The sequence below is a fragment of the Stenotrophomonas sp. As-7 genome, assembly GCF_030291015.1.
Classification (GTDB): Bacteria; Pseudomonadota; Gammaproteobacteria; order Xanthomonadales; family Xanthomonadaceae; genus Stenotrophomonas; species Stenotrophomonas lactitubi.
Genome location: NZ_CP127405.1, coordinates 171560 through 284070 on the forward strand (window position 1 = coordinate 171560; position 112511 = coordinate 284070).

The 112511-nt window shown below is 66.9% G+C and carries 108 protein-coding genes and 1 riboswitch (1 of these 109 cut by a window edge); of the genes, 69 read left to right on the top strand and 39 right to left on the bottom strand.

The window, feature by feature from the left end:
- Positions 1 to 71: 71 nt before the first annotated feature.
- Positions 72 to 1556: an AAA family ATPase gene (locus tag QP457_RS00725; RefSeq protein ID WP_025875996.1), complete on the bottom strand. Its 1485-nt coding sequence runs from the start codon at positions 1554 to 1556 to the stop codon at positions 72 to 74.
- A 123-nt stretch (positions 1557 to 1679) separates the two neighbouring features.
- Here QP457_RS00725 and QP457_RS00730 point away from each other — a divergent pair, with 123 nt between their 5' ends.
- From QP457_RS00730 to QP457_RS00770, 9 genes are all read left to right on the top strand, one after another.
- On the top strand, positions 1680 to 2309 hold the full coding sequence (locus tag QP457_RS00730) for a ParA family protein (protein WP_099819504.1): 630 nt from the start codon (positions 1680 to 1682) through the stop codon (positions 2307 to 2309).
- Positions 2310 to 2346: 37 nt separating this feature from the next.
- Entirely contained in the window at positions 2347 to 2823 is a 477-nt protein-coding gene (locus tag QP457_RS00735) for a histidine phosphatase family protein (protein WP_032977995.1), read from the top strand.
- A gap of 4 nt (positions 2824 to 2827) precedes the next feature.
- Positions 2828 to 3445 (top strand): YceI family protein, encoded by a 618-nt coding sequence (locus QP457_RS00740; protein ID WP_180164635.1) that lies wholly within the window; start codon positions 2828 to 2830, stop codon positions 3443 to 3445.
- Positions 3442 to 5493, top strand: a complete 2052-nt coding sequence (locus QP457_RS00745) for a phospholipase D family protein (RefSeq protein ID WP_180164633.1) — start codon at positions 3442 to 3444, stop codon at positions 5491 to 5493. Before QP457_RS00740 ends, QP457_RS00745 begins: the two co-directional genes overlap by 4 nt.
- A gap of 10 nt (positions 5494 to 5503) precedes the next feature.
- On the top strand, positions 5504 to 5938 hold the full coding sequence (locus tag QP457_RS00750) for a hotdog fold thioesterase (RefSeq protein WP_089241726.1): 435 nt from the start codon (positions 5504 to 5506) through the stop codon (positions 5936 to 5938).
- Positions 5939 to 6057: 119 nt separating this feature from the next.
- Positions 6058 to 6849, top strand: coding sequence for a lysophospholipid acyltransferase family protein (locus tag QP457_RS00755; protein WP_089241724.1), 792 nt, complete (start codon positions 6058 to 6060; stop codon positions 6847 to 6849).
- Positions 6850 to 6856: 7 nt separating this feature from the next.
- A complete protein-coding gene (locus QP457_RS00760; RefSeq protein ID WP_100554514.1) occupies positions 6857 to 7891 on the top strand; it encodes an alpha/beta fold hydrolase in 1035 nt (344 codons plus the stop codon).
- Between the two features lie 56 nt (positions 7892 to 7947).
- A complete protein-coding gene (locus QP457_RS00765) occupies positions 7948 to 10026 on the top strand; it encodes a tetratricopeptide repeat protein (RefSeq protein ID WP_205406107.1) in 2079 nt (692 codons plus the stop codon).
- 10 nt (positions 10027 to 10036) lie between these two features.
- Positions 10037 to 10648, top strand: coding sequence for a YbhB/YbcL family Raf kinase inhibitor-like protein (locus QP457_RS00770; RefSeq protein ID WP_100554349.1), 612 nt, complete (start codon positions 10037 to 10039; stop codon positions 10646 to 10648).
- A gap of 110 nt (positions 10649 to 10758) precedes the next feature.
- Here the strand turns inward: QP457_RS00770 and QP457_RS00775 are convergent, their stop codons facing one another.
- From QP457_RS00775 to QP457_RS00785, 3 genes are all read right to left on the bottom strand, one after another.
- Positions 10759 to 11220 carry an META domain-containing protein gene (locus QP457_RS00775; protein ID WP_100554350.1) on the bottom strand — a complete coding sequence of 154 codons (462 nt, stop codon included), beginning with the start codon at positions 11218 to 11220 and terminating at the stop codon, positions 10759 to 10761.
- Positions 11221 to 11360: 140 nt separating this feature from the next.
- The gene (locus QP457_RS00780; RefSeq protein WP_205406108.1) at positions 11361 to 12188 is read right to left on the bottom strand and encodes an META and DUF4377 domain-containing protein; all 828 of its coding nucleotides are present in this window, start codon (positions 12186 to 12188) and stop codon (positions 11361 to 11363) included.
- A 73-nt stretch (positions 12189 to 12261) separates the two neighbouring features.
- Positions 12262 to 13056: an undecaprenyl-diphosphate phosphatase gene (locus QP457_RS00785; protein WP_180164621.1), complete on the bottom strand. Its 795-nt coding sequence runs from the start codon at positions 13054 to 13056 to the stop codon at positions 12262 to 12264.
- A gap of 219 nt (positions 13057 to 13275) precedes the next feature.
- On the opposite strand from QP457_RS00785, the gene glnA reads away from it, so the two are divergent.
- The 5 genes from glnA to QP457_RS00810 all read left to right on the top strand — a co-directional run bounded on the left by glnA (position 13276) and on the right by QP457_RS00810 (position 18252).
- A complete protein-coding gene (gene glnA / locus QP457_RS00790) occupies positions 13276 to 14685 on the top strand; it encodes a type I glutamate--ammonia ligase (protein WP_205406109.1) in 1410 nt (469 codons plus the stop codon).
- A gap of 323 nt (positions 14686 to 15008) precedes the next feature.
- Complete coding sequence (locus tag QP457_RS00795) at positions 15009 to 15347, top strand: P-II family nitrogen regulator (protein WP_004134334.1); 339 nt, start codon at positions 15009 to 15011, stop codon at positions 15345 to 15347.
- A gap of 22 nt (positions 15348 to 15369) precedes the next feature.
- Positions 15370 to 16800, top strand: coding sequence for an ammonium transporter (amt, locus tag QP457_RS00800; protein WP_205406110.1), 1431 nt, complete (start codon positions 15370 to 15372; stop codon positions 16798 to 16800).
- Between the two features lie 93 nt (positions 16801 to 16893).
- A complete protein-coding gene (locus tag QP457_RS00805; protein WP_205406111.1) occupies positions 16894 to 17640 on the top strand; it encodes an N-acetylmuramoyl-L-alanine amidase in 747 nt (248 codons plus the stop codon).
- An 81-nt stretch (positions 17641 to 17721) separates the two neighbouring features.
- Complete coding sequence (locus QP457_RS00810; RefSeq protein WP_286041053.1) at positions 17722 to 18252, top strand: cytochrome b/b6 domain-containing protein; 531 nt, start codon at positions 17722 to 17724, stop codon at positions 18250 to 18252.
- A gap of 72 nt (positions 18253 to 18324) precedes the next feature.
- Here QP457_RS00810 and QP457_RS00815 read toward each other — a convergent pair whose 3' ends face one another.
- Complete coding sequence (locus QP457_RS00815) at positions 18325 to 19026, bottom strand: LytTR family DNA-binding domain-containing protein (protein WP_205406112.1); 702 nt, start codon at positions 19024 to 19026, stop codon at positions 18325 to 18327.
- Entirely contained in the window at positions 19014 to 20612 is a 1599-nt protein-coding gene (locus QP457_RS00820) for a sensor histidine kinase (RefSeq protein WP_240196681.1), read from the bottom strand. The genes QP457_RS00815 and QP457_RS00820 overlap by 13 nt, the downstream gene beginning before the upstream one ends.
- Positions 20613 to 20850: 238 nt before the next feature.
- On the opposite strand from QP457_RS00820, the gene QP457_RS00825 reads away from it, so the two are divergent.
- The 4 genes from QP457_RS00825 to QP457_RS00840 all read left to right on the top strand — a co-directional run bounded on the left by QP457_RS00825 (position 20851) and on the right by QP457_RS00840 (position 26124).
- Positions 20851 to 22359 carry an alpha/beta hydrolase gene (locus tag QP457_RS00825; protein ID WP_205406114.1) on the top strand — a complete coding sequence of 503 codons (1509 nt, stop codon included), beginning with the start codon at positions 20851 to 20853 and terminating at the stop codon, positions 22357 to 22359.
- A gap of 67 nt (positions 22360 to 22426) precedes the next feature.
- The gene (locus QP457_RS00830; RefSeq protein WP_205406115.1) at positions 22427 to 23584 is read left to right on the top strand and encodes an MltA domain-containing protein; all 1158 of its coding nucleotides are present in this window, start codon (positions 22427 to 22429) and stop codon (positions 23582 to 23584) included.
- Between the two features lie 108 nt (positions 23585 to 23692).
- Entirely contained in the window at positions 23693 to 23995 is a 303-nt protein-coding gene (locus QP457_RS00835; protein ID WP_089241703.1) for a hypothetical protein, read from the top strand.
- A gap of 83 nt (positions 23996 to 24078) precedes the next feature.
- Positions 24079 to 26124, top strand: a complete 2046-nt coding sequence (locus QP457_RS00840) for a TonB-dependent receptor (RefSeq protein WP_205406116.1) — start codon at positions 24079 to 24081, stop codon at positions 26122 to 26124.
- 43 nt (positions 26125 to 26167) lie between these two features.
- Here QP457_RS00840 and QP457_RS00845 read toward each other — a convergent pair whose 3' ends face one another.
- A complete protein-coding gene (locus tag QP457_RS00845; RefSeq protein WP_205406117.1) occupies positions 26168 to 26464 on the bottom strand; it encodes a HigA family addiction module antitoxin in 297 nt (98 codons plus the stop codon).
- Between the two features lie 176 nt (positions 26465 to 26640).
- Here QP457_RS00845 and QP457_RS00850 point away from each other — a divergent pair, with 176 nt between their 5' ends.
- From QP457_RS00850 to QP457_RS00865, 4 genes are all read left to right on the top strand, one after another.
- The gene (locus tag QP457_RS00850) at positions 26641 to 27702 is read left to right on the top strand and encodes an ATP-binding protein (RefSeq protein ID WP_180164601.1); all 1062 of its coding nucleotides are present in this window, start codon (positions 26641 to 26643) and stop codon (positions 27700 to 27702) included.
- Positions 27695 to 29143, top strand: a complete 1449-nt coding sequence (gene ntrC, locus QP457_RS00855; RefSeq protein ID WP_205406118.1) for a nitrogen regulation protein NR(I) — start codon at positions 27695 to 27697, stop codon at positions 29141 to 29143. The genes QP457_RS00850 and ntrC overlap by 8 nt, the downstream gene beginning before the upstream one ends.
- A gap of 93 nt (positions 29144 to 29236) precedes the next feature.
- On the top strand, positions 29237 to 29806 hold the full coding sequence (locus QP457_RS00860; protein WP_099819526.1) for a superoxide dismutase family protein: 570 nt from the start codon (positions 29237 to 29239) through the stop codon (positions 29804 to 29806).
- Positions 29807 to 29839: 33 nt separating this feature from the next.
- Positions 29840 to 30472 carry a superoxide dismutase family protein gene (locus tag QP457_RS00865; RefSeq protein WP_205406119.1) on the top strand — a complete coding sequence of 211 codons (633 nt, stop codon included), beginning with the start codon at positions 29840 to 29842 and terminating at the stop codon, positions 30470 to 30472.
- A gap of 139 nt (positions 30473 to 30611) precedes the next feature.
- On the opposite strand, the gene QP457_RS00870 is transcribed toward QP457_RS00865, so the two are convergent.
- Complete coding sequence (locus QP457_RS00870) at positions 30612 to 31499, bottom strand: hypothetical protein (RefSeq protein WP_089241689.1); 888 nt, start codon at positions 31497 to 31499, stop codon at positions 30612 to 30614.
- Between the two features lie 93 nt (positions 31500 to 31592).
- Here QP457_RS00870 and QP457_RS00875 point away from each other — a divergent pair, with 93 nt between their 5' ends.
- Positions 31593 to 32888, top strand: a complete 1296-nt coding sequence (locus QP457_RS00875; protein WP_088100805.1) for an acetyl-CoA C-acetyltransferase — start codon at positions 31593 to 31595, stop codon at positions 32886 to 32888.
- A 157-nt stretch (positions 32889 to 33045) separates the two neighbouring features.
- Here the strand turns inward: QP457_RS00875 and QP457_RS00880 are convergent, their stop codons facing one another.
- The 3 genes from QP457_RS00880 to QP457_RS00890 all read right to left on the bottom strand — a co-directional run bounded on the left by QP457_RS00880 (position 33046) and on the right by QP457_RS00890 (position 36233).
- Entirely contained in the window at positions 33046 to 34353 is a 1308-nt protein-coding gene (locus QP457_RS00880; protein ID WP_205406120.1) for a heme biosynthesis HemY N-terminal domain-containing protein, read from the bottom strand.
- A 6-nt stretch (positions 34354 to 34359) separates the two neighbouring features.
- Positions 34360 to 35340, bottom strand: a complete 981-nt coding sequence (locus tag QP457_RS00885) for a uroporphyrinogen-III C-methyltransferase (protein WP_180164594.1) — start codon at positions 35338 to 35340, stop codon at positions 34360 to 34362.
- 104 nt (positions 35341 to 35444) lie between these two features.
- Positions 35445 to 36233: a uroporphyrinogen-III synthase gene (locus QP457_RS00890; protein ID WP_205406121.1), complete on the bottom strand. Its 789-nt coding sequence runs from the start codon at positions 36231 to 36233 to the stop codon at positions 35445 to 35447.
- Between the two features lie 33 nt (positions 36234 to 36266).
- On the opposite strand from QP457_RS00890, the gene QP457_RS00895 reads away from it, so the two are divergent.
- The 5 genes from QP457_RS00895 (at position 36267) to QP457_RS00915 (ending at position 39363) form a co-directional block, all read left to right on the top strand.
- Positions 36267 to 36740: a YiiD C-terminal domain-containing protein gene (locus tag QP457_RS00895; protein WP_205406122.1), complete on the top strand. Its 474-nt coding sequence runs from the start codon at positions 36267 to 36269 to the stop codon at positions 36738 to 36740.
- Positions 36741 to 36772: 32 nt separating this feature from the next.
- Positions 36773 to 37204 (top strand): hypothetical protein, encoded by a 432-nt coding sequence (locus QP457_RS00900; protein ID WP_100554367.1) that lies wholly within the window; start codon positions 36773 to 36775, stop codon positions 37202 to 37204.
- Between the two features lie 57 nt (positions 37205 to 37261).
- Complete coding sequence (locus QP457_RS00905) at positions 37262 to 37699, top strand: rhodanese-like domain-containing protein (protein ID WP_025875933.1); 438 nt, start codon at positions 37262 to 37264, stop codon at positions 37697 to 37699.
- A 99-nt stretch (positions 37700 to 37798) separates the two neighbouring features.
- Positions 37799 to 38317, top strand: a complete 519-nt coding sequence (secB, locus tag QP457_RS00910) for a protein-export chaperone SecB (protein ID WP_025875931.1) — start codon at positions 37799 to 37801, stop codon at positions 38315 to 38317.
- Between the two features lie 20 nt (positions 38318 to 38337).
- Positions 38338 to 39363 (top strand): NAD(P)H-dependent glycerol-3-phosphate dehydrogenase, encoded by a 1026-nt coding sequence (locus QP457_RS00915; protein WP_025875929.1) that lies wholly within the window; start codon positions 38338 to 38340, stop codon positions 39361 to 39363.
- Between the two features lie 96 nt (positions 39364 to 39459).
- Here the strand turns inward: QP457_RS00915 and QP457_RS00920 are convergent, their stop codons facing one another.
- Positions 39460 to 39936 (bottom strand): nuclear transport factor 2 family protein, encoded by a 477-nt coding sequence (locus tag QP457_RS00920; protein WP_205406123.1) that lies wholly within the window; start codon positions 39934 to 39936, stop codon positions 39460 to 39462.
- Between the two features lie 108 nt (positions 39937 to 40044).
- Here QP457_RS00920 and QP457_RS00925 point away from each other — a divergent pair, with 108 nt between their 5' ends.
- A complete protein-coding gene (locus QP457_RS00925) occupies positions 40045 to 40731 on the top strand; it encodes a hypothetical protein (RefSeq protein WP_205406124.1) in 687 nt (228 codons plus the stop codon).
- A gap of 30 nt (positions 40732 to 40761) precedes the next feature.
- Here the strand turns inward: QP457_RS00925 and QP457_RS00930 are convergent, their stop codons facing one another.
- Positions 40762 to 41130, bottom strand: coding sequence for a hypothetical protein (locus tag QP457_RS00930; RefSeq protein WP_205406125.1), 369 nt, complete (start codon positions 41128 to 41130; stop codon positions 40762 to 40764).
- Positions 41131 to 41605: 475 nt separating this feature from the next.
- On the opposite strand from QP457_RS00930, the gene QP457_RS00935 reads away from it, so the two are divergent.
- The 3 genes from QP457_RS00935 (at position 41606) to QP457_RS00945 (ending at position 44238) form a co-directional block, all read left to right on the top strand.
- Positions 41606 to 41977 (top strand): hypothetical protein, encoded by a 372-nt coding sequence (locus tag QP457_RS00935; protein ID WP_240196682.1) that lies wholly within the window; start codon positions 41606 to 41608, stop codon positions 41975 to 41977.
- Positions 41978 to 42079: 102 nt separating this feature from the next.
- Complete coding sequence (locus QP457_RS00940) at positions 42080 to 42829, top strand: EAL domain-containing protein (RefSeq protein WP_205406132.1); 750 nt, start codon at positions 42080 to 42082, stop codon at positions 42827 to 42829.
- A 212-nt stretch (positions 42830 to 43041) separates the two neighbouring features.
- Entirely contained in the window at positions 43042 to 44238 is a 1197-nt protein-coding gene (locus tag QP457_RS00945; RefSeq protein ID WP_205406126.1) for an ATP-binding protein, read from the top strand.
- 58 nt (positions 44239 to 44296) lie between these two features.
- Here QP457_RS00945 and QP457_RS00950 read toward each other — a convergent pair whose 3' ends face one another.
- Both QP457_RS00950 and QP457_RS00955 read right to left on the bottom strand, forming a co-directional pair.
- Positions 44297 to 44998, bottom strand: coding sequence for a hypothetical protein (locus QP457_RS00950; protein WP_205406133.1), 702 nt, complete (start codon positions 44996 to 44998; stop codon positions 44297 to 44299).
- 156 nt (positions 44999 to 45154) lie between these two features.
- Positions 45155 to 45424 (bottom strand): hypothetical protein, encoded by a 270-nt coding sequence (locus QP457_RS00955; RefSeq protein WP_089241667.1) that lies wholly within the window; start codon positions 45422 to 45424, stop codon positions 45155 to 45157.
- Between the two features lie 523 nt (positions 45425 to 45947).
- Here QP457_RS00955 and QP457_RS00960 point away from each other — a divergent pair.
- The 4 genes from QP457_RS00960 to QP457_RS00975 all read left to right on the top strand — a co-directional run bounded on the left by QP457_RS00960 (position 45948) and on the right by QP457_RS00975 (position 48329).
- The gene (locus QP457_RS00960; RefSeq protein WP_176022450.1) at positions 45948 to 46520 is read left to right on the top strand and encodes an Ax21 family protein; all 573 of its coding nucleotides are present in this window, start codon (positions 45948 to 45950) and stop codon (positions 46518 to 46520) included.
- Between the two features lie 171 nt (positions 46521 to 46691).
- Positions 46692 to 47021, top strand: coding sequence for a YecR family lipoprotein (yecR, locus tag QP457_RS00965; protein WP_205406127.1), 330 nt, complete (start codon positions 46692 to 46694; stop codon positions 47019 to 47021).
- Positions 47022 to 47114: 93 nt separating this feature from the next.
- Complete coding sequence (locus QP457_RS00970) at positions 47115 to 47891, top strand: DUF6597 domain-containing transcriptional factor (RefSeq protein ID WP_205406128.1); 777 nt, start codon at positions 47115 to 47117, stop codon at positions 47889 to 47891.
- Between the two features lie 69 nt (positions 47892 to 47960).
- Positions 47961 to 48329: a VOC family protein gene (locus QP457_RS00975; RefSeq protein WP_180164552.1), complete on the top strand. Its 369-nt coding sequence runs from the start codon at positions 47961 to 47963 to the stop codon at positions 48327 to 48329.
- Positions 48330 to 48347: 18 nt separating this feature from the next.
- Here the strand turns inward: QP457_RS00975 and QP457_RS00980 are convergent, their stop codons facing one another.
- Positions 48348 to 49277, bottom strand: coding sequence for a DUF6624 domain-containing protein (locus QP457_RS00980; RefSeq protein WP_205406129.1), 930 nt, complete (start codon positions 49275 to 49277; stop codon positions 48348 to 48350).
- A 141-nt stretch (positions 49278 to 49418) separates the two neighbouring features.
- Between QP457_RS00980 and QP457_RS00985 the strand changes: the two genes are divergently transcribed.
- The 4 genes from QP457_RS00985 (at position 49419) to QP457_RS01000 (ending at position 51673) form a co-directional block, all read left to right on the top strand.
- Positions 49419 to 49745: a hypothetical protein gene (locus QP457_RS00985; RefSeq protein WP_099819542.1), complete on the top strand. Its 327-nt coding sequence runs from the start codon at positions 49419 to 49421 to the stop codon at positions 49743 to 49745.
- A 9-nt stretch (positions 49746 to 49754) separates the two neighbouring features.
- Positions 49755 to 50027, top strand: coding sequence for a hypothetical protein (locus QP457_RS00990; RefSeq protein WP_205406130.1), 273 nt, complete (start codon positions 49755 to 49757; stop codon positions 50025 to 50027).
- Between the two features lie 91 nt (positions 50028 to 50118).
- Positions 50119 to 51093, top strand: a complete 975-nt coding sequence (locus QP457_RS00995; RefSeq protein ID WP_205406131.1) for a Dyp-type peroxidase — start codon at positions 50119 to 50121, stop codon at positions 51091 to 51093.
- Between the two features lie 163 nt (positions 51094 to 51256).
- The gene (locus QP457_RS01000) at positions 51257 to 51673 is read left to right on the top strand and encodes a TonB C-terminal domain-containing protein (protein ID WP_205406134.1); all 417 of its coding nucleotides are present in this window, start codon (positions 51257 to 51259) and stop codon (positions 51671 to 51673) included.
- Positions 51674 to 51986: 313 nt separating this feature from the next.
- Here the strand turns inward: QP457_RS01000 and pnuC are convergent, their stop codons facing one another.
- From pnuC to QP457_RS01035, 7 genes are all read right to left on the bottom strand, one after another.
- Positions 51987 to 52508 carry a nicotinamide riboside transporter PnuC gene (gene pnuC / locus QP457_RS01005; RefSeq protein WP_240196725.1) on the bottom strand — a complete coding sequence of 174 codons (522 nt, stop codon included), beginning with the start codon at positions 52506 to 52508 and terminating at the stop codon, positions 51987 to 51989.
- A 56-nt stretch (positions 52509 to 52564) separates the two neighbouring features.
- Positions 52565 to 54745, bottom strand: a complete 2181-nt coding sequence (locus tag QP457_RS01010; protein WP_205406428.1) for a TonB-dependent siderophore receptor — start codon at positions 54743 to 54745, stop codon at positions 52565 to 52567.
- Between the two features lie 70 nt (positions 54746 to 54815).
- A riboswitch (TPP riboswitch) is annotated at positions 54816 to 54911 on the bottom strand.
- Between the two features lie 155 nt (positions 54912 to 55066).
- Entirely contained in the window at positions 55067 to 56194 is a 1128-nt protein-coding gene (locus QP457_RS01015; RefSeq protein ID WP_205406429.1) for a phosphotransferase, read from the bottom strand.
- A gap of 131 nt (positions 56195 to 56325) precedes the next feature.
- Positions 56326 to 56736, bottom strand: a complete 411-nt coding sequence (locus QP457_RS01020) for a glycine zipper 2TM domain-containing protein (protein ID WP_205406430.1) — start codon at positions 56734 to 56736, stop codon at positions 56326 to 56328.
- 242 nt (positions 56737 to 56978) lie between these two features.
- The gene (locus QP457_RS01025) at positions 56979 to 59006 is read right to left on the bottom strand and encodes a peptidoglycan-binding protein (RefSeq protein ID WP_205406431.1); all 2028 of its coding nucleotides are present in this window, start codon (positions 59004 to 59006) and stop codon (positions 56979 to 56981) included.
- Positions 59007 to 59113: 107 nt separating this feature from the next.
- Entirely contained in the window at positions 59114 to 60049 is a 936-nt protein-coding gene (locus QP457_RS01030; protein WP_240196726.1) for a hypothetical protein, read from the bottom strand.
- Positions 60050 to 60252: 203 nt separating this feature from the next.
- Positions 60253 to 60891: a response regulator transcription factor gene (locus tag QP457_RS01035; RefSeq protein WP_100554383.1), complete on the bottom strand. Its 639-nt coding sequence runs from the start codon at positions 60889 to 60891 to the stop codon at positions 60253 to 60255.
- 75 nt (positions 60892 to 60966) lie between these two features.
- Here QP457_RS01035 and QP457_RS01040 point away from each other — a divergent pair, with 75 nt between their 5' ends.
- Positions 60967 to 64581: a transporter substrate-binding domain-containing protein gene (locus QP457_RS01040; protein ID WP_205406432.1), complete on the top strand. Its 3615-nt coding sequence runs from the start codon at positions 60967 to 60969 to the stop codon at positions 64579 to 64581.
- On the opposite strand, the gene QP457_RS01045 is transcribed toward QP457_RS01040, so the two are convergent.
- Complete coding sequence (locus QP457_RS01045; RefSeq protein ID WP_205406433.1) at positions 64575 to 64976, bottom strand: c-type cytochrome; 402 nt, start codon at positions 64974 to 64976, stop codon at positions 64575 to 64577. The two genes, QP457_RS01040 and QP457_RS01045, sit on opposite strands and share 7 nt — an antisense overlap.
- A gap of 65 nt (positions 64977 to 65041) precedes the next feature.
- Positions 65042 to 66718: an electron transfer flavoprotein-ubiquinone oxidoreductase gene (locus QP457_RS01050; protein WP_205406434.1), complete on the bottom strand. Its 1677-nt coding sequence runs from the start codon at positions 66716 to 66718 to the stop codon at positions 65042 to 65044.
- A 303-nt stretch (positions 66719 to 67021) separates the two neighbouring features.
- Between QP457_RS01050 and QP457_RS01055 the strand changes: the two genes are divergently transcribed.
- Positions 67022 to 68185 (top strand): acyl-CoA dehydrogenase family protein, encoded by a 1164-nt coding sequence (locus QP457_RS01055; protein ID WP_100461852.1) that lies wholly within the window; start codon positions 67022 to 67024, stop codon positions 68183 to 68185.
- Between the two features lie 118 nt (positions 68186 to 68303).
- On the opposite strand, the gene QP457_RS01060 is transcribed toward QP457_RS01055, so the two are convergent.
- Positions 68304 to 68783, bottom strand: coding sequence for a tRNA (cytidine(34)-2'-O)-methyltransferase (locus QP457_RS01060; protein ID WP_205406435.1), 480 nt, complete (start codon positions 68781 to 68783; stop codon positions 68304 to 68306).
- A gap of 70 nt (positions 68784 to 68853) precedes the next feature.
- Complete coding sequence (locus QP457_RS01065; RefSeq protein WP_205406436.1) at positions 68854 to 69330, bottom strand: hypothetical protein; 477 nt, start codon at positions 69328 to 69330, stop codon at positions 68854 to 68856.
- A gap of 404 nt (positions 69331 to 69734) precedes the next feature.
- Here QP457_RS01065 and QP457_RS01070 point away from each other — a divergent pair, with 404 nt between their 5' ends.
- The 4 genes from QP457_RS01070 (at position 69735) to QP457_RS01085 (ending at position 75250) form a co-directional block, all read left to right on the top strand.
- Positions 69735 to 72584: a pitrilysin family protein gene (locus tag QP457_RS01070; protein ID WP_205406437.1), complete on the top strand. Its 2850-nt coding sequence runs from the start codon at positions 69735 to 69737 to the stop codon at positions 72582 to 72584.
- Positions 72585 to 72781: 197 nt separating this feature from the next.
- Positions 72782 to 73099, top strand: coding sequence for a DUF4156 domain-containing protein (locus QP457_RS01075; RefSeq protein ID WP_025875855.1), 318 nt, complete (start codon positions 72782 to 72784; stop codon positions 73097 to 73099).
- 102 nt (positions 73100 to 73201) lie between these two features.
- A complete protein-coding gene (locus QP457_RS01080; protein WP_025875853.1) occupies positions 73202 to 74218 on the top strand; it encodes a 3-oxoacyl-ACP synthase III in 1017 nt (338 codons plus the stop codon).
- 141 nt (positions 74219 to 74359) lie between these two features.
- Positions 74360 to 75250, top strand: a complete 891-nt coding sequence (locus tag QP457_RS01085; protein WP_205406261.1) for an alpha/beta fold hydrolase — start codon at positions 74360 to 74362, stop codon at positions 75248 to 75250.
- A gap of 76 nt (positions 75251 to 75326) precedes the next feature.
- Here the strand turns inward: QP457_RS01085 and QP457_RS01090 are convergent, their stop codons facing one another.
- Positions 75327 to 75752: a YkgJ family cysteine cluster protein gene (locus QP457_RS01090; RefSeq protein WP_004135417.1), complete on the bottom strand. Its 426-nt coding sequence runs from the start codon at positions 75750 to 75752 to the stop codon at positions 75327 to 75329.
- A 102-nt stretch (positions 75753 to 75854) separates the two neighbouring features.
- Here QP457_RS01090 and oleC point away from each other — a divergent pair, with 102 nt between their 5' ends.
- From oleC to QP457_RS01105, 3 genes are all read left to right on the top strand, one after another.
- Entirely contained in the window at positions 75855 to 77513 is a 1659-nt protein-coding gene (gene oleC / locus QP457_RS01095) for an olefin beta-lactone synthetase (RefSeq protein ID WP_205406260.1), read from the top strand.
- Positions 77510 to 78496, top strand: coding sequence for a 2-alkyl-3-oxoalkanoate reductase (gene oleD, locus QP457_RS01100; RefSeq protein WP_205406259.1), 987 nt, complete (start codon positions 77510 to 77512; stop codon positions 78494 to 78496). The genes oleC and oleD overlap by 4 nt, the downstream gene beginning before the upstream one ends.
- 121 nt (positions 78497 to 78617) lie before the next feature.
- Positions 78618 to 78773 carry a DUF1328 domain-containing protein gene (locus QP457_RS01105; RefSeq protein ID WP_025875842.1) on the top strand — a complete coding sequence of 52 codons (156 nt, stop codon included), beginning with the start codon at positions 78618 to 78620 and terminating at the stop codon, positions 78771 to 78773.
- Positions 78774 to 78858: 85 nt separating this feature from the next.
- On the opposite strand, the gene ddlA is transcribed toward QP457_RS01105, so the two are convergent.
- Positions 78859 to 79956 (bottom strand): D-alanine--D-alanine ligase, encoded by a 1098-nt coding sequence (gene ddlA, locus QP457_RS01110; protein WP_205406258.1) that lies wholly within the window; start codon positions 79954 to 79956, stop codon positions 78859 to 78861.
- 389 nt (positions 79957 to 80345) lie between these two features.
- On the opposite strand from ddlA, the gene QP457_RS01115 reads away from it, so the two are divergent.
- The 4 genes from QP457_RS01115 (at position 80346) to QP457_RS01130 (ending at position 84065) form a co-directional block, all read left to right on the top strand.
- Complete coding sequence (locus QP457_RS01115; protein WP_205406257.1) at positions 80346 to 80981, top strand: SCP2 sterol-binding domain-containing protein; 636 nt, start codon at positions 80346 to 80348, stop codon at positions 80979 to 80981.
- Entirely contained in the window at positions 80978 to 82633 is a 1656-nt protein-coding gene (gene ubiB, locus QP457_RS01120; protein WP_205406256.1) for a ubiquinone biosynthesis regulatory protein kinase UbiB, read from the top strand. The genes QP457_RS01115 and ubiB overlap by 4 nt, the downstream gene beginning before the upstream one ends.
- Positions 82630 to 83217: an O-methyltransferase gene (locus tag QP457_RS01125; protein WP_180164516.1), complete on the top strand. Its 588-nt coding sequence runs from the start codon at positions 82630 to 82632 to the stop codon at positions 83215 to 83217. The genes ubiB and QP457_RS01125 overlap by 4 nt, the downstream gene beginning before the upstream one ends.
- Positions 83218 to 83324: 107 nt before the next feature.
- On the top strand, positions 83325 to 84065 hold the full coding sequence (locus QP457_RS01130; RefSeq protein ID WP_286041075.1) for a pseudouridine synthase: 741 nt from the start codon (positions 83325 to 83327) through the stop codon (positions 84063 to 84065).
- Between the two features lie 106 nt (positions 84066 to 84171).
- Here the strand turns inward: QP457_RS01130 and QP457_RS01135 are convergent, their stop codons facing one another.
- Entirely contained in the window at positions 84172 to 84690 is a 519-nt protein-coding gene (locus tag QP457_RS01135; protein WP_089241562.1) for a DUF2059 domain-containing protein, read from the bottom strand.
- Positions 84691 to 84824: 134 nt separating this feature from the next.
- Here QP457_RS01135 and arfB point away from each other — a divergent pair, with 134 nt between their 5' ends.
- The 3 genes from arfB to dcp all read left to right on the top strand — a co-directional run bounded on the left by arfB (position 84825) and on the right by dcp (position 88131).
- Positions 84825 to 85256 carry an alternative ribosome rescue aminoacyl-tRNA hydrolase ArfB gene (arfB, locus tag QP457_RS01140; protein WP_089241560.1) on the top strand — a complete coding sequence of 144 codons (432 nt, stop codon included), beginning with the start codon at positions 84825 to 84827 and terminating at the stop codon, positions 85254 to 85256.
- Positions 85257 to 85260: 4 nt separating this feature from the next.
- Positions 85261 to 85863 (top strand): lysophospholipid acyltransferase family protein, encoded by a 603-nt coding sequence (locus QP457_RS01145; RefSeq protein ID WP_205405698.1) that lies wholly within the window; start codon positions 85261 to 85263, stop codon positions 85861 to 85863.
- Between the two features lie 111 nt (positions 85864 to 85974).
- On the top strand, positions 85975 to 88131 hold the full coding sequence (gene dcp, locus QP457_RS01150) for a peptidyl-dipeptidase Dcp (protein WP_176019336.1): 2157 nt from the start codon (positions 85975 to 85977) through the stop codon (positions 88129 to 88131).
- A 375-nt stretch (positions 88132 to 88506) separates the two neighbouring features.
- Here dcp and QP457_RS01155 read toward each other — a convergent pair whose 3' ends face one another.
- Together QP457_RS01155 and QP457_RS01160 are read right to left on the bottom strand one after the other, a co-directional pair.
- Entirely contained in the window at positions 88507 to 88953 is a 447-nt protein-coding gene (locus QP457_RS01155; RefSeq protein WP_025875822.1) for a hypothetical protein, read from the bottom strand.
- A gap of 3 nt (positions 88954 to 88956) precedes the next feature.
- Positions 88957 to 89358, bottom strand: coding sequence for a hypothetical protein (locus QP457_RS01160; RefSeq protein ID WP_205405699.1), 402 nt, complete (start codon positions 89356 to 89358; stop codon positions 88957 to 88959).
- A gap of 254 nt (positions 89359 to 89612) precedes the next feature.
- On the opposite strand from QP457_RS01160, the gene lepB reads away from it, so the two are divergent.
- Together lepB and QP457_RS01170 are read left to right on the top strand one after the other, a co-directional pair.
- On the top strand, positions 89613 to 90239 hold the full coding sequence (lepB, locus tag QP457_RS01165) for a signal peptidase I (RefSeq protein ID WP_099819572.1): 627 nt from the start codon (positions 89613 to 89615) through the stop codon (positions 90237 to 90239).
- 122 nt (positions 90240 to 90361) lie between these two features.
- The gene (locus QP457_RS01170; protein ID WP_205405701.1) at positions 90362 to 91618 is read left to right on the top strand and encodes an MFS transporter; all 1257 of its coding nucleotides are present in this window, start codon (positions 90362 to 90364) and stop codon (positions 91616 to 91618) included.
- 82 nt (positions 91619 to 91700) lie between these two features.
- Here QP457_RS01170 and QP457_RS01175 read toward each other — a convergent pair whose 3' ends face one another.
- Together QP457_RS01175 and QP457_RS01180 are read right to left on the bottom strand one after the other, a co-directional pair.
- Complete coding sequence (locus QP457_RS01175) at positions 91701 to 92609, bottom strand: LysR family transcriptional regulator (protein ID WP_205405703.1); 909 nt, start codon at positions 92607 to 92609, stop codon at positions 91701 to 91703.
- Positions 92610 to 92939: 330 nt separating this feature from the next.
- Entirely contained in the window at positions 92940 to 93908 is a 969-nt protein-coding gene (locus QP457_RS01180; protein ID WP_205405704.1) for a LysR family transcriptional regulator, read from the bottom strand.
- A 109-nt stretch (positions 93909 to 94017) separates the two neighbouring features.
- Between QP457_RS01180 and aceB the strand changes: the two genes are divergently transcribed.
- The 4 genes from aceB (at position 94018) to QP457_RS01200 (ending at position 100952) form a co-directional block, all read left to right on the top strand.
- The gene (aceB, locus tag QP457_RS01185) at positions 94018 to 95655 is read left to right on the top strand and encodes a malate synthase A (protein WP_205405705.1); all 1638 of its coding nucleotides are present in this window, start codon (positions 94018 to 94020) and stop codon (positions 95653 to 95655) included.
- Between the two features lie 69 nt (positions 95656 to 95724).
- Positions 95725 to 97026: an isocitrate lyase gene (gene aceA / locus QP457_RS01190; RefSeq protein ID WP_100554403.1), complete on the top strand. Its 1302-nt coding sequence runs from the start codon at positions 95725 to 95727 to the stop codon at positions 97024 to 97026.
- Between the two features lie 368 nt (positions 97027 to 97394).
- On the top strand, positions 97395 to 98435 hold the full coding sequence (locus tag QP457_RS01195; RefSeq protein WP_180164502.1) for a GGDEF domain-containing protein: 1041 nt from the start codon (positions 97395 to 97397) through the stop codon (positions 98433 to 98435).
- Positions 98436 to 98450: 15 nt separating this feature from the next.
- On the top strand, positions 98451 to 100952 hold the full coding sequence (locus QP457_RS01200) for a putative peptide modification system cyclase (RefSeq protein WP_205405706.1): 2502 nt from the start codon (positions 98451 to 98453) through the stop codon (positions 100950 to 100952).
- Between the two features lie 7 nt (positions 100953 to 100959).
- On the opposite strand, the gene QP457_RS01205 is transcribed toward QP457_RS01200, so the two are convergent.
- The gene (locus QP457_RS01205; protein WP_180164498.1) at positions 100960 to 101244 is read right to left on the bottom strand and encodes an NHLP-related RiPP peptide; all 285 of its coding nucleotides are present in this window, start codon (positions 101242 to 101244) and stop codon (positions 100960 to 100962) included.
- Here QP457_RS01205 and QP457_RS01210 point away from each other — a divergent pair.
- Together QP457_RS01210 and QP457_RS01215 are read left to right on the top strand one after the other, a co-directional pair.
- Positions 101243 to 101368: a hypothetical protein gene (locus tag QP457_RS01210; protein WP_257216062.1), complete on the top strand. Its 126-nt coding sequence runs from the start codon at positions 101243 to 101245 to the stop codon at positions 101366 to 101368. The two genes, QP457_RS01205 and QP457_RS01210, sit on opposite strands and share 2 nt — an antisense overlap.
- Positions 101365 to 102528: a putative peptide maturation dehydrogenase gene (locus QP457_RS01215; protein ID WP_205405707.1), complete on the top strand. Its 1164-nt coding sequence runs from the start codon at positions 101365 to 101367 to the stop codon at positions 102526 to 102528. The genes QP457_RS01210 and QP457_RS01215 overlap by 4 nt, the downstream gene beginning before the upstream one ends.
- Before the next feature lie 24 nt (positions 102529 to 102552).
- Here the strand turns inward: QP457_RS01215 and QP457_RS01220 are convergent, their stop codons facing one another.
- The 3 genes from QP457_RS01220 to QP457_RS01230 are packed head-to-tail and all read right to left on the bottom strand — an operon-like array spanning position 102553 to position 107344.
- Entirely contained in the window at positions 102553 to 104535 is a 1983-nt protein-coding gene (locus QP457_RS01220) for an acetyl/propionyl/methylcrotonyl-CoA carboxylase subunit alpha (RefSeq protein ID WP_205405708.1), read from the bottom strand.
- A 26-nt stretch (positions 104536 to 104561) separates the two neighbouring features.
- On the bottom strand, positions 104562 to 106172 hold the full coding sequence (locus QP457_RS01225) for a carboxyl transferase domain-containing protein (protein ID WP_180164492.1): 1611 nt from the start codon (positions 106170 to 106172) through the stop codon (positions 104562 to 104564).
- 8 nt (positions 106173 to 106180) lie between these two features.
- Positions 106181 to 107344: an isovaleryl-CoA dehydrogenase gene (locus QP457_RS01230; protein ID WP_089241527.1), complete on the bottom strand. Its 1164-nt coding sequence runs from the start codon at positions 107342 to 107344 to the stop codon at positions 106181 to 106183.
- A 160-nt stretch (positions 107345 to 107504) separates the two neighbouring features.
- Between QP457_RS01230 and QP457_RS01235 the strand changes: the two genes are divergently transcribed.
- From QP457_RS01235 to QP457_RS01245, 3 genes are all read left to right on the top strand, one after another.
- Entirely contained in the window at positions 107505 to 108113 is a 609-nt protein-coding gene (locus tag QP457_RS01235) for a TetR/AcrR family transcriptional regulator (RefSeq protein WP_089241525.1), read from the top strand.
- Positions 108114 to 108318: 205 nt separating this feature from the next.
- Positions 108319 to 108837, top strand: a complete 519-nt coding sequence (locus QP457_RS01240; protein WP_088100772.1) for a c-type cytochrome — start codon at positions 108319 to 108321, stop codon at positions 108835 to 108837.
- Positions 108838 to 109046: 209 nt separating this feature from the next.
- Positions 109047 to 110486 carry an ExeM/NucH family extracellular endonuclease gene (locus QP457_RS01245; protein ID WP_205405714.1) on the top strand — a complete coding sequence of 480 codons (1440 nt, stop codon included), beginning with the start codon at positions 109047 to 109049 and terminating at the stop codon, positions 110484 to 110486.
- Positions 110487 to 110802: 316 nt separating this feature from the next.
- On the opposite strand, the gene QP457_RS01250 is transcribed toward QP457_RS01245, so the two are convergent.
- Positions 110803 to 111660 carry an EamA/RhaT family transporter gene (locus QP457_RS01250; protein ID WP_205405716.1) on the bottom strand — a complete coding sequence of 286 codons (858 nt, stop codon included), beginning with the start codon at positions 111658 to 111660 and terminating at the stop codon, positions 110803 to 110805.
- Between the two features lie 43 nt (positions 111661 to 111703).
- Between QP457_RS01250 and QP457_RS01255 the strand changes: the two genes are divergently transcribed.
- Positions 111704 to 112375, top strand: a complete 672-nt coding sequence (locus tag QP457_RS01255; RefSeq protein ID WP_180164484.1) for a CocE/NonD family hydrolase — start codon at positions 111704 to 111706, stop codon at positions 112373 to 112375.
- Positions 112372 to 112511, top strand: partial view of a cell division protein ZapE gene (gene zapE / locus QP457_RS01260; RefSeq protein ID WP_205405718.1) — the 5' portion only. It continues 961 nt past the right edge of the window; only the first 140 of its 1101 coding nucleotides appear in the window; the start codon lies at positions 112372 to 112374; its stop codon lies beyond the right edge, outside the window. The genes QP457_RS01255 and zapE overlap by 4 nt, the downstream gene beginning before the upstream one ends.

Consider the following 112511-nt stretch of genomic DNA (forward strand, 5'->3'; position numbering starts at 1 on the left):
CCGCCCGGCCAACCCACAGCTGGCGCCTTCAGCGACCATCCACGAGGGGCTTCGCCGTTCGCAGGAAACCCTCAGTCGTCCGCGGACACCGTGCGCCCCGACGCCCACTCCCGCAACGCCGCCACCTGCTCGGCCATCAACACCGACAGCGGCCGCGTTGTGCGAATCTCGCCCATCAGCAGTTCGGTATCCAGTGGCCGGCCTTCGGCATGCGCCGAATACAGTCCCGCCACGATCGCCTGCTCGATTTCCGCGCCGGAAAACCCGTTGGCCGCCGCTGCCAGTGCCGGCAGCGCGAAGTCGTCGGCATTGAGCTGGCGCCGCCCCAGGTGCAGCCGCAGCAGTTCCACGCGCACATCGGCCGAGGGCAGGTCGACGAAGAAGATTTCGTCGAAGCGGCCCTTGCGCAGCAGCTCGGCCGGCAGCTCGTGTACCTGGTTGGCGGTAGCCACGATGAACACCGGCGCCTTGCGCTCGGCCATCCAGGTCAGCAGGTAGCCGAGCACGCGGCGCGACACGCCGCCATCCTCGGTGCCGGTGGCCAGGCCCTTTTCGATCTCATCCATCCACAGCACGCACGGCGCCAGCTGCTCGGCCGAGGCCAGCGCCTGGCGCAGGTTGGCTTCGGTCTCGCCGTGGTACTTGTTGTACAGCGCGCCCACGTCCAGGCGCAGCAGCGGCACGCCAAAGCCGGCGGCGGTGGCCTTGGCCAGCATCGATTTGCCGCAGCCCTGCACGCCCAGCAGCAGCATGCCGCGCGGCGGGTCCAACCCGGCCGGTGCCGAGCCGGCGATGAAGGCGACGCGACGCTGGTTGATCCAACGCTTCAGCCGGTTGGCCCCGGCCACATCGCCGAAGCGGGCGCTGTCGTGCTCGAAGAACAGGTGGCCGCTGCGGTTGAGCAGCTCGAACTTCAGCCGCGCCAGCTGTGGCAGGTCGTCGTCGCGCAGTGCGCCATCGGCATAGATCAGCTGCCGCGCGATGCGCCGCGCATCGACCAGGCTCAGCCCCTGCAGGTTCTTCAGGATCTTCTTGACCGCCTCGCTGTCCACTTCCACCCGGCGTCCGCCGTGTTCGCGTGCATAGGCATCGGCTTCTTCGCGCAGCATCTTCAACAACGCATTGGCGTCGGGCAGGCGCGGGTTGAAGCGCACCGCCAGGGCTTCCAGTTCGGCCGGCAGTTCCACCTTGGCGCCGATCAGCACCAGCACGTGCGGTTCGCTGTGGCGGCGCTGGATCAGGTCGCGCAGCGCACGCTGGTGGCTGGCATAGCCCAGGTAAGGGTGGAAATCGAGCAGCAGGTACACCCCGCGCTGGTCGGCCTGGCGGATCATCTGCAGTGCGGCGCTGGCATCGGGCGGGCCCACAGGCTCGTCCTCGCGTTCCAGATCGATGCGGCGCAGGCCCTCGGTGATCGACCAGCGGTGCAGGGCCCGCCAGACATGCATCAGCGTCTGCCGGAACAGCTCGACGATGCGACCCTCATCCTGGGTCTCGACCACGATCAACGGCGTGTTGGCGCGGATCAGTGCGCTCAGGTCCTGCAGTTCGCTCATGGCGGTTCGGTCCTTCGGGGGCGCCACGATAGCAAAGGCCGGGGGCGCTGGTTCAGCACGGCTCTACCTTCCGTCACCATCGGCGGTGTACGCTCGGGGCACGTACCCGGAAGCGAGGCTGGCATGAAGACGATCCTGGTGGCCGGTTCCAAAGGCGGGGTGGGCAAGTCCACCATCGCCACCCACCTGGCCGCGTACGCGGCATTGCAAGGCAAGGCCACGGTGATCGCCGATGCCGACCCGCAGGGGTCCAGCACCCGCTGGGCACAGCGCCGGGCCGGGCTGGAAAGCGCGGTGCTGCCGATCGACGTGTACCGCAAGAAGCAGTGGGCGCAGAAGCTGCCCGACGGTACCGATACCGTGGTGATCGATGCACCGGCTGGCGCACTGGCCGACGATATCCCGCATTTCCTCGACGCTGCCGATGCAGTGGTGGTGCCGGTACTGCCCTCGGCACTGGACATCGAAGCCATCGTCGGCTTCCTCAACAGCCTGGCCCAGGTACCCCGCGTGCACAGCCGCAAGCTGCCGGTCGGGCTGGTGCTGAACCGCACCAAGCCCTGGACCCAGACCTCGCAGCAGGCCCTGCAGATGCTGGCTGACTGGCCCTATCCGGTGGTCGCCCAACTGCGCGACAGCCAGAGCTATGTGGTCATGACCGGCCTGGGTCGCAGTCTTTTCGATTACCGCTCCGCCCAGGTGCGCGAGCACCAGGCCGACTGGGAACCCCTGTTGTCCTGGCTGAAACTGTAAGAGCCGTAGGTCTCCATCCCTTTATTGGAATCCCGCAATGCGCGAACTGATCCTGCTCCGCCACGCCCACGCCGAACCGGCCACTACCGGCCAGGCCGACCTCGACCGGCCGTTGTCGCCGGTGGGGCTCGCCGAAGCCGAAGCCGCCGGCAAGTGGCTGAAGGAGAACAACCTGCTGCCTGATTGCGTGCTGTGTTCCCCCTCGCGGCGGACCCGCGAAACCCTGGAAGCGGTGATGGCAGCCATCGGCTATGTCGAAAAGCGCCTGGAAGACCGCATCTACGAGGCCACCCCCGGCACCCTGGCCGCGCTGGTGGACGAGCGCCGTGACCTGGACCGGGTGCTGATCGTCGGCCACAACCCCGGGCTGGAGCAGCTGGTGGCGCTGATGACCGATGGCACCAGCAGTGATTACCGCGGCATGCCGCCGGGCGGCGTGGCCGTGCTCGGTTTCGCCCGCGAGGCAACGATCGAGCCGGGCGTGGCCAGCCTGAACGCCTTCTGGTGGCCGTGAGCCGATGAGGTTTGCGTTGCCGGGCCGCTGCCTGCTGCCAGTCGTTCTGGCGATCGGCCCGGCCTGGGCCGCCGCACCGCCACCGACCGCGCTGCCGGCGGTCGTGGCCGAGTCGCCGCGTACGCTGCAGCTGGATGTGGTGCGCTCGCAGATCGGTTTCGAAGTCCGCACCCGCTTCGGCCAGCGCATCGAGGGGGTGTTCCCGCGTTTCGAGGGGCGCATCGAGGTGCTGTCCGATGGCCGTCACCAGGTCCACCTGAAGATGTTCACCCGCACCGTGGAGATCCCCGGCAAGGACCGCTATACCGGCTGGATGCGCGGCCCGGAGTTCTTCGACGCCGGCCGTTACCCCTTCGTCGAGTTCGACTCGCTGCCGTACTGGCCGGAGACGGTCGCCGACGGTGGCGGCATCGATGGGCGGCTGACCCTGCGCGGCGTCAGCCATCCGGAGACGCTCAAGGTCGAGAAAGCGGAATGTGCCCGACCCGGCTATGATTGCGACGTCGTCAGCCGCGGTACCGTGCAACGAGGCCGGTACGGCATGGACAGCTGGCAGCTTGCCTTGAGTGACCGAGTGACTTTCGTACTGCGTGCACGTCTCAGCGAGGCGTCCAAACCGTGAATCCATTGCTGCGTGTACTGGTGCTGGCAACCGTGTTGCTGGGCAGCGGCTGCGCGTCGCTGTCGCATGCCCAGCGTGATCGCGCCGAGGCGATCGCCGTACAGGCACGCTCAACGCAGGTGGATTGCCAGCAGGCCGACCGCTGCGCGCTGGATTCGCCCCTGCGGGCCCTGGCCGGCCGGGCGTTCAGCGAATCGACCCCGGAACAGCCGCGGCACTACGCCACCCTGCTGGACGAAGGCGAAGGCGCGCTGGTCGCGCGCCTGAACCTGCTGCGCAGCGCCACCCGCAGCATCGACCTGCAGACCTACATCTTCGACAAGGACGACAGCGCGCGCCTGGTCATCGACGAGCTGCTGGCGGCGTCGCGGCGCGGGGTGAAGGTAAGGCTGCTGATCGACCAGCTTTCAGCGATCTCCGACCTGCAGATCCTTGGCGCACTGGCCGGTGCCCACCAGAACTTCCAACTGCGGGTCTACAACCCGACGTTCGGTAAGGCCCGGCTGAACTACTTCGACTATGCCGGCAGCGTGCTGTGCTGCTTCCGCCGCTTCAACCAGCGCATGCACAACAAGCTGCTGGTGGTCGACGATGCGATCGGCGTGGTCGGTGGGCGCAATTACCAGGACGACTATTACGATTGGGACCGCGAATACAACTTCCGCGACCGTGACGTGCTGATCGCCGGCCCCGAAGCGCGCGCGATGGCCGCCAATTTCGATGCCTTCTGGCGCGCGCAGCGCAGCGTGCCGGCCGAACGCCTGAACGATGTCGGCCGTACCCTGCTCAAGCAGGGCGTGCCGGTGCTGCCGCCCGCGCAGTTCCGCAGGCCCGAGCGGGTGGAGCGGGTCAGCGAGGAGGCCAACGATGTCGACTTCGTCACCCGTTCGTTCGTGGACACCGCCTTGCCGGTCGCCTCGGTGCGCTATGTGGCCGATCTGCCGCGCAAGCATCGGCGCGAGCGCGCCGACGCACCCTTGGCCGGGCAGCATGTCACCGAGCCGCAGCTCGATGCACTGATCTCCAGCGCGCAGCACGAAGTGATCCTGCAGACGCCCTACCTGGTGCTGTCCAAGCCGGCACAGAAGCTGTTCCGCGAGCTGCGCAAGCGCCCGCAGCCACCGCGCGTGGTGGTGTCCAGCAACAGCCTGGCCGCCACCGACAATCCGATCGTGTATGCGCTGTCGTACAAGTACAAGCGGCGCAACATGCGCGAGCTTGGCTTCAACATTTTTGAATTCAAGCCGTTCCCGCTGGATGCTCCGGTCGATTACCGCAACCTGCTGCCCGACCCGATCGCGGCGCCGGGCAGCGATACCGGCCGCAATCCGCTGCTCGGTGGCAGCGCAGCAGGCAGCAATGCCGGTGGCGGCGGTGACGTGGTGGCTACTGCGGACGTGGATGACCCGCCGGCGCGGGTGATCCATCCGCGTACCGGCAGCGCCTATGAGAATGGTCGTGCGCGCCGGCGTGCCGCCGGCAGCGAAGTCGAGACCCGCCTGCTGCGTACCGAAACGCGCCCGTCGTTCCTGGGCAGCAAGGCGGTCAACAAGCCGCTGCCGGTCACCCGCAAGGGCGCGCGCATGGGCCTGCATGCCAAGTCCCTGGTGGTCGACCGCCGCATCGGCGTGGTCGGTACCCACAACTTCGATCCGCGCAGCGAGAACTACAACACCGAAGGCGCGGTGATCATCGACGATCCGGCCTTCGCCGAGCAGCTGGCCCAGAGCATCCTGCGCGATACCCATCCGCAGAATTCCTGGACGGTGGCGCCGCGTGCCAAGCCGCCGGTCCTGTCCGGCCTGAACTACAGCGTCGGCAAGGCCTCCGAGGCGCTGCCGATCCTCGACTTCTGGCCATGGCGCTACGCCACCGACTACGAGTTCAAGCCCGGCCCGGACTGCCCGCAGCCACTGCCGCGGCAGAGCGCTGATTTCCACCGGTGCTATGTCGCGGTGGGTGACTTCCCCGAGGTCAATGTCGGGCCGAAGTGGCTGCTGGTACGCATGCTGACCGCATTCGGCGCCGGCCTCGTTCCCATCCTCTGAAGGTAGCCGCATGACCCAGGTATTCCGCGAAGCCGTTTCCATCGAGCAGCTCAACGCACTCAGCCAGAACACCGCCATCAGCACCCTGGGCATCGTCTTCAGTGCCGCTGGCGAGGACTGGCTGCAGGCAACCATGCCGGTGGACGAGCGCACCCGCCAGCCGTACGGCATCCTGCACGGCGGTGCCTCGGTGGTGCTGGCCGAGACCCTGGGCAGCAGCGCCGGCAACCTCTGCGTGGATACCGCCAAGCAGATCTGCGTGGGCCTGGAGATCAACGCCAACCACGTACGCGCCGTGCGTTCGGGGACGGTCACCGGTACCGCGCGCGCGGTGCACGTGGGCCGCAGCACCCAGCTGTGGGAAATCCGCATCGAGGACGAGCAGGGCCGGCTGGTCTGCATCTCGCGGCTGACCCTGGCCGTGGTGGCGGCCGGGCACGGTTGAGCCCTGGCGGCAGCAGTGACGGCGGCGGAACCCAGCGTTCCCCGCCGATGGCCGCCGTCAATGAGACTTATGGCCGAATTCGGCTGGCAGCGATGGCAGCCCTCCGGTATCGTGCGCGGATGACTTCCCCCACTCCGGCCCCCCGCGGCGGCGTGGCGCGTGTGTGCCGTTACCTGTACCGCGTACCGCTGCTGTTGGTCCACATCACCGTGTTCCTGCCGCTGATCCTGATCGGCATGCTTCCGCCATGGGGCGAGCTGCGTGTGGGCGACGATACCTTCGGCGCCAAGGTGGTGAACTGGTGGCAGGGCGGGCTGATGTGGATCTTCGGCTTCCGCCTGTCGCGTGTCGGCCAGCCGTTGCCGGGCGCGGTGCTGTTCGTTGCCAACCATGTCAGCTGGGTCGATATCTCCATCCTGCACAGCCAGCGCATGATGGGCTTTGTCGCCAAGCGCGAGATCGCCAGCTGGCCGGTGGTGGGCTGGCTTGCCGCGCGCGGCCAGACCATTTTCCACCAGCGTGGCAACACCGAATCACTCGGTGGGGTGATGCAGGTGATGGCCGACCGTCTGCGCGCCGGCAAGGCCGTGGGCGTGTTCCCGGAAGGGCGTACCCGTGGTGGCCACGACGTTGGCCCGTTCCACGCGCGCATCTTCCAGGCGGCAGTCGAAACCAGCGTACCGGTGCAGCCGGTGGCGCTGGTCTATGGCGTGCGCGGCGATGCACAGACCATCGTGGCCTTCGGCCCGGGCGAGAGTTTCTTCGCCAATTTCCTGCGCCTGCTCGGTGAGCCGGCGCGGCATACCGAAGTGCATTTCCTGGAGCCGATCGGCACCCAGGACCTGGAAGGCCGTCGGCGCATCGCGGAGACCTCGCGCGCGCGCATCGTGGCGGCCATGAGCGGGGACTGAGGCCATGGTGGCCGTTTTTCCGCCACCCACCCTCGACGCTGATGCGCCGATGCTCACCGCGTCCGACTATCAGCCGCCGCGCTGGCTGCGCAATCCGCACCTGCAGTCGATGCTCAGTTCCAGCCGCATGCGCCTGCAGCGCGGCCTGCTGCTGCTGGCTGCCACCGGCGCGGTCAGCGAAGAGCTGATCCTCGATGGCGGCGAGGGTGTGCGCCTGCAGGGCTGGCACAGCCATGTCGAAGGGCGCGAACCGCGCGGAATCGCCCTGCTGCTGCACGGCTGGGAAGGCAGCGCCGAATCCAGCTACATGCGCATGGCCGCTGCCCGCATGCTGGAGCAGGGGTTCGACGTGGTGCGGCTGAACTTCCGCGACCACGGCAACACCCATCACCTCAATCCCGGCATCTTCCACTCCAACCTCATCGACGAAGTGGTGCATGCCGCTGGCGATGTCGCCCAGCGCTGGCCCGATCTGCCGCTGGTTGCGGCCGGCTATTCGCTGGGTGGCAACTTCGTTCTGCGGCTGGCCCTGCGCGCGCCAGCCGCGGGCGTGCCGCTGCAGCACGTGGCCGCCGTCTGCCCGGTGCTGGACCCGGGGCTGACCATGGAGAACATCGAGAACGGCCCGGCGATGTACGACTGGTATTTCCGCCGCAAGTGGGCCGGCTCGCTGCGTCGCAAGCGCGATCTCTTCCCCGAACTGAGCGACTGCGACGACCGCGTGCTGAACATGGACATCCGTTCGCTTACCGCCTGGCTGGTCGAACGGCACACCACGTTTGGTTCGTTGCAGGCCTATTTCGATGGCTATTCCATCGCCGGCAACCGCCTGTCCACGCTGCAGGTACCTGCCGACATCCTGATGGCGCAGGACGATCCGGTGATCCCCTACGCGACCTTCCGCGATTGGCAGCTGCCGCAGCAGGCGCGGCTGGAAACCGCCTGCTGGGGCGGCCACTGTGGCTTCCTGGAAAACTGGCGCGGCGATGGTTTCTCCGAACGCTGGGTCGCACAGCGTCTGCGGCGGGTCCTGCCGGGCTGAACCGGCACCGGCGCGCGGCCCGCTACAATGCGGGTTTGACCTTGAACCGGACGGCCATGCAAGACCAGATCCTCCAAGCGTTGCGCCAGAACGATGCCGGCCAGGCCGTGCAGCTGGCCCAGGCGTGGACCCGTGACGAACCCGGCAAGGCCGAGGCCCACCGCTGGCTGGCGCTTGCGCTGCAGCAGCAGGGCCAGGCCGAGGCCGCAATGGAGGCGCTGCAGCAGGCGCTGCAGCTGGCGCCCGATGATGCGCAGCTGCACCTGCAGCACGCCGGCCTGCTGCTGGCACTGCGCCAGTTCGACGGTGCAGATGAAGCCCTGCTGCGCACCACCGGGCTGGACCCCAACGCCTTCCCCGCCTACCTGATGCAGGCGCACCTGGCGGTGGGCCGCAACGATTTCGACGAGGCCCAGCGGCTGTCGACCCTCGCATCGCGGCTGGAGCCGGACCATCCGGAACTGCTGACCATCGATGGCATGGTCGCGCTGCGTCGTGGCGACGCCGACCGCGCGCTGGCCCTGCTGTCGGCGGCCAGCCAGGCGCTGCCGGACGATACCCGCGTGCTGTACGCACTGGGCTTTGCCTATCTGGGCAAGGACATGCTGGCGTTCGCCGAGCAGGCGTTCCGTCGCGTACTCGCGTTGAACCCGAAGATGTCCTCGCTGCACGGCATGGTGGTGCAGCTGGCATTGCGCCAGGGCAACGTCGAGGCCGCCGCCGAGGCAATGCAGCAGGCGCTGCAGCAGCCGGAGCTGGATGTACCGCCGATGCGCCGCCTGGCCGGCGAGCTGGCACTGCGCAGTGGCCAGCCGCTGCAGGCGCTGGAGCATCTGCTGCCGCTGCTGCAATCGCTGCAGGGTGAGCGCCAGGTGCTGCAGCTGCTGCTGATGTCCTGGCAGCGCCTGGGCCGCGAAGATGAAGCCCGTGCACGCCTGGATGAGGCTCTGGAAAGCAATGACCAGCTGCATGACCTGTGGCTGGCACGACTGGCCGTGGAAGACGTCGGCAGTGCCGGCGCCGTGGCCGTCGTGGAGCGCTGGATGGCAGCGATGCCCGGCCACCTGCCGGCGCTGGAAGCGCGCATGCGCCTGCATGACATGGCCGGTGAACACGAGCAGGGCGAAGCCATCGCCGAGCGCATCACCACCCTGGAACCGGGCCGCGTCAGCGGTGAAAGCCGTCGTGTCGAGGGTCTGCTGCAGCGTGACCCGGCCGCCGCCGTGGAGCGCGTGCAGGCCTTGATCGCGCAGGCACCGGAGGGACACCGCGCCGACCTGCGGACCTGGCTGGGCGAAATCCAGGATCGCACCGGGCAGCCGGAAGAAGCGCTGCGTACGTGGATGGCGCTGCAGACCGACCAGGCCTCGCAGCGGCTGCCGCTGCCGCCGCAGGCCAAGGCACCGCCGAGCTGGCCGGAGATGGCCAGCATCGACGAGGCAACGCGCGACAGCGGCTCGGCTCCGATCTTCCTGTGGGGCGCCCCGGGTTCGGGCGTGGAGCGGGTGGCAACCGGCCTGGCCGCTGCCAGCCCGGTACTGCGCAGTGATCGTTACACCGCCAATCCACCCGACGATGCCTTCCAGAACTACAACACGCTGCAGGATCTGGCGTCGGGCGTGCTGAGCCCGGAACGCCTGGTCGAGCGCTGGCGCGAACACCTGCCGGCGCGCGGCCTGGAAAGCGATACCGTGATCGACTGGCTGCTGTGGTGGGACAACGCGCTGTTGTGGGCATTGCGCCCGCAGCTGCCGCAGGGTCGCCTGCTGCTGGTGCTGCGCGACCCGCGCGACATGCTGCTGGACTGGATCGCCTATGGCGCCGCTGCACCGCTGGCGATGACCTCGATGGCCGAAGCCAGCCAGTGGCTGGTGCGTTCGCTGACCCAGATCGCCGCGCTGCACGAGGAGGACCTGTATCCGCACGTGCTGCTGCGCATCGACGAGATCGGCAACGATGCACATGCGATGGCCGACCTGCTGGGCCGCGTGTTCGGACGTCCGATGCCGCCGGCTGCACAGCTGGGCGCGCCGCGCCTGCCTGCCGGCCACTGGCGCAGGTATCGCGACGTGATGGGCGCCGCCTTCGCCCAGCTCACCCCGGTCGCGGTGCGATTGGGTTACCCGGAAGAGTGAGGAGCATCAGATGCAACTGAGCAGTCACAGCCTGGTCAACGCTGCGCCGATCGACCGTGAGTTCGCCGCCGGCGATGCCGACGGCTTCGCCCCCGACCGCAACCCGCACCTGGCCTGGAGCGGCGTGCCCGACGGCACCCGCTCGTTCCTGCTGGTATGCGTGGACCCGGACGTACCGACAGTGCCGGAGACGGTTGGCCGCGATGACATGAGCGTGCCGCGCGATCAGCCGCGCTGCGATTTCGTGCACTGGGTGATGGCCGACATCCCGGCCTCGGTGCAGGAGATCGCCGCGGGCAGCTGCAGCGATGGCTTCGTCGTGAAGGGCAAGACCGCGCCGGCCGGCCCGGCCGGCAGCCGCCAGGGCCTGAACGATTTCACCGGCTGGTTCGCCGGCAATCCGGACATGGCCGGTGACTACCTCGGCTACGACGGTCCGTACCCGCCGTTCAACGACGAGCGCGTGCATCGCTACTTCTTCCGCGTGTTCGCGCTGGACATCGCCTCGCTGCCGCTGCCCGAGCGCTTCACCGCCGCCGATGCGTTCCGAGCCATGCACGGCCACGTGCTGGCCGAAGCAGCGTTGCACGGCACCTACACATTGAACCCGGCGTTGGCCTGATACCAGGCTTCGGGTAGTGCCGGCCGCTGGCCGGCATCCGCTGTAGATGGCAGCCGGCCAGCGGCCGGCTTTACCAGTCAACGAGGAAGGGCGGCCCAAGGCCGCCCTTTTCATTTCACCGGCAGCGGCGCGGGGGTGAATATCGCCGTGTCGCCATGCACGTTGCGCAGGACCAGGCTGCCGTTGTCGTCCAGTGCGAGCGTCGGGGCCGGCCGGCCATTGACCAGTGTGCTGGCACGCCGTTGCTGCTCGGCAACCTCGGCGCGTATGCAGCCAGCTGTGGTAACAACCCCGTTCTCCAGAATCAGCCGGTCGCCCTGCAGCTGATACTGGCTGCTTGCGTAGTTGCACAGGTTCAACTCGCTCATGTAGCCGGGTTGGAAGCGCAGGGTGTACGGCTCACGGCCCCTGACGAACAACGCGTCGATGCGCTTGCCCTGCGCGTCGGTGGCGCGCGCGAGTTGCCACAGATGGGCTTCAAGCTGGTCGGTGGTGGGTGTGCTGGCGGCGTATGCACTGCTGCCACTACCGATGGCCAGCAAGGCCAGTGCGAGCATGTACGTCCGTTTCATGTCGGTCTCCTTGATGCATATAGGTAGTGCCGGCCGCTGGCCGGCATGTTCCGTATGTCGCCGGAGCTGTGTGCAGCAGCCGGCCAGCGGCCGGCTCTACCCACAACGAAGAAGGGCGACCTCGCGGCCGCCCTTCTGCATTACTTCTTCTCGATGGCCGACTCGACCACCATGTCCAGCACGTACGCCTGCGACGGCGCATCGGCCGGCGGGTTCTTCACTTCGTAGCGCTTCACACGCACCACGTTGCGCACGCCGTCTTCGTGGGTGTAGCCCTCGATGCTGCCGTAGAAGTTCTCGAACTTGCCCGGCTCACCCTGCTTCAGGCCCTTGTCGTCGAACTTCACTTCTCGCACCTGCAGGCACTGGTAATCCGGAATCAGCGGGTGCGAGCACTTCTCCGTCTTCGCCGCCACTTCCAGGAACACGGTCTCGCCGGCGCCACCGTAGCGGGTTTCAGCGGTCGGTTCCGGGTTGAACACCAGCACGTCGCCCTTGGCGGTGGTCAGGGTCAGCACGCCGTTGCCGTCCTGTTCGGCCTTCAGTTCGCCCTGCAGACGGCTGGAGACGGCTTCGTCCAGCGCCATCAGCGCCTTGTCGGTGCAGGCCATCATGGTCGAGGCCATGGCGCTGACGCTCAGCTTGCCGTCGGCCAGGGTGTAGCCGCCGCCCATGCGGTTGCAGGTGTTGCTGACCGACAGGCGGCCATCAGCGAAGTCCAGGGTGACCGGCTTGTCTTCGCGGGCGAACAGCGCATCGATGCGCTTGCCGTCGGCCGCGGTGGCCTGCTGCAGCAGCCAGTGCTGGCTCTGCAGGCGCTGCGCATCCAGGTGTGCCAGCGCCTTCTGGTCGCCGGCCTTGGCCGCAGCCGGGGCCAGATCGTCACCACCGGTACCGGCCGGGGCGGGGGTCTGGCTGCAGGCGGCCAGCAGGGCCAGCGGGAGGAGCAGGGTGAGCTTGCGGTTCATGGTGATTCTCCTTGGGGAACCGAGGGGGAAACGGATCGGGGCCGGCAACGGGGTTACCGTGCCCCGGCGCTGTTCAGCTGCCGGACGGCAACCACAGCAGCAATGCAGCGCCCAGGGCGATGCGGTAAATCGCGAAGGCCGTGAAGCGATGCGACTTGATGTAGCCCATCAGCCACTTCACTACGACGAAGCCGGTGATGGCGGCGGCAACGAAGGCGACACCGACGTCGGTCCAGTTCTCGCTGGCCAGGTTTCCTTCCTTGGCCAGTTCCAGGAAGGTGTAGGCGCTGGCGGCGAACATGGTGGGAATGCCGACCAGGAACACGAACTCGGCAGCGGCCGCGCGGCGGCTCAGGCCCAGCAGCATGGCCAGGAAGATCGCCGAGGCCGAGCGCGAGGTACCGGGGAACACGCCGGCCACCACCTGCGCCAGGCCGACACCGATGGCCACCGTCCAGGTCACCTGGTCGCGATCAGGCAGGCGTGCGGTATAGGCCTCCACCAGCAGCATCCAGATGCCGCCGATGATCAGCGCCCAGGCCACCGGGCTCACGGTTTCCGGCAGCGACCAGCCAGCCTTGCGCACCACCAGGCCGACCACCGCGGTCACCAGGAAGGCCGCGCCGAGCTTGAACACGTACTCGCGGTTCTCGCGCTGGCCGAAACCGGTGGCCAGCTGCAGCAGGCGCTGGCGGAACACCAGCACCACGGCCAGGATCGCACCGGCCTGGATGATGATGTTGAAGAAATCCGATCGCGCGCCCAGCCAGTGCTGGGCGATCAGCAGGTGGCCGGTGCTGGAGATCGGCAGGAATTCGGTCAAGCCTTCGAGGATGCCCAGCAGCAGGGCGGAGAGCAGATCGGACATGGACGGTGCGGGCGCGGGCGGCGGAAGAAGCTCGAAAGAATAGACGATCCATGCCGCACCAAACGGGTGCGTCCGGTGATCGACGCACCCGTTTGGTGCACCTGGTTCTGCACCTCGCTGGGGCAGCGGCTTTGAAATCAACGACTTGTGAAGGGCGAAAAGTTGGCACGGTCATTGCTGTACCTCAGCAGGCATTCATTCCCATCCGAGGTCGTACCGATGTCCGTGGAAACCGTAGAGAAGCTGATCAAGGACAACCAGATCGAGTTCGTCGATCTGCGCTTCGTCGACATGCGTGGTGTCGAACAGCATGTGACCTTCCCGGTCAGCATCGTCGAGCCGTCGCTGTTTGAAGAAGGCAAGATGTTCGATGGCAGCTCGATCGCCGGCTGGAAGGGCATCAACGAGTCGGACATGGTGCTGCTGCCCGATACCGCCAGCGCTTACGTCGACCCGTTCTACGCCGATCCGACCATCGTGATCAGCTGCGACATCCTCGACCCGGCGACCATGCAGCCGTATGGCCGTTGCCCGCGCGGCATCGCCAAGCGCGCCGAGTCGTACCTGAAGTCCTCGGGCATCGCCGAAACCGCGTTCTTCGGCCCGGAGCCGGAGTTCTTCATCTTCGATTCGGTGCGTTTCGCCAATGAAATGGGCAACACCTTCTTCAAGGTCGACTCGGAAGAAGCGGCGTGGAACAGCGGCGCCAAGTACGACGGCGCCAACAGCGGCTATCGTCCGGGCGTGAAGGGCGGCTACTTCCCGGTGCCGCCGACCGATACCCTGCACGACCTGCGTGCGGAGATGTGCAAGACCCTGGAACAGGTCGGCATCGAAGTGGAAGTGCAGCACCACGAAGTGGCCACCGCCGGCCAGTGCGAGATCGGCACCAAATTCAGCACCCTGGTGCAGAAGGCCGACGAACTGTTGCGGATGAAGTACGTCATCAAGAACGTCGCCCACCGCAACGGCAAGACCGTCACCTTCATGCCCAAGCCGATCGTCGGCGACAACGGCAGCGGCATGCACGTGCATCAGTCGCTGTCCAAGGGCGGCACCAACCTGTTCTCCGGTGACGGCTACGGCGGCCTGAGCCAGATGGCGCTGTGGTACATCGGCGGCATCTTCAAGCATGCCAAGGCGATCAACGCCTTCGCCAACTCGGGTACCAACAGCTACAAGCGCCTGGTGCCGGGCTTCGAAGCCCCGGTGATGCTGGCCTACTCGGCGCGCAACCGTTCGGCCTCGTGCCGCATTCCGTGGGTGTCCAATCCGAAGGCGCGTCGCATTGAAATGCGCTTCCCCGATCCGATCCAGTCGGGCTACCTGACCTTCACCGCGCTGATGATGGCCGGCCTGGACGGCATCAAGAACCAGATCGACCCGGGCGCACCGAGCGACAAGGATCTGTACGACCTGCCGCCGGAAGAAGAGAAGCTGATCCCGCAGGTCTGCTCCTCGCTGGACCAGGCGCTGGAAGCGCTGGACAAGGACCGCGAGTTCCTCAAGGCCGGTGGCGTGATGAGCGATGACTTCATCGACGGCTACATCGCGCTGAAGATGCAGGAAGTGACCAAGTTCCGCGCGGCGACCCACCCGCTGGAATACCAGTTGTACTACGCCAGCTGACCGGTTGCGATGGCGGTGGGTACCCCCTCCCACCCGCCGCCATCGCATCCGTCTTCGCGGCTGGGGAGCCGCGGTCAGATCGGGGTCGGACTCCTTTCTGTCAACGAAAGGGCTCTGACCCCTGATCCAGGGGCAAGAGAGAGACCGGATACGCGACTTGGGCCGCCCTCCCTCCCGCGTCGGCCGTGCAAGGAGAGAGGCACGGCTGTCCCGGCCCGGTTCGTGTCCGGTGCAACAGCCACGGCCATCACCACGATGGCCCGTGGTTGCCTGATGCCATCGCGCGTTGGCGCGCTGGCCCCATCCACCATCGGGACATGCGCATGAAACTGATCTCCGCCATCATCCGACCGTTCAAGCTCGACGAGGTCCGAGAGGCCCTGTCCGATGCCGGCGTGTCGGGCATCACCGTGACCGAAGTGAAAGGCTTCGGCCGCCAGAAGGGCCACACCGAGCTGTATCGCGGTGCCGAGTACGTTGTCGACTTCCTGCCCAAGATCAAGATCGAAACCGTCGTCACAGACGAGCGTGCCGACGCTGTGATCGAAGCGATCCAGTCGTCTGCAGGCACAGGCAAGATCGGCGACGGCAAGATCTTCGTGACCGCTGTCGAGCAGGTCATCCGCATCCGCACCGGCGAAATCGGCGCTGACGCGCTGTAAACCCCCTTCCGGAGACTCCCCCATGAAGATGCGCCTTCTCACCGGGTGGCAAGCCCGGTTCCATCTGGTGTGCCTGCTGATGCTGCTCAGCGCGCTGGCCGCCGGTATCTGGCCAGGCAGTGCACATGCCCAGGCCCAGGTCACGCCGTTGCAGAGCGAGGCCGTGGCCGTCGAGCCCCTGCAGGACCCGACTGCCGCTGCGCCGGCTGCTGCCGAAGCGGTGGCTGCGCCCGCCTATGACCATGGCGACGTCGCCTGGATGCTCACCTCCACCCTGCTGGTGCTGCTGATGGTGGTGCCGGGCCTGGCCCTGTTCTACGGCGGCCTGGTGCGTTCGAAGAACGTGCTGTCGGTGCTCAGCCAGATCCTGGTGGTGTTCTCGCTGGTGCTGCTGCTGTGGGTGGCCTATGGCTACAGCGCCGTGTTCAGCGCCGGCAATCCGTTCTTCGGCTCGTTCACCGAATTCGCCTTCCTCAAGGGCTTCACCCCGGAGTCGGTGGGCAACACGCCGATCAAGGGCCTGCCGGATTACCTGTTCGTCGCCTTCCAGTCGACCTTCGCCGGCATCACCACCGCGCTGATCGTCGGTGCCTTCGCCGAGCGCATCAAGTTCCGCGCGGTGCTGCTGTTCTCGGCGCTGTGGTTCACCCTCAGCTACATCCCGATGGCGCACATCGTCTGGGGCGGCGGTTACCTGGGTGAGATGGGCGCGATCGATTTCGCCGGTGGCACGGTGGTGCACATCAACGCCGGCGTGGCCGGTCTGGTCGCTGCATGGTTCGTCGGCAAGCGCCTGGGCTATGGGCAGACTGCACTGAAGCCGCACAACGTGCCGTTCACCTATATCGGCGCGATGCTGCTGTGGGTTGGCTGGTTCGGCTTCAATGCAGGTTCTGCCGCTGCAGCCGACACGGTTGCCTCGCTGGCCTTCCTCAACACCGTGCTGGCCACGGCTGCAGCGGTGCTGGGCTGGACGCTGGTAGAAGCGATCAGCAAGGGCAAGCCGTCGGCACTGGGCGCGGCCTCGGGTGCGGTGGCCGGCCTGGTCGGCATCACCCCGGCGTGCGGTACGGTCGGCCCGCTCGGCGCGATCGTCATCGGCCTGGTTGCCGGCGTGGTCTGCGTGTGGGGCGTGACCGGTCTGAAGCGCCTGCTGAAGGTGGATGACACCGCCGACGTGTTCGGTGTGCATGGCGTGGGCGGCATCGTCGGCGCGATCCTCACCGGTGTGTTCAGCGCGCAGTCGCTGGGCGGCACCAAGGCCGATCTGGATATCGGCCACCAGGTATGGGTGCAGGTGGTCAGCGTCGGCCTCACCGTGGTCTGGTCGGCGGTGGTGACCGCGACCATCCTGCTGCTGGTCAAGGTGGTCGTCGGCCTGCGCGTGACCGAGGAGGCCGAGCGCACCGGCCTGGATGTGACCTCGCATGGTGAATCGGCCTACGAGGCCTGATGCATCTACAGGGTGGGCGGCCCGCACGGGCCGCCCAGCCACGCATGGCGTGGCTCTACTGCATCGTCGGGGCTTATCGCGCACAATCAGGGCATGCACCCGATCCGCACGTCCCTGATGCTCTCGGCCTGCCTGCTGCTGGCCGCCTGCGCGTCCACGCCGCAGGAAATCCGCAACCCGCTTGCCACCTGGGTGCCGTCGCCGAACCAGAACGCGCGCACGCCGGTCATCATCGTCATCCACCACACCGAGCAGAAATCGGTGCAGCAGAGCCTGCACACGCTGCGTACCGCCAACAGTGGCGGGCGGGTCAGCGCGCACTATCTGATCGGCGCCGATGGCCATCGCTACCAGCTGGTGGCCGATGAACGGCGCGCCTGGCATGCCGGTTCCGGGCGCTGGGGCACCATCACCGACCTCAACTCCGCGTCCATCGGCATCGAACTGGACAACGATGGCCGTACGCCTTTCAGCCCCGCGCAGATCGAATCGCTGATCGTGCTGCTGCGTGATCTCACTGAACGCCTGAACATCCCACCGCGGCAGGTGATCGGCCACGCCGACCTGGCGCCAACGCGCAAGGAAGATCCCAGTCGCTTCTTCCCGTGGCAACAGTTGGCCGAAGCCGGTTTCGGCGTGTGGCCGCGCGCTGCCGATAGTGCTGCGCCGGAAGGCTTCGATGCATGGGCTGCGCTGGCGCGCTTCGGTTATCCGCTGGACAACCGCGAAGCAGCGGTGCGAGCGTTCCACCGTCGCTTCCGTGGCAGTGACACCCTGCCGAAAACACTCGACGCCGAAGACGCCCGCATCCTGTATTCGCTGCTGCTGCAGACGCCCTGAAAGCGGATCAGGTTCACCGAATCGAACGCTCACCCTGCGTTTTGCAAGCTGTCCGATTCAAACTGGATAGGTAAACCCCTAATGTCGCTCGGCCTTACCGGCGAGCAATGTTCAATGACCTACACCAGAATCCAGGTGCTGCTGCACTGGTTCTCAGCCATCATCATTCTGTGGGCAACCCTCAGCGGCTTCTACGTGGCGTTGTTCGATGTCGCGGACGCTACCCGCCAAGCCATCGGCTTCCTCAACGTCTCGCTGACCTTTACGCTGATTCCGTTCTTCGCCCTTCGCGTGCTGCTGGCACTGCTGCGGGCAAGCGCAGTGCAACCGACGAGCGCGGAGGGGCGGGCTGCCCGCCTTGCACACTTCGCGATCTATCTGACCACGATCGTGGTGCTGATAACCGGCGTGCTGATGATGGACAGGGACATCAACGTCTTCAACGTGCTGACCCTTCCACCGCCGCTCATCGACGTTCAGCTGACGTCGGCGTTCAACGCGGCCCACAAATACGCCTGCATGGTGCTTGCCGGCCTGCTTGTCCTGCACATCGCTGCGGTGATCAAGCACCATGCCTCGGGCAATCCCGTCCTGAAGCGGATGCGCTGGTAGCCGTCGGAATGCAAGCTCGCCGCAGCGCCCCGCACCCATCGTTGCAGCTCCCTGAGGGGGCGGGCCGCAGGCTCAGTCCAGATTGAGTTCAGTGCGCAGCGCCGCGACATGCGCGCGGCCCACGGGCAGCTCCGTACCGTCGCTGAGTACGACCCAGTAACGACTGCCTGACGCGGCATGCAGGCTGCGGACATGCCGCAGGTTGACGACATGGGAGCGGTGGCAACGCACGAACTCCGGCGGCAGCAATGGCCCCAGGCCGGCAAGCGATTTGTCATGCAGTTCGATACGTCCATCGCGCATGCGCAGCTCACTGTAGTCGCCGTCCGCTCGGATCCACTGCACGTCGGCCAGTTCGACCAGCGTAGTCCCCTGCGCACGCCAGATGCCGAGATAGCGGGCGCAGCCGGGCCGGTAGCGGCTTGCGTCGAGCAGCCGTTCCAGCGCCTGGGCCAGGCGCTCGCGTGAGAAGGGCTTGGGCACGAAGTCCAGTACGCCATGCTCGAACGCCTGCAATGCGCGCTCGCGGTGCGCCGACACCACCACGCACTGGTAGCGCCCGGACACCGCGCGGCGCAGCAGCTCGAAGCCATCGTCGCCGCCAAGGTTGAGGTCCAGCAGCAGGCCGTCGTAGACGCTGCGCTGCAAGCGGTCGCCGGCTGCTTCCAGATCGGCCACCGCATCGAAACGCGCGCGTGCACCGGCCAATTCGCTGCACATGCGCAGCAGGCGCTGTCGCACCAGGGGTTCGTCCTCGACGATCAGGATGCGCATGTCAGCTCGATCCGGCCACACCAATGGTCACCGTCGATGCCCTGCACGAAGCTCCAGCCGGTGGGGCTGGCCGCCGCCAGGCTGGCCTCGATGTAACGTGTACCCGTGCCACGGCCGCGGTGCGGGGCTGAGCCTCGCGCACTGCGCAGTTCCAGTATCCAGCGTGCGTTGTCGCGCTGCACGTGCAGGCGGAAAGGGTGCAGTGCACAGGCACCAGCGCCGGCATGGGTCAGTGCATTTTCCACCTGTGCATGCAGGATGCCTGGCGGCAGCGAAAGCGCCGCATCTTCGCCATCGACCTCCAGCACCATGCGCCGGTCCAAGGCAAGGCCGACGATATCCAGGTGGCTGCGGCACAACGCCAGTTCGTCCTGCAAGGGAACGCTCTGGCGGCTGCTGCTGTCGCGCAGGCGATCGAATTGATCGGCCAGCGATTCCACCAGGCGGCTGGCGCGCATCGGCGACTGCTCGATCAGTTCCTGCAGGCAGGTCAGCGTGTTCATCAGCCAATGTGGCTGGATGCCCCGTTGCAACAACTGCAACGAAAGCCGTGCGCGCTCTTCGCGCAGCCAGGCGTTGTGCCGGTCCAGCGCCTGCAACTGGGCAGCGTGGCGCAGCAGAAGGAACACCATCAGCACCGCCAGCAGCAGGAAGTAGGGGCCATCAAGGAAGGCGCCGCGTGCGACCAGCAGCGCCAGCAGGCCCGCAGACAGCAGCGCCAGGATCGGCCATCGGTCTTCCTGGTCGGGAGGCGCGCGCATCAGCACCCACGCCGAGACGAGCAGGCTCAACAGCAGCACCGCCGCTGAGCGGGTGTCGAAGCCGGGCAGCGCGATGGCCGCTGCCATGATCAGCGCCAGATAGATGAAACAGCCAGCCCTCGGTAAGGGCACCTCGAAGCGACGCGCAAGATAGGCCGGCAGCAGCAGCGCTGCGGTCACATGCAGGGCCAGCAGCGCGACCAGGCGAACACCATGCCAAGGATAGGTGTAGCCCAGCAATGATCGCCACGCCTCGACCGCGGGTAGTGCAAGACCCACCACACCCAGTGCCAGCAGCAGGCGCGCGCCGGGTGTGCGTGTCTGCCCACGCAGCACCGCCAGGAAATACAGGCATGCGGCTGCCAGCGCACCGGTGGCGAAGGCCGCGATCAGCCATGGCAGGATGATCTGGCCGTACAGCACGGGGGCTGGCGCGATCAGCACCATCGCATCTGCGCCATGCAGGGCGAAACGCTGCTGCTGGCTGGATGCAAGCACCAGCAGTTCATCGGTGGCGTTGCCCGACGGCGGCGGTAGCACGCGCACGACGTCTACGCGCCCCGGCTTCTCTTCTTCCGGCGTGCGACCAACAGCGCCATTGCTGATCCATGGCATCCCGTTCCAGTACAGCTGGCTGGCAGCGCGCAACGACAGCCTCACTGTACGTCCATGATCGGCGCCGCTTTCCGGCGCTGGCACCTGCCAGCGCAGCCAGTACGGGCCACGCCACTCCGCCAGCTGCTGCTGGTCCAGCGGCCGCCAAGCCAGGTGCTGCGGTGGGTGCGTTGGCAGGCCGCCGGATGCCCCGACAGTCGCAGGTGCCATCTGCGCTCCCTGCACAACCCTCATTTCCGGTGGCGGCGTCGACACGATCAGCCAAGCGGCCACGGCCGCAAGCAGTACAGCAAGGACAGCAAGGGTTCGTGGGATCTGCATGGCGGCCATCGTATCGGTTGCGTGGAGACATTGGACCGGCGTCTGGAGACGTTCGGCAGAGGGGCGCGTCCGTAGCGCTCCGCGGGAGCAGATGCTGGCGGCGCACATCCTTCCATCGGAGCCCAACATGACCCGCAGCGCCTCTACGCCTTCCGGCAGTTTCCAGGTTCGTCGCCCCGTCGTGGCCGTCGCCCTCGCCGCGCTCTGCCTGTCCCTCGCCGCCGCCATTCCCGCACAGGCCGGTCCGGCGGCGCTGGCCTTCGAGCCCTACACACTGCAGACCAAGGGCCATGGCGATATTGCTGCCGAGATCGCCACGCTGGAGGTGCCGCGACGGCACAGCGAGCGGGACGGTCCGCGCCTGCACCTGAAGGTGGTGCGCCTGCGCGCAACAGCCGGCAATGGTCGCGCCGCACCGGTGGTCTACCTGGCCGGTGGTCCGGGTGGTTCTGGTATCGATACCGCGCGCGGTCCGCGCTGGCCGGTGTTCGACCAGGTGCGGCGCGAGACGGACGTACTGCTGCTCGACCAGCGCGGTGCTGGCCAGTCCGAGCCGCCGCCGGAATGTCCGCATGAAACACGATTCGACGACGCCCAACCGCTGCAGCGCGATACGGCGCTGGCCGCAGTGCAGGCCACGGCGGCGAAGTGCGTAGCGTTCTGGCGTCAGGCCGGTGTCGATCTCGGCGCGTACACCACGGCCGAGAGTGCCGGCGACCTTGACGACCTGCGGCGCGCGCTGGACGTACCGAAGATCAGCCTGTGGGGCATGAGCTATGGCACCCATCTGGCCCTGGCCACGGTGCGCCTGCACGGTGCCGGTCTTGAGCGCGTGGTGCTGATGGGATCCGAAGGTCCCGACGATACGCTGAAGCTGCCGCTGAGCAGCGACGCGCTGCTGCAGGAGCTGGCGGTGCTTGCGCGCAAGGACGGCTTCGACGATCTCGCCGGATCGGTCACCCGCGTGCTGCAGGCGCTGCGTGAGCAGCCGCGGCAGGGCCGCAGCCACATGCATGAGGGCCGCCAGGTCAGCATCGGCCTGTACGACGCGCAGAGCGTCATCGCCAACATGCTCGGGCAACGCATCACCCAGCAGTGGCTGCCGTTGGTGCTGCGCGAGGCCGAGACGGGCAACTACGACCCACTGGCCGACCTGGTGCTGATCGGGCGCGCCCAGTTCGCGAAGTTCCCGGCCATGGGTCTGGCGATGGACGTCGCCTCCGGGCAGAGCCCGCAGCGCCGGGCGCTGGCCGAAGCACAGGCACGCCAGAGCCTGTTCGGCGACGGGCTGAACTTCCCGTTCCCGGCCATCGGCGATGGCCTCGGCCTGGCCGATCTGGGTGAGGACTTCCGCGGCCCGCTGCACAGCGAGGTGCCGGTGCTGTTCATCAGCGGTACGCTGGATGGGCGTACGCCCCCGGCCAATGCCGAGGCACTGCGGCCGGGCTTCAGCAACGGCCACTCGCTGCTGGTGCGCAACGCAAGCCATCACAACGAGTTGTGGACAGGCAACCCGGCCATCGCCCGCAGCATCGTCGACTTCCTCGCCGGCCGCGTTGTGCGCGATACCGTGCTCGACGTGCCGCCACCGGTGTTCGCCACCCGCAGCAGTGAGTTGCTGGGCGGCAAGCGATAGGGTCCACCGTGTGGCGCAGGATGCGATCCCGGTCCTGCGCCACGCCCGATTGCACTACATTGGGGCAATGACTGACCTCATCGCCCCCTTCAACCGCACGTGCTGGAGCCTTCTTGCGCTTGCCGTGCTTGCTGGCTGTTCCACCACCGGTACCCGTCCCGAAGCGCCGGCCGCAGCAACGCCTGCCGCCACCTACGCCAAGGTCGATTGGAACACGTTGCCGGCCGTATCCGATGCCGACCTGCAGGCAGGCTTCGTCGCCTGGCGCAGCAGCTGCACCCGGCTGAAGAACGATGCGACCTGGGCCAGGCCCTGCGCGACCGCCAGCACCGTATCCGACAAGGACGCCAGCGCGATCCGCACATTCCTGCAGCGCGATCTCGATGTCTATTCCCTGCGCGCCGGTGGTCATCGCGCCGACGGCCTGATCACCGGCTATTACGAGCCCATCTACCCCGGCAGCCTCACCCGCACCGACAAGGCCACGGTGCCGGTCTATGGCACACCCGATGATCTGGTGGTGGTGCAGTTGGAGAGTCTCTACCCCGAATTGAAGGGCAAGCGCCTGCGCGGCCGCGTGGAGGGCAAGGTACTCAAGCCCTACGACGATGCCGGCAGCATCGCCAGCAAGGGTGCCAAGGCGCCGGTGCTGGCCTGGCTGACCGATCCGATGGACCTGCAGCTGCTGCAGATCCAGGGCTCGGGCCGCGTGCGCCTGGCCGATGGCAGGCAGGTGCGGTTGGCCTATGCCGAACAGAACGGCCATCCCTATCGCGCGATCGGCCGCTGGCTGGTGGAGCAGGGCGAGCTGAAGAAGGAAGACGTCACCATGGACACGATCCGCGCGTGGGCGAAGGCACATCCGGCACGCGTACCGGAGCTGCTGCGCAGCAATCCCAGCTACGTGTTCTTCGTGCGCAGCGCGGACAGCCCGGAAGGCCCGCGTGGTTCATTGAACGTGCCGCTGACCGCCGGCTACAGCGTGGCGGTGGATCGCACCGTGGTGCCGCTGGGCAGCCTGCTGTGGCTGTCGACCACGCGTCCGGATGGCACGCCGGTGGTGCGCCCGGTGGCCGCGCAGGATACCGGTGGCGCCATTGCCGGCGAGGTACGCGCCGATCTGTACTGGGGCAGTGGCGATGCCGCCGGCAAGCTGGCCGGCGACATGAAGCAGAAGGGCAATATCTGGATGCTGTGGCCGAAGGGCGTGGCGTTGCCGCAGTAGGTCAGCAGGGGTCAGATCCCCTTCCGTAGGAAAGGGATCTGACCCCATATGCCTGATAATGGCGCCCTTCCGATCTCTCCGGCCGCACCTGCGGCCAGGACAAATGCAATGAAATACGCAAAGAACAACGCAAAATCCAACACGAAGAAGTACTACAAGCACTGGGCCGAGTCGGGCCTGGGCAAGGGCAACGTGCTGATGGAAGCCCGTGGCGAGAAGATCGTGCGCCAGGTCGAAATCTACGGCACCAAGATGGTCTGGGCCGATGAGCATGCCCACAGCGATGATCGTTTCCTGCTGGCTGACCAGCCGGTGTCGTTCATGGATTTCGATGAAGACGACGAGATCAGCGCACGCGAGTTTGAGATTGCCTGGAAGAAGGCCCGGGAAGCCACCGGCTACCCCGTTTAAGGTCGAGGGGCCTGCAATCATCGGATGGCTGGCGGAATCGAAATGTTATAAAGTTTCATTTCTCGCCTTCCGCCCGACTCCCGATGAAGACTCCCACGCTGGTGGCCGCGCTCGCGGCCGCCCCGTTCGCCCCTGAAGCATTCGCCCAGTCCGCCGACGCCGCGCTCACCCTGGGCAAGGTCGATGTGCATCAGCACAGCGAGGGCCAGCTGAGCGCGCACCAGGTGCTGACTTCGGTGGACGTGCTGGGCGCGGACCAGATCGAAAGCCGCAACGTGTCGCACAGCTGGGAACTGCTTGGGCAGATGCCCGGCATCCAGCTGACCGAAACCCGGCAGGGCGCCGAGTCGGGCAAGGTCAGCTTCCGCGCCTTCAACGGCGAGGGCTACCTCAATGCCATCAAGACGCTGATCGACGGCATCCCCAGCAACGTCAACAGCGGCAACCAGCGCTTTATCGACATGCTGTTCCCGCTGGAAATCAGCTACATCGAAGTGGTGCGCGGAACCAACGACCCGCGCTACGGCCTGCACAACATCGGCGGCAACGTGAACTTCGGCACGCGCCAGGGCGGCACCTACACCGACGCGCGACTGGCGTACGGCAGTTACGACACCCGTGATATGCAGCTGGCAGTGGGCCGCGAAGCCAACGGCGTCGCGCAGAACTACTTCGTCGGCACCCAGGCCAGCGACGGCTACCGCGACCACGACAGCTCGAAGAAGTACTCGCTGGGCGGCAAGTGGTTCTTCGGTTCGCTGGAGGACGGGCTGCGCATCGGCCTGACCGCGCGCGCCTACCACCATGAGGCCGACGAACCCGGTTTCATGACCGCGGAAGAGCTGCACGCCGGCCGCCGTCGCAGCGACCTGCGCAACGCCAATGACGGCGACGACCGCGACATGCGCCAGTTCGCCGCGCACCTGGACATGAAGCTCAGTGACGCGGTGACCTTCGGCACGCGGCTGTACTACAACCGCTATGAAGACGACCGCCGGGTGACCTTCAGCGATCTGCCCACCGGTAATCTGCCGCGCCAGCGCAGGCTGTGGGACGAGCGCCAGGCCGGCCTGCTCGGCACGCTCACCTGGCAGGCCAGCCCCATGCTCACCGTGGAGGGCGGGCTGAACTACGAGCAGCAGGACAACGGCTACATCCGCGAGCGCTACGCCTACGCCGAACCCACCGATTTCAGCCGTCCGCCGGCACGCGTGCAGAACAACGACCGCCACAGCTTCGACAACTGGGGCGCGTACGTGCAGGCGATCTACCAGCCCGCCGACGCATGGAAGATCGTGCCGGCCTACCGCGTGGACCGCTTCAGCGGCCACACCCGGCTGATGAACGGCGCCACCGGCCGCCTGCAGGACTACGGCAGCATCGGCCAGCCCAAGCTGAGCGTCATCCACAGCCTGGGTGAGCACACCCACATCTATGCCAACTGGGGCCGCACGTTCCAGGTGCTGACCGGTTCCACCGCACCGGCCTACCTCACCCCGGGGCAGGCACCGATGCAGCCCTCCACCAACACGGGCATGGAGCTGGGCCTGAAATTCCAGCCCTTTGCCGGCAGCCAGGCCCGCTTGGCGGTATGGCAGCAGGATGCGGAAAACGAAGTGTCCAACATGCCGGCCACCGGCACCACGGTCACGCTGGGCAAGACCCGCCGCCGCGGTATGGATGCGCAGATCAGCGCGCAGCTGGGAGACGCGTGGACCCTGTGGGCTTCGCATGCCTACCAGGAAGCGAAGATCACCCGCGACGACCGCGCGCCCGGCGTGTCCCTGCAGGGACGCGAAGTCGCGGCCACGCCGCGCCACATCAGCAACCTCGGTCTGGACTACCAGGCCAGCGATGCCCTGCAGCTGGGCCTGCAGGCGCGTGCGCAGGGTGATTACTATCTGGAAGAGCGCAACGTCACGGGCAAGTTCGGCGGCTTCGCCGTGCTCGACCTCAGCGCCAGGTACCAGATCACCCCGGCCTGGAGCGTGGACCTGCAGCTGAAGAACGTCACCGGCCGTGAGTACGCCTACGCGTGGTACGACAGCTTCTTCTGGGACAGCGCCCGGCCGATGTTCTCGCCCGCCCCGGGCCGCAGCGTGTTCGTCGGCCTGAACATGAAGCTGTGACCGCAACGGCGGTAGCGGTCGAGCTTGCTCGACCTGCGCGGACTCACGCCACCGCGTTGTACGGTTCGATGCGGGCCAGCACGTCGGCCAGTCTCTCCTTGGTCATCGCAGCATCGAAATCGGCCTGCAGGCCGATCCAGAACTTGTCGGATACACCGAAGTAGCGGGACAGGCGCAGCCCGGTATCCGCCGTCACGGCGCGATGGCCAGTGACGATCTCGCCGATCCGGCGCTGCGACACGCCGATCGCCTTGGCCAGGCGGTACTGGGTGATGCCCAGGGGCTCTAGGAATTCGTGCATCAGGATCTCGCCGGGAGTGGGGTAGGGAACGGTTCGCATGGGAGGGCTGCTCGAAAAGCTGATGCAGAGGGCAGTGTGTCGACGGCGTGTTGCTGTGGGAATCGGGTAATCCGACCACGTTCGACGCATTCGGCTTGATGGGGTCAGAGCCCTTTCCTTGTGGAAAGGGATCCGACCCCGGACCCCGTGCCCCTGTTTTGCACTACATTGGTGCAATGTCAGACCCTGCACCCCCGCCGTCCCTCGATGCCCTCGGCACGCCGCTGGCCTGGTCCGGGCCCGATGGCCGCATCGCCGGCTGCAACCCGGCTTTCGCGCGCTGGCTGGGCGTCAGCGGCCGGCGCCTGCTTGGCCAGCCGTTGGCCGCGCTGGAAGTGCAGGGCGAGGCGCTGGCCCATTTCCTGGCCCGCGACGAGCGCGACAGCCTGCGCCTGAACCGGTTGGCGCTGGCCTTGCCCGGCGAGGCGGCGCGTTTCGCCGAAGGCTGGATGAGCCGCCGCGACGATGGCGGCTGGCTGCTGGAGGCGCATCCGGTCGATGAGTTTCCCGGGCTTGACCCGACCCAGGCCCTGCCCAGCGCGCTCAGTGCGGCGCTGAAGGGCCTGGCGCATGAGCTGCGTAATCCGCTGGCCGGGTTGAAGGGCGCCGCACAGCTGCTGGCCCGCCGCGCGGCGCAGCGCGATGCCGGCGAACGCGAGTTGATCGATCTGATCGGTTCGGAGATCGAGCGGCTCAATGGTCTGCTGGAGCAGCTGCTGTCGCCGGCGCCGGCCGCGCCGCATGCGGCGCTGAACATCCACGCCGCGTTGGAGCGCGTACTGCGCCTGGCCGAGAACGAGGCCGGCTGGGCGGTGCGCCTGCAGCGCGACTACGACCCCAGCATCCCCGAATTCGACGGCGACGCCGACCGCCTCACCCAGGCGGTATGGAACCTGGTGCGCAATGCCATCCAGGCCGGCGCCGGCAACATCACCCTGCGCACCCGCGTTGAACACGGGGTGCGCATCGCCGAACAGCTGCACACCTTGGCGTTGCGCCTGGAAATCGCTGACGACGGCCGTGGCGTGCCCGAGGAACTGGCCGAACACCTGTTCCTGCCGCTGGTCAGTGGCCGCGCCGAAGGCACTGGCCTGGGCCTGGCGCTGGCCCAGCAGGTCGCACGCGAGCATCGCGGCACGCTGACCTACCGGTCGCGCCCGGGCCATACCGTATTCACCCTGCTGCTGCCGATCGGCAACGGAACCGCCACCGCCGAGGAGGCCCCGCGCGATGTCTGAGTCTTCCTCGTCCGCGCCATGCATCTGGGTGGTCGACGATGACCGCGCCGTGCGCTTCGTGCTGTGCACCGCGCTGCGCGAAGCCGGCTACCAGGTGGTCGACTTCGACAGCGCGGCACCCGCGTTGAAAGCGCTGGCCGAAAGCCCGCCGCCTGCGTTGCTGTTCACCGACGTACGCATGCCCGGCGACGATGGCCTGGTGCTGCTGGACAAGCTGAAGGCTGCGCTGCCGCAGTTGCCGGTGGTGGTGATGTCGGCCTACACCGATGTCGCCAGTACTGCCGGTGCGTTCCGCGGCGGCGCGCATGAGTTCCTGTCCAAGCCGTTCGACCTGGACGATGCGGTGGCGCTGGCCCAGCGCGTGCTGCCTGCAGTGGCGCCGGCCATGGCCGCGCCCACGCCTGCCGCAGACGCAGCCAGCGACCAGCCGCCGCAGCTGGTGGGCGACACGCCACCGATGCGCGCGCTGTTCCGCGCCATCGGCCGCCTCGCGCAGGCACCGCTGGCGGTGCTGATCATCGGCGAGACCGGCACCGGCAAGGAGCTGGTGGCCAATGCGCTGCACCGCGAATCACCGCGTGCGCAGCATCCGTTCGTCGCGCTGAACACCGCCGCCATTCCCGCCGAGCTGCTGGAAAGCGAGCTGTTCGGCCACGAGGCGGGTGCGTTCACCGGCGCGCAGCGGCGCCATATCGGCCGCTTCGAGCAGGCCAACGGCGGCACCCTGTTCCTTGATGAGATCGGCGACATGCCGTTGCCGTTGCAGACGCGCCTGCTGCGCGTGCTCGCCCAGGGCGAATTCTTCCGCGTGGGTGGACGCGAACTGATCCGCGTCGATGTGCGCGTGGTCGCCGCCACCCATCAGGATCTGGAAGGCCTGGTCGCGCAGGGAAAATTCCGTGCCGACCTGCTGCACCGCCTGGACGTGGTGCGTCTGCAGCTGCCGCCGCTGCGCGAGCGCCGCGAGGACATCGCGCAGCTGGCCACCACCTTCCTGGCCGCGGCCGCACGCAAGCTCGATACGCCGCCCAAGCGCTTGACCGCGGCCGCATTGCAGGCGCTGCGCGAGCACGACTGGCCGGGCAACGTCCGCGAACTGGAAAACGTGTGCTGGCGCATGGCTGCACTGGCCGCTGCCGATACCATCGGTGTGGCCGATGTCGATACCGCGCTCAACCGCACCCGCAGCCGGCGCAGCACCACGGCCGCCGGCGATCCAGGCCAATGGGAAGCGCTGCTGTCCGAATGGGCACGCCGGCAGCTGGCCGAAGGCGCCGAGGGCCTGCACGCACAGGTACGCGAACGGGTCGACCACGCCCTGCTGGAGGCCGCCCTGCAGATCACCCACGGTCGTCGCGCAGAAGCCGCCGCGCGGCTGGGCCTCGGCCGCAATACGCTTACCCGCAAGCTGGGCGCCGGTCGCCGTCGCGGCGGCCATTGAACGGTGCCTGCACGCGATCCTCGCACCCGCTTGCCGAACTGTTGATCCTCCATGGACGATGCCGTCCGTAGTGTTACCTGCAAGGAGTCCTCGATGCGTTTGTCCTTCGCCCTTCTGCCCTTGTCCGCCGCCGTGCTCCTGTCCGCTTGTGGCAGCGCGCCGAAGAAGCCGCAGCCCACACCGCCTCCGGCAACGGTGGTCAGCACCGCCAAGCAGGCCGAAGCCAATCTGGCGCCTGCCTCGGCCAGCATCGTCAGTGGCCGCCTGGCGTTGATGGTGGAACCCGGCGGCGTGCACCTCACCGGTCTGGTGGGAGGCCTGCAGCCGATGCAGCAGGCCGGTTTCCACATCCATGAGCGCGGTGACTGCAGCGCGGTGGACGCCAGCAGCGCAGGCAACCACTTCAACCCCGCCGGTGTCGCGCACGGTCGTGCCGGCAGTGGCAAGCACCACCTGGGCGACATCGACAACCTGCAGGCCGATGCGCAGGGCCGTGCCAACATCGATGTGCATCTGAAGGGCGTTACCCTGGGCGGAGGCGCCGCCACGGATATCGCCGGACGTTCGCTGGTGGTGCACGCCAGGGCCGACGACTATCGCAGCCAGCCCGCCGGCAATGCCGGCGTCCGCATCGCCTGCGGCGTGATCCGGGTAACCCGCTGATCACGCCCCCGGCATTTTCCAAGGAGAGTTTCCATGCGTCTGATCCACACTTCGCTGTTCGCCGCCATCGCTGCACTGGGCCTGGCCGCCTGCAACCAGCAACCGGCCGCACCGGCCGCCGAAGCCCCGGCCACCACCCCGGCCGAAGGTTCGGCAGCACCGGCCGATCCGGCCACTGCACCGGCTACCGCAGCGGCCCCGGCAGCCAATACCTCGGCCACTGCCGAACTGGCACCGACCCAGGGCAATGAAACCAAGGGGTCGATCACCTTCAAGCTGGTCGACGGCAAGGTTCACGCGTCCGGCCAGATCACTGGCCTGAAGCCGGGCAGCGAGCACGGCTTCCACATCCACGAGAAGGGTGACTGCAGCGCGCCGGACGGCATGAGCGCCGGCGGCCACTTCAACCCGGGCAAGCAGGACCACGGCAACGTGGCCACCGACCCGCACCACGGTGGCGACATGCCCAACATCAAGGCCGACGACAAGGGCGTAGCCACCATCGACAGCCCGGTGTCGAGCAACGTCAACATCGGCAAGGGTGATGATTTCGACGTCATCGGCCGCGGTCTGATCGTCCACGCCGACGCGGACGACTACAAGACCCAGCCGACCGGCAACGCCGGTGCGCGACTGGCGTGCGCGGTGATCAGCAAGGCCCCGTAAGAAACGAAAACGCCGGCGCAGGCCGGCGTTTTTCTTTGCACTGCTTCCTGTAGAGCCGAGCCCACGCTCGGCTGCTCTTCCGGGGCCCTGAGCCGAACATGGGCTCTGCTCTACAACACGTCGCGGCCACCGTTTCCTATCAGCGCGCCAGCAGTTCGCGCGCGTCCTGCCCAGCTTCGCAATGCACGAACAGCACCGGCACACCGTGCGCTTCGAGCACTGCGGCCATCTGCCGCTGGCGCATCAGGAACTGCTCATAGATGCCCTGCAGGCGTTCGCAATCGCCCTTGCCGTGGTTGTAATGCGCGCACCAGCCGGCCGGGTCGAACAGCGCCATGCGCGCTTCGCCCTGCGTATAGCGCAGCAACGGCTCGGGCGCGTCACTCAGCCACTCGTCCTGGCCCGGGGCCATGATCGCGGTTTCAATCAGCGGCCACAGCGCGGCCAGGCCCTGGTTGTCGTACTGCATCGACATCATCGCGGCCAGGTCGTTCACGGTGAAATAGCGTGCGTGCTCGACGCGTGCACCGAACGTGTTCTGTGCCATCAGCGCGGTATCGGCATGGGCCATGCCATTGGCCAGCAGCACCTCTTCCAGCGCATCGGCCACGGCCGCCGTGGTTGCCACCTCGCTGCCGGTCAGCAGGAACGGCACCACCCGCAGGCCACCGCCGACCAGTGTGGCGTCGGCCTGGAACGGCAGCGGTACATCACCGCTGGCATCGGCGCCGAAGGCCAGCACGCGCGGGCCCTGGTTGCGGCCGGGCGCGCGCATCTGCAGTTCTTCCAGGCGGCGATGGATCGGCCAGCCTGGGCGAAGCACTTCGGCCGGATCGAAATGGGCGGCGGCGAACACCAGGTCCAGCTCGGCCACCTGTGGCACCAGCTTGGACAGGTCGCGGCCGACGCGTTCGGCCAGTTCACCGGCCTGTTCAGCGCTGAGCACCGCCTGGCGGGGGATTTCGCCGCCGGCCAGTTCCAGGGCCAGCACGCCAAGGGCATTCATCGCAGGGTCGGGTTTGCTCATGGTTCCACGGTTGGCCCATCACAGGGCGGCAGCTACACTTGGCCCCATTATGCCTGCTCTGTCGTGCAGGCCATGTTGCAGACACCCTCATCCATGCCAGGTATCTCCATGCCCAACGCTCGTCCCGTCGCCATCCTCGGTGGCGTCCGCATTCCGTTCTGCCGCCAGAACACCGCGTATTCGGATGTCGGCAACCTCGGCATGTCGGTGCGCACGCTGGGAGCGCTGGTCGAGCGCTTCGGCCTGCACGGCCAGCAGCTGGGCGAAGTAGCGATGGGGGCGGTCATCAAGCACTCCAGCGACTGGAACCTGGGCCGCGAAGCCACGCTGTCCTCGGGCCTGTCGCCGTTGACCCCTGGCATCACCCTGCAGCGCGCCTGCGGTACCTCGCTGGACAGCATCATCACGGTCGCCAACAAGATTGCGCTGGGCCAGATCGAATCCGGCATCGGCGGCGGTTCCGATACCACCTCCGACGTGCCGATCGTGTACGGCAAGAAGCTGCGTGCGCGCCTGCTGGCGGCCAACCGTGCCAAGAGCACCGGCGACAAGATCCGCGCGCTGACCTCCGGCTTCAAGTTCGCCGAGCTCAAGCCCGAGTTCCCGGGCGTGGCCGAACCGCGTACCGGCAAGAGCATGGGTGACCACTGCGAGGACATGGCCAAGGAGTGGAACATCTCGCGCGACTCGCAGGACGAGTGGGCGGTGTCATCGCACAAGAAGCTGGCTGCTGCTTATGAGCGCGGCTTCTTCAACGACCTGATCGCACCGTTCCGCGGCGTCGAGCGCGACAACATCCTCCGCGCCGACACCTCGCTGGAGAAGCTGGCCACGCTGAAGCCGGCCTTCGACAAGGTGTCCGGCCGCGGCACCCTGACCGCTGCCAATTCCACCCCGCTGACCGACGGCGCCGCCGCCGTGCTGCTGGCCAGCGAAGAGTGGGCGCGGGCGCATGGCCACGAGCCGCAGGCCTACCTGCGCGACGCACACGTGTCGGCCGTCGATTTCGTGCACGGCGAAGGCCTGTTGATGGCACCGACCGTGGCCGTGCCGGAGATGCTCAAGCGCAACGGCCTGACCCTGCAGGACTTCGATATCTACGAGATCCACGAAGCCTTCGCCGCGCAGGTGCTGTGCACCCTGCGCGCGTGGGAGAGTGAGGATTACTGCCGCAATCGCCTGGGCCTGGATGCACCGATGGGGCGTATCGACCCGGACAAGATCAATCTGCTGGGTTCGTCGCTGGCTACCGGTCACCCGTTCGCCGCCACCGGTGCACGCGTGATTGCCACGGCGGCCAAGCAGCTGGCCGAGCGCGGCGGTGGCCGTGCGCTGGTGTCGATCTGCACCGCCGGCGGCATGGGCGTGGTGGCGATCGTCGAACGGTGATGCGACTGCTCGGGTAGATGCCAAGCTCGCTTGGCACTGCTCGATGAGCATCCACGCATGGCGTGGATCTACACACGAAAACGCCGCCCGATGGGCGGCGTTCTTGTTATCCCGGTGCGGCCACACGCCAACCAAGGTTGGCGTCTACCGAAGCGGGCTACGGCAACCGCGGGTTGCCGAACGCGTCGCGCTCTTCGTTGGCGTCATACACCGGCGGCAACGGTGCAATCGGCTGCTCTTCGACGGTCGCATGCAGCGGCGTGTCAGTGGCCGCTGCCGATGCCCGCACCAGCGCCACGCTGTCTTCGCCACGCTGCAGGCGCAGTGCGTTGGTCAGGCACTGCGCGGCCAGTACATGCTCGCCACGCTGTGCGAAGGCTTCACCCAGCGCCTCCCATGCAGGAGCGCCGGCACCCGCGGCGATGGCTTCATGCAGGAACGCATCGGCGGCGTCCCACTGCTGCTGCGCCAGCGCGATGCGGCCCTGGGCCAGGCGCAGGGCGGCGGAGTCGTCGTGCACGTTGCGCCAACGCTGCAGGTTGGCCTGGCGTGTAGCCAGACGCTCGGCCGGCAGACGGCCATACAACGCCACCAGTTCGTCATCCCAGCGGTGGTCCAGCGCCTGCTCAAGCGCCAGCAGCGCCGGTTCGTCCCAGTCCAGTGCAACCGCACGGGTGGCGTAGGCGGCCACCACGTCCGGGGTCGGTCGCAGCGCCTTCGGCGTGGCTTCCCATTGCGTAGCCAGTGCGTTGACGTCGCCGGCTTCCAGCAGTGCCTGCGCGGCCAGGTGTGCTTCCAGTTCGCTGCTGGCCTCGGCCGGCAGCACCTTGGTCTGGCGCAGCGCGCCCAGCTGGCCGTATGCCTCGTGCGCGCGGCCAGCACGTGCCAGCGCTTCGGTACGCAGCCACAGACCGCGCGGCGGCAGCGGCTGGATCGCCGCCACGTCCAGTGCGTTGATCGCATCCACCGGCAGATCGTTGGCCAGCAGCTGTTCGGCGCGCAGCAGCGCCTGCAACGTCGCATCGCTTTCGCCCAGACGCTGCAGCAGCGCCTCGGCAGCGGGTGCATCGGCGCGCACCTGCGCACTGCGCACGGCATTGGCCAGCGCAACGCCACTCACTTCCGGATCCTTGGCGGCGCCGTCCAGCAGCTTCTCAGCACGCTGCCACTGGCCATGCTCGTAGGCCAGCAGGCCATCGATCAGGCGCACCCGGCCCTGCTTGCGGCGGTAGCGGCCCCAGGCACGGAACGGTGCGGCGATCAGGCTCCACAGCAGCCACAGCACCAGCACGCCGATCACCGACAGCAGCGCCACCTTCGGCAGGTTGCTGTGGTAGTCGTAGCCGGCGTAGCGCAGGGTCACTTCGCCGTAGCGGTTCAGGTCATCGGTGCCGAGCCATTGCGCGGCAACCACGCCAATGGCCACTGCCAGCAACAGCACGACCAGTGATTGCAGGGGTTTCATACGGGCTTACCTCCGGTCGGTCTGGGTACGCAGTTGTTGCAGGGTGCTGCCAAGCACGGTGTTGTCGGCCTGCAATGGCAGCGTGCGCAGGGCATGGAGTTCAGCACGTTGCGCGCGCAGGTCCGGTGAATCCGGCCAGCGCCGCTGCGCCCAGAGATCGATTCTGTTCAGCGCGGCATCGCGACCGCTGCCGTCGCCGCGCTCGATCGCTGCGCGGGCCAGGGTCAGTTCCAGCTGCAGCGCTGTGTCGATGGTGGTGCGCTCGGCCGAGGTCAGCGGGCCGTTCAGACGGCTCGGGGTGATGTCCACGAAGGGCGCCAGCGCGGCCTGCCACCACGGTTTAGCGGTGTTGTCGGCGGGCGTCTGCGCGATCTGCGAAGGCAGGCCCTGCAGGGCCTTGCCCAGTGCGTCCAGGCGTTGCAGCGACTGCACGCGAGGGCCCGCGCCCAACGCATCCAGCGCGTTGCGTTCCTGCACCAGCGCCTGGCGCAGGTTCAGCCCGTCGCTGTCGGGAAGATCGGCCAATGCCGTGGCGGCCAGCGCATACAGACGGCGCGAGCCCTCCACGTCATCGGCGAAGGCCAGACGCTGCGCAGCCTGGGTCAGAAGGAGTTCGGCCTCATCACGCTGCACCGCCTGGCGGCCCTGGTTGGCGCTGTCGGCCAGCTTGGCCAGGTTTTCTTCCAGCAAGGCACTGCGCTGCGACAGGCCCAGCATTTCGTCGCGCAGCACTCGATTGGTGGTGGCCGCATCCTGCAGGCGCTGGCTGGCAGCGCGCTGGTCACGGCGCAGGGCCTCGACCGTGGCCTCCAGTCCCTTCAGCTGCACGGCGGTGGTCTGCGCCTGCGCCAGCTGGTCGCTCTGCTGCTTCTGCCAATAGTGGTAGCCGGCATAGCCGCCCGCGCCCAGCACCGCCAGCGCGGCAAGCGGCAGCAGCCAGCGCACGGGGCGATGGGGCGATGGAGCGGGCGGCAGAGTGTCGTTCATCGGGCTTCCTTGTCGGCGGCAACGCCGGAACAGATCCGGCAGGCAGCGTTGTGCACAGCATCACTGTTGCCAACGACACCGGCAAGCCACTGCCGGGTGCCTGTTCAGGTCGCTGCCGGGCCGGTGAGCGCAGTGTGTGCAGCGGCGATCAACTGAAGGTGGGTGGGACCCTCGCTGCGCACTATCCGGGTCAGCCCCAGTGCCTGCGCCTGCGCGCCCAGCCGCTCGCTGGCCACCAGCGCGATCGCGTTCGCCTGCAGCCGCTGCTGCCAGTGCGCGGGCAGCTGCTGCCAGAAACGCTGCAAGGCCTCGCCACTGCTGATGGCCAGCAGCCAGGGCGACGGAGAACGGGCCAAACGCGCCAGCATGCGCCGCGACAAGCGCAGCGGCAGCCGTCGGTAGACATCGGCGCGGGTGATCTGTGCGCCTGCGGCCTGCAGTTCGGCGGCAATCAGGCCACGCCCTCCCGGTGCGGTCACCAGCCCGATCTGCATGCCCCGCACATCGCCCAGCACCGGCATCGCCAGCAGGCCCTCGCTGTCCATCCGCTGGGGCGCATGGACGTCGGCGACGCCGTGCGCCAGCAGCGCGCGCGCGGTGCCCTCACCCACCGTCAGCCACGGGCTGCGTTGCGCTGCCGCCAGCGGTATCAGGCTGGCCGCCGCCGCGACGGCCGCCGGACTGGTGAACACCACCCGATCGCTGGTCAGCGCACGTTGTAATTGCTGCGCTGCAGCAGTGTCATGCAGACGTTGCAGCCGCCAGGGCGAAAGCGCGACGGTACGGCCTCCCAGCGCTGCTGCGGCGTGGCGCAGCGCCGCCTGCTGGCCCTGCGGGCGCAGTGAGATCAGGGTCCAGCCAGTGGGTATCGTATGGTTGGCCATTCCCGTCATTATGCGGGCCCTTTGTTGTCGTGGTTGCTGCTGATGGCTGTTGATGCCCTGACCTCTTCGCTGGCTGCCCTGCAGGACGTGCTGGACTGCATGCCGGCGGTCCGCGCGATGCAGATCCGCTTGGATGGCTATGCCGACGGCGTGCTGCGCATCACCGCGCCGCTGGTGGCCAACGTCAACGACAAGGGCAACGCGTTCGGTGGCAGCCTGGCCTCGGTGCTGACCCTGTCCGGCTGGGCGCTGGTCAGCCTGCGCCTGCGCCTGGCCGGCCACGACGCCGAGGTCTACGTGGCCGACAGCAACCTGCGCTACCTGGCGCCGGTCTATGAAGACCTGCACGCCCACGCCCACGCCGAAGCCACCGCAAGCGGTGCCTGGGATACCTTCCTGGCCACCTTCCGCCAGCGCGGCAAGGCCCGCATCAGCATTGTCGCGACCCAGCCGGGCGCCGATGGCAAGGCCGCGGCCGAATTCAGCGGTCGTTTCGTTGCCTTCGCCAAAGGGTAGGATGGCAGGCTGACGCCCTGCGGAACCCACCGATGCGCCGCCTCATCCAGATCCTCCTGTGTTCCCTGCTGCTGCTCAGCGCCGCTGCCGGTGCTGCCGCCGACGACCTCAGCCGCAAGCAGCGCAAGCTGCTGGAAGAGACCCAGATCGCCTACGGCGCCACCATCCGCTGGGGCAGCATGGACGACGCCATCGCCTATCTGGACCCGCAGCTGCGCAAGTCCAAGCCGCCGACCGAATTCGAACTCAACCGCTATGCCCAGCTGCGCGTGTCGTCCTACCGCGAGCGCAGCACGGCAGCGCTGGATGGCGGCCTGGTCGAGCGCCGGGTGGAAATCGGGGTGATCAACCAGAACACCCAGGCCGAGCGCACCGTGGTGGTGACCGAGCGCTGGCGCTGGGATCCGGAAGCCAAGCGCTGGTGGCAAAGCGCGGGCCTGCCGGACCTCTGGCAGGGGCAGTGACGGGTCGCGTCCGGCTTGTGCGACAATCGGCGCCCGCTTAATCGACCCGTGACCTGAGTGAATTACGAAGAGTTGCTGGCCTTCGCAGGCCGAAACCCGATGCTGTCCGCGGCCCTGGTCGGCCTGACCGTGGCCCTCATCGTCACCGAAATCCGCCGCCTGTTCCGGGGCTTCAAGGGCATCAAGCCCGCCGAACTGACCCAGCTGATCAACGCAGGCGGCACGGTGGTGGTTGATCTGTCGCCCAGCGCCGATTTCGAAAAGGGCCACATTGCCGGCAGCCGCAGTGCCCAGGCCAGCGCGTTCGGCCCCGAGCACAAGCTGGTGGCCAACGCCAAGCAGGCCCCGGTGGTACTGGTGTGCCGCAGCGGCAACGCGTCCGAGACCGCCGCCAAGGCGCTGAAGAAGGCCGGCTTCGAGAAGGTCTTCGTGCTCGACGGCGGCATCCCCGCGTGGCAGCAGGCAGAACTGCCGCTGGTCAAGGGCCGCAACTGATCGCAGGCGATGGCGGAAGTGGCCTTGTTTGCGCCCTCCGCCGCCCCCATCGCAGTAATTCGACCATCGTTTTCATTGCATTCACTGGAGTTACTGGAAATGTCCGAAGAGACCACCAACGGCGCTGTCGCGCCGGTCGATGCCGCCACCGGCCCCGCGTTCACCGTCGAGAAGATCTACGTCAAGGACGTTTCCTTCGAGTCGCCGAATGCCCCGTCGATCTTCAACGACCAGGTGCAGCCGGAACTGCAGCTCAACCTGAACCAGCAGGTCCAGCGTCTGGGCGAGAATGCCTTTGAAGTCGTGCTGGCCGTGACCCTGACCTGCCAGGCCGGCGAGCGCACCGCGTACGTGGCCGAAGTGAAGCAGGCCGGCGTGTTCGGCCTGGTCGGCCTGGACCCGCAGTCGATCGACGTGCTGCTCGGCACCCAGTGCCCGAACATCCTGTTCCCGTACGTGCGCCAGCTGGTCAGCGACCTGATCCAGGCCGGCGGCTTCCCGCCGTTCTTCCTGCAGCCGATCAACTTCGAAGGCCTGTACGCAGAAACCCTGCGCCAGCGCCAGGAGCAGGGCGACGCACCGTCGCTGGCTGACTCCGAGCCGGCCGGCAACGCCTGATCCCGGCCGCGACGTCACGGATGAGCACTACCGCTGACAAGATTGCCGTACTCGGCGCCGGTTCCTGGGGAACCGCGCTGGCTACGCTGCTCGCCCGGCACGGTCGCCAGACCGTGCTGTGGGGGCGCGATGCCGCCGTGGTTGAAGCCATCGACCAGCGCCACGAGAATCCGCGCTACCTGCCGGGCATTCCGTTGCCGGAATCGCTGCGCGCTACTACCGACCTGGCGTCGGCGGTGGAGGGTGCCGCCTGGATCCTGGTGGTGACCCCGTCGCACGCATTCGGTGAAACCGTGCGCGCGCTGGCGCCGCTGCGTCCGGCCGGTGCCGGCGTGGCCTGGGCGACCAAGGGCTTCGAGCCCGGCTCCGGCCGCTTCCTGCATGAAGTGGCGCGCGAAGTGCTGGGCGAGGATGTGCCGCTGGCCGTTGTCACCGGGCCGTCGTTCGCCAAGGAAGTCACCCTGGGCCTGCCGACCGCGATCACCGTACACGGCGACGTGCCCGAGTTCGCGCAGACGGTGGCCGAGGCGATGCATGGTCCGGCGTTCCGCGCCTACACCGGCGACGACATGGTCGGTGCCGAGCTGGGCGGTGCGATGAAGAACGTGCTGGCCGTGGCCACCGGCGTGGCCGATGGCATGCAGCTGGGCCTGAACGCCCGTGCCGGCCTGATCACCCGCGGCCTCAACGAAATGCTTCGCCTGGCCGCAGCGATCGGTGCCAAGCCGGAAACGCTGATGGGCCTTGCTGGCCTGGGCGATCTGGTGCTGACCTGCACCGGCGACCTGTCACGCAACCGTCGCCTGGGCCTGGCCCTTGGCCGCGGGCAGACGCTGCAGGACGCCATCCGCGAAATCGGCCAGGTGGTTGAATCGGTGCAGACCGCCGACGAAGTGATGCGACAGGCGCGCCGTCATGGCATCGACCTGCCCATCTCCGACCGCGTGCGCGCCGTGCTGCATGGCGAGCAGACCCCGGAAGAAGGATTGCGTGCGCTGTTGGCACGCGAACAGAAACCGGAGTATCCGGACACGCTGTTCAAGTGAATCGAAAAACCCCGGCCCAGCGCCGGGTTTTTTTTTGTGCGTGCGCGAAACCCATCCACGCATGGCGTGGATCTACTGTGGAACCCGTAACGCCCATCATCGCGGCCGCGGCGGCGCGTTGGTGTTGTCCATGTCCGAAAAGATCATCCACGGCCCACCCGCCACCCGCTTCAACGTCAGCGTGAACTTCCCGGTATCGCCCACGCTGTTGCCGTAGGTGTAGGCACCGATGATGTAACCGGTGGTTTCCTCGGCGGCATAGGCCAGCGCGCGCAGCCGCAACGGGCTGCTTCCCTGGCCGGCATACGCTGCCTCGATTGCCGCGCGCCCGCGCACAGGCGGCTGGTTGCTCTGCAGGATGAAACCGTCCTCAGCGAACAGCCCCGCCAATGCCTTCGCATCACCCGTACGCCACGCCTGTTCGTAATCGCGCAGCACCCGATCCAGCGCAGCGGGCAGGGCGACATCGGCAACACGTGCGGCGGGCGAGGGCGCAGCGGCCTCCTGCGCAACGACAGGCGCGGCCAGCAACAGGCCACTGATGAGAATCACGGCAAGTCTTGAACGGCACATGCGTCTGCATCCTGGCGGCGATGAAAGGCGTGACTGCCAGAATATCCGTCTTGGCTGGCGGGTAGAATCACGCGGGCGCCAGCTGGGCGAATGCACACAGGACAGGGAATGACGTCTCGAATGATGGGAATGGCGGCGATGGTCGCGTTGCTGGCCGCGTGCACGCAGACGCCGGCACCCGCACCGGACGCAGGCACCGCTGCCACGCCCGCCGCTACCGCCGCACCGGCGACCGAAGCTCCAGCCGCCACCGCCACGGTGGTCGAGAACGAGCCGTCCATCGAAGACGGCGTGGACCCCTCGGTGTGGGACAACGAAGGTGAGCCGGAAGGAGAGACCCCCGGCGCGGAGCTCACCTGCAAGGACAATCCGCTGGCCACCTATTTCTTCACCCTGATCGGCGGCAACACCGTGGACGACTGCGGCCGCAAGGACCCGAAGGTGCTGGCCGCGTTCAACGCTCTGATGAAGAACACTGCGGCGGCCGAATCGCCCGACAAGACCATCCCCTCCCTGCGCGAACGCCTGTTGAGCGGTCCCAGCGGTCCTGGCGAACTGATGGTGCTGCAGGGCGAGCCGTGGTGGCTCTACACCGCCTGCCAGGCGCACCAGTGCCCGACCACCGCGTTGGCGATGCTGTACTCGCCGACGCAATCGAAGATGGTCGGTCGCCTTACCGCCCGCTGCAAAGTGTGGTGGCTGGGCGAGCCGACTGCGGAGCAGCGCGCCCTGATCGAGCGCGAGCGGCCGGTGGACGAGGCGATGCTGAAGGAAGAAGGCGATCCCTGCGAATGATGGGCGGTAACGCCGGAAGCGTTGCCGGCGTTATTCCTCCGGCCGCATCCGCGCGCTGACCTGCGCGGTCAGCGCCAGGCACGCCATCATCAGGCCTTCCATCACCCGATCGCCCACGTATTCGTCGTCCGGGCCGTTCTGGCGGACCCGCTCGGCCGCCAGCAGCATTTCCAGCGCTACGCGCAGGCCCGCCAGTGCGCAGTCCGCATCGGCCAGCGCCATGCGCCGGCCGGGCATCTGGTGACGCTCCGGCCAGGGTTGGCCATCGGCGGCTGCGCCTTTTCCAATCCGCGTCAGGGTGGCAATGAAAGCCGTGGGGTCGAGCGCAGGTGGTGGCTCTGATACCTCATCGCCCGCAACGCGATAGGGGTGGGGGCGAGGGAATTCCGGTGTAGTCATGGCTGGGGCTCCGTGCAGGACAGACGGTAGCCGCCACATAAGGGTGGCGGGCGGAGACGTGGCTCGAAAACCGGGCTCCTGTTGAACCGGCAGGCACAAGGCCTCCACGCTCCGCCCGCCATAGCCGGCAGACGGATTGCCAGCCGGCGCCACACGGGGTGACGCCGGCTGGCAAGCGTAATCAAACAGAAGCACGGGTTTTCGAGGCCCGGCCATCTTTTCTTGATGGCCCGTCATCTGTACCTGTGCCGACGCGGAGTGCCAATCAGACAAGTTGCATTCAACGCTTGATGCAAGACGCTTTCGGCATTCTTGCATGCTGTTAAGCCGCCCCAGACGCCGATGGCGCAAGGGCCCTAAGCGATAGAGGGATATGCGACATGGGTCGTGGTTGCCAGCGTAGTGTGCTGCCACGTCAGCAAGGCAATGACGACAGAGCAGCCGAAAAGCGGCGCAACTGGACTAAGCTTCTGCAATGCTGCAGGAGGTCGTTTTGCAGAAACCCTTGATCGTCACCCTGGAGGCTTCCTTCGCAGGACTCACGTTCCTGCCCTGGTTTGCTTGGGCGAGCAACAGCCTCAACCCGAAGCTGATTCTGCATGCAGACCAGGTGGAGTATCGCGTTCTACGGACGCGCACCCGGCCCTATAGCGAGATTGCCAGGGTGGATTATCGGAAGGCCCCCGGAACCGAGAATGTTGTGCTGGAGTTCCACGCAGCGAAGATGACGTTCATCGCCAATACCGGCCTGGTTCGACGGACCAGGGAAGCCATCGCGCTGCTGCACCAGCAGGGCTGCCCGCTTTCAGACCGAGCGCAGGCATTGCTGTTGCCTTCTGGCCCGTAGGTTCGGCGCCGACCCCGATGGCCTCCACATGGTGCTGATGGGCGTCGGCTATTCTCGTGGCGTTAGCCCGAACATGGAATCAACCGCATGCCTCCCTCCGATATGCGCGCCGGATGTGCACAGTGCCGCAATGCGGATCCGCTGCAGTTCGAATTCAGTTACGCATTCCAGCCGATCGTGGATGTGCATGCACGCAAGGTATTCGCGCATGAAGCGTTGGTGCGCGGTGCGGCCGGCGAGCCCGCAGGTTCGGTGCTGTCACGTGTCACCGCGGACAACCGTTATTCGTTCGACCAGGCCTGCCGTGAGAAGGCGATCCGGATCGCGGCATCGTTGAATCTGCGCTCTCATCTTTCAATCAATTTTCTGCCCAATGCGATCTATCGGCCCGAGGTGTGCATCCGTTCCACGCTGCAAGCTGCGGATCGGCATGGTTTTCCTGTTGAGCGAATCATCTTTGAAACCGTGGAGGGAGAGCAGATCAGCGATGGAAAATGGTTGGCCGAGATCCTGAGCGAGTACAAACGTATCGGCTTCAAGACGGCCATTGATGATTTCGGTGCCGGTTTTGCCGGCCTTAATCTGCTGGCCGACTTCCAGCCGGACATGGTCAAGCTGGATATGGCGCTGATCCGGGGAATCGACCATAGCCCCTCGCGTCGCGCGATCGTGGCCGGCGTGGTGTCCATGTGCGGGCAACTGGCCATCGATGTCATTGCCGAGGGCATAGAAACCCGCGATGAGGCGCACTGTCTGTCGGATCTCGGCATCAGCCTGATGCAAGGCTACTGGTTCGGTCGGCCGCAGTTCGAGTCTGCCGCCCGCGAGGCTGACATCACCTGGACAATGTGATCGGCACACGCCGCGTCCGATCCCGGTCAGGTGTGGCCGCCTGAGGCACGCCTGCCTTCCCCATGCCCGTGCCAACTCATGGGTTGGCCTGGCAGATCCGGGTATTCGACCCCGGGCCCGTCACGGCTTGGCCTGAAAAGGCGGCAATCGCCCTCGCATCAACCTTCTCCCGGGTTCCATGGGATGATGCGCTGCCCACCGGACGAACGACCATGCAGAAGCTGACGGACCCCCATCTGCTGGACGACATCGCCGAGATTGGTCGAATCCAGGCCGTGCCGCGAATCCTGGAGACCGTAGCCCACATCACCGGCTCCCGATTCACCGCCATTGCCCGTGTGACCCAGACCACCTGGACCGCCTGCGCCACATTCGACACCCTCGGGTTCGGGCTGGTTCCCGGTGGCCAACTGGTGCTCGAGACAACCATCTGCGATGAGATCAGGCAGTCGGCAACGTCGGTAGTATTTGCGCATGCGAGCAAGCACCCGGTTTACGCCACGCATCACACCCCGCGGATCTACGGGCTCGAGAGTTATGCGTCCGTTCCCATCCATCGGCCGGACGGAAGTTTCTTCGGCACACTCTGCGCGATTGACTCGGCACCGGCCAGCTTCGACGTGGCCCACGTGCAGAGATCCATGGAGCTGCTGGCCGATCTGGTAGGAAGCTACCTCGACAAGGAAGATCGCCTCGAGCGAGCGGAAACTGCGCTCTCCGACGCGCACCGCGTCGCCGACCTGCGCGACCAGTTCATTGCCGTGCTGGGTCATGACCTGCGCAGTCCTCTGCAGGCAATCAGCATCGCCGCGGATTCGCTGGCATGTGAGCTGAACGCTGAGGGTCAGCAACGAATGCTCGCGCACATCGCCTCAGGCGTTGCCAGAATGGATGGACTGATCAACGACGTGCTTGATTTCGCCAGGGGGCGTCTGGGCGGCGGTATTCCCATCGCGCTGCAGCTGACCAGCACGCTGGAAGAAGACCTGAAAAAGGTTGTGGAAGAGGTGGCCATCGCCACTGGCCGCCAGGACATCAAGGTCCGCATGCAGATGGACGACAACGTGGTCTGTGATCCGAGCAGATTGGCGCAGCTCCTGGCCAACCTGCTCACCAATGCAGCCGAACACGGAGCGCGCTCGTCGCCAATTGCGCTGATCGTCAACGCCACGCCCGAAATGCTTACGCTCGAAGTACACAACGACGGACACATTCCGTCAGAGAGGATGGCCGCCATATTCAGTCCGTTCTCTCGCGAGAAGAGTGAGCAGCCACGGCCCGGCCTCGGCCTCGGCATCTACATTGCGTCGGAGATTGCGCGCGCTCATGGCGGCACGCTGGAGGTGCAGTCCAGCGCGGCCACCGGCACCTTGTTCACGTTCAAGATGCCGCGGCTGGAGCTTGCGTAGCGAAGCACGTCTTGCTGCGCTCCGCCGTGACTGGTTCCTCAGCCTTCACAACCGCGCTTCATTTGCGGGCGTGGCGTGCGTCCTTCTCATCGCCGCCCTTCGCAGCCGCGCGACTCTGCGCGAACTCTGGGAACGTTTCCTCGATCGAGTCCTTGTCCGGCAGCACGTAGAACACGCCGCCCTTCTCGAACGTGGGGTTCACGATCTGCTCGTAGAACCCGGGTGAGACGTTGATGCAACCGTGGGTGACGCGGTTGTCGTCCGGCGTGGCGGATGCCAGTCGTTCGCTGCGCTTCTCTTTCGGGGTGCCCGGGGGAAGCGGATGCATCGACACGGCGGAATCGTAGTCCACCCACAGCACGCGTCCGGCGTCCTCGGACGGGCCATAGCCACCAATGAAACGGCCGGCCGGGGTGGTGCGGTCGTGGCCTGGAATCGCGCTCAGCGCGAGCTTGGCGACGCCGGGCGCCGAGTGATCGCCGATGGCCGAACCAAACAATGCCGGCGCCGCGCCACGCAGCTTGCCGTCACCGCCGAAGACCAGGACCTGCGCAGCGGCCTTGTCCATGATCGCGAACGGATAGCCCTGGTTGTCCTTGCTGGCGACTACCCAGCCGGCCAGTGCAATGACGGTCTCGGATACTTCCTGGCCCTGCGGAAGTTCATCGGCGGCGTTCGCCGTTTCCGCGGCAGGTGCTTCTTTTGCTTCCTTGCCATTCTTGGCACTGGCCACGCTGGTGCCTGCCAATGCCAGCGCGATGGTCAGCGCGGCCGACACGGCCCGGCGTGCAGGGAATGAGTACGTACGAATGGGACGGCTCCTTCGGATGAAGACCGAGAGGTTGAAAGACACCAGTGGCCGGCGAAGGCCACTGGTGTCTGGTTCAAGCGTTCATCAAAGTGGGTGGGAGAGCGGTTACCCGCGCGGCTTGCGGCCCGGGACCCTTTCGAGCTGCTGGACGCGGCCTTCAATCTGATCCAGACGCTGGTTGGCCTGCTGTGCGGACTGGTTGGCGGATTCGGCGCTCTGCGCCGCGCCCTGCACCTTCACGTCGAGCTGGTCGAGACGTGAGTTGATCGAAGCGAATTCGTCTTTGTAGGTGGCGCAAGCACCGAGGCTTACGGTAGCAACGATGGCTACGGTGACGGCACGTGCCGCGTTGATTTGCTGCTTGGTCAGGAACATTCCACTCCCTCCTTCGTCTGGGGAGTCTGGAATATAGCGGCGTTTGTTCCCGGCGCTGCGAAGTGCTTTCAGCTGCAGTTGGAAGACGTGGATGGGCCGTGAAGGTGCGGCAAGCAGCCAACCTTAACAAGCGGGAACACGCGCGCTGTGCTGCATCGGTCGATGCCCTTGCGCCGCTTCGATACAGCCAATTCATCAGGATGAAGCGGGCTCACGCTGTCCTAATGAATGGGCGCAGATGAGCGTCGCGCAACAGCGACGCCCGCACCTCACTGCTACACGTGCAGTTCTCTTCGTCGATCAGATGCACGAAGCGGTCATGCCCTTCGTCCTGCGCCCGACGGCTACTACATGACGTATCCAGAGTTCCCTGAACAGGAACCTCATTCATGTACCGGTCAGTTCAATATTCAGGGCTGATTTCATCAACAAACGGATAATTCACACCTGTCGAACGCCCCTTATCCCTCCCCTCCCGAGGGGCGTTCGACGAAACCAAAATAATTAAAGGTGTATCCCGATGATCAAGAATTCGCTGCTTGCCCTGGGTCTGTTGGCCGCGCTGCCGTTCGCCGCATCGGCTGCCGATGGCCTGTCGTACAACTACGTTGAAGGCGGCTATGTGAACACCGATGCCAAGGGCGGCGACGCTGATGGCTGGGGCGTGAAGGGCTCGGTTGCCGTGCACCCGAACTTCCATGTCTTCGGTGATTACAGCAAGCAGGAAACCGACACCTTCAAGAACGATGTCGCCCAGTGGCGCATCGGTGCCGGCTACAACTACGGCATCGCACCGAACACCGACCTGGTGGCTCGTGTTGCGTACCAGAAGTTTGATATGAAGCACGGCCTGGACTTCAACGGCTACTCCACTGAAGTGGGCGTGCGCACCGCGTTCAACCCGTACCTGGAAGGCTATGCGCTGGCCGGTTACGAGGATTACAGCAAGAAGCACGGCATCAACCCGGACGGCGAGTTCTACGGCCGCGTCGGCGCCACCGCCAAGTTCAACCAGAACTGGGGCCTGAGTGGCGAAGTGAAGCTGGCCAAGGCCGGCGACCGCGAGTGGTTCGTGGGCCCGCGCTTCAGCTGGTAACAAACGCCTGTCGTTAGTGCGTGTAACTGGCGTGTGACCTCTCTCCCATACGCCAGTGAAGCCCGGCCTCGTGCCGGGCTTCTCTTTTTTGGATCGGGTAGAGTGCAGGGCCGCCGCTCAGCCCCTCATGGGCCGGCGTGGCGGATTCCAGCGCAATCACGATCAAGGGACATGATGAAGACGAAGGTAATCGCCGTGATGGCGGCAATGCTGCTGTTGGGAACCGTGCAGGCACGGCCCAACGCCGAGTGGAACCTGAAGGGTGCCAGCCGCACCGAAGGCAAAGTGGTGCTGACCTTGGTGAGCAAAGAGCCGGAGCTGACGACAGCCAACCGCCAGGCCGCCGAACAGACCGCCACACGCCAATGCGCGACGTGGGGCCTGGCAACCGCTGAACTAAACGGCGAGATCGAACGGGTGTGCGACGGCCGCAGTCGATTTGGCAAATGCAAGCGGTGGCAGTTCACCATGCCGCTGCAGTGCAACGCTTCGGCGCCCTGACAGCCCATTATGCAGGGCTGCTACCGCCAGCGGCCCTGACGAGCGAGGGTACGTTCCGTCACCATGGCGTGCGCTGTCGCGGCACAATGCGACATGGACCGCCCCTCCACCGAATCTCCACTTGCTGGCACCGGCACGGCCTACCAGGAACACCTGGCGCCTGCGCCGCTGCGTGGCCAGTTCGGCCAGCTCTGGCAGAGCCAGTTGTCGGCCGACGCCAGCGGCAGCATCACCGTTCTGCCCGATGGCTGCGTGGATATCCTCTGGCGTGATGGAGCACTGTTCGTGGTGGGGCCGGACCGTACCTCCGCGCATCCACAACTGGCGCCCGGTGCGCAGGTGTTGGGCGCGCGCTTCCGGCCTGGGCAAGCATCGGCTGCGCTTGGCATCGACTTGTCCGACATCGTCGGCCAGGCCGTGCCTCTTGCTGAATTCAATGCCCGCTGGGCAACACAGGCGGCGGCATCGGTCGGTCATGCCGCGCCCGAGCAGCGCCTGCACCGCCTGGCCGATTGCCTGCAACAGAACATGACCGCGGCCGTGGTGGACGACCACACGAAACGTGCGCATGCGCTGTTCGCGCACGCAGCCAAGGGCGACGTCAGCATCGATGCACTCGCCGCCCATCTGGCGATGAGTCCGCGCAACCTGCGCCGCTTCAGCCAGGCGCAGTTCGGTTACGGTGCAAAGTCGCTGGAGCGGATCCTGCGCCTGCAGCGGTTCCTGCGCTGCAGCCAGGCACAGCCCGCGCACAGTCTGGCGATGCTGGCCGCCGAGGCGGGCTATGCTGACCAGGCGCACCTCAGCCGCGAGGCCCGCGAGCTGTCCGGCCTGACGGCCAGTGCGCTGCGCCAGGAGTGGGGGCGTTGATGGCCGTTTCGTTCAAGACGCCGGCTCAACCCTGATCGATGCTGTGCGCTCCAACCACGGAGCCGCACCATGAGCCACGCAGAGACCACCGCTGCCGAACGCCGCATCGACAACATCGAATTCAACGTCGCCGACATCGCCCGCAGCAAGCAGTTCTATGGGCAGGTCTTCGGCTGGTCCTTCACTGACTACGGTCCGGCCTATACCGAGTTCGATGATGGCCGCCTCAAAGGGGGTTTCGTGGCTGACGAGGCGGTGACAGCCGCGGGAGGCGCGCTGGTGATTCTCTACTTTTCGGATCTGGCCGATGCACAGCAGCGCATCGTCGCGGCCGGCGGCGAAATCGTGCAGGACGTGTTCGCTTTCCCCGGTGGCCGTCGCTTTCACTTCCGCGATCTGGACGGTTACGTGCTGGCGGTGTGGAGCGACCGGGACTAAGCCTCGGCAAGCGCCGTGCTATCGGACCGGCTTGCCATACATCTCTGAAAGCGTGGCCTTGTACTGCGCCAGTGGCTGCAGCCCCATCGCCTCGCGGCGCGCATCCAGGCCTTCCATGTCTTCGGTAGGGCGGAGTTCCATCGCGCCATCATCGGCCTGTGTGAACTGGCTGCCATAGCGCTGCGGCTTGCCCTGCGCCAGCAGCACGCGATCAGTCAGTAGCGCCAGATCTGCAGAATCAGCTTCACCGGCTTTGGCGGCCTTTTCGATCAACGGCAACATATCGGCCTGGAATACGGGATCGTGATCGGCGTGCTGGACCAGCAGCCACGCGGCTTTGGCACCATCATGTCCGACCAGGGCATACGTCGGCCAACCCTTGTCGGCTACCACCGATTTCAGCCAATCGGCGTTGGCCTTGATCACTGGAGCTGTCGCTTTGAATGCTTCGCCACCACCAGCGTCGACAGCCGCATGCTGTGCCGCCTGGTCGCGCTCGGCGCGCTCCAGCAGTTCCCTGCGCAGGGGCGCGTCCAGCAATGCGAGGCGCTGCTGCTCGGCGGCCAGCACGCGCTTGCGCATGTCCGGCCACGCCGGGCCGTTGCGCAGCGCATTCAATCCTGGCCGATCCTTGTGCAGCAGGTCATCGGCCGACAGCCTGCCGCTGGGAAGCAGCGTGGTTACATGGTCCATCGCTTTTCCCAGGTCGCCGGCCGCTGCCGTGCATTCAACCAGCAGCAGTTCGCCACCCTCGGGAAAATGGCCTCCACGTTGCAGCAGGTCATCCAGAAAATGCGCACAGCCGCTGAAGTCATCGGCACCATAGCGCTCAAGTGCGTCGAAGAAAGACCCTTCGTTTGCGGCGTGTACCTGCAGCGGGGCGGCCAGCAGCAACGCCAGCGCCGCAGCAACGGGCCCATGCCTCCATTGCATCGGTGAGTGGACCATCGACTGCTTCCTCCGTGAAGTGTGTGGATGGCGAGCCTCTGCAGGCCGCACATCCGCAGGCTAGCAGTGTCATGGCCAGGCCTCAAATGATCGACCAGCAGCACGCTGCAAGTGGGGTCGCGTTGCCTCTACAATCCGCCAATGGAAACGCACATCGACGCCTACGTGAGGCAGGCCGACGGCAACTGCATCAAGGTGATGTTGTTGAACGGCCGCCCGCGGACCTCGCTGCAGGCGCTGGGCTTCACCGCTGGCGAGGCAGACACCCTCACCCTGCCGGTCGCCGACGACGCAGCCAAGGCCATCGTCTTCATCCGTCTGCGTGACCTCGGCGTAGCCTTCTCGGCGGGTAGGGAGTGGTGCCCGGCCGACGTGTTCGAACACTTTCGCGATGGCGGCTTGCTGCAGGGCGCCTACCTTCGGGTTGCGTGGCGCACGCCGCAACAGTTCACCGTGACCACGGCGTAGTCGCACAGCATGGACGTGATCGAGATCGCCGGGGCGCATCTGCTGCGCGATGCTGCGGATGGCTGGCAGCTGCTGGACGCTGTTGTCTCCCAGGACGGCATCCGGCTGGTCTGCATCCATGCTGTCGGGCAGAGCTTCCGCGTCGAGCATTTCCTGCGCGGACACATGCTGCCGCAATGGCAGGGAGAGTGGCGGCTGCAGCAGCCGGAGCATTCGATCACCGACAGCGAACAGCGGGCACGCGCGCTCGCCGACGAATGGCTCACGCTCGCCGCGAACTGAGAACCGCTCCGTCGCCGGCAACGCCGTTCCGCTATGATCGCCCGCACATCGCCCCATGCGATGTGCCCGCCTCAAGCCAGCAGGAACTGCCGTGAACGCCCAGCCCGCCCCCATCACCGCCCTCAACCACACGCTCGACAACGAGCCGCAGCAGATCACCGCGCCGCTGACCCATTCGGCCGCGTTCCTGGTGCTGACGGTGAAGGACGATGAGGCGTCGCTGGCGAAAGTGCGTGAGGTGCTGGCCAGCACCGATGACCTGATCAAGAACACCGCCATCCGCGAGATCGAACGCACCTTTACCTGCAATGTGGCCATTGGCCACCGCGTGTGGGCGCCGCTGGTGGGCAGCACGCCACCGCGCGAGTTGAAGCCGTTCCAGGAAGTGAAGGGTGCCACCCATACGGCGGTATCCACGCCGGGCGACCTGCTGTACCACATCCGTGCGCGCACGATGGACCTGATCGTGGCGTTTGAGAAGAACCTGCTCCTCGCCTTCGGTGATGCCGTGGAAGCGGTGGATGACGTGGCCGGTTTCCGCTACTTCGATGGCCGTGACCTGCTCGATTTCGTCGACGGTACCGCCAACCCGGAGGGCCTGTCGCTGCCGGAGGCGACCATCGTCGGCGAAGAGGATCCCGACCATGCCGGCGGCAGCTACGTGGTGGTGCAGAAGTACCTGCACAACCTCGATGCCTGGCGTGCGCAGAAGACCGAAGCGCAGGAAGCGATCATCGGCCGCACCAAGCACGACAACATGGAGCTGGATGACGCGCCGGCCGACGCGCAGAAGTCGCACAAGACGCTGTGCACCATCGAGGATGCCGACGGCGAGCACGAGATCCTGCGCGACAACATGCCCTTCGCCAACCCGGGGCGTGGCGAGTACGGCACCTACTTCATCGGCTACACGCGTCGGCTGTGGGTGATCGAGCAGATGCTGGAGCGGATGTTCATCGGCAATCCCGCGCCGTTGCACGACCGCATCCTCGATTTCTCCACCGCGACCACCGGCGTCACCTTCTTCGCCCCCTCGCGCAAGGTGTTGGCCGACTTGGGCGACTGATCACGCCGGGCGGGGCAGCCAGGTAGATCCACGCCATGCGTGGATGGATCAACCGGTTGCCCAGAACAGCCACGCATGGCGTGGCTCTACTGCAGCCTCCGCCATCTGCCTGTCATCTACAGCGCCGACCATGATGCGTTGGACGGCAGTGGAGACGTGGGTGATGGATTCTGCAGGCAACAGGCGCACCACGCGCCGCGGCTGGCGCCCGGTGGCATGGTTGCTGGGCCTGCTGGCACTGGGCAGCGCCAGCGTGTCCGCACAGGACGCGCCTGCGCATTGGATGGCCTATGCCGCCTCCGTCAGCGGCGAGTTGCAGCAGCGCCTGCAGCAGGAACAGGATCCACGCGCCCAGCGCCTGCTGGCCTGGCTGCAGGAGCATCCCGATACGCCGACACCGCTGGTGGTGAGCGTGTGGATCGCCCGCGATGGCGCGATCTCCAAACTGGAATTCGACAGCTTGGGTGATGCCCAGGTGGATGCCGATCTGCGTGCGACGCTGCAGGCCACGGCGTTGCCGGCGGCGCCGCCGAAGGACATGCGCCAGCCGCTGCGGTTGGGGCTGGTGCTTACCCAGTAGATCCACGCCATGCGTGGATCGCGTGCCGATTGCCCACAACAGCCACGCATGGCGAGGCTCTACTATGTGTCTCCGCATGCGTGGCTGCGTTTGGCAGGTGCCAACCAAGGTTGGCGACTACCAGTAGATCCACGCCATGCGTGGATCGCGTGCCGATTGCCCACAACAGCCACGCATGGCGAGGCTCTACTATGTGTCTCCGCATGCGTGGCTGCGTTTGGCAGGTGCCAACCAAGGTTGGCGACTACCAGTAGATCCACGCCATGCGTGGATCGCGTGCCGATTGCCCACAACAGCCACGCATGGCGAGGCTCTACCGCGTTGCCAGCTGCGGTTCCCGCGCGGCTGCACGCCACGCCCGCAGCCCGAACAATGCCAGGCCCAGGAAGAACACGTACAACGCAGCAGTCACGTGCAGCGACTTGAACAGGTACGCGCCCACGTAGACCACGTCCACCACGATCCACACCCACCAGCAGGCGGCGTGTCGGCGTGCCTGCCACCACTGCCCGACCAAGCTCAACGCGGTCAGCATCGCGTCCAGCCATGGCAGCGCCGCATCGGTGAAGGTATGCATGCCGGCGCCAAGCGCGACGCCGCCACACAGGCCGATGGCGAGGTCGCGCAGCAGCGTGTCGCGCGCCAGCGGCACGATGCGGATGCTGCCTTCATCGGCCGCGTGCTGGCGCCAGTTGATCCAGCCATAGACCAGGAAACCGCCGAAGGCGACCTGCAGCAGCGTGTCCGAGTACAGCTTGGCCTCGGCGAACACTGCGCCATACAGCGCGACCGACAGCAGGCCGACCGGCCACGCGGCCAGCCGTCGCTTCGCCATCAGCCACACCCCGAGGATGCTGAAGAGGGCTGCAGTCCACTCGAGCGCGACGCCGCTCACAGCGCGAACGTCACCGACAGGCGTGCCTGTCGCGGTGCGCCCGGGAACAGGTAGTAGTCACCGCCGCTGCTGCCGGTGTCGCGCCAGTAGAAGCGGTTGAACAGGTTGTCCACCGACAGGTTCCAGGTCACGGCACGCTCGTGCAGGCGGTGCTGGAAGCGCAGGCCAGCGTCGAACACCGAGTAGTCCGGTGCGCGTACACCGCCATCGGCGCGGGCGACGTTGGCGGCGGCATAGCGCCAACCACCGGTCACCTCCAGGCCCTCGGCGAACGGCAGTGCATAGGCCAGATGCACGCTGGCGCGCACCTTCGGCACGTTCACCAGCTGATGGCCTTCATAGGCCGGAGTACCGCTGTCGCGTGCGCGCGCCTGCAGCACGCTGGCGCTGGCGACGATCTGCAGCGCGTCGGTCAGCTGGCCGTTGGCGGTCAGTTCCAGGCCGGTATGGGTCTGCTTGCCTTCTTCGACGAAGGTGTAGCCGGCATCACTGCCGTCCGGCTTTGCGTACTGGTAGGGCTGGGTAGTGCGGAACACTGCGGCGCCCAGGGTAAGAGCGTCCACCGGTACGTACTTCACACCCACTTCCAGCTGCCGCGACTGCATCGACGGCAGGAAGGTATCGGCGTTGGACGTCCAGAACGGTGCTTCCTGGCCCAGCGAAATGCCGCGCACGTAGCTGGCGTAGGCGTTGAGCTGGTCGGTGGCCTTCCACACCAGCGCGGTCTGCGGCAGGAAGCGCGACAAACGGCTGTGGCGCTGCGGCGTGCCGCGCTTGTCATAGGCGCGCTCGTCCAGGCGCACGAAGCGGCCACCGGCCAGCCACTGCCAGTCATCGCCGAAGCTCATCCGGTCCAGTGCGAAGAACGCGGTCTGGCGGCTGTCCAGGCGCCGTGCCGATGCACCCGGCATCTTCGGTGAGGGCTCGAACACCGGCACCTGCGCATCGTGGATGTTGCTGGTGCCGACGTACTCGTTGACGCTCGGGCGCTTGTCGACGGTGCGGCGGAAGTAGTCCGCGCCGATGCTCAGCTGGTGGCCGACGCTGCCGGTGTCGAAGCTGCCGCGCAGTTCGGCACGCGCCTGCTGGTTGCGGCGGGTGTCATCCGGGCTGCGGTAGTCGTAGATGTCGTAGTCGCCGTTGGGGGCGAAATAGTTGCCCGGCACACTGCCATCTGCGCACCCTGCGGTGTAGTAGCAGCCATAGGCGAAGGCGACGTTGTCATCGATCACCGAGCGGCTGTGGCCGATCGACAGCCGCGACTGCCAGGCGTCGTTGAAGTCGTAGGTGTGCAGGGCGGTGATGTTGGTGCTGGCGATGTCCACCGGCCGCTGCCACGGCTGGTAGCCGAGCAGGCGCTCGCGGTCGACGCCGCGTGGCAGGTCCCGCGCGCCCAGCAGCTGGAAGCCGGACACCGAGCGCTGCGAGCTGGTCTGGTAGTTGGCATCCACTTCCAGCTTGCCGTGTTCGCCGATCAGCCAGTCGGTGGACAGCGAATAGAAGTTGCGGCGACCGTCGGCATGCTCGACGTAGGAATCGTTGGCATCCCAGGCGGCATTGAAGCGGACGCCGAAGCGCGGGGTCAGCCAGTGGCCGACATCCACGGCGGCATAGCGCGAGCCTTCCGAATCGGTGCCCAGGGTGACCGTGCGTACTTCCGCCGGGCGCTTGCCCACGTAGTTGATGATGCCGCCGGGCGCCATCACGCCAGCCGCGAGGCCGGTTTCGCCCTTCAGGATCTGCACTTCCTGGATGTTCTCCAGCGCCAGGCGCTGTTCGCCGGCGATGGACATGCCGTTGAACCGGTAGCCGGTGGCCGCGTCCAGCGCGAAGCCGCGGATGGCGATGTTCTGGTAGTAGCCCACCGGCGCATAGGCATCGCCCAGCGAGGCATCGTTGCTGGCCAGCTCGGACAGCGAACGCACCTGGCGACGGTCGAGGTAGTCGCGCTCCAGCACGTTCACCGAAGCGGGCGTGTCCTTCCAGGAGCCGCCGCCGAACGCGTTGACGCGCGAGGTGTCGGTGGCCGGCTTGCCGGCCTGCACGCGCACTGCCGCCAGATCGGTGGGCGAGGACGGCGGAGCATCAACGGCGTCGGTGCCTGCCTCGCTGGCGTACAGCGGCAGGGCAGCGCAGAGGGCAAGGGCGAGCAGGGTGGGGCGCAGGCAGCGGTTCATTCGATTCGTCTTCAGACAACAAGGGAGACGAAGCGACGGCGCGCAGGTGCACCGGCCCATGACGGGGGTGTGGCTGCGGCTCAAAGCTCCCTACGCCGGTGCAAACCGGATCAGGTTCCAAGGGACTCTCTCAGCCTGGCAAATCCAGGCACCCCCGCTTCAGGTGACCATTTCACTACAAATGGTACGGATTTGCGAGCTACCGCCCTTCAGCCGGGGTCAGATCCCTTTACAGCGGCAACGGATCTGACCTCGGCCGAGCGCATCATCGACGCATGGCGTCGATCTACTGGGTACCCAGCGGGTTGGGTGGCTCGCGGCTTACGCGGCGGCGTGCAGGGCCGCCAGCAGGGCCTGGCCGGGGGCCGAGGCGAACCAGGCCGGATGCCCGAGCATGAACGGCTGCCAGGCGACGTCGGCATTCGCGGTGGAGCCGGTGACGCCCTCGAAGTACTCCACTTCGGACAGAGCGAAGTCGAAATGCACCATCGGCAGCAGGTCGGCCAGCAGGTGCACGCGCGTGGGCGACAGCGGCAATTCCTGCCGGTAGCCGTCCAGCAGGGCCAGGGCGATATCGATGCGTACCGCGTCGGTGCCGCGCTCCAGCTGCAGCCAGGCCACCGCGTTGCGTTCGATTGCGGTGGCCAGGTCGAACAGCGCGCTGGTCGGCGAGGCCAGGCCGAAATCGAGCACCGTGGCAATCGTGCCGTCGTCGTTCCACAGCAGGTTGGAAACGTGCCAGTCGTTGTGCGCCCACAGCCGTGGTTCGTCCTGCAGGCGCGCGGCCAGGCCGTGGTGCCAGGGCAGCACGTCGCGGTGCAGCTGTTCTTCCCAGGGAATGCGCGCCAGGTAGCGGGCCAACCCGGGGCGGTTGCCGAGGTCGGCCTTCAGCGCGGCGATCGGGTCATCGGCGCGGATCAGGTCGTCGCGTGCCACCAGCAGATGGGTACTGCGTTGCGGGGCGTGGTAGCCGGCTGCCGCGCGGTGCAGCGTGGCCAGCATGCGCCCTGCCTCGCGGGCCTGGGCGACGTCGGTCAACGGCGACCATGACGGCAGCTCGCGATAAAGGTCCCTGCCGGCGCCCACCGCATGCAGTTCGTAGGTCCACTGGCCGTGTTCGAGTGCGGTGCGGCCCTCGTTGCTGGCCAGTACCTGCACTACCGGCATGCCGGCAGTCGCCAGATGCGCGATGAAACGGTGTTCCTCTTCCAGGCTTCCAGCGCTGCGCACACTGTGGTGGTGGCGCTTGATGAAGACCGGACCGCGCGTGCCGTCGACGATGGCCGCGGCCGACAACGGACGCGGGCTGTGCCAGCGCAGCGTGCTGTCCGCGCCCAGCTGCGGAAAATGGCCACGCAGCCAGGTGATCTCCTGCGCGTCGATCGCCGGCCAGTCAGCGGCGACCTCGTCGTTGTTGAGGCCCTGCACGCGATGGGGGGAAGAAGTCATGCCACGGCCGCTGGTGAGTAAAGGAACATCCAAGGCTGCGCATTCAACGCCATGGACGCCACAGACGCAAACGGGCGGGTCATCGACCCGCCCGTCAGGGACACATCATGTGCGGCCTGTGGCCGGCGCGCTTACCAGCCGCGATGGCGGCCGCGGTCGTGGTAGTAACGGTTGTCATGGCGCTCGCGCTGCCAGCGACGGTCATCGCGGCGGTCATGGCCATAACCGCGGTTGTAGCCCCGGTCATAACGGCGATCGTAGCCACGGTCATAACGGCGGTCATAGCGCCCGTCGTAGCGGCGGTCATGGCGGTCGGAGGTGGTCAGGTTGCCGATGGCGCCGCCGGCAACCGCGCCGCCGACGGTGGCGGCCGGGTCGCCGTTGGAGATCAGGTGACCCGCCACGCCGCCGACGACGGCACCGACCACGGTGCGCTTGTCCTTCCTCGACATCGCGCTGGCATCACTGACCACGGCCACGCCGGCAAGAAGTGCCAGGGCCATCGCCAGACCACGGAAGCTGAGTGCGGAAGTGCTGAGCATGTTGGGTTCTCCTGTGAGGTGCATGCCACGGTGGGCAGGGAGGGCGCTGGGCGCCCCGGCTGCCGTAGGGACCACGCTGGTGCCCGGACATTGCCGGAACATTGCGCGCGATCCCCGTGCGGCTTGCGCATTCATCTAGCGTCAGGCGGCATGAAGCGAGGCTGAAAGCGCTGCGGCCGCTCAGCTGCCAGAAAGGAAAAGGGCCGCAACGCGGCCCTTCCCCAGGTATCCCCCTGCCTGGCTCAGTGGCCCATGGCGCGCTGGGCCTGCTTCACCTGCTCCTGCTGGGCGTCCTGCTGCTGCAGGACATTCGGTGCACCGTGCACCGCACCACTGCTGAGCGCCATGCTCTGCTCGCTGGCAGCGCGGGTTTCTACCGCCGCGCGGCAGGCGGCCGGGTCGCCGGCGGTGCCCTGTACGGCAAACATGCGCTCGCCGTTGGTGCTGGGCACCACCGAATCGATGCGCTGCATGCCGCTGGCCTGCGCTTCCTTGGTCAGTGCAGCGGCGGCCGCCTCCAGTGCATGGCGGTCCTTGAAGGTGCCTGCCGGCAGGCCCTCCATGCCCTTCACGGCCTGGTTGTACATCGGGTTCTGCGGATGGCGCTCGTCATTGAGCAGCGGGCGCTCGCGCGCGTCCTTGATCGCATCCAGCGTCTTCGGGCCGATGATGCCGTCCACTGCCAGACCGTTGTCCTTCTGCAGCTGGCGCACGGCAGCCTCGGTGTTGCGACCGAACTTTCCATCTTCGACCAGCGGTTTGCCGTCGGCGCCCACATATCCCAGGTGGCCCAGCTGTTCCTGCGCCCTGCGCACACCTTCGCCGTGCGCACCCTGCTTATGCACTTCGTTGCTGGTCTGCGGCTTTTCCTGCGCTGCCGGCTTCGGCTCGGACGCGCTCTTGGCCTGCGCCTGCTCATGCGTCTGGCTGCGGTTTTCCAGCAGGTCGCGTGCCTGGTGCAGCGGATCGGAGGCGAACAGCTTCCAGTTCGGGTGGTCCTTCACCTGCTTGAGGTAATCCTCCACCGGCATCGTGTGCACGCCCAGCTTGCCGGTGGACTGGCTGATCAGCAGCTTGTCGGTGTTCGGGTCACGCACCACCATCACGATGTGGTCGATGCCATTCCAGTGCTCGTGCTTGGTCTTGGCCGTATCCAGGCCGATCACCATGCCTTCCTTCAGCGCACCCGGCTTGAGGATGTCGTCGCGCTTGAGCAGCACGCCCGAGTCCTTGTAGGCCTCGTGCACGATACCGCCGGAGCCGGCGAAGCCCAGCTTGATCTTGTCGGCGTCGGCGAACACCGCGCGGCCGGCCTTCTGGTTGATCTCGTCCTGGGTCTTGTTGAGCATCGTGCCGACCCAGCCGGAGCAGTCGATGTAGCCCTGGTCGACGTTCTTGCCGGTGACGCCCTTGCCACGGTAGTACTGGCTGGATTCGATGTTGATCGCGTACTTGACGTTGTCGTACTTCACGCCGGCGTTGTAGGCCGCATCCAGCGAAATGCCGGGTGCATCCGGCTTGGCTGCGGCAGCCGTGGCGGTGGCGGCGATGGTCGCGGCACCGGTGGCAACAGCGGCCTGCGCGGCCGGGGCCACGGTCTGCGTCGGTGCGGCCTGCACCGGTGCCGGACGTGCCTGGGCCTCGGTGATCGGCGCGATGTTCTTTTCCGGGATGCTGATCGCGTCGTACTTGCGGTCGTAGTACTGGGCGAAGGTACTGGCCAGGTCACGATCATTCATCGTGCGCATCTCGGCGCGCGTATGCCCGGTCAGCGCTTCCACGTCACCGCCGATCTGGCCCATGATGCGCGGGCGCATGTCGATCGGATCGCCGTGGCCGTCGCGCACCAGGCCGAACGTGCCGGTGGCGATCGCGGTCTGGATCGAACCGTAGCCGGCCGCACCCTGCTGGTGTGCCAGATACAGGTCCAGGCCGCTCGGCTTGTCATCACCGGACAGGTACGGGTGGCCGGTGCGGTCATGGCGCTTTTCCATGTCCACCAGGTTGCGCTTGAACATCTCCGCTGCCGCTTCGGTGTTGCGGGTCGGGTCGTACTCGTGGCCGGTCAGGCCGTACTGCTTGGCCGACGACGGCAGGAACTGGAACAGGCCCTTGGCATCGGTCTTGTCGTTGTGCGCGCGCTCGTCAAAGCGGCCACCGGTCTCGATGTGGGCAAAGCGCAGGAAGTCTTCGCTGGCGATGCCCTTGCGCTGTGCAACCTGCTCGATGATGTCGAGAACTTCCTTTCTGCTGTAGTCACGTTGTGCCATGACACTTCCTCTGGGGTTGATGGTGCGGCCTTTGCCGCGATACGCCAACCGGACTCATCCGTGAGTCTTCAACATGTCGGTCAACAGGTGCTGCGGGGTGGTGCGTCTTACTTTTCGACGTAGGCCTTGCGGGCGGCGTCGTAGTGGTACTGGCGTGCATCGGCCGCACCCAGCGCACGGGTCTGGCCCGGGCCGGAAATGGTGGTGCCGGTGGCGGTGACACTGATGCTGGGCAGGTCGCTGCCGGCGACGGCGTTGAAGGCCAGAACGCCCCGGTTGCTGACGCACGGCATCACCTGGCCGTCGTCGCAGGCGGCCGAATTGTCTTCGCCGGTGATCACCGTGCCGAGGCTGGCCCAGACCTGGCCGTCTTCGGATTTCTCGTAGTCCGGGTTGAACACCAGCACGGTGTAGCTTTCGATGCTGGTACCGGTGGCGAAGGTGCTGGTCGGCACCGCCAGCACCAGCTTGCCGGCCGGGGTGCGGTACTCCAGCGGCTTGCGCTTGCTGTCTATGTCCGGCGCGGTGCCGTAGGCGCCGACGGTGCCGATCCACGGTTCGGCACCCTTGAACACCCACGGCCGATCCGGCTTGTCGCCGGTCAGGGTGAAGGTGGCCTCGGTGAGCGTGACCTGGCTGTCCGGACCGACGTCGTCTTCGCCGGGCTTGCCGTACTTCTGCGGCGTGTTCCAGGCAAAGCCGGTGTAATAGCGGGTGCCGGCCACTTCGAAGGCATGGCCGAACCAGAAGGTGGCGACACTGCCATTGGCTACTTCATACGAAACGGCACCATCGCCGTCGACGTCGTAGATGAAATACAGCACGCTGCCGGCATCGGGGGGCGTGGCGGTGGCCGTGGTGGCGGGTGTGGCGGAGCTCTGCATCGGGGCAACATCCTGTCGTGGCGCGGTGGCGCCCTGTGGTGACGCGGTCGAAGTCGAGGGGGTGCAGGCGCTGGCAAGCAACGCAACGAGCAGGCCGGCGAACGTCGCACACAGACGTGGGCGGACACGGGCCAAGCGGGATTGCGGAAGGATCTTCATGCACCTCTCCATGGTTTGCGGGCGTCGGACAGGAAGGCCAACGCAGAACACGCCCCACCCTCAGTGAGGGGGAACGTCGTGATGAGCCGGTCGATTCCTTCGACCTCGCATAGGAAAACCCATCAGGGCGGATAATGGCACAGATGCGACGATGATCACAGGGGGGCAGGGGGGAGGCTCCCCAAAGAGCTGTGAACGGTGTCTCAGATCCTGCCGTCGCGCAGGTAGTCGAACAGTTCCGCGTCGCCCTTCAGCCCCAGCTTGAGCATGGCATCACCCTTCTGGCGGCTGATGGTGCTGACGCTCTTGTGCAGCTGCAGCGAGATTTCCTTTACCGTCATGCCGGTGCCGAGCAGGCGCAGCACCTCCACTTCGCGCGGTGACAACGGCTTGCCATCGCCCTCGCGCATGCGCCAGCTGCCGGCTTCCTCCACCCGCTCACGCAGGCTGCGGCTGATGTAGGACTGGCCGCGATAGACCGCCTGGATCGCCTGCGGCAGTTCATCCATTGACGAACTCTTGTCGACCAGGCCGAGCACGCCGCTGTCGAGCACCATGCGCAGGATCGCCAGGTTGTTGGAAACGCTGAGCATGAGCACCGGCAGGTCGGGATGGCGGCGGCGGATCATGCCGATCATGGCGAAGCCATCGGCCTGGGGGCTGCCGGGCATCGAATAGTCGGTGACCAGCAGGTCGCAGGGCTGGGTGGTCAGCAGGGTCATCAGCGCCTGGGCGTTGTCGGCCTCGCCAACGACTTTGCCAACGCCGCTGGACTCGATGACGGCGCGGGTACCGATGCGGACCACGGGGTGATCGTCTGCGATGATGATGCGCAAGGTCATGCTCTAGTATGGCCATCGGCACGCCGGACCGCGACTATCGCGGTCCTTGGCAGGACTTCCAGGAGATCGTTGCAGATGCGCAGCTGGGCGGCTCGTGGACTGATCCTGTTGACGACCCTGCTGGCTCTGCCGGCGCTGGCCCAGTCCGCGTCCGCGCCGGGACCGTTGCCGCTCAGTCCCCTGCAGCGCGAATACCTGGCCGCACATCCTGTTGTCGTTGTTGGACAGTATGACAGTGGCTGGCCCCCTTTTGAGTCGATCCAGGACGGGAAGCAGGTGGGCCTCGGCCCGGACTACCTGACGCTTTCGGCCCGTCAGCTTGGACTGAAGGTGGAGACGCGCCGCTTTGCAGACTGGCCCTCGGTGCTGGATGCGGCATGTCGCGGCGAGATCGACGTGGTAATGAACATCGCGCTCAGCGCCGAGCGTACCCGTTGCATGGTCTACACCGCCGCCTATGCCGAAGCACCGCTGGCCATGGTCGGGCGTCCCCAGGACCTGCGTGCTTCGGAGGCCCCCGATCTGGATGGCCTGCGCGTTGTGGTCGAGCAGGACTTCATGACCGGGCCGCAGGTGCGTGCGCGATTCCCAAGGGCACGACAACTTGTCGCAGACAACACGCTGACCGCCCTGAATATGGTCAGAGACGACAAAGCCGACATTTTCATCGGTAACGCCTACGTGGCAACGGAACTGATCGCCGCCGCCAAGTTGAAGGGCGTGGTGTTGCTGCGGCCCAGCGATCTGCCCCCGGAGCGCTTGCACTTCGGTGTGCCCAACAGCAAGCAGCCGTTGTCCGAAGCACTGGATCTGGCGCTGGCCGCGGTCAGCGAAGCCCAGCGCGACGCCCTCGCGCAGCGCTGGCTGCCACCGCCGCAGTGGTCGGCGTCGGCGCAGCTGGCATTGAGCCAGGCCGAGAAACGCGTGCTGCAGCAGCCATTGAAGATCGGCTTTGCGCCCAATGCCGCACCGCTGTCGTTCGCCGACAGGAATGGCAAGCCCAGTGGCCTGACCAATGAATACCTGCAGCGCCTGCTGCAGGCCGGCGCCAACCTGCAGGTTGAAAACAGCCATGACTGGTACGAGGTGCGCGAGAAGGCGCGTCGCGGGGAACTGCAGGCGGTGATCGGCATTCCTGCCGATTCACGTTATCTGGGGCCGGAATGGGTGTTCAGCCAACCCTTCATCACCGTGCCCAATGTGATCGTCACCCGCACGGATAGTCCGTCGATGCTGGGCCTGTCCGACCTGGACGGCAAGCGCGTGCTGCTGTCCGATCCGGAGCGCATCCGCGGCTACGTGCAGCAGCAGGCACCATCGGTGAAGATCGTCGCCGCGCGCAGCGCCGAGCAGGCCCTGCAACGCCTTGCTGATGGCGAGGCCGATGCCTACGTGGGCAACCTGGCGCTGGTCGACCAGCTGCTGCGCAACCGCTTTCCGGGGCGCCTGCAACTGGCCGCACCTGCGGGGTTCAACGACCAGCTGGCGCTGGCGGTGGAGCGTCGTCATGCGGCCTTGGCCACCACCTTCGACCGCCTGCTGCTGCAGATGGGGCCACGCCAGCGCGAGGCCCTGCGCGGCGATTGGCTGGCGGTTGAATATCGCGATGGGGTGGACTGGCGCACCCTCCTGCGCTGGGGCCTTCCCCTGCTGCTGGTGCTGGCCACTGCGGTGGCGGTGCACGGGCTGGGGCACTGGCGGTTGCGCCGCGAAGTGGCCGGCCGCCGTGAGCTGGAGCAGCGCCTGGCCGAGGTGACCGACAACCTGCCTGCCATCGTCTACCAGGCCCGCCGCGAAGCGGACGGTACCTTGAGCTTTCCCTTCATTGCCGGCGATGTGCAGTCGATGTTCGGCATCAGCCGCCAGCAGGCGGAGACGGATGGGCAGGCGCTGTTGGCATGCATCGATGCCGATGACCGCGAAAAGGTGTTGCGCGCGATGGAACTGGCGGCGCGCAATTTCGCACCGCTTTCCTTCGAGTTCCAAGTCCATCGCGAAGGAAGCGCACCCTGCTGGGTGCGCAGCCAGGCGCACCCGTATTCCACCGAAGCGGGCGCGGTGACCTGGAGTGGTTACTGGGTGGACGTGAGCCAGGCGCGCGCGCAGGCCGACGCGCTGGCCGCGGCGATGGTCGAAGCCGAACAGGCAGCGGCAGCGAAGTCGCGCTTCCTGGCTACCATGAGCCATGAAATCCGCACGCCGATGAGTGGTGTACTGGGCATGCTGGAAGTGCTGGCGCATTCGCCGTTGGACGCCGAACAGCAACGCATCCTTGGCGTGATCGAAGACTCGGCGCAGATGCTGCGGCAGATCCTGGACGACATCCTCGACTATTCGCGGATGGAAGCGGGCGCGCTGCGCCTGGAGCCGGTACCGCTGCCGGTGCGGCCCCTGCTGGAGGGGGTGCATCGATTGTTGTTGCCGCAGGCTACGGCGCGCGGCCTGGACCTGCAGCTGGACATCGACGAACAGCTGGCCCAGGCCCATGAAGTGGATGGCGTGCGTTTTCGACAGATCGTGTTCAACCTGGTCAGCAATGCCATCAAGTTCACCGTGAAGGGCTCGGTGCGGCTGCAGCTGGAGGTGCTGGGGCCCACTGCGGAGGATGGTAGCCAGCCGCTGCGCCTGAGTGTCACCGATACCGGCATCGGCATTGCGCCGGAGCAGTTGCCGACCCTGTTCGAACCCTTCACCCAGGCCGGCGCGTACATCCAGCGCGACCATGGGGGTGCCGGGCTGGGCCTGAGCATCTGCCGGCGCCTGGTGCAGAAGATGGACGGCGAACTGAAGCTGGAAAGCACGCTGGGCGAAGGGACGCGGGTCGAGGTGCTGCTGTCGCTGGTGGAGGCGCGCAGCGAGGATGTGATGGCGCTGCAGGCCGAGCATCAGCAGATCGCGCTGCTGCCCCCTGATCTGCGCCAGGCGCGGGTGATGGTCATTGAAGACCATCCCACCAACCAGGCGATGATGGCCTGGCGCCTGCAGCAGCTGGGCGTGCCACATGTGCTGGTCGATGACGGGCAGCAGGCCCTGGACCGGCTGGCGGAGGAATCGGAATCCTTCGATCTGGTCATCACCGATTGCCGCATGCCGGTGCTGGATGGATTCGGCTTCACCCGCCTGCTGCGCGAGCGCGAGGGCCGCAACGGCCAGCCGCGGATGCCGGTACTGGCGCTGACCGCCAGCGTGCTTGACGACGACGCACGCCGCTGCCGCGAAGCCGGCATGGATGACGTGCTGGCCAAACCGTTGTCGTTGGCGACGCTGCGACAGGCGCTGCTGCGCTGGCTGCCGCGCGCGGACGGTGTGGAGGATGACCAGACCGCAGTGGACAGCGACGATGAACCCGATGGCGACGAGGGCCTGCCCGACCTGGCGACCCTGCAGCGGCGCTTCGGTTCGCGCGAGATTGCCCAGCAGCTGCACGACAGCATGATCAAGGCCAGCAACGAGGACATCGCGACCCTGCAGCGCGCGCTGCAGGAAGGCGACCGGGTGACGGCCGCGCTGCATCTGCACCGGCAAGCCGGTGCGCTGGGCGCGGTGGGTGCACGGGGGCTGGCCGATCGCGCCAACGCGCTGGTCGAACGGTTGCAGGCCTCAGGCGAGGCTGAGATCGCAGCGGCGATCGCTGATGCCGGACAGTTCGTGGAGCATCTGCAGCACCAGCTGCAGCGCTTGGCTCACTGAGCCGCGTATTCCTGCAGGTAGGCGATCACCAGTGCGCGACGCTCCGCGCTCGGGAAGGCGTTGTACATGCGCGTGCCGGGCACCAGATGGCTGGGTGACTGCAGGAACGTATCCAGCGTCTGCGCGCTCCACACGATGTCGGCGCGGCGCATGGCCTGCGAGTATCCGTAGTCGGGCAGGCTGCCCGCACGACGGCCGATCACTCCGTGCAGGTTGGGCCCGTAGCGGTGGATGCCGCCGGCCTTGACGGTGTGGCAGCCGGCACACAGTTCGAATGCCTGCTGCATCGCCTGCTGGCGTGCCTGTTCCGGCGTGCTGGGCGCAGCCGGTGGGCGCTGGCACGCGCTGGCGGCCAGGGTCGTGGCAGCAACAAGAAGCAGATGAAAGGCGCGCATGGCGGGCAGGATAACGGTCGCACGCAACGTGGAGCTGCGACCGGCGGTCGCAGCCCCCTCACCGGTCACATGCCGGAGTAGTTCGGTCCGCCGCCGCCCTGCGGGGTCACCCAGACGATGTTCTGGGTCGGGTCCTTGATGTCGCAGGTCTTGCAGTGCACGCAGTTCTGCGCATTGATCTGCAGCCGCGCATCGTTGCCGTCGCCGACGAATTCGTACACACCCGCCGGGCAGTAGCGTGCTTCCGGACCAGCGTACTCGGCCAGATTCACCTTCACCGGGATGCTCGCATCCTTCAATGTCAGGTGGCTGGGCTGGTTCTCGTCGTGGTTGGTGCTGCTGAGGAACACCGAGCTGAGGCGGTCGAAGGTCAGCACGCCATCGGGCTTGGGATAGGCAATGCGCGTGTGCTTCGACGCCGGCTCCAGGCAGGCATGGTCCGGGATGCTGTGGCGCAGGGTCCACGGCGGATTGCGCACGCCCAGCTTCGGCAGCAGCCACTGCTCGATGCCGGTCATCAGCGTGGCCACGGTCTGGCCCTTCTTGAACCACTGCTTGAAGTTCTTCGACAGCTTCAGTTCGTCGTGCAGCCAGCTGGTTTCAAAGGCGGCCGGGTAGGCGCTGAGCTCGTCGTGCTGGCGATCGGCCACCAGCGCGTCGAAGGCGGCATCGGCGCACAGCATGCCGGTCTTGATCGCCGCGTGGCTGCCCTTGATGCGGCTGACGTTGAGGTAGCCGGCCTCGCAGCCGACCAGTGCACCGCCGGGGAACACGGTTTTCGGCAGCGACATCAGGCCGCCGGCGGTGATCGCACGCGCGCCGTAACCGATGCGGGTGCCACCTTCCAGGTGCTTGCGGATCGACGGATGGGTCTTGAAGCGCTGGAACTCTTCGAACGGGCTCAGCCACGGGTTCTTGTAGTCCAGGCCGACCACGTAGCCGATGGCGACCTTGCCGCCGTCGGCGTGGTACAGGAACGCACCGCCGTAGGTATCGGTGTCCAGCGGCCAGCCGGCGGCGTGCACCACCAGGCCCGGCTCATGCTTGGCCGGGTCGATCTGCCACAGTTCCTTGATGCCGATGCCGTAGGCCTGCGGATCCTTGCCTTCGTCCAGCTTGAAACGGCTGATCAGCTGGCGGCCGAGATGGCCGCGCGCGCCTTCGGCGAAGATCGTGTACTTCGCCTGCAGCGCCATGCCGCGTTCGAAGGCCGGGCCGATGCTGCCGTCCTTTTCGATGCCCATGTCGCCGGTGGCCACGCCGATCACCGCGCCATCATCGCCGTACAGCACTTCGGCGGCGGCAAAGCCGGGGAAGATCGCCACTTCCAGCGCTTCGGCCTGCTGCGCCAGCCAGCGGGTGACCTCGCCGAGGCTGATGATGTAGTTGCCTTCGTTGTGGAAGCACTCGGGCAACAGCGCGTGCGGGGTGGTGCGCGCGCCGGTCTCGCTGAGGAACAGGAACTCGTCACGGGTGACCTTCTGCTTCAGCGGTGCGCCGCGCTCGGCCCAGTCCGGGAACAGTTCGGTCAGCGCGCGCGGGTCCATCACCGCCCCGGACAGCACATGCGCGCCGGGCTCGGAGCCCTTCTCCAGCACACAGACCGACAGTTCACGACCGGCTTCGATCGCGCGCTGGCGCAGGCGGATCGCGGTGGCCAGGCCGGCCGGGCCGGCACCGACGATGACCACGTCGAATTCCATGACTTCACGCGGGGGCAGGGCGTTGGCTTCAGCACTCATCGATTGCATGACTCGTGGGTAGTGCCGGCATCGGGGCCACCGGCGGTTGCCTGGGAATCGCGCGTGCAGCCACGGGCGAAACGGTTGTTTGAATGTTGTCAGGGTACCGGGCTGCGCGTGATCGAGCTAGATCGCCGATGTTCACACCGCGATTGCTGCAGTGCAGCGCGCGTGGCTTCGGTAGCCGCCAACCTTGGTTGACGTCCACTGAGACCCCAGCGCCGACCAAGGTCGGCCGCTACCGGCACACCAAACCCACCCGGATGACCGACAATGGCCAGGTCCCGTCTGCGTGTGAGTGCCATGGCTTTGGATCCGTACGACCTGTTCGATGTCCGTTCCCTGCTCAGCGAGGAAGAGCGCGCAGTCCAGGAAAGCGTGGCCCGCTTCACCAACGAGCGCGTGCTGCCGATCATCGGCGATGCCTTCGACCAGGCGCGGTTCCCGTCGGAACTGGTGCCGGAGATCGCCTCGCTTGGCCTGCTCGGCGCCACGCTGCCGGCGGAGTACGGCGGCGGCGACCTGGGCGCGGTCAGTTACGGGCTGATCTGCCAGGAGCTGGAGCGCGGTGATTCGGGCCTGCGCAGCTTCGTGTCGGTGCAGAGCTCGCTGTGCATGTATCCCATTTACGCGTACGGCAGCGAAGAGCAACGCCGGCAGTGGCTGCCGGCGATGGCGCGCGGCGAACTGATCGGTTGCTTCGGCCTGACCGAGGCGCACGGCGGTTCCGATCCGGCCAGCATGAAGACCCGCGCGGTGCGCGATGGCAGCGACTGGCGCATCAGCGGCAGCAAGATGTGGATCACCAGCGGCCCGGTGGCCGACCTGGCCATCATCTGGGCGCAGACCGAAGACGGCATCCAGGGCTTCGTGCTGGAGAAGGGCATGGCCGGCTTCACCACCCAGGAAATCAAGCACAAGATGAGCCTGCGCGCGTCGCTGACCGGCGCGCTGTTCTTCGACGACGTGCGCGTGCCCGACAGCCACCGCCTGCCGAACGTGAAGGGGCTGAAGGGTCCGCTGGGCTGCCTGACCCAGGCGCGTTTCGGCATCAGCTGGGGTCCGATCGGCTCGGCCATCGCCTGCCTGGATGAAGCGCTGGGCTATGCCAAGGAGCGCGTGCTGTTCGGTCGTCCGCTGGCCGCCACGCAGAGCGCGCAGATCAAGCTGGCCGACATGGCCCGGCGCATCACCATGGCGCAGCTGCTGGCGCTGCAGCTGGGCCGCTTGAAGGAAGCCGGTCAGGTGCAGCCGCAGCAGGTCAGCCTGGCCAAGTGGAACAACTGCCGCATGGCGATCGACATCGCCCGCGAGTGTCGCGATCTGCTGGGTGGCGCCGGCATCACCACCGAGCACGTGGCGATCCGCCATGCGCTGAACCTGGAATCGGTGATCACCTATGAAGGCACCGAAACCGTGCACCAGCTGGTGATCGGCCGTGAGCTGACCGGCATCAACGCGTTCTGACAGGAATCCACGCATGGCGTGGATCTACCGGGATGGCGGTAGTCGCCAACCTTGGTTGGCGCTCCCGTGCCGACCAAGGTCGGCATCTACCAGACGATCATCCACGCGGGGCGTGGATCTACTGGCCGCCGGCAAACCCGTGCTGGCGCCACGCCTCGTACATCACCACCGCAACGGTGTTGGAAAGATTGAGGCTGCGGTTGTCCGGCCGCATCGGCAGGCGCAGGCGACAACCATCGGGCAGTGCATCGAGCACCTCCTGCGGCAGGCCACGACTTTCCGGGCCGAACAGGAAGGCATCACCGTCTTCGAACGCCACGCTGTCATAGCGGACGCTGGCACGCGTACTCAGGGCGAACAACCGCTTCGGTGCGATCCGTGCCAGCGCAGTGTCCAGGTCTGGATGCACCTGCAGGCGCGAGTACTCGTGGTAGTCCAGGCCGGCGCGCTTGAGCTGCTTGTCTTCCAGTGCGAAGCCGAGCGGCTCGACCAGGTGCAGCTGCGCGCCGGTGTTGGCGCAGAGCCGGATCACATTGCCCGTGTTGGGCGGGATTTCCGGTTGGAACAGGATCACGTGGAACTGGGGCGCGGCATTCATCGGCGCAGTGTACCTGCGACGGCCGCCGCCTTTACGACGCACGCCCTGCGATGGGCAGGGCGGACGTCGCTTACGGGCGCAGCAGGACCTGGGCGGTTTCGGCAGCGAAGGCCTGCAGCTGGGCAGCGCTCGGACGCACCTGCAGGGCCGGCAGGTTGACGATCACCTGGTTGGCGACGCTGGTGGCGGCGGCGGCCAGGGTGGCGGCGTAGCGCTGGGCTTCCTGCTCGGCCGCCAGGGCGACACGCTGCTCCAGGCTCGGGCGGACTTCAACCGAGGCCAGGGTGGTGACCGGCAGCGCGGCGACGACCGGGCTGGCGATGAAGCCGTCGCGTTCGGCCAGCTGGTCGACGCTCGGGCGCACTTCGACAGTGGCCAGGGTCGGGATGCCGCTGGCCTGTTCCCAGGCCTGCTGGACCAGCTGGTCGGCGGCCGGGCGGACCTGCACGGTGGACAGGGTCTTGATGGATTCGGAGGCCTGCACCGACGAAACAACCGCGGTGCCGGCGATCAGGGCGATGGCGATGGCAATGGTCTTGGCGTTCATGACGGGGCCTGTTTAGTGTTGGTGATCAGTGGTGTGGTAGTAAGGTAGAACACCAGTTCTGGGGATGCAAGCGGAATTTTCGATTTCCTGCTTTTGTTCAGTCTTCAGTCAGGTTTTGTCTGAAGCCCTTGCTGGCGCAGGAAGGACAGAGCAATCCCCGTGCCAACTTTTACTCATTGATTCATAAGGGTTTTATGTGGCCTGAAAAGTGTCCGCTGGGCGGACACCTGTCCATTCGGGGTGCCGCGGACACTGTCCGGACGTGAATCACCGCCGTTCGTGACCCTGAAACGCCGATCGCGATGGCCGATGTGGCCGATCACCCCCAGTGACTGGTGGCCGATACCGGTGGCCGCACGCCCGCGCTAGGATCGGGATTCACCTATGTGACCAAGGACCCGGATATGTCGCTCACCCTGCGCCCGCGCGCCGCGCTGCTCGCTGTTGCTCTCAGTACTGCTCTCGGCACGCTCGCGCCGACCTACGCGCTGGCGGCCAAGCCGGCCGCGACCAGCAAGGTCGACATCCCGTTCGAGCAGTTCACCCTGCCCAACGGCCTGCGGGTGGTGGTGCATACCGATCGCAAGGCACCGATCGTCGCGGTCAACATCTGGTACCACGTCGGCAGCAAGGACGAGCCCGCCGGCCGTACCGGCTTTGCGCATCTGTTTGAACACCTGATGTTCCAGAGCAGCGAGAACCACGACGGCGAGTACTTCGAGCCCTTCAAGCAGGTGGGCGCCACCGGCCAGAACGGCACCACCAATACCGACCGCACCAATTACTTCGAGAACGTGCCGACCACCGCGCTGGACATGGCGCTGTGGATGGAGTCGGATCGCATGGGCCATCTGGTCGGCGCGATCGACCAGGCCGCGCTCGACGAGCAGCGTGGCGTGGTGCAGAACGAGAAGCGCCAGGGCGAGAACCAGCCCTATGGCCAGGTGTGGGAACAGCTCAACCGCGCGCTGTATCCGGTGGGCCACCCGTACCACCACAGCGTGATCGGCTCGATGAACGATCTCAACGCCGCCTCGCTGGACGACGTCAAGACCTGGTTCCGCACCTGGTACGGCCCGAACAACGCGGTGCTGGTGCTGGCCGGTGACATCGATCTGGCCACGGCAAAGGAAAAGGCGGCGAAGTACTTCGGCAGCATCCCGGCCGGCCCGACCATGGCGCAGCCGAAGGTGGACGTTGCCAAGCGCCCGGCCGACACCCGCGAGGTGATGACCGACAAGGTGCCGCAGGCGCGCATCTACCGCGCCTGGAACGTGGCCCAGGTTGGCACCACCGACGTCGACCAGCTGCAGCTGCTGGCCTATGTGCTCGGCGGCGCCAAGTCTTCGCGCCTGAGCCAGCGCCTGCAGCACCAGGACAAGCTGGTGGACAACATCAGCGCCGGCGCCTACGCCTCGCAGCTGGGTTCCAACTTCATGGTGATGGCCACGGTGAAGCAGGGCCAGGATCCGGCCAAGGTCGAAAAGATCATCGATGAGGAAATCGAGCGCCTGCTCAAGGAGGGCCCGACCGCCGAAGAACTGGCACGCGCCAAGACCGGCTCGCGCGCTGCTTTCATCCGCGGCATCGAGCGCATCGGCGGCTTCGGCGGCAAGGCCGACGCGCTGGCCGAATGCACGGTGTACACCGGCGACCCGGGCTGCTTCCGCACCTCGCTGGCCAACATCGACAAGGCTACCGCTGCCGACCTCAAGCGCCTGGGCGCGCAGTGGCTGGACAAGGGCAGCCACACCCTGGTGGTCGAGCCGGGTGAACGCGTTGCGCTGAAGGAAGATCCGTCGCAGGCGCCGAAGCCGTTCAACGTGCCGGCCGTGGACAGCAAGTACAGCACCCTGCCCGAGCAGGTGGACCGCAAGGCCGGCGTGCCGCAGACCCGCGAGTTCCCGCAGCTGAAGTTCCCGGCACTGCAGCGCGCCACGCTGAAGAACGGCACCCAGGTGGTGCTGGCCGAACGCCATGAAATTCCGGTGGTGCAGTTCAGCTACCAGTTCCCGGGCGGCTTCACCGCTGACCAGGGCCGCAAGCCGGGCACCGCCAACTTCACCATGAGCCTGATGACTGAAGGCGCCGGCAAGCTGGGTTCGCTGGCCTTCGCCGATGCAGCCGATGCGCTGGGTGCGGACCTGGACGCTTCCGCCGGCCTGGATTCGGTGGACGTGGAACTGTCCGCGCTGAAGGAGAACCTGGTGCCGTCGCTGGCGCTGTATGCCAGCCTGCTGCGCGAGCCGCGCTTCGAGCAGAGCGAGATCGACCGGGTCAAGGCGACCTGGATCGCCGGCATCCAGCAGGAGAAGGTCAATCCGGGTGCGGTGGCGATGCGCGTGCTGCCGCCGCTGCTGTACGGCAAGGGCCACCCCTACGCGATCCCGTTCACCGGCAGCGGTGATGAAGCAGCGATCAGCAGCCTGGGCCGCGAAGACCTGGTCGACTTCCACCGCGACTGGCTGCGTCCGCAGGACGGCACCCTGATCGTGGTCGGCGATACCACCCTGGCCGAGATCGTGCCGCTGCTGGACAAGCAGCTGGGTGACTGGAAGGCCACCGGTGATGCGCCGACGATCAAGGCCACCACCGCCGTGGCGCTGCCGAAGAGCCCGCGCGTGTTCCTGATCGACCAGCCGGGCGCGGTGCAGGCCAACCTGTTCGCCGGCCAGGTCGTGCCGCCGTCCAGCGACGCCAGCTCGACCCGCTTCGACATCGCCAACGGTGTGATCGGTGGCGACTTCACCTCGCGCCTGAACATGAACCTGCGCGAGGACAAGCACTGGTCCTACGGTGCCCGCACCAGCGCCAGCAACACCGTGGGCCAGCGCCCGTGGATGGCGATGGCACCGGTGCAGATCGACAAGACCGGCCCGGCCATGGCCGAAATGCGCAAGGAGATCGCCGAGTTCGCCAACGGCAGCAAGCCGGCGACCGACGCTGAAGTGGCGCGCATCCGCAACATCCAGACCCTGAGCCTGCCCGGTGCCTACGAGACCGCCAGCGCGGTGGCCGCGACCATCGGCACGATCGTGCAGTTCAAGCGTCCGGATGACTACGTGCTGCGCCGCAAGGCCGAGATCGAAGCGATGACCCCGGCACAGGTGCAGCAGGCGGCGGCGGAGATCAAGCCGCAGGCGCTGACCTGGGTGGTGGTGGGTGACCTCAAGCAGACCGAAGCGGCCGTACGCGCCTTGAACCTGGGCGAAGTGACCGTGATCGATGCCGAAGGCAACCCGGTCAAGAAATAAGGGGGAGGCCTGCCCGCTTCGGCGGGCAGGCCTGCCGCGGGTAGCGCCGGGCCATGCCCGGCGAGCGCGTAGCGCGGCATCTGGACGTCTTCGAAGAACCGCCGGGCATGGCCCGGCGCTACCGCAGCCCCGTCCCGGCTATCCCTGATTCAGACGGTTCAGGCACACTCCTGACATTCCCTTCCAGGATCCTGCCCATGCGCGTTCTGCTGCTGTCGTCCCTGTTGCTCACCGTCACCGCCTGCACCTGGGTGCCGATCGAACCGGCCGGCAAGGCGACCCGCGTGCTGCCGGCAGGCCCGGTACCGGCCGGGTGCATCTCCAAGGGCGAAGTGGTGGTGACCGTGAAGAGCAAGGTCGGCTTCTACAACCGCAACCCGCTGCGCGTGCAGGAAGAGCTGGAAACCCTGGCCCGCAATGAAGCCCCGACCACCGGCGCCAACGCCGTGCAGGCCGCTGCGGCCCCGGCCGATGGCAGCCAGCGCTTCGCTGCTTTCCAGTGCCCGCCGCGCTGAATCCTTCACCATACGGCCAAGGCTGAATTCGTAAAGATGCGGTGAAGGCCCGGGGGGTTATAGAATAGCGCCCCCTTTGCCTGAGCCTTGGCGCTAACCTCGATGCTCTTCAAGAATGTCTCGATTGCCGGCCTGGCTCACGTTGATGCGCCGCACACGCTGACGACCAAGGAAATCAACGAACGGCTGCAGCCGACGCTGGATCGCCTTGGTATCCGTACCGATGTCCTCGGCGATATCGCCGGCATCCACGCGCGCCGCCTGTGGGACAACGGCGTGCTGGCGTCCGACGCGGCCACCATGGCTGGCCGCAAGGCGCTGGAAGACGCAGGCATCGATGCGACGCAGGTGGGCCTGTTGATCAACACCTCGGTCAGCCGTGACTACCTGGAGCCGTCGACCGCGTCCATCGTGTCCGGCAACCTCGGTGTCAGCGACGAGTGCATGACCTTCGACGTCGCCAATGCCTGCCTGGCCTTCATCAACGGCATGGACATCGCGGCGCGCATGCTCGAGCGCGGCGAGATCGACTACGCGCTGGTGGTGGATGGCGAAACCGCCAACCTGGTGTACGAAAAGACCCTGGAGCGGATGACCGCGCCGGACGTCACCGCCGACGACTTCCGCAATGAGCTGGCGGCGCTGACCACCGGTTCCGGTGCGGCCGCGATGGTGATGGCCCGTTCGGAGCTGGTGCCCGACGCGCCGCGCTACAAGGGTGGCGTGACCCGTTCGGCCACCGAGTGGAACCAGCTGTGCCTGGGCAACCTGGACCGCATGGTCACCGACACCCGCATGCTGCTGATCGAGGGCATCAAGCTGGCCCAGAAGACCTTCACCGCCGCCAAGATCGCACTGGGCTGGGCGGTGGAAGAGCTGGACCAGTTCGTCATCCACCAGGTCAGCCAGCCGCACACCGCTGCGTTCATCAAGAATTTCGGCATCGACCCGAAGAAGGTCATGACCATCTTCGGCGAGCACGGCAACATCGGCCCGGCCTCGGTGCCGATCGTGCTGAGCAAGCTCAAGCAGCTGGGCAAGCTGAAGAAGGGCGATCGCATCGCGCTTCTGGGCATCGGCTCGGGCCTGAACTGCTCGATGGCCGAAGTGGTCTGGTAAGACCCTTCTGCCAGACTCCCTGTAGAGCCGAGCCCACGCTCGGCTCACGCGCGCAGCGCGGTTCTTCCGCGGCCTGACCGGAGAGCAGCCGAGCATCGGCTCGGCTCTACACTGCGCCGCGATTCTTCCAAGGTGCTCCGCATGCGCGATCTTCCCGGTTACCCCGCCCACCCGCAGCGTTTCGAGGTTCGCCCCGGCCTGTCGATGAACTATCTCGACGAAGGCCCGCGCGATGGCGAGGTAGTGGTGATGGTGCACGGCAACCCGTCGTGGAGCTATTACTGGCGCACGCTGGTGGCCGGCCTGTCGGACCGCTACCGCTGCATCGTGCCGGACCATATCGGCATGGGCCTGTCGGACAAGCCCGACGACAGCCGCTACGAGTACACGCTGCAGTCGCGCGTGGATGATCTGGATGCACTGCTGAAGCATCTGGGCATCACCGGCCCGGTGACCCTGGCCGTGCACGACTGGGGCGGCATGATCGGCTTCGGCTGGGCGCTGTCGCACCACGACCAGGTCAAGCGCCTGGTGGTGCTCAACACCGCCGCGTTCCCGATGCCGGCGGCGAAGAAGATGCCGTGGCAGATCGCGCTGGGGCGGCACTGGAAGATCGGCGAGTGGATCATCCGCACCTTCAATGCGTTCTCCTCCGGCGCGTCGTGGCTGGGCGTGGAGCGGAAGATGCCGGCCGACGTGCGCCGCGCCTATGTGTCGCCGTACAACAGCTACGCCAACCGCATCAGCACCATCCGCTTCATGCAGGACATCCCGCTGTCGCCGGCCGACAAGGCGTGGTCACTGCTGGAGCGTGCCGGCAAGGCGCTGCCGTCCTTCGCCGATCGTCCGGCCTTCCTCGGCTGGGGCCTGCGCGATTTCGTGTTCGACCACCACTTCCTGAAGGGCTTCCAGGCGGCGTTGCCGAAGGCGCAGGTACATGCCTTCGAGGATGCCGGCCACTACGTGCTGGAAGACAAGCATGAAGTGCTGGTGCCGGAGATCCGCGCGTTCCTGGACGCGAATCCGATCTGAGAGGTGTGCCGACCAACGGTCGGCATCCACCGGGAGAAGGAGTGGGTAGGTGTCGACCGTTGGTCGGCACGCCGGACTACGCCGCGATCGGGGCCTGCGGCGAGGGGCTGTTGCCGTTGTCGTCCGGGTGGTCGTCGTCGTTGCCTGCTTCATCGCGCCAGCGCCAGTCGGCCAGAGTCAGCGGATCCAGCCCATAGGCGATACGCGCCTTGTCGCACTGCGGGCTGGCCTTGCCGTATTCCCATGACGCATCCACTTCGCGGCACACGCTGGGCCGGTTGGGATGGATCGTGCAGCGCGAATAGACGCCGATCTGCGCATCCAGCGCCACGCAGCGCACCGGCTTGGAATGGGTGCCGCGCATGCACAGGCGATGCGGGTCGAGGACCTCGGTGAGCTGGTGCGGCACGCCGCCGGGGGTGACCTCGTCCGATTCCATCCAGTGGAAGGCCACGCGGTACTGGGTGCAGCAAGCGCCGCAGGTCATGCAGGGATGTTGCATGGGCAAGCCGCCTCGGGCGGCATCGGGAAAGGGACGAGGATGCGGATTTTCCACGCTGGCGGCCGCCGCGCAAGAAATTCCGTAAGCGGCGACAATGAACGGATGAACCGATCCTGCAATATCGCCGCGCGGCTGCCCGAGCTGGCGCGTGAACGCCCCGACCAGATCGCCATCCGCTGCCCCGGCCGCCGCGGCGCCGGCAACGGCATGGCGGCCTACGACGTGACCCTCGATTACCGCCAGCTGGACGCCCGCAGCGATGCGATGGCGGCCGGCCTGGCCGGCTACGGGATCGGCCGCGGGGTGCGTACGGTGGTGATGGTGCGGCCGTCGCCGGAGTTCTTCCTGTTGATGTTCGCCCTGTTCAAGCTGGGCGCGGTGCCGGTGCTGGTCGATCCGGGCATCGACAAGCGCGCGCTGAAGCAGTGCCTGGACGAGGCACAGCCGCAGGCCTTCATCGGTATCCCGCTGGCCCACGTGGCGCGGCTGGCGCTGCGCTGGGCGCCCTCGGCGACCCGTTTGGTCACGGTGGGCCGTCGGCTCGGCTGGGGCGGTACCACCCTGGCCGCGCTGGAGCGTGCCGGCGCCAACAGCGGCGCGATGCTGGCCGATACCGATGGCGAGGACACCGCGGCGATCCTGTTCACCAGCGGCTCCACCGGCGTGCCCAAGGGCGTGGTTTACCGCCACCGCCACTTCGTCGGCCAGATCGAGCTGCTGGGCAGCGCCTTCGGCATGGAGGCGGGTGGGGTGGATCTGCCGACCTTCCCGCCGTTTGCCCTGTTCGATCCCGCGCTGGGCCTGACCTCGGTCATTCCGGACATGGATCCGACCCGGCCGGCACAGGCCGACCCGGCGCGCCTGCATGACGCCATCCAGCGTTTCGGGGTGACCCAGCTGTTCGGCTCGCCTGCGTTGATGCGGGTGCTGGCACGGCATGGGCGGCCGCTGCCGTCGGTGACCCGGGTGACCTCCGCCGGTGCACCGGTGCCGCCGGACGTGGTGGCCACCATCCGCAGCCTGCTGCCGGCCGATGCCCAGTTCTGGACACCGTATGGCGCCACCGAGTGCCTGCCGGTGGCAGTGGTCGAGGGGCGCGAGCTGGAGCGTACGCGCGCGGCCACCGAGGGCGGTGCCGGCACCTGCGTCGGCAGCGTGGTCGCACCGAACGAGGTGCGCATCATCGCCATCGACGACGCGCCGCTGCCGGACTGGTCGCAGGCGCGCGTGCTGGCCGTGGGCGAGATCGGCGAGATCACCGTGGCCGGGCCGACCGCCACCGACAGTTATTTCAACCGCCCGCAGGCGACGGCGGCGGCGAAGATCAGCGAAACCCTGGCCGATGGCAGCGTCCGCATCGTGCATCGCATGGGCGATGTCGGCTACTTCGATGCGCAGGGGCGGCTGTGGTTCTGTGGCCGCAAGACCCATCGCGTGGAAACCGCGCACGGGCCGCTGTACACCGAACAGGTCGAGCCGGTGTTCAACACCGTGCCCGGGGTGGCACGCACCGCCTTGGTCGGCGTTGGCGCAGCCGGTGCGCAGGTGCCGGTGCTGTGCGTGGAGCTGCAGCGTGGCCAGTCCGACAGCCCTGCGTTGCGTGAGGCGCTGCATGCCACGGCCGCTGCGCGTCTGCCCGAGCTGACGCTGGAACACGTGCTGATGCACCCGGCGTTCCCCGTCGATATCCGTCACAACGCCAAGATCGGCCGCGAGAAGCTCGCCGTCTGGGCCCGCGCCGAACTGGAGAAGCGCGCATGAAGATCCTGGTCACCGGTGGTGGTGGGTTCCTTGGCCAGGCGCTGTGCCGTGGCCTGCTCGAACGTGGCCACCAGGTGCTGGCGTTCAACCGCAGCCATTACCCGGAACTGCAGGCGCTGGGCGTGGGCCAGATCCGCGGCGACCTGGCTGACCCGCAGGCAGTGCTGCATGCGGTGGCCGGCGTCGATGCGGTGTTCCACAACGGTGCCAAGGCCGGTGCCTGGGGCAGCTATGACAGCTATCACCAGGCCAACGTGGTCGGCACCGACAACGTCATCGCGGCCTGCCGCGCCCATGGCATCGGCAAGCTGGTCTACACCTCAACGCCCAGCGTGACCCATCGCGCCACGTACCCGGTGGAAGGACTGGGTGCGGACGAAGTCCCCTATGGCGAGGATTTCCAGGCGCCGTATGCAGCAACCAAGGCGATTGCCGAACAGCGGGTGCTGGCGGCCAACGACGCCACGCTGGCGACCGTGGCGCTGCGCCCGCGCCTGATCTGGGGCCCGGGTGACCAGCAGCTGGTGCCGCGCCTGGCCGAGCGTGCACGCGCTGGCCGCCTGCGCCTGGTGGGCGATGGCAACAACAAGGTCGACACCACCTACATCGACAACGCCGCGCTGGCGCATTTCCTCGCCTTCGAGGCGCTGGCACCGGGCGCTGCGTGCGCCGGCAAGGCGTACTTCATTTCCAATGGCGAGCCGCTGCCGATGCGCGAGCTGGTCAACAAGCTGCTGCAGGCGGTGGGCGCTCCAACCGTGGAGAAGGCGATCAGCTTCAAGACCGCGTATCGCATCGGCGCGATCTGCGAGCGGCTGTGGCCGCTGCTGCGCCTGCGTGGCGAGCCGCCGCTGACGCGCTTCCTGGCCGAGCAGCTGTGCACGCCGCACTGGTACAGCATGGAGCCGGCACGTCGTGATTTCGGCTACGTGCCGCAGGTCAGCATCGAAGAAGGACTGCGACGGCTGAAGGCGGCATCATGACGGCGGCATCACCGCGCTGAAGCCTTCATTACGCGCAGAGATCGCCATCACCGGTTGCACACCGGCAGATGCGCAGGATGGACACAACGCCACCCACGGCCGACCACCTGCGAGGAGTACCATGCTGCATTACGCCGTCATCTTCTTTGTCATCGCCATCATCGCCGCCGTGCTCGGCTTCTCCGGCATTGCCGGCGCCGCCAGCAACATCGCCTGGATCCTGTTCGTGGTGTTCCTGGTGCTGGCTGTGATCTCGATGTTCCGCAAGCGCACATGACCGCTTGAGCGGTAGTGCCGGCCGCTGGCCGGCAACCTCGACAACCCGGGGTTGCCGGCCAGCGGCCGGCACTACCAGCGCGCTGTTACCGCACCGCGCTGTGCAACCCGCGATCAGCGTCGTGCCGTTGCAGCGCCAGTTCGATCAGGCGGGTGATCAGGGTGGTGTAGTCCACGCCACTGGCACCCCACAGTTTCGGATACATGCTGATGCGGGTGAAGCCCGGCAGCGTGTTGACTTCGTTGATGATGATCCGGCCATCGGCGGTGAGGAAAACATCGACCCGCGCCATGCCCGCACACTCCAGTGCCTGGTAGGCCTGCAACGCGATCTGCTGGATACGCGCCTGCGTCGCCGCATCGATTGCGGCCGGCACCACCACCTCAGCGCCGTCTTCGTTGATGTACTTGGTGTCGTAGGCGTAGAACTCGTCGTGCAGTACAACCTCGCCACAGACGCTGGCCTGCGGCCGCTCGTTGCCGAGCACTGCACATTCGATCTCGCGGCCGACCACGGCCGATTCCACCAGGACCTTGTGGTCGTAGCGCAGCGCAGTCTGCAATGCCTCGGCGAAACCCTCTGCATCCTTGACCTTGCTCACGCCCACCGATGAGCCCTGGTTGGCCGGCTTGACGAACAGCGGCAGGCCAAGCGCTTCGATCAATGCCGCGACATCGACCGCATCGGCCTCGTGGCGACGGATGCACACCCAGGGCGCCACCTGCAGGCCCGCATCACGCAGCAGGCGCTTGGTCACGTCCTTGTCCATGGCCACCGCCGAGCCCAGCACCGGCGAACCGACGAAGGGCAGGTTGGCCATGCGCAGCAGCCCCTGCAGCGCACCGTCCTCGCCCAGCGGGCCGTGCACGATCGGCAACACCACATCGATCTGCCCCAGCGCGCTGCCCGCATCGGTCGGCTGCAGCTGTGCCTGCTCGGTACCCGGCAGCACCGCCAGCGCGGTACCGGAAGCATGCAGGGCGATGCGCGCCGGATCATCCGCATTGAGCAGGAAAGTATCCGGCTGGCTCAGGTGCCATTGGCCCTGCTTGTCGATGCCGACCAGCACCGGCTCGAAGCGCTCCCGATCCAGCGCATCGAGAATGTTCTTCGCCGACTGCAGCGAAACTTCGTGTTCGGAAGACCTGCCACCGAAGATGATGCCAACCCGGGTCCGTGCCATGGAAGTGCGATGTCCTGTGCGTTGCGTGGCTCCATAGCATGAACCTTCATCGGCCTTCCGCGTGAGGCACAGATGAACCAGAAATCCAGTCGCGCGTGTCATCCACGCATGGCCTGGATCTGCGTGTCGACCAAGGTCGACACCCACCAACAGCAGCAGAAGCCTGTCGAAGGCGGGGTGGGTCCGGTTGCGGGGGTGTCCGCGGCATGGATGCCGCGGCCAAGCCCCCAGGGATGGGTTTACGGCGTCCCCCGCAACCGGACCCACCCCGCCATTCCACAGATAGCCCGCCTTTGATGCTGATGTTGCCGTTGCCCTGGCCGTTGCGTCTGCGGGTGCCGGGCGGCAGCCCGGCCCAAGCCCCCCACCCACGCAGGTAGAATGCGCACATGGCTCTTTCCCTGCTCAAGTCCCTCAAGCCGGTCGCTGGCCGCGCTCTGCAGATCGCCCTGAACCGCGCGCTGGCGCTGGATCCGGATACCCGCCATGCACTGGCCAGCCTCGACGGTCGCCACATCGACCTGACCCTGGACGCGCCGCCGCTGGCGATGCGCATCAGCGTCGACGACACCCAGTTGCGGGTGGGCCCAGTAGATGCACAGGAAGCCGACCTGGCCGTGGGCAGCAGCCTGGCCGGCGTGCTGGCGCAGCTGCCGCTGCTGGCGCGTGCCCGCCAGGGCGCTGACAACGGCAAGGGCCGCGTGCGCGTGGCCGGCGACGCTGAACTGGCGCGCCGCCTGCAGCAACTGGCCAAGGGCTTCGATCCGGACTGGCAGCAGCCGTTCGTCAGCGTGTTCGGCGACGTGCTGGGCGTGCAGGTGGCCAACACCCTGCGCAGTGCCCTGCAGCACGCCCGCCAGGGCGCGATCGATCTGGCCCACAGCGCCGCTGAGTTCATCACCGAGGAATCGCGCGACGTGGTGCCACGTGCCGAACTGGATGCCTTCCACGACGACGTGGACGTACTGCGCGACGATGTCGAGCGCCTCGGCGCACGCGTGCAGCGCCTGCGGGGTGCCGCATGAAGGCGCTGCTGCGGGCCAGCCGCATCGGCCGGGTGATCCTGCGTTACCGCCTTGACGACCTGCTGCAGGACACGCCTGCAGAGCGCTGGCTGCGTCTGGCCAAGCCGTTCGTGCCGCGCGCTTCGGCCGACATCGCCGCACAGTCGCGCGGTGCGCGCCTGCGCCTGGCGCTGCAGGACCTGGGGCCGATCTTCGTCAAGTTCGGGCAGATCCTGTCGACCCGCCGCGATCTGGTGCCGCCGGATGTGGCCAATGAGCTGACCCTGCTGCAGGACCGGGTCAAGCCCTTCGACGGCGACGCGGCGCGCCGCATCGTCGAGGAAGCGCTCGGCCTGCCGGTCAGCGAAGCCTTCGCCAGTTTCGATACCGAACCGCTGGCCTCGGCGTCGATCGCGCAGGTACACGCGGCCACCCTGGCCGATGGCCGCCAGGTGGTGGTCAAGGTGCTGCGCCCGGGTATCGAGAAGCAGATCGACGCCGACATCGCCCTGCTCAACTCGCTGGCAACGCTGGTCGAGCGCACCCACCCGCGTGCCGACAAGATCCGCCCGCGCGAAGTGGTGGCCGAGGTCGAGAACACCCTGGCCGCCGAGCTGGACCTGCAGCGCGAAGGCGCCAACGCCAGCGTGCTGCGCCGCTTCTGGGAGAACTCCGACGACCTGTACGTGCCGGAAGTGATCTGGAGCCATACCGCCGAGCGCGCGCTGACCCTGGAGCGCGTATGGGGCATTCCCTCCGATGACATCGCCGCGCTGGACAAGGCCGGCATCGACCGCAAGGCGCTGGCTGCCAAGGGCGTACGGGTGTTCTACACCCAGGTGTTCCGCGACAACTTCTTCCATGCCGACGCGCACGCCGGCAACATCTGGGTCGACATCGATCCGGCACGCCGCGACAACCCGCGCTTCATCGCGCTGGACTTCGGCATCATGGGCCAGCTCTCGCAGGAAGATCAGTACTACCTGGCCGAGAATTTCATGGCCATCTTCAACCGCGATTACCGCCGCATCGCCGAACTGCACGTGCAGGCGCGCTGGATGCCCGACAACGTGCGCATCGATGATCTTGAAGCGGCGGTGCGCTCGGTGTGCGAGCCGTACTTCACCCGCCCGCTGTCGCAGATCTCGCTGGCCGAAGTGCTGATGAAGCTGTTCCGCGTGGCCCAGCGCTACCAGTTGACCCTGCAGCCGCAGTTGATCCTGCTGCAGAAGACCCTGCTCAACATCGAAGGCGTCGGCCGCCAGCTCGATCCGCAGATCGACATCTGGGCGGTGGCCAAGCCGGTGCTGGCGAAGATCCTGCGCGAGCGCTACAGCCCGCGCCGCGTGGTGCGCGAGATCGGCAAGCGCCTGCCGGAAATCATGACCCATGCACCGGACATGCCGCGCCTGGTGCACGCCTGGCTGACCCAGCAGGTGGAAGGCCGCCATGAACTGGCGATGCGTTCGCGCGATCTGGTCGCACTCGATGCCAGCCTGCAGCGGCTGCAGAAGCGCGCGGTCGGGGCGATCACCGGCGTCGGTCTGCTGGCGATCGCCGCATTGATGTACGTGCTGCAGCCGCCGGGCTGGTACTGGGGCGAGGTACCGGCGTGGAGCTGGGTGTCCGGTACCGTCGGCGTGTTCGCACTGGCGCGTGCGTGGTGGCGATGAGTGATGCGCTGAGCGCGCTCAAGCACGAGCTGGCGCAGTTCGGCAGTGACAACGATGCGCGCGAAACCGATCGTGGCCGGCGCATGCTCAACATCACCGCCGACACCGGTGAACTGCTGTCGGTGCTGGTGCGGTTCGGCAATGCCCGTCGCGTGCTGGAGATCGGCACGTCCAATGGCTATTCCACGCTGTGGCTGGCCGAGGCCGCCGCTGCCATTGATGGCAGGGTGACCACGCTGGAGTTCGCCGCCGACAAGGTGGCGATGGCCCGTGCGAATTTCGCGCGCAGTGGATTGGGTGAGCGCATCGAACAGGTCCACGCTGATGCCGGGCAGTGGCTGGCGCAGGCGGCCGATGGCTGCATCGACCTGCTGTTCCTGGATTCGGATCGCGGGCAGTACGCAGGCTGGTGGCCGCAGCTGCGCCGTGTACTGCGCCCCGGCGGCCTGCTGGTGGTCGACAACGCCACCTCGCATGCCGCTGAGATGGAGCCGCTGCGCGCCCTGCTGGCCGCCGACGCGGCGTTCACCACCAGCCTGGTGCCGGTGGGCAATGGCGAACTGCTGGCGCTGCGCAACGCCTGACTGCTTTACAGGTAGGTGCCAACCTTGGTTGGCACGCTATTGCCTGGCGCGCGGAGCAGCCGAGCGTGGGCTCGGCTCTACAGAGGGCAGGCCTTTATAATCGCGCGGTGAGTACCGAACCCGACACCCTCGCTGCGGTCGAGATTGAAACCGCGCCCCTGCAGCTGCTGCACCTGGATGAACGCCTGGCCGTGGTCAACAAGCCGGCCGGGCTGATGGTCCACGACAGCAAGCTGGCCCGTGGCGAAGATGATTTCCTCGCCGATCGCCTGCGCGAGCAGCTGGGTCGTCCGATCTTCCTGGTCCACCGCCTGGATCGCGCCACCAGCGGCTGCCTGCTGCTGGCCTTCGACCGCGACGCTGCCAGCATGCTGGGCAAGGCGCTGATGGGCGGCGAAGTGAGCAAGGACTATCTGGCGATCTGCCGCGGCTGGCCGGCCGAGGAGGCGTGGAAGGTCGACCATGATCTGGACGGCGGTCCGGGCAAGCCGGTGAAGAAGCCGGCGGTGACCGACTTCCAGCGTCTGGCGGCCGGCGAACTGTCGGTGCCAGTGGGGGAGTTCGCCAGTTCGCGCTATGCGCTGCTGCGCTGCCAGCCGCTGACGGGTCGCTTCCGGCAGATCCGCCGGCATCTGAAGCACCTGTCACATCACCTGATCGGCGATACCAGCCATGGTGATGGCCGGCACAACCGCAACTTCCGCATGCAGGGCGTGCACCGCATGCTGCTGCATGCGGAGCGGCTGCGCTTCCCGCATCCGGATGGCGGCATGGTGGACGTGCGCGCCCCGGTCGACGGTGAGTTCCAGAAGGCGCTGGACCTGTTCGGCTGGAGCCAGGACCTGTAGAGCCGAGCCCACGCTCGGCTGCGCTTCCCGGCGCTGCGCGCCGCCGCCCGAGCATGGGCTCGGGCGCTACGGAAATCCGGGTTGCCGGCCAGCGGCCGGCGCTACCTCACTTTTTTTCCGGCTCGTTGACGATCGCTTCCAGATCCTTCTGCAGATCGGCGAACAGCGGCTGCATGCGCGTCTGGATCGCCACCATCACGTTCTGCATCAGCGCCGGGGTCTTGTCGAGCAGGCTCTGGCCAGCCGGGCTCTCGTAGAACTCGGCCATGGCCAGCACGTCTTCCTTGCTGAAGGTCTTCTTGTACAGGTCCACGTACATCGGCCGCAGCTGCTGCCACGACAGTGCCTGGCGCAGGGTCTGGCTGGTACGCGCCTGGATGCGCTGCAGCTGTTCCTGCTGCTGGGCGTTGAGCTGGCGCTGTGCGGCCACCTGCTGGAACTGCTGCTGCTGCATCGCTTCGATCTGCGGCAGCATGGTGTCGATCATGCTCTGCGCACGCGAGGCCGACAGCAGGCGGTTGATGTCGCCATCGGTGGGCGCTGCGGCCAGCACCGGCGCGCTTGCTGCGGCCAGCACCAGCAGCAGGGTCGCGCGGCGCAACAGGGAGGGGAGCAAGCGGGTCATGCGGAGCGTCCTGCAGTACACGGGACCGCAAGCATACCCCCGGCAAAGGCGAAGGCGGCGTGTTCGGTGCCTGATCGGCGGCATACGGTGCGCGATGGCAGCCACGGCAACGCGGCTGCCGCTACAATGCGCGGATGGGCAACGGACCGGTCACCATCAGCGCGCAGCTTGAAATCCCCGACGGCGAGATCGTCGAGCGTTTCGTGCGTGCCAGTGGTGCCGGCGGCCAGAACGTCAACAAGGTCTCCACCGCGGTGGAACTGCGTTTCGACGTGGCCGGTTCGCCCTCGTTGCCCGAACCGTTGCGCGAGCGCCTGCTGGCGCGGCGCGACCGGCGCATGACCGGCGAAGGCGTGCTGGTCATCGACGCGCAACGGTTCCGCACCCAGGATCGCAATCGCGAGGATGCGCGCGAGCGGCTGGCGGCCTTCATCCAGGCCGGGCTGAGCGTGCCCAAACCACGCAAGGCCACCAAGCCGACCTTCGGGTCGAAACTGCGTCGTCTGGACGCCAAACGCGGGCGCGCGCAGATCAAGCGCGGGCGCTCATCACGTGACTGGGAGTGATTGCTTGAACAACCCGACGCCGTTGCTGCCGGCCATTCCGCCGAACATGCCGCAGGTCAAGCCCAACCGTTTCCTGCGCTGGCTGGCGCGCTGCACGCTGCGCATGGGCGGCTGGAAAGTGACCGGCACCCTGCCGGATGTGCCGAAAGTGGTCTTCATCATCGCCCCGCATTCGTCCAACTGGGACGGGCTGTGGGGCATGGCGGCGAAGATCGCACTGGGCATGAAAGTGAAGGTGCTGGGCAAGGCCTCGCTGTTCTGGTGGCCACTGGGCCCGCTGCTGCACAGGCTGGGCGTGATCCCGCTGGACCGCAGCTCGCCGCAGGGCACCGTGGGCCAGGCCGTGGACCTGCTGCGCAACAACGAGAAGATGTGGTTCGCGATCACTCCGGAAGGCACCCGCAAGGCCGTCAAGGAATGGAAGGCCGGTTTCCTGAAGATCGCGCGGATGGCCGACGTGCCGATCCTGGCGGCGTACTTCCACTATCCGGAGAAGATCATCGGCATCGGTCCGGTGTTCACGCCGACCGGCGATGATGCCGCCGACATGGCCGCCATCCGGGAGTTCTACCGGCCCTGGATCGGCAAGACCCGCGGCACGGTCTGAGCCGATCGCTGCCGGCAGCGTAGACGCCACGTCCGGCACATGCCGGGCGCCCGTGACAGGAGTAGGGTGGACGGCTGCCATCCCGTACCGTCTGCCCAAGGAGCGTTTTACATGTCGCGTACCGTAGTCCTGGCCGCCGCCATCAGCCTGGCGCTGGCGGCCTGTTCCGGCAAGGAGTCCACCCCCGTGTCCGAAGCCCAGAAAGCACCGGCCCAGCAGCCGGCCGAAGCCTCCACCAACCCGCTGCTGACCGCCAGCAGCCTGCCGTTCCAGGCACCGCCGTTCGACAAGATCAAGGACAGCGATTACCTGCCGGCCTTCGAAGAAGGCATGCGCCTGCATCTGGCCGACGTGCGCAAGATCGCCGACAGCGCCGAGCCGGCCACCTTCGACAACACCATCGTGGCGATGGAGCGCAGCGGCGAGACCCTGACCCGCGTGTCGCGCATCTTCTTCGGCCTGGTCCAGGCCGATACCAACGATGCCCGCCAGAAGATCCAGGAAGAAGTAGCGCCGAAGCTGGCCGCGCACCAGGACGAGATCAACCTCGATCCGAAGCTGTTCGCGCGCGTGAAGTCGCTGTACGACCAGCGCGAGACGCTGGGCCTGGATCCGGTGCAGAAGCGCCTGGTCGAGCACTACTACGACGGCCTGGTGCGCTCGGGCGCGCAGCTGTCCGACGCCGACAAGGCAAGCCTGCGCAAGCTCAACGTGGAAGAAACCACGTTGTCCACCCAGTTCCACACCCGTCTGGTGGCTGCAACCGCCGCTGCCGCGGTGGTGGTGGACGACAAGGCCAAGCTGGCCGGCCTGGACGAGGGCGCGGTCAACAATGCCGCCGCCGCTGCGAAGGACCGCAAGCTGGACGGCAAGTTCCTGCTGCCGCTGCAGAACACCACCCAGCAGCCCGTGCTCGGTTCGCTGACCGACCGCGACCAGCGCGCCGCCGTGCTGAAGGCTTCGGAAACCCGTGCCGAGCGCGGCGATGCCAATGACACCCGGCAGACCGTGCAGCGCCTGGCCCAGCTGCGTGCGCAGAAGGCCAAGCTGCTCGGCTTCGACACCTTCGCCGACTACCAGCTGGGCGACCAGATGGCCAAGACCCCGGCCGCCGCGCTCAAGCTGCTGACCGACACCGTGCCGGCCGCTACCGCCAAGGCGCGTGCCGAAGCCGGCGAGATCCAGAAGGTGATCGACGCGCAGAAGGGTGGCTTCCAGGTGGCCGCCTCGGATTGGGACTTCTACGCCGAGCAGGTGCGCAAGGCCAAGTACGATCTGGACGAGTCGCAGATCAAGCCGTACTTCGAGCTGGACAACGTGCTGCAGAACGGCGTCTTCTACGCCGCCACCCAGCTGTACGGCATCACCTTCAAGCCGCGTACCGACATTCCGACCTACAACCCGGACATGAAGGTGTACGAAGTGTTCGACAAGGACGGCACCTCGCTGGCCCTGTTCTACACCGACTACTTCAAGCGTGACAGCAAGTCCGGTGGCGCCTGGATGGACGTGTTCGTCGAACAGGACGGCCTGACCGGTGCCAAGCCGGTGGTCTACAACGTCTGCAACTTCACCAAGCCGGCCGCTGGCCAGCCTGCGCTGATCAGCTTCGACGACGTCACCACCATGTTCCATGAGTTCGGCCATGCACTGCATGGCATGTTCTCGAACGTGAAGTACCCGTCGATCGCCGGCACCGCCACCTCGCGCGACTTCGTCGAGTTCCCGTCGCAGTTCAACGAACACTGGGCGCTGGACCCGAAGGTGTTCGCCAACTACGCCAAGCACTACAAGACCGGCGAAGCGATGCCGCAGGAACTGGTCGACAAGATCCTCAAGGCGCGCAGCTTCAACCAGGGCTATGCGACCACCGAGTACCTGTCGGCCGCGCTGCTCGACCTGGCCTGGCACACGCAGAAGGCCGATGCCCCGCTGCAGGATGTCGGCGCCTTTGAAGCCAGCGCGCTGAAAAAGTTCAAGGTCGACCTGCCGCAGGTGCCGCCGCGTTACCGCACCACCTACTTCGACCACATCTGGGGTGGCGGCTATTCGGCCGGCTACTACGCCTACTTCTGGGCGGAAGTGCTGGACCATGACGCCTACCAGTGGTTCACCGAACACGGTGGCCTGACCGCCGCCAACGGCCAGGAATTCCGCGACAAGATCCTTTCGCGCGGCAACAGCGTGGAGCTGTCGACCCTGTACCGCGATTTCCGCGGCAAGGACCCGTCGGTGGAACCGCTGCTGAAGTTCCGCGGGCTGAAGTAAGCGCGGCCTGAAGTACGAAAGAAAAAACGGCGGGGGCAACCCCGCCGTTTTTCTTTGCGTCGATGCCATCGACGGATTCCGCAGTTTGTCGCTCATCCACGCATGGCGTGGATCCATGTGTCGACCAAGGTCGACACCTACCAAGAGCAGGCCATGCCATTCCGACAGTTCGCGGAAATCTGTCGAAGGCGGGGTGGGTCCGGTTGCGGGGGCGTGAGCGCCATGGATGGCGCGACCGAGCTTACATGGACGTACTTGCAGCGTCCCCCGCAACCGGATCCACCCCGCCATCCCACGGAAATCCAGCCTCTGCTGTTGCTGTTGAGGTTGCCGGCCAGCGGCCGGCACTACCGGGTGCCGGGCGCAGCCCGGCCATCAGGTCCCTACGTGCACCCGGTTCGCCTGCTCGGCCAATCCCAGGTGATCCAGCGCGATGTCCAGCGCCAGCACATAGCTCTGCGCCCCATACCCGGCCGCGATCCCCAATCGCTGACCCACGCCCGCCGGCAGGCACGGCTCGGCCACCGCACCGTCGTCATGCACTTCCACGTACGCGTTGTGCAGGTACGGCAGCAGCCGCTGCAGGCGCAGGCTGTCGGCACATGCGCCCGGATCGAGCAGCGTCACCTCGCCACGGCTGTGGTCGGCCACGCGCAGCGCGTCCAGCAGTTCCTGTTCCGAACCGCAGGCGCGGATCGCCACGCTGGTGCCCGCATCGATCGCACGATGCACCAGTGATTTCAGCACCGGCGCCGGCAGCGGCGCGGCGGTACGGATCAGCGCGCCAGCCGCTTCCGGGCCACGGATGATGAAGATCGACATGACTCAGCCCTCCCGTGCCAGGCGGCGGCCGACGATGGCCAATGACAGCGGATAACCCGCCTGCTGGCTGCGCTGGTCGACCACCACGGCGGCCGGGCCATGCTGCAGGCGCAGGCGCGCTTCCAGACCGGGCTGATGGGGAGACTGCAGTTCGATGTACTCCGCCGGCAGACCGTCCAGTGCCGCCTGCAGCGCACCGCCCTCGGCACACCATTGCGCCTCGTCGGCGACGCCGACATCAAGCAGCACCCAGTCCGCGCTGCGCGCCTGCGGCTGGCACAGGCACTGGCGCACATCGGCCAGGCTGGCGCAGTCGGTGCACAGCACCGGATGGCCGGACAACTCTGCCGGCAGCAGCGGACGCGGCAGCGACGGCGACGCATGCCGGATCACCAGGAGGGTCATACAACACCTTGCGCAAAGCGCCCTGCGGCGCGGTAGGCACACGATGCGCGTGGTGGCCGTAAAGGTTCGATGCCCCGTGCCGGGCCTGGGCGTAAAACCTGCGTAACCCCTCCTGTAGCGCCGAGCCCATGCTCGGCTTGCTCGACGCTACGGAACAGCAGCCGAGCATGCGCTCGGCTCTACAGGATGCGGGCGCGGGAACCTCTTCGGGCCTGATGTGGTCTGATGCCGATACCACCCACCCGGAGCCTGTCATGGATGCTGTTGCCCGCCCCCCGTTTTCGCAGCGCACGCTTGCCTGGCTGAAGAAAGAAGCGCTGCCACTGCTGGTGATGCTGGGCCTGCTCGCCGCCGCCCGCGATACCCTCGCCAACCACTACGTCGTGCCCAGCGGCTCGATGCAGCCGACGCTGCAACCGGGTGACCGGGTGGTGGTGGACATGCGTGCCTACGGCCTGCGCCTGCCGTTCACCAGCAAGGAATTGCTCGGTACCGGCACGCCGCAGCGTGGTGAGGTGGCCGTGTTCGATTCACCGGCCGACGGCACCCGTCTGATCAAGCGCGTCGCCGCCGTGGCCGGCGACCACGTGCAACTGCACGATGGTCACCTGAGCATCAACGGCCAGCCGCTGCAGATCGCTGACCTGGCCGATACCGAAGCCTTTGGTGAGCGCCGCGCCAGCCTCGACCTGGACAGGGGCGGTGGCCCGGACATCGCGGATCTGCAGGTGCCCGCCGGCAAGGTGCTGGTGCTGGGCGACCATCGCGGCAACAGCTTCGATGGCCGCTTCTTCGGCTTCGTCGATGCGGACAAGATCTACGGCCGTGCGGTGGCGGTCTATTACCGCCGTGGTGACGGCTTCGAATGGCAGCGGCTGTAAGCTGAATCGATATGCCAGAAGTATCAATCCTGACCTAGCAGGTTATGGATCGACTGGATGGACGGGCCTAGTCTGAGGCCCGTCCCCTCCATTCCGGCCGCCCCCACGGCTCACCGCCCCCCATGACTGGCGAAACTCCGGCGGCCCTTGCCGACCGTTTCCGTACTGACCACGCTGCCGCCGACACCCGCATCCAGCAGGGAACGCCGGCCTTCCGCCGCACCGCGCTGGCACTGTTCCTGGCCGGCTTTTCGACCTTCGGCCTGCTGTACACGGTGCAGCCGCTGCTGCCCGAGTTCAGCCGCCACTTCGGCGTGTCCGCTGCGGGCAGCGCGATGTCGCTGTCGCTGACCACCGGCACCCTGGCCGTGGCCATGCTGCTGGCCGGCCTGTTGTCCGATGTGGTCGGCCGGCGCCCGCTGATGATCGTTGCATTGCTGGCCTCGGCGACGTTGTCGCTGTGCACGGCCCTGGTCGATGACTGGGCCACCCTGCTGGTGCTGCGCACCCTGCTGGGGCTGGCGCTGAGCGGCGTACCGGCAGTGGCGATGACCTATCTGGTCGAAGAGATGGACAGCCGCGCGCTGGGCCTGGCGATGGGCCTGTACATCGGCGGCAATGCCATCGGGGGCATGAGCGGGCGCCTGCTGGCGGGCATCATCGCCGACCATTGGGGCTGGCGCTGGGGCATCGGCGTGGTCTCGATCATCGCCGTGGCCAGCACCGTGCTGCTGTGGCTGCAGCTGCCGCCGTCGCGCCACTTCCAGGCGAGCCGCAGTGGCCTGCGCCAGTTGCCCGCGCGCTGGCGCACGCTGTTCGCCGACCCTGGCCTGCCGTGGTTGTTCGCCACCTCGTTCGTGCTGATGGGCGTGTTCGTCACTCTCTACAACTACCTCGGTTACCACCTGCTGGCGCCGCCGTACCAGCTCAGCCAGACGGTGGTCGGGTTGATCTTCAGCGTGTACCTCGTCGGTACCTTCAGTTCGGCGTGGATGGGCCAGCAGGCGACGCGCTATGGGCGCGGCCGCATCCTGTCGATCTCCTTCGGCCTGATCGCCGCCGGCATCGTGCTGCTGGCGATGCCGTGGCTGTCGGCGATGGCGGTGGGCATCGCGCTGGTGACGTTCGGTTTCTTCGGTGGCCATTCGGTGGCCAGCAGCTGGGTCGGCAGCCGTGCCGGTTCGATGCGAGCGGAAGCGTCGGCGCTGTACCTGTTCGCCTATTACCTGGGCTCGAGCGTGCTGGGCGGCGTGGGCGGCCTGGCCTATGCCGCGTGGGACTGGCTGGGCGTGTGCGCGTTCGCCGCGCTGCTGACCCTGATCGGCGGAGGCATCGTGTGGGCGCTGCAGCAGCGCGCGCCGCAGCCGGTGACGGCCTGATCCTGCTCTGGTAGATGCCGACCTTGGTCGGCGTTGTGCTCCTGGGCCAACCAAGGTTGGCCACTACCGGGTGCGATGCAGCTCACTCTTCGGCAAACGCCTCGCGCAGCAGCCCGGCGAAATTGCGGATCAACGGCGTCACACCCTCGCGGCGCCACGCCAGCTGCACTTCCGAATGCGCACCGGCATCGGCCAGCGGCACGAAGCGCGCACCCTCCACCCGGATGTGATCGCACGACGAAGGCAGGATCGCCGCGCCGAGGCCGGCTGCAGCCAGGCTGATCAGCGTCGAAGCCTCACCGGCCTCCTGCACGATGCGCGGCGTGAAGCCCGCCGCAGCGCACAACGCGATCATGTGGTCATGGATGCCGGCCCCGGCGCTGCGGCGGAATGCCACGAACGGTTCCTGCGCCAGATCGCGCAAGGCCAGCGTGCCGCCTTTCGACAGGCGGCGCAGGGCAGGGTGGTCGGCATGCAGGATCAACGCCAGTGGATCGACGAACAGGCTGTGCGCCACCAGCTCGGCCGGCAGCGTGCGCTTGCGGATGATGCCCACGTCCAGTGAGCCATCGAGCAGCGCATCGATCTGCTGCAGGGTGTTCATCTCGCTCAGCTGCAACCGCACCTGCGGGTACTGCTGCCGGTACTGCAGGATCGAACGTGGAATCTGCGGCGACAACGGCGTAGCCCGGGTCAGGCCGATACGCAGCTCACCCTGCTCGCCCCGCTGCGCGCGCTGCACTTCATCCACCGCCGATTCCACCTGCTGCACGATGCTGCGCGCCCGTTCCTGCAGCAGTTCTCCGGCAGCCGTCAGCTGCACACGTCGATGGCTGCGCACGAACAACCGCGCGCCGATCAGTTCCTCCAGCTGCCGGATCTGCTGGCTGAGCGGCGGCTGTGACATCCCCAACCGCTCGGCTGCCTGGCCAAAGTGCAGCGTATCGGCAACGGCGAGGAAGTAACGCAGATGGCGCAGTTCGATGGACATGCATGCAGTCTATCCAGCCCGACCCCGCGAGTCCTCATCCACGCATGGCGTGGATCTACCGTGTCGACCAAGGTCGACACCCACCAACAGCAGCACAGAACGCCGTTCCGACAGCCGCGGGAACCTGTCGGAGGCGGGGTGGGTCCGGTTGCGGGGGTGTCCGCGGCATGGATGCCGCGGCCAAGCCCCCAGGGATGGGTTCACGGCGTCCCCCGCAACTGGACCCACCCCGCCATCCCACGGAATCCCCGCTGTTGCCGTTGATGTTGCCGTTGCCGTTGCCGTTGCCGTTGATTCGGCAGGTGCAGGGCGCAGCCCTGCCGGCAACCCTCACCGCTCCGAATGCCCGCTCTGATCGTAATCGCGCGGACTGAACAACTCCGGCTGGATCAGCTCGACAAACGCCCGCGCCTGCGCCGACAGCGCCTTGCCGCGGCGCACGATCACCCCATAACTCCGCTCCGGGAACCAACGCTTCATCGAGCGTGCGGCCAACCGCTCGTGGTCGGCATCGTTCAGGCACAGCGCCGGCACGATGGAAATGCCCATGCCCATCGCCACGTACTGCTTGATCACTTCCCAGCCGCCCACCTCCAGCGCAACGGTGTAGGCGATGCGGTGGCGCTGGAACACCTGGTCCACCAGCCGGTAAGTGATCTGCCGCTTCGGCGGCAGCACCAGCGGGTAACGGGCGATGTCGGCCAGTTCCAGCTCGTCACCGCTGGCCAGCGGATGGTCATGCGGGGCGATCAGCACCTGTTCGAAACGGTAGGCCGGGGCGTAGCTGAGGTCGGCCGGCACATCGGTCATCGAGCCGATCGCCAGGTCGGCGGCATCCTCGCGCAGCAGGTCGGTCCCGTCGGCACTGATGGCGTTGTGCAGGGTCAGGCGAACGTCGGGGTAGTGCTGGCGGAAGCGTTCGACGATCTTCGGCAGCAGGTACAGGATGGTCGAGCTGTTGGCGGCGATGTTCAGCTCGCCCGCGTCCAGCCCGCGCACCTTGTCGCGGAAGCGCGCTTCCAGGCCGTCCAGGCTTTCCACCAGCGGCTGCGCCATTTCATACAGCAGCTGGCCCTCGCGGCTGGGCACCAGGCGCCGGCCGCTACGCTCGAACAGCGGCACCCCCAACTCACGCTCCAGCGCCTGCAACTGCAGGCTGATGGCCGGTTGGCTGACGAAAAGCGCCTCAGCGGCCCGTGAGACCGAGCCTAGACGCACGGTCTGACAGAACGCGCGCAGCGGCTTCAGCCGATCGGATTTGTAGGAAAAACGGGGACTTGGCGAGGTGCGCGTGGTCATGGCGTCACAAGTATTAGCACAAGTTATGTAAATCATTGCAAAAACTGTTTTGCCAAATACAGGGCTGCGGCCGCACGGTGGAGTCGTTCCCCCACGCTGGAGTCCTCCCATGTCCGCCGTCGCTTCCGCTGTTCCTTCCACCGCTGCCAAGGCCACGCCGGGCATCGCCCTGGCGACCCAGGTGGCGGGCCAGGCCACCGTGCTGCCGGCGCCCTTGCTGGCCCTGCTGGTGTCCCTGCACCGGGCAGTGGAACCCGGCCGGCAGGCGCGGCTGCAGGCCCGCCGCGAGCGCCAGGCATTCTTCGACCAGGGCGGCTTGCCGGACTTCCGCCAGGACACCACCGCGATCCGCAGCGGTGACTGGACCGTGGCGCCGCTGCCGGCCGCGCTGCAGGACCGCCGTGTTGAGATCACCGGGCCGACCGACCCGAAGATGGTCATCAACGCGCTGAACTCCGGCGCCAAGGTGTTCATGGCCGACTTCGAGGATTCGACCTCGCCGACCTGGCGCAACCTGCTGGCCGGTCAGCAGTCGCTGGCTGCCGCGGTGCGCGGCGACCTGCAGTACACCGCACCGGCATCCAACGGCAAGGCGGGCAAGCATTACGCGCTGCGCCCCTACGACGAGCAGGCGGTGCTGATCGTGCGTCCGCGCGGCTGGCACCTGGACGAAAAGCATGTGCGCGTCGATGGCCAGTTCCTCGCCGGCGGCCTGTTCGATGCGGCGGTGTTCGCCTTCCACAATGCGCGCGCGCTGCAGTCCAGGGATCGTGGCCCGTACTTCTACCTGCCCAAGCTGCAGAGCATGGAAGAGGCGGCGTTGTGGGAGACCGCGCTGTCGCACATCGAAGGCATGCTCGGCCTGCCGCACGGGCAGATCAAGGTGACCGTGCTGATCGAAACGCTGCCGGCAGTGTTCGAGATGGACGAGATCCTGCACGCCCTGCGCGATCGCATCGTCGGCCTCAACTGCGGACGCTGGGATTACATCTTCTCGTACCTGAAGACCTTCCGCCGCCACGCTGACCGCGTGCTGCCCGAGCGCGGCCAGGTGACCATGACCCAGCCGTTCCTGAAGGCGTATTCGGAACTGCTGATCCAGACCTGCCATCGCCGCGGCGCACATGCGATGGGTGGCATGGCCGCGCAGATTCCGATCAACAACGATGCCGCCGCCAACGAGCAGGCGATGGCGCGGGTGCGTGCCGACAAGCTGCGCGAAGTGACCGCCGGGCACGATGGCACGTGGGTCGCGCACCCGGCGCTGATTCCGGTGGCGATGGCGATCTTCGACGAACACATGCCCACGCCCAACCAGCACCACGTGCTGCGCCAGGATGTGCGCGTGGGCCGCGATGAACTGATCGCGCGTCCGCCGGGCACGATCACCCGCGCCGGCTTCGAAGGCAATGTCGAAGTCTGCGTGCGCTACCTGGCCGCGTGGCTGGACGGCAACGGCTGCGTGCCGATCCACCACCTGATGGAGGACGCAGCGACCGCCGAGATCAGCCGCAGCCAGCTGTGGCAGTGGCTGCACACGCCGGGCCAGCAGCTGGACGACGGCACCGCGATTGATCTGGCACTGCTCGATACCACCCTGGCGCAGCTGCCCGCGCGCCTTGGCGATACCTCGGCGCTGCCCGGTGGCGGCCGCATCGAAGAAGCCATCACCCTGCTGGCCGAGCTGAGCCGCAGCAACGAACTGACCGATTTCCTGACCCTGCCGGCGTACGCGCGCATCGACTGATCGCTGCACGCCACTTTCCTCGCCGCTTCCTTCCCCGCTGCATCCGCACGAACCGAACTGGAGATAGACATGAGCACGCTGCCCACTGCCGAACAGATCCAGCACGACTGGGACACCAATCCGCGCTGGGAAGGCATCCAGCGCAACTACAGCGCCGCCGACGTGGTGCGCCTGCGCGGCACCGTCCATATCGAGCATTCGCTGGCCCGGCTGGGTGCGGAAAAGCTGTGGAAATCGCTGCATGAGCGCGACTTCGTCAACGCGCTCGGCGCGCTGACCGGCAACCAGGCCATGCAGCAGGTGAAGGCCGGGCTGAAGGCGATCTACCTGTCCGGTTGGCAGGTGGCGGCCGATGCCAACCTGGCCGGGCAGATGTACCCGGACCAGTCGCTGTATCCGGCCGATTCGGTGCCGGCGGTGGTCAAGCGCATCAACAACACGCTGCTGCGCGCCGACCAGCTGCACCATGCCGAAGGCAAGGATGACATCGACTTCCTGCAGCCGATCGTGGCTGATGCCGAAGCCGGTTTCGGCGGCGTGCTCAACGCCTTCGAACTGATGAAGGCGATGATCGAAGCCGGTGCGGCCGGCGTGCACTTCGAAGACCAGCTGGCTTCGGTGAAGAAGTGCGGGCACATGGGCGGCAAGGTGCTGGTGCCGACCCGCGAGGCGATCGAGAAGCTCAACGCCGCGCGACTGGCCGCCGACGTGCTGGGCGTGCCGACCCTGCTGGTGGCGCGTACCGATGCCGAAGCCGCTGATCTGCTGACCAGCGACATCGACGGCAACGACACGCCGTTCGCCACCGGTGAGCGCACCGTGGAAGGCTTCTACAAGACCCGCAACGGCCTGGACCAGGCCATCAGCCGTGGCCTGGCGTATGCGCCGTATGCCGATCTGGTGTGGTGCGAGACCGGCAAGCCGGACCTGGAATTCGCCCGGAAATTCGCCGAGGCGATCCATGCGAAGTTCCCGGGCAAGCTGCTGGCCTACAACTGCTCGCCCAGCTTCAACTGGAAGAAGAACCTGGACGACGCCACCATCGCCAAGTTCCAGAAGGAGCTGGGCAGCTACGGCTACAAGTTCCAGTTCATCACCCTGGCCGGTTTCCATGCGCTGAACTACGGCATGTTCAACCTGGCCCATGGCTATGCGCGCCGGCAGATGAGCGCCTTCGTGGAGCTGCAGGAAGCCGAGTTCGAAGCGGCCGAGCGTGGCTTCACTGCAGTCAAGCACCAGCGCGAGGTCGGCACCGGCTACTTCGATGCGGTGACCCAGGCGATCCAGCAGGGGCAGTCCTCGACCACCGCGCTGACCGGTTCGACCGAGGAAGAGCAGTTCCACGGCGAGCGCAGCGAACGCGCCGCGTGATCCGGTAGGGCCGGCCGCTGGCCGGCAACCACACGGTGCTCCGGGCGCTGCGTGGCAGCCGGCCAGCAGCCGGCTCTACCGGGGCTGCGGATCCGATCAGGGTGGCCAGGGAAGGGCCAGACGACGCCGGCAGATCGGGGGATCTGCCGGCGTCGTTGTATCTGTGGCCGCTGCGAAAATCGGCGTCGCGGCCACGCCAAGATATTGAAATGGCTTGCTTTCCCTCTGCCACCAATACGCGTGAATGGGGCATTTCCCTGTGGATGAGGCAGAGCGCTGCGTCTTCACAAAAATGAGAAGCGGCGCACAGTTTGATTCACTGATATGCTCCGCGGCTCACCAGGGGACGCTGGCGGCGGGTGCAGGGAATGACCGGCAGGGGTGCGGCCGAGAACATCGACACGACAACCGGTATCGCCAAGGTGGCGATGGCCGAGATCGTGCACGCGCTGCTCTCCGAAGAAGAGGTTGCCCTGTTCGCCCGGTTCGCCCAGCCCTGCAGGCTGCAGGCGGGCCAGTGGCTGTTCCATCGCGGCCACCGCGGCGAGTGCATGTACATCATCCTCGAAGGCCTGATCGAGCTGGATTTCGGCGAGGACCTGGTGCTCAAGACGCTCGGCCGGCATGAATTTTTCGGTGAGCTCGGCCTGTTGATGGGAGACCATCTACGCAGCGCCAGCGCGCGGGTGATGGCCGACTGCCACGTGCTGGAACTGGGGCCGGCGGATTTCCATCGCCTGGTCGAGTCCGACCCGGGCCTGGTGGCCTACTTCCTGCGACGCACGATCCTGCGCGTGCTGACCAACGAGCAGGCCCTGATCAGCCAGCTGCGGCGGCGCAACCATGACCTGGAAGCTGCGCTGGACAACCTGTACATCACCACCCACCAGCTGACGCACACGCGTGAGCTGGTGCGCACCGACGAACTGACCGGCCTGCACAACCGCCGCGGCCTGGCCCTGTACCTGCAGGAATGCCGCACGCAGGAAGAAGGGCCCCCACAGGCCCTGCTGCTGATCGACTGTGACCGCTTCAAGCAGATCAACGACCGCCACGGCCACCAGGCCGGCGATCGGGTGCTGCAGAGCATGGGCAACATCCTGCGCTCGATGGCCGGCGAGCACGACCTGGCCTGCCGCCTGGGCGGCGACGAGTTCTGCCTGATCCTGCGCCGGGCCAACGTCGAGATCGTGCAGCACGCCGCCGAGTTCATCCTGAGTGCGGTGCACGGCCTGCTCGAACGCAGCCATGGCACCCCGCACGTCAGCCTGGCCAGCATCGGTGCCAGCCTGCTGGCCCCTGACGCGGACTGGAGCGAGTGGTACGCTCGCGCCGATCGTGCGCTGTACCAAGCCAAGCGCGCAGGCGGCAACTGCCTGCGGTGGACCGATGGTCCGGATGGACACTGAGCGGAGATCCAGGCGATGAATGGCGACAACGGAACGTCGGCCCCGCATAACGCCCAACTGCGGGCGCTGCTGTTCACCGACCTGTGCGATTCGCTGCAGCTGGTGGAGCGTATCGGCGATGTCGCCGCCGCCGAATTCTTCCAGCAGCATGACCGTCTGGTCCTGGGGCTGCAGCAGCAGTGGAACGGCCAGCTGATCGATCGCTCCGATGGCTTGTTCGTTCTGTTCGAACGCCCCATCGATGGCATCGGTTTCGCCATTTCCTACCAGAATGCGGTCGACGCGATGGGCCACGAGCGCGGCATCGTGCTGCGCGCTCGCGCTGGTCTGCACGTGGGTGACGTGCTGCTGTGGGACAACAGTGCCGAGGCCGTTGCCCACGGCGCAAAGGCGGTGGAGGTCGAGGGCCTGGCCAAGCCGATGGCCGCGCGTTTGATGCAGCTGGCGTGGCCTGGGCAGGTGCTGCTGTCCTCAGCGGCCGAACAGATGGCGCGGCGGGCCGACAGCGAGTTGCCTTGGGCGGCGGACGAACTGCGTTGGAAGGACCATGGGCTTTGGCGCTTCAAGGGCATTGGCGAGCGCCAGCATGTGTTCGAAGTCGGCATCCGTGGCCGCGCGCCGCTGCGCCGGCCGCGTTCGGGCGACAAGGCCTGGCGGGATCTGCCGCTGTGGCGTCGCCCGGCTGCGCTGTTCACCGAGGCGACGCTGGCGGTGGCGCTGGCCGTGGTGATGTGGACGCTGCTGCGGCCGGCGCCGGCAATCGCATTCGCCGAGCGCGACTGGGTGATCCTGGCGGCGGTCAGCAACAGCACGGCCTATCCGCAGCTGGATTCCAGCCTGGAACAGGCGCTCTACATCAGCCTGGGGCAGTCGCGCTTCGTCAACATCCTCAGTGAACTGAAGGTGCGTGACACCCTGCAGTTGATGCAGCGCCCGGCCAATGCACGGCTGGACCGCGCCCTGGCGATCGAGGTTGCGCTGCGCGATGGCGCGCGTGCGGTGCTGATGCCCACCGTGCTCGAGCTCAACGGCAAGGTACGGGTGGGCGTGGAGGTGGTGGACCCACGCACTGGGCAGACGGTGTACACGCATTTCGCCGATGGCAACGGCCTGGATTCGATCCTGGCCTCCACCGATACCGTGGTGAAGGCACTGCGCAGCGACCTGGGTGAGGCGCTACACGATGTCAGCCGCGAGCAGAAACCCCTGCCCACGGTGGCTACCGCCAATCTTGATGCGCTGCATGCCTACGCCAAAGGCAGCGATGCGCTGGCACAGGAGCGTTTCGATGAAGCGCTGCTGTTCTTCCAGCAGGCGACCCGCCTGGATCCACAGTTCACCTTTGCCTACATCGGGCAGATGCGGCTGCAGTACGCCATGGGCAACGTGTCGGCGGCCGGCGAACTGTACCGTCAGGCGGTGTCGGGGCGCACGCGGTTGAGTGCGCGCGACCAGCTGTATCTGGACGCCTGGGGTGCGGACTTCAGTGGCGCTCCCCCGCAGCGCAGTGCGGAAAAGTGGCGGATGCTGACCCAGCTGTATCCGGATGATCCGGCCGGTTGGATGAATCACGCGATGGCCCTGTTTGCCTATGGCGACTATGACGGCGCGTTGGCCGACATGATGCCGCTGTTGGAACGCCATCAGACACATCGCGCGCTGGTCCTGTCCTTCGTTGGCCGCACCCAGCTTGCGCGTGGCGAGGTCAAGGCCGCCGTCGCTGCGTTCAAGGAAGCAGGCGCGTTGCCGAACTGGCACGGCGACATGCTGGAGGCGGTCGCGCTGCTGCTGGATGGCGAGGTACAGAAGGCGCACGAGCGCAGTGAAGCCATTACCTCTCGCGGGCTCGGCGCGCGCATGGAGTACGGCGGACTTCTCGCCCTGCAAGGTCGGGTCAACGATGCGGCCGCTGAGATGACGCAGGCCGTCGAGCAGTGCGCGAGTGTGCCGGAGCTGTGCGACATCCTGGCCCTGCAGTCACTGGCATGGACTGCACAGGCCGGCGGCAGCGGTTCCCGAGTGCAATACGCACGGTTGCTGGACCGTACCCTTGCGGCAGTCGATGAGGGAGTCGGTGCGGCACCGCGTCATCGGGCTTTCATTGCGCTGTCCGTGGCCTACCACCTGCAGCGCGCCGGCCTGGACGCCGAGCTGCGCTCCCGCCGGCCTGCACTGCAGGCGTTGGTTGAACGCAGCACCGACCCGCGGCTGCAGGAATTGTGGCTGCTGCTTCGCGCGCGTGGCGAACTGGACGCCGGCAATGCAGAGGCCGCTTCGGCACTGTTGAAGCCGCTGGCCAACGGCACGCTGTACCAGTGGCATGTACTGCAGCTGGATATCGATCGCGCGCTCGGCCGCGATCAGGCCGTGCAGCGCCGGGAGCGCTGGTTGCGCCAGCGCACGGGCATGGCCTTCGCCGAAGACGCCGGTGCCCTGGTCCTGCTGCCATTGAACGTGGCCGATGCGCGCCGGCTGGCCGATGCGGCCAGCGCGCAGCAGGCAGCAGGCGCACCCTGAGGGTGGATCAGTCCTGCAGCCCCTTCAGGCCGCTTTCGAACATGAAGGGCACCTTGAACGGTCCGGTCACGGCCAGGCGTTCGCTCAACAGCGCCGCCGCCCGGGCAAATTCTTCCTTGCCGCCCAGCGAGTCCAGCGGCGTGTTGCACGCACCAACGCTGTCAGCATCTGCGCCCAGCGCAATCAGTGCCTTTGCCGGGTCGGCAGCGAAGGCACTGCGGAAGGCATCGTCGCTGGAAAGGTGCTTGAGCAGGGTCTGGACCACTTCAGGGGAGAGAGGAGCACGGGACATGGTTCACTACCGGCAGGGAGGGGAAAAAAACAGTATCGGCTGGACGCAGCGGGAATTGATGGTGCGTGTCGGCCACCACGCTATCATCGCCGGCCACCCACGCTTCCGGATGCGCATCGAATGAACTTCCGTCGCTGCAGGACGATGATCGTCGAACCGGTGGAGCGAGCGCATTTCGACCTGGATGCGCTGCTTGCCGGCGGCAGTGGCGTTGGCTTCGAACAATCCCTGCAGGTACGCGCCGCACATCTGCCGGCGCCATGCACGGTCGACGCGGTCAGCTGCCTGTGGCTGCTCCAGTGCAGCGCGGAGCAGTGGCAGCCACTACCGGCAGAGCCGCAGGCACGGCAGCGTGTGCTGGCGCTGCTGGAGCAGGGGCTGCTGGTCAGCGACGATCCGGCGCATGCCGGGGCAGCAGCGGTCGAACAGCAGGTACGTGACAGCCAATGGTGGCCGCTATCGGCGCTGCACTACCAGCACTCGCGGTGGGATGGCGTGGACAGTGTCGGCGACATGGAGCGCAGCCAGCTGATGACCGCGCAGGACTTGGTGCGCAGCTTCGGCCCGCCGCCCGCCGAAGCGCCGGCCCGTCGGTCCGATGCGCGGCCCTTGCCGCGCTGCGATGAGGACCCGATGCAGGCGCAGCTGCAGGCGCGTGCGACCTGCCGCAATTTCGACGATGCGCGCGCTGTGCCGTTGCCGATGCTGGCCCGGCTGCTGCAGCAGGTGCTGATGGCGCAGGCGCAGGTGGAAACCGAACCGGGGGTGCGCTTCCTGAAGAAGAACATTCCGTCGGCCGGCAGTCTGCATCCATTGGAAGCGTATGTGGTGGCGCGCAACGTGGAAGGGCTGCCACCGGGCCTCTACCACTACCATGCCACCGCACACGAACTGGGCCCGATAGCGGTACCGCCCGGCGACCTGGACAGCTTCTGCCAACGCCTGCTGGCGGGTCAGCACTGGTTCGCCAACGCGCCGGTGCAGCTGATCCTGGTATGCCGCTTCGAGCGCATGTTCTGGAAGTACCGCGGCCATGCCAAGGCCTATCGCGCGCTCACTCTGGATGCTGGCCACGTATCGCAGGCGATCTACAGCGCGGCAACCGCGCAGGGGCTGGGCGCATTCGTCACCGCAGCGATCAACGAGGCCGAGGCCGAGCGGGGGCTTGGCCTGCAGCCGATGGCCGAGGGCGTATTGGCGGTCTGTGGCGTTGGCTGGCGTGCAGCGGAGCGGGTGACGGCCGAACTGGACCCGCTTGGCCAGGTGTGGCCGGTCACGCGTTGATCGACAACGCGTGACCGGACGGCATCACGCCGCTTCGAAATCCACCAGCACCGCGCCATCGCCCACCTGGTCACCGGCCTTGGCACGATAACCCTTCACCGTGCCATCGGCCGGTGCCTGCAGGGTGTGCTCCATCTTCATCGCTTCCAGCACCACCAGCGGCGTGCCGCGCTTCACCTGCGTGCCTGCCGCCACCAGTGTCGCCACGATCTTGCCGGGCATCGGTGCCAGCAGGCTGCCGGCGTCGGCGCTGGCCTGTTCCGATTCGCCCACCGGGTCGTGCAGGGTGAAGCGGTGCTGGCCATCGTCGCCGAACAGGTACAGCTGGTCGCCATCGCGCTGCAGCTGCAACCGCCAGCGACGCTCGTCCAGCTGCACCGACAAGGTGTGGCCATCGGCACGGCCGACGACCTGCTTCGGTGCGGCGTCATCGCACTGCACGCGCCAGCCATCGGCCGTGACCCACACCTTCAGCGTGTGCGCCCGCTCTCCCTGCTGCAGCGGCACCACACGCGCGGTAGGCGCGCCCAACCGCCAGCCATCCTGTGCCTGCCACGGCGAATGCGGGTCGCGCACATCGGCGGCAGCGGCCGGTGTGCTTGCTACCGCGGCGATCGCTGCCAGTTCCCACAGCGCCTGCTCACCGTCACCGGTCACCGCCAGTGCGGCCTGCTCACGCTCGATCAGCGCGGTATCCAGCTTTGCATTCGCGAACGAATCGGTGTGCAGCAGGCGGCGCAGGAAGCCGGCATTGGTGGTCACGCCCACCACCTGGCAGTCGGCCAGGGCCTGGCTCATGCGCCGCAGCGCGGCGTCGCGGTCCACGTCCCAGACGATCAGCTTGGCAATCATGGGATCGTAGTACGGGGTGATGCTGTCGCCTTCCTCCACACCGGTGTCTACCCGCACGTTCGCCGACGGGGTCGGCAGGCGCAGGCGGCGCAGGGTGCCGGTGGACGGCAGGAAGCCACGGTCGGCATCTTCGGCGTACAGGCGCGCTTCGAGCGCATGGCCTTGGATGGTCAGTTCGTCCTGGCGCTTGGGCAGCGGCTGGCCGGCTGCAACGCGCAGCTGCCATTCCACCAGGTCGGTACCGGTGATGAACTCGGTGACCGGATGTTCGACCTGCAGGCGGGTGTTCATTTCCATGAAGTAGAAATCGCCGTCCGGGCCGGCGATGAACTCCACCGTGCCCGCACCCACGTAGCCCACCGCGCGCGCGGCATCGACGGCGGCCTTGCCCATCGCGGCGCGGCGGTCGGCGCTCATGCCCGGGGCCGGCGCTTCTTCCAGCACCTTCTGGTGGCGGCGCTGTACCGAGCAGTCGCGCTCGAACAGATACACCGCCTCGCCATGGCCACCGCCGAATACCTGGATCTCGATATGGCGCGGGCGCTCGACATACTTCTCGACCAGCACGTGGTCGTTGCCGAACGCCGAGGCTGCCTCGCGCTGGCAGCTGGCCAGCGCATCGACGAAGTCCTCGCTGCGCTCGACCTTGCGCATGCCCTTGCCGCCGCCACCGGCGCTGGCCTTGATCAGCACCGGGTAGCCGATGCCGTCGGCCTGGGTGCGCAGGAACTCCGGCGCCTGCTGGTCGCCGTGGTAGCCCGGCGTCAGCGGCACGCCGGCCTTGGCCATCAAGGCCTTGGCCGCGCTCTTGTCGCCCATCGCGCGGATCGCACTGGCGGGCGGACCGATGAAGGTGATTCCCGCCGCGACGCAGGCGTCGGCGAAGTCGGCGTTCTCGGACAGGAAGCCGTAGCCAGGATGGATGGCCTGCGCGCCGGTGCGGCGTGCAGCATCGAGGATGGCATCACTGCGCAGGTAGCTCTCGCGCGCGGCGGCCGGGCCGATGTGGATGGCCTCGTCGGCCAGGCGCACATGGCGTGCATTGCGGTCCGCATCGGAATACACCGCCACGGTGGCGATGCCGAGGCGACGGCAGGTGGCGATGACGCGGCAGGCGATCTCGCCGCGGTTGGCGATCAGGACTTTGCTGAACATGGCAACAGACTCGGTCATGGCACAGGTCACATGCGGAACACGCCGAAGCGCGTCTGCTGCGGGGGAGCGTTGAGGCTGGCCGACAGGGCCAGAGCCAATACCCGGCGGGTATCGACCGGATCGATCACACCGTCGTCCCACAGCCGCGCACTGGCGTAATACGGGTGGCCCTGCTGTTCGAACTGGTCGCGGATCGGTGCCTTGAATGCATCCTCTTCCTCGCCCGGCCACTGCCCGCCCTTGGCCTCGATGCCATCACGCTTGACCGTGGCCAGCACGCTGGCGGCTTGTTCGCCGCCCATCACGCCGATGCGTGCGTTCGGCCACATCCACAGGAAGTTGGGCGAGTACGCGCGGCCGCACATGCCGTAGTTGCCGGCACCGAACGAGCCGCCGATCACCACGGTGAACTTGGGTACCTTGGCGCAGGCCACCGCCATCACCAGCTTTGCCCCGTCCTTGGCGATGCCGCCCTGTTCGTACTTGCGGCCGACCATGAAGCCGGTAATGTTCTGCAGGAACACCAGCGGGATGTTGCGCTGGGTGCACAGCTCGATGAAGTGCGCACCCTTCAGTGCGGACTCGGAAAACAGGATGCCGTTGTTGGCGATGATGCCGATCGGATAGCCATGCAGATGGGCGAAGCCGGTCACCAGCGTGGCGCCGTAGCGCGGCTTGAACTCGTCGAAGCGCGAACCATCGACCAATCGCGCGATCACCTCACGCACGTCGTACGGCTTGCGCGTATCGGCCGGAATCACCCCGTACAGTTCGTGCGCCGGCAGCAGTGGTTCTTCCACCGGCTGCAGCGCCATTGCTGCTTCGGGCTTGCGCCAGTTGAGCTGGGCGATGATCGCGCGTACCCGTGCCAGTGCCTGCAGGTCGTTGTCGGCCATGTGGTCGGCCACGCCGGAAATGCGCGTGTGCACATCGGCACCGCCCAGTTCTTCGGCCGTCACCACTTCGCCAGTGGCCGCCTTCACCAGCGGCGGGCCGCCGAGGAAGATCGTGCCCTGCTCGCGCACGATCACCGTCTCGTCGCTCATCGCCGGCACATAGGCGCCACCGGCGGTGCAGCTGCCCATCACGCAGGCGATCTGCGGAATGCCCTGCGCGGAGAGATTGGCCTGGTTGTAGAAGATGCGGCCGAAATGGTCGCGGTCGGGGAACACCTCATCCTGCAACGGCAGGAAGGCGCCACCGGAATCGACCAGGTAGATGCACGGCAGGTGGTTCTGCTCGGCGATCTCCTGCGCGCGCAGATGCTTCTTCACCGTCACCGGGTAATAGGTGCCGCCCTTGACCGTGGCATCGTTGGCCACGATCACGCACTCCACACCGCTGACGCGGCCAATGCCGGCGACCACGCCAGCAGCGGGCACGGCGTCGTCATACATGCCGTGCGCGGCCAGCGGCGCGATTTCCAGGAAGGCGCTGCCCGGGTCGAGGAGGGCATCGATGCGGTCGCGCACCAGCAGCTTGCCGCGTGCGGTGTGCTTGGCGCGCGCCGCTTCGCTGCCGCCAAGGGCGGTGCGGGCGAGGGTGGCGTGCAGGTCGTCGACTACGGCCTGCATCGCCGCGCGGTTGCTTTCAAACGTATCGCTGCCCGGTTGCAGCTGGCTGCCTAGGATGCTCATGGGGTGCCTTACAGGGTGCGCTGGAACAGTTCGCGGCCGATCAGCATGCGGCGGATCTCCGAAGTGCCGGCGCCGATTTCATACAGCTTGGCGTCGCGCCACAAACGGCCGGTCGGGTATTCGTTGATGTAGCCGTTGCCGCCGAGGATCTGGATCGCCTGGCCGGTCAGCCAGGTCGCCTTCTCGGCGGCGTACAGGATCGCGCCGGCCGCATCCTGGCGGGTGGTGCGGCCCTGGTCGCAGGCGCGCGCCACCGCATACACATAGGCGCGGCAGGCACCCAGGCCCACGTACATGTCGGCGATCTTGGCCTGGATCAGCTGGAAACTGCCGATCGGTTCACCGAACTGGTGGCGTTCGTGCACATACGGCATCACCACGTCCATCGCGGCGGCCATCAGGCCCAGCGGGCCGCCGGACAGCACCACGCGCTCGTAGTCCAGGCCGGACATCAGCACGCGTACACCGCCGCCGACCGCACCCAGCACGTTCTCTTCGGGAATCTCACAGTCCTGGAACACCAGTTCGCAGGTGGGCGAGGAGCGCATGCCCAGCTTGTCCAGCTTCTGCGCGGTGGAGAAACCCTTCATGCCCTTCTCGACCAGGAAGGCGGTAATGCCCTTGGCACCGGCCTCGACATCGGTCTTGGCGTAGACCACCAGCACGTCGGCGTCGGGGCCGTTGGTGATCCACATCTTGTTGCCGTTGAGCACGTAGCGGTCGCCGCGCTTGTCCGCGCGCAGCTTCATCGACACCACGTCCGAACCCGCGCCCGGTTCGCTCATCGCCAGCGCACCGATCTTGGCGCCGCTGCACAGGTCCGGCAGGAAACGCTGCTTCTGCGCCTCGGTGCCGTTCTTGCGCAGCTGGTTCACGCACAGGTTCGAATGCGCGCCGTAGGACAGGCCGATGCCACCGGAAGCACGCGAGACTTCTTCCATCGCCACCACGTGGGCCAGGTAGCCCATGCCGGTGCCGCCGTATTCTTCTTCCACGGTCAGGCCCAGCAGGCCCTGCTCGCCCAGCTTGGGCCATAGTGCCAACGGGAACTGGTTGGTCGCATCGGTCTCGGCCGCGAGCGGCGCGATCTCGGCAGCGGCAAAATGGGCCACGCTCTGGCGCAGCAGGTCGATATCTTCGCCGAGGTCGAAGTTCAGGGATGGCACGTGCATTGCGATGGCTCCACGAGGGAAGGTGGGGAATGGACGCACCCGGAAGGGGGAAGCGGGCAGCTGTTCACAGCAGCAGCCCGCGCGGGCGATTGGACCCCAGCGTAGCGGGGTTCGGGTAAGAAGTGAATACAAATTCAAAAATTGAAACCAGACTCAGAACATGGCCTATAAACGCTCAGCATTGATGGAAGAACGCCTGGCCGGGGCCCGTGAACGGATCCTGCTGGCCACCCGCGAACTGGTCGCCACCGGCGGCTGGCGCAACGCGCCGGTAACGGCCGTGGCAACCCAGGCCGGGGTCTCCACCGGCTTGATCTACCGCCACTTCCCGTCCAAGGCCGAGCTGTTCGTGGAAGTGCTCAATGCCGCCGTTGCCCACGAGGTGGCGATCATGGAGCGCATCGCCAGCGCGCCGGAGCCGGCCAGCGTGCGCCTGCGCCAGGCCATCACCGCCTTTGTCCGCCGAGCCCTGGCTGGCCCTGGCCTGGCCCACGCCTTCATCGTCGAGCCGGTGGACCCGGACGTGGAAGCCGAGCGCATGCGCGGCCGCCGTGCCTTCGGTGATGTGTTCCTGCGCCTGGTGGAAGAGGGTGTGGCGGCCGGTGAACTGCCGGCGCAGGACGCGCACGCTGCCGCCGCCTGCCTGGTGGGTGCCTTCACCGAAGCGATGGTCGGTCCGACCGCGCCCAGCCGCGAAGCGCATCGCGACGAGGACGCACTGGTCGAGGCCATCTGCAGTTTCTGCCTGCGGGCTGTTGGCGCAGGGTGATGCCGCTGTTGCGGGTGCCGGGCGACTTCTGCCGCGCTTCGCGCTCGCCGGGCGCGGCCCGGCGCTACCCGCATGCGGCCACGGCCGCATGCTGCGCCGCACCAGCCCTGACGCCTGTTGTCGGGCGCGGCGTGCGTTCTATACTCGGCCCATCACGCAGTCGCTCAGCCGTGGTCCAACGACTATCAGCCAGGGGTAACGAAGAGTGCGGAATTACGATCTGGAGTTCCTGAAACGCTTCTCCATGGTGATCGCGCTGTTGATGGCCATCACCCTCGGTCTGATCCTCCTGGCCGCGTTCATCCACACCCGGATTCCGCCCGAGGTGTCGCCTACCGCCGCCAAACGCACCGAACAGCGCATTTCGCCCACCGGCGCGGTGTACGCCGGCAGCACCGGCGCGGCCGCGCAGGCTGCGGCGCATGCCGCTGCGCTGGCCAAGGCCGCCTCGCAGGTGGCCTACGGCGGTACCAAGGACGGCAAGGTGATCTTCGACAACCTGTGCACCGCCTGCCATACCACCGGCGTGGGCATGGCGCCGACGCTGGACCACTCGCACTGGGACAAGCGCCTGGCGCAGGGCAAGGACACCCTCTACAAGCACGCGATCGAGGGCTACACCGGCCCCGATGGCGGCATCATGCCGCCCAAGGGCGGCAACCCGGCGCTCACCGAAGAGCAGATCCACGCCACCGTGGACTGGATGCTGGGCAATCTGAAATAGCCGCCGCAATGCGTCGCTTCCTGTAGAGCCGAGCCCACGCTCGGCTGCTCTCCGCGCGGTGTGGCCAGGTGCAGCCGAGCATGGGCTCGGCTCCACAACATCCCCTACTGCGGCCCGGCTTTGCCCACCACGGCCGAAACCCCGCCACGCGGGCGGGGTTTCGCATTTCAGGGTTAGTCTGTGCGCCTCTTCCGTGGAGTCGTCTGTCGATGCGTCGCCGTTCCCTCGCCCTTGCCCTGTCCCTGCTGCTGCCGGCATCCGCTTTCGCCCAGGCCCAGCCGCAGACTGCGCCGACCTCGGCGCCCGCGCCGCGCAGCCCGGCCACCGTCACCCTGGCCGCCGCGCCGGCCGATTGGCGAGCATTGGATGGCCAGCATGTGCGCATCGCCGCGCCGCTCACCCTGGCCGGCACCGATGGCCTGGAACGATTCGGCCAGCTCACCGTCGCCTTCGATGGCCGCCTCTGGCAACCGACCGAAGTGGCGGTGCCCGGCAGCCCCGCTATCGAACAGGTGATGGCTGACAACCAGCGCCGACGCCTGCTGCTGGACGATGGCAGCGATGCGCGTGACCCGGCCAGCGTCGCCTACCTGCCGGGCAACCCGGTGCTGCGTACCGGCATGCAGCTGCGCAATGTGGAAGGCACCGTGCGCGTGGATGCGCAGGGCCGCCCCAGCCTGCAGGTCGACGGCACATTGACGCTGCCGGAACTGCAGCGGCCAGCTGTTCCCAGCGTGCCCGGCAGCCTGCATATCGCCGCCTTCAACCTGGAGAACTTCTTCAACGGTGACGGCCAGGGCGGCGGATTCCCGACCCTGCGCGGCGCACGCACGCTGGACGAGCACAAGGCGCAGGTCGGCAAGCTGGTCGCCACCGTCAACGCGCTGGGCGCCGACATCGCCGCGCTGATGGAACTGGAGAACGACGGTTACGGCCCGCAGTCGGCCATCGCCGAACTGGTAAACGCACTCAACGCCGGTCTCGCGGCCGACAAGCAGTGGGCGTTCGTCGATGCCGGTGAAGGCCCCGGCAGCAATCCGATCCGCGTCGGCATCATCTACCGCAGGAGCGAATTCAAGCCGCTCGGCAAGCCGCTGACCAAGCTCGACGGTCCCTTCGTCGAACACAGCCGTGCACCGCTGGCACAGGCGTTCCAGGGCAAGGGCGCGCCATTCATGGTGGTCGCCAACCACTTCAAGTCCAAGGGCTGCCGCGATGCTGGTGGCGCAGATGCGGACCGCAATGACGGGCAGGGCTGCTGGAACGCCACCCGTGTGGAATCGGCCAAGCAGCTCAACAGCTGGGTGCAGGCTGAAGCTACGCGCCTGAAGGTGAAGGACGTAGTGCTGATGGGCGACTTCAACGCCTACGCCATGGAAGATCCGATCCGCACCCTGCATGACCTGGGCTGGCAGGATGCGTTCAAGGTGGCCAATGTCGAACAGCCCTACAGCTACGTCTACAACGGCTATACCGGCCGCCTCGATCACGCGCTGCTCAGCCCGACGATGGCCAAGCGCCTGCGTGGCGCTGCCGAGTGGCACAGCAACGCCGACGAGCAGGACGCCAGCGGCTACCAGGGCCGCAACGTACAGGGCCCGTGGCGCAGCTCCGACCACGACCCGCTGTTGCTGGGCTTCGACAGATAACCCGGCGCCGGGAATCTGCCTGGGTGGGTGCGGACCTTGGCCCGCACTGACCCTGCTGCTGCTTTTGATCTTCCCGTCCGCCTTCAAGCGAGCCGAGCATCGCAGGGGAATCAGGGGCGAAGAGGCGCCGATGTCTGAGCGCAGCGAGTTTGGCGCCGTCCCCTGATTCCCCGAGAAGCGCAGGGTACCGGTGCACAGCACCGGCTCGTGGTCGGCGGAGCGTTTCTTTGGTTACTTTCTTTGCGCGCAAAGAAAGTGACACCTCTCCGCGGTTGCGGAAACGATTCGCCGGGGATGGCGCGGCGCTACCGATGTCTTACCCCCAGGCGATCAATCCAATCGCCAGCACCGCCAGCGCCAGGCCGGCACGGTTCCAGCGCGTGGTCGCTTCGCCGAAGGCGAACACGCCCACCAGCGCACCCAGCACCACCACGCCGATGTTCATGCCGGCGAACACGGTGGCCGGGCTTTCCGGCATCGACTGGTGCGCATGTACGTAGAACAGGATGTTGCCGCCGTTGAGCAGGCCCAGCAGCGCGCCGGCACCGAGGTTGCGCCAGGCCATACGGCTGCGCCCACTGAAATGCCGCCACAGCTGCAGCACCAGCATCAGTACGAAGGCCACGCTGAAACTGGCCAGCACCGCCGCCATCGACGGCGTGCCGGACAGCGCCACCTGCTTCAGCAGCACATCCACCACTGCAAAGCCGGCCCACACGCCCAGCAGCCAGCCCCAGCCACCGGCGGAAGCGGCCACTGCCGGGCCGCGTGGACGCAGGCTGATGGCCACCATCGCCAGCAGGCCCAGGCCCAGCCCGACCAGCTTCCACGGCGTGGCGGTCTGCCCGAAGAACAGGAACGCTGCGGCCAGTGACAGCAGCAGCGACAAGCGCTGCGCCACGTCACTGCGGACGATGCCGGCCACCGCCACCGCACGGCCGAGCACCAGGAAGATCGAGGGCAGCACCACCGCCAGCGCCAGCAGCGAAACCCACGGTGCGTGCGGTGCGCGCAAGGCGTCCAGCGGCGGCTGCAGCACCACCGCCGTCATCGTCGCGGCGACCAGATAGTTCCAGGTCACCATCTGCGCAATATCCAGCTGGCGACGGCCAGCCAGCTTCAACAACACCGAAACCAGCACACTGCAGATCACGGCCAGGGACAGGTAGAGCATGGGGCGGGCACAGGGCAGCGGCGGGGGACGCTATCATGGTGCCATGCACAAGCCCTCGTTCCCCGTCGCCCCCGGCGAAACCGCCTGCATCTCACTGGAAGGCCCGGTTGGCCCGCTGGAAGTGCTCATCGACCTGCCCAAGGCCGATGTGCCGGTGCAGCCGATCGTGGCCATCATCTGCCATCCGCTGTCCACCGAAGGTGGCACCCTGCACAACAAGGTGGTCACCATGACCGCCACCACCCTGCGTGAGCTGGGCATCGCCACGGTGCGCTTCAACTTCCGCAGCGTCGGTGGTTCTGCCGGAGAATTCGACCACGGCGTGGGTGAGCAGGAAGACCTGAAGGCCGTTACCGCCTGGGTCCGCCAGCAGCGTCCCGACGACCGCCTGTGGCTGGCGGGCTTCAGCTTCGGCGCGTTCGTTTCGCTGAAGGCCGCCGCCGAACTGCAGCCCGAAGCGCTGATCTCGATCGCGCCGCCGGCAGGCCGTTGGGACTTCGGCGGCATCGCGCCGCCGGCGCGCTGGCTGGTGATCCAGGGCGAGCAGGATGAAATCGTCGACCCGCAGGCTGTCTACCAGTGGCTGGACACCCTCGATGCGGCGCATGAGCTGGTGCGCATGCCGGACACCAGCCACTTCTTCCACCGCAAGCTGATCGACCTGCGTGGCGCGCTCACCCACGGCGTCAAGCATTGGCTGGGCACGGCGGCATGAGCGAGGTGGAACTGACCCCGACGCAGCGCTACGCGGCCGGGGTGGAACGCGGCGATTGGCAGAACGACCCGGCCCAGCATGCGGCCCTGGCCGAGCTGGACCGGATCCACCTGGCCCTGGTGGACAGCGCCGAGGA

Bases quoted from the DNA above. Each gene is read 5' to 3' on its own strand.
- QP457_RS00725 (WP_025875996.1), bottom strand. From the start codon at position 1,556: ATGAGCGAACTGCAGGACCTGAGCGCACTGATCCGCGCCAACACGCCG.
- QP457_RS00730 (WP_099819504.1), top strand. From the start codon at position 1,680: ATGAAGACGATCCTGGTGGCCGGTTCCAAAGGCGGGGTGGGCAAGTCC.
- QP457_RS00735 (WP_032977995.1), top strand. From the start codon at position 2,347: ATGCGCGAACTGATCCTGCTCCGCCACGCCCACGCCGAACCGGCCACT.
- QP457_RS00740 (WP_180164635.1), top strand. From the start codon at position 2,828: ATGAGGTTTGCGTTGCCGGGCCGCTGCCTGCTGCCAGTCGTTCTGGCG.
- QP457_RS00750 (WP_089241726.1), top strand. From the start codon at position 5,504: ATGACCCAGGTATTCCGCGAAGCCGTTTCCATCGAGCAGCTCAACGCA.
- QP457_RS00755 (WP_089241724.1), top strand. From the start codon at position 6,058: ATGACTTCCCCCACTCCGGCCCCCCGCGGCGGCGTGGCGCGTGTGTGC.
- QP457_RS00765 (WP_205406107.1), top strand. From the start codon at position 7,948: ATGCAAGACCAGATCCTCCAAGCGTTGCGCCAGAACGATGCCGGCCAG.
- QP457_RS00770 (WP_100554349.1), top strand. From the start codon at position 10,037: ATGCAACTGAGCAGTCACAGCCTGGTCAACGCTGCGCCGATCGACCGT.
- QP457_RS00775 (WP_100554350.1), bottom strand. From the start codon at position 11,220: ATGAAACGGACGTACATGCTCGCACTGGCCTTGCTGGCCATCGGTAGT.
- QP457_RS00780 (WP_205406108.1), bottom strand. From the start codon at position 12,188: ATGAACCGCAAGCTCACCCTGCTCCTCCCGCTGGCCCTGCTGGCCGCC.
- QP457_RS00785 (WP_180164621.1), bottom strand. From the start codon at position 13,056: ATGTCCGATCTGCTCTCCGCCCTGCTGCTGGGCATCCTCGAAGGCTTG.
- glnA (WP_205406109.1), top strand. From the start codon at position 13,276: ATGTCCGTGGAAACCGTAGAGAAGCTGATCAAGGACAACCAGATCGAG.
- QP457_RS00795 (WP_004134334.1), top strand. From the start codon at position 15,009: ATGAAACTGATCTCCGCCATCATCCGACCGTTCAAGCTCGACGAGGTC.
- amt (WP_205406110.1), top strand. From the start codon at position 15,370: ATGAAGATGCGCCTTCTCACCGGGTGGCAAGCCCGGTTCCATCTGGTG.
- QP457_RS00805 (WP_205406111.1), top strand. From the start codon at position 16,894: ATGCACCCGATCCGCACGTCCCTGATGCTCTCGGCCTGCCTGCTGCTG.
- QP457_RS00810 (WP_286041053.1), top strand. From the start codon at position 17,722: ATGTCGCTCGGCCTTACCGGCGAGCAATGTTCAATGACCTACACCAGA.
- QP457_RS00815 (WP_205406112.1), bottom strand. From the start codon at position 19,026: ATGCGCATCCTGATCGTCGAGGACGAACCCCTGGTGCGACAGCGCCTG.
- QP457_RS00820 (WP_240196681.1), bottom strand. From the start codon at position 20,612: ATGGCACCTGCGACTGTCGGGGCATCCGGCGGCCTGCCAACGCACCCA.
- QP457_RS00825 (WP_205406114.1), top strand. From the start codon at position 20,851: ATGACCCGCAGCGCCTCTACGCCTTCCGGCAGTTTCCAGGTTCGTCGC.
- QP457_RS00830 (WP_205406115.1), top strand. From the start codon at position 22,427: ATGACTGACCTCATCGCCCCCTTCAACCGCACGTGCTGGAGCCTTCTT.
- QP457_RS00835 (WP_089241703.1), top strand. From the start codon at position 23,693: ATGAAATACGCAAAGAACAACGCAAAATCCAACACGAAGAAGTACTAC.
- QP457_RS00840 (WP_205406116.1), top strand. From the start codon at position 24,079: ATGAAGACTCCCACGCTGGTGGCCGCGCTCGCGGCCGCCCCGTTCGCC.
- QP457_RS00845 (WP_205406117.1), bottom strand. From the start codon at position 26,464: ATGCGAACCGTTCCCTACCCCACTCCCGGCGAGATCCTGATGCACGAA.
- QP457_RS00850 (WP_180164601.1), top strand. From the start codon at position 26,641: ATGTCAGACCCTGCACCCCCGCCGTCCCTCGATGCCCTCGGCACGCCG.
- ntrC (WP_205406118.1), top strand. From the start codon at position 27,695: ATGTCTGAGTCTTCCTCGTCCGCGCCATGCATCTGGGTGGTCGACGAT.
- QP457_RS00860 (WP_099819526.1), top strand. From the start codon at position 29,237: ATGCGTTTGTCCTTCGCCCTTCTGCCCTTGTCCGCCGCCGTGCTCCTG.
- QP457_RS00865 (WP_205406119.1), top strand. From the start codon at position 29,840: ATGCGTCTGATCCACACTTCGCTGTTCGCCGCCATCGCTGCACTGGGC.
- QP457_RS00870 (WP_089241689.1), bottom strand. From the start codon at position 31,499: ATGAGCAAACCCGACCCTGCGATGAATGCCCTTGGCGTGCTGGCCCTG.
- QP457_RS00875 (WP_088100805.1), top strand. From the start codon at position 31,593: ATGCCAGGTATCTCCATGCCCAACGCTCGTCCCGTCGCCATCCTCGGT.
- QP457_RS00880 (WP_205406120.1), bottom strand. From the start codon at position 34,353: ATGAAACCCCTGCAATCACTGGTCGTGCTGTTGCTGGCAGTGGCCATT.
- QP457_RS00885 (WP_180164594.1), bottom strand. From the start codon at position 35,340: ATGAACGACACTCTGCCGCCCGCTCCATCGCCCCATCGCCCCGTGCGC.
- QP457_RS00890 (WP_205406121.1), bottom strand. From the start codon at position 36,233: ATGACGGGAATGGCCAACCATACGATACCCACTGGCTGGACCCTGATC.
- QP457_RS00895 (WP_205406122.1), top strand. From the start codon at position 36,267: ATGGCTGTTGATGCCCTGACCTCTTCGCTGGCTGCCCTGCAGGACGTG.
- QP457_RS00900 (WP_100554367.1), top strand. From the start codon at position 36,773: ATGCGCCGCCTCATCCAGATCCTCCTGTGTTCCCTGCTGCTGCTCAGC.
- secB (WP_025875931.1), top strand. From the start codon at position 37,799: ATGTCCGAAGAGACCACCAACGGCGCTGTCGCGCCGGTCGATGCCGCC.
- QP457_RS00915 (WP_025875929.1), top strand. From the start codon at position 38,338: ATGAGCACTACCGCTGACAAGATTGCCGTACTCGGCGCCGGTTCCTGG.
- QP457_RS00920 (WP_205406123.1), bottom strand. From the start codon at position 39,936: ATGTGCCGTTCAAGACTTGCCGTGATTCTCATCAGTGGCCTGTTGCTG.
- QP457_RS00925 (WP_205406124.1), top strand. From the start codon at position 40,045: ATGACGTCTCGAATGATGGGAATGGCGGCGATGGTCGCGTTGCTGGCC.
- QP457_RS00930 (WP_205406125.1), bottom strand. From the start codon at position 41,130: ATGACTACACCGGAATTCCCTCGCCCCCACCCCTATCGCGTTGCGGGC.
- QP457_RS00935 (WP_240196682.1), top strand. From the start codon at position 41,606: ATGCTGCAGGAGGTCGTTTTGCAGAAACCCTTGATCGTCACCCTGGAG.
- QP457_RS00940 (WP_205406132.1), top strand. From the start codon at position 42,080: ATGCGCGCCGGATGTGCACAGTGCCGCAATGCGGATCCGCTGCAGTTC.
- QP457_RS00945 (WP_205406126.1), top strand. From the start codon at position 43,042: ATGCAGAAGCTGACGGACCCCCATCTGCTGGACGACATCGCCGAGATT.
- QP457_RS00955 (WP_089241667.1), bottom strand. From the start codon at position 45,424: ATGTTCCTGACCAAGCAGCAAATCAACGCGGCACGTGCCGTCACCGTA.
- yecR (WP_205406127.1), top strand. From the start codon at position 46,692: ATGATGAAGACGAAGGTAATCGCCGTGATGGCGGCAATGCTGCTGTTG.
- QP457_RS00970 (WP_205406128.1), top strand. From the start codon at position 47,115: ATGGACCGCCCCTCCACCGAATCTCCACTTGCTGGCACCGGCACGGCC.
- QP457_RS00975 (WP_180164552.1), top strand. From the start codon at position 47,961: ATGAGCCACGCAGAGACCACCGCTGCCGAACGCCGCATCGACAACATC.
- QP457_RS00980 (WP_205406129.1), bottom strand. From the start codon at position 49,277: ATGGTCCACTCACCGATGCAATGGAGGCATGGGCCCGTTGCTGCGGCG.
- QP457_RS00985 (WP_099819542.1), top strand. From the start codon at position 49,419: ATGGAAACGCACATCGACGCCTACGTGAGGCAGGCCGACGGCAACTGC.
- QP457_RS00990 (WP_205406130.1), top strand. From the start codon at position 49,755: ATGGACGTGATCGAGATCGCCGGGGCGCATCTGCTGCGCGATGCTGCG.
- QP457_RS01000 (WP_205406134.1), top strand. From the start codon at position 51,257: ATGGATTCTGCAGGCAACAGGCGCACCACGCGCCGCGGCTGGCGCCCG.
- pnuC (WP_240196725.1), bottom strand. From the start codon at position 52,508: ATGGCGAAGCGACGGCTGGCCGCGTGGCCGGTCGGCCTGCTGTCGGTC.
- QP457_RS01010 (WP_205406428.1), bottom strand. From the start codon at position 54,745: ATGAACCGCTGCCTGCGCCCCACCCTGCTCGCCCTTGCCCTCTGCGCT.
- QP457_RS01015 (WP_205406429.1), bottom strand. From the start codon at position 56,194: ATGACTTCTTCCCCCCATCGCGTGCAGGGCCTCAACAACGACGAGGTC.
- QP457_RS01020 (WP_205406430.1), bottom strand. From the start codon at position 56,736: ATGCTCAGCACTTCCGCACTCAGCTTCCGTGGTCTGGCGATGGCCCTG.
- QP457_RS01025 (WP_205406431.1), bottom strand. From the start codon at position 59,006: ATGGCACAACGTGACTACAGCAGAAAGGAAGTTCTCGACATCATCGAG.
- QP457_RS01030 (WP_240196726.1), bottom strand. From the start codon at position 60,049: ATGAAGATCCTTCCGCAATCCCGCTTGGCCCGTGTCCGCCCACGTCTG.
- QP457_RS01035 (WP_100554383.1), bottom strand. From the start codon at position 60,891: ATGACCTTGCGCATCATCATCGCAGACGATCACCCCGTGGTCCGCATC.
- QP457_RS01040 (WP_205406432.1), top strand. From the start codon at position 60,967: ATGCGCAGCTGGGCGGCTCGTGGACTGATCCTGTTGACGACCCTGCTG.
- QP457_RS01045 (WP_205406433.1), bottom strand. From the start codon at position 64,976: ATGCGCGCCTTTCATCTGCTTCTTGTTGCTGCCACGACCCTGGCCGCC.
- QP457_RS01050 (WP_205406434.1), bottom strand. From the start codon at position 66,718: ATGAGTGCTGAAGCCAACGCCCTGCCCCCGCGTGAAGTCATGGAATTC.
- QP457_RS01055 (WP_100461852.1), top strand. From the start codon at position 67,022: ATGGCTTTGGATCCGTACGACCTGTTCGATGTCCGTTCCCTGCTCAGC.
- QP457_RS01060 (WP_205406435.1), bottom strand. From the start codon at position 68,783: ATGAATGCCGCGCCCCAGTTCCACGTGATCCTGTTCCAACCGGAAATC.
- QP457_RS01065 (WP_205406436.1), bottom strand. From the start codon at position 69,330: ATGAACGCCAAGACCATTGCCATCGCCATCGCCCTGATCGCCGGCACC.
- QP457_RS01070 (WP_205406437.1), top strand. From the start codon at position 69,735: ATGTCGCTCACCCTGCGCCCGCGCGCCGCGCTGCTCGCTGTTGCTCTC.
- QP457_RS01075 (WP_025875855.1), top strand. From the start codon at position 72,782: ATGCGCGTTCTGCTGCTGTCGTCCCTGTTGCTCACCGTCACCGCCTGC.
- QP457_RS01080 (WP_025875853.1), top strand. From the start codon at position 73,202: ATGCTCTTCAAGAATGTCTCGATTGCCGGCCTGGCTCACGTTGATGCG.
- QP457_RS01085 (WP_205406261.1), top strand. From the start codon at position 74,360: ATGCGCGATCTTCCCGGTTACCCCGCCCACCCGCAGCGTTTCGAGGTT.
- QP457_RS01090 (WP_004135417.1), bottom strand. From the start codon at position 75,752: ATGCAACATCCCTGCATGACCTGCGGCGCTTGCTGCACCCAGTACCGC.
- oleC (WP_205406260.1), top strand. From the start codon at position 75,855: ATGAACCGATCCTGCAATATCGCCGCGCGGCTGCCCGAGCTGGCGCGT.
- oleD (WP_205406259.1), top strand. From the start codon at position 77,510: ATGAAGATCCTGGTCACCGGTGGTGGTGGGTTCCTTGGCCAGGCGCTG.
- QP457_RS01105 (WP_025875842.1), top strand. From the start codon at position 78,618: ATGCTGCATTACGCCGTCATCTTCTTTGTCATCGCCATCATCGCCGCC.
- ddlA (WP_205406258.1), bottom strand. From the start codon at position 79,956: ATGGCACGGACCCGGGTTGGCATCATCTTCGGTGGCAGGTCTTCCGAA.
- QP457_RS01115 (WP_205406257.1), top strand. From the start codon at position 80,346: ATGGCTCTTTCCCTGCTCAAGTCCCTCAAGCCGGTCGCTGGCCGCGCT.
- ubiB (WP_205406256.1), top strand. From the start codon at position 80,978: ATGAAGGCGCTGCTGCGGGCCAGCCGCATCGGCCGGGTGATCCTGCGT.
- QP457_RS01125 (WP_180164516.1), top strand. From the start codon at position 82,630: ATGAGTGATGCGCTGAGCGCGCTCAAGCACGAGCTGGCGCAGTTCGGC.
- QP457_RS01135 (WP_089241562.1), bottom strand. From the start codon at position 84,690: ATGACCCGCTTGCTCCCCTCCCTGTTGCGCCGCGCGACCCTGCTGCTG.
- arfB (WP_089241560.1), top strand. From the start codon at position 84,825: ATGGGCAACGGACCGGTCACCATCAGCGCGCAGCTTGAAATCCCCGAC.
- dcp (WP_176019336.1), top strand. From the start codon at position 85,975: ATGTCGCGTACCGTAGTCCTGGCCGCCGCCATCAGCCTGGCGCTGGCG.
- QP457_RS01155 (WP_025875822.1), bottom strand. From the start codon at position 88,953: ATGTCGATCTTCATCATCCGTGGCCCGGAAGCGGCTGGCGCGCTGATC.
- QP457_RS01160 (WP_205405699.1), bottom strand. From the start codon at position 89,358: ATGACCCTCCTGGTGATCCGGCATGCGTCGCCGTCGCTGCCGCGTCCG.
- lepB (WP_099819572.1), top strand. From the start codon at position 89,613: ATGGATGCTGTTGCCCGCCCCCCGTTTTCGCAGCGCACGCTTGCCTGG.
- QP457_RS01170 (WP_205405701.1), top strand. From the start codon at position 90,362: ATGACTGGCGAAACTCCGGCGGCCCTTGCCGACCGTTTCCGTACTGAC.
- QP457_RS01175 (WP_205405703.1), bottom strand. From the start codon at position 92,609: ATGTCCATCGAACTGCGCCATCTGCGTTACTTCCTCGCCGTTGCCGAT.
- QP457_RS01180 (WP_205405704.1), bottom strand. From the start codon at position 93,908: ATGACCACGCGCACCTCGCCAAGTCCCCGTTTTTCCTACAAATCCGAT.
- aceB (WP_205405705.1), top strand. From the start codon at position 94,018: ATGTCCGCCGTCGCTTCCGCTGTTCCTTCCACCGCTGCCAAGGCCACG.
- aceA (WP_100554403.1), top strand. From the start codon at position 95,725: ATGAGCACGCTGCCCACTGCCGAACAGATCCAGCACGACTGGGACACC.
- QP457_RS01195 (WP_180164502.1), top strand. From the start codon at position 97,395: ATGACCGGCAGGGGTGCGGCCGAGAACATCGACACGACAACCGGTATC.
- QP457_RS01200 (WP_205405706.1), top strand. From the start codon at position 98,451: ATGAATGGCGACAACGGAACGTCGGCCCCGCATAACGCCCAACTGCGG.
- QP457_RS01210 (WP_257216062.1), top strand. From the start codon at position 101,243: ATGGTTCACTACCGGCAGGGAGGGGAAAAAAACAGTATCGGCTGGACG.
- QP457_RS01205 (WP_180164498.1), bottom strand. From the start codon at position 101,244: ATGTCCCGTGCTCCTCTCTCCCCTGAAGTGGTCCAGACCCTGCTCAAG.
- QP457_RS01215 (WP_205405707.1), top strand. From the start codon at position 101,365: ATGAACTTCCGTCGCTGCAGGACGATGATCGTCGAACCGGTGGAGCGA.
- QP457_RS01220 (WP_205405708.1), bottom strand. From the start codon at position 104,535: ATGTTCAGCAAAGTCCTGATCGCCAACCGCGGCGAGATCGCCTGCCGC.
- QP457_RS01225 (WP_180164492.1), bottom strand. From the start codon at position 106,172: ATGAGCATCCTAGGCAGCCAGCTGCAACCGGGCAGCGATACGTTTGAA.
- QP457_RS01230 (WP_089241527.1), bottom strand. From the start codon at position 107,344: ATGCACGTGCCATCCCTGAACTTCGACCTCGGCGAAGATATCGACCTG.
- QP457_RS01235 (WP_089241525.1), top strand. From the start codon at position 107,505: ATGGCCTATAAACGCTCAGCATTGATGGAAGAACGCCTGGCCGGGGCC.
- QP457_RS01245 (WP_205405714.1), top strand. From the start codon at position 109,047: ATGCGTCGCCGTTCCCTCGCCCTTGCCCTGTCCCTGCTGCTGCCGGCA.
- QP457_RS01250 (WP_205405716.1), bottom strand. From the start codon at position 111,660: ATGCTCTACCTGTCCCTGGCCGTGATCTGCAGTGTGCTGGTTTCGGTG.
- QP457_RS01255 (WP_180164484.1), top strand. From the start codon at position 111,704: ATGCACAAGCCCTCGTTCCCCGTCGCCCCCGGCGAAACCGCCTGCATC.